This window comes from Nocardia stercoris (genome assembly GCF_003696265.1).
Classification (GTDB): domain Bacteria; phylum Actinomycetota; class Actinomycetes; order Mycobacteriales; family Mycobacteriaceae; genus Nocardia; species Nocardia stercoris.
The window spans coordinates 743570-855729 of record NZ_RFFH01000001.1 but is presented as its reverse complement, the minus strand read 5'-3'; the positions used below and the strand labels follow the sequence as shown (position 1 = coordinate 855729).

At 68.0% G+C, this 112160-nt stretch carries 114 protein-coding genes and 2 pseudogenes (1 of these 116 cut by a window edge); 57 read left to right on the top strand and 59 right to left on the bottom strand.

Features of this window, described 5'->3' with window-relative positions; translation table 11 throughout:
- The 4 genes from EBN03_RS03820 to ctaD form a co-directional block, all read right to left on the bottom strand.
- Positions 1-369: the beginning of an ABC transporter ATP-binding protein gene (locus EBN03_RS03820; RefSeq protein ID WP_122186381.1), read on the bottom strand. It extends 465 nt beyond the left edge of the window; 369 of the gene's 834 nt are visible here — the first part of the coding sequence; its start codon is at positions 367-369; its stop codon lies beyond the left edge, outside the window.
- A 272-nt stretch (positions 370-641) separates the two neighbouring features.
- Positions 642-1448 carry a peptidyl-tRNA hydrolase gene (locus EBN03_RS03815; protein ID WP_122186380.1) on the bottom strand — a complete coding sequence of 269 codons (807 nt, stop codon included), beginning with the start codon at positions 1446-1448 and terminating at the stop codon, positions 642-644.
- A complete protein-coding gene (gene serB, locus EBN03_RS03810; protein ID WP_122186379.1) occupies positions 1445-2671 on the bottom strand; it encodes a phosphoserine phosphatase SerB in 1227 nt (408 codons plus the stop codon). The genes EBN03_RS03815 and serB overlap by 4 nt, the downstream gene beginning before the upstream one ends.
- A gap of 500 nt (positions 2672-3171) precedes the next feature.
- Positions 3172-4911, bottom strand: coding sequence for an aa3-type cytochrome oxidase subunit I (ctaD, locus tag EBN03_RS03805; protein WP_122186378.1), 1740 nt, complete (start codon positions 4909-4911; stop codon positions 3172-3174).
- 201 nt (positions 4912-5112) lie between these two features.
- On the opposite strand from ctaD, the gene EBN03_RS03800 reads away from it, so the two are divergent.
- From EBN03_RS03800 to EBN03_RS03780, 5 genes are all read left to right on the top strand, one after another.
- Positions 5113-6198 carry an ABC transporter substrate-binding protein gene (locus EBN03_RS03800; RefSeq protein WP_122186377.1) on the top strand — a complete coding sequence of 362 codons (1086 nt, stop codon included), beginning with the start codon at positions 5113-5115 and terminating at the stop codon, positions 6196-6198.
- 111 nt (positions 6199-6309) lie between these two features.
- Positions 6310-6885, top strand: coding sequence for a TetR/AcrR family transcriptional regulator (locus EBN03_RS03795; RefSeq protein WP_122186376.1), 576 nt, complete (start codon positions 6310-6312; stop codon positions 6883-6885).
- A complete protein-coding gene (locus EBN03_RS03790; protein WP_122186375.1) occupies positions 6882-8060 on the top strand; it encodes an NADH:flavin oxidoreductase in 1179 nt (392 codons plus the stop codon). The genes EBN03_RS03795 and EBN03_RS03790 overlap by 4 nt, the downstream gene beginning before the upstream one ends.
- On the top strand, positions 8057-8803 hold the full coding sequence (locus tag EBN03_RS03785) for an SDR family oxidoreductase (RefSeq protein ID WP_122186374.1): 747 nt from the start codon (positions 8057-8059) through the stop codon (positions 8801-8803). Before EBN03_RS03790 ends, EBN03_RS03785 begins: the two co-directional genes overlap by 4 nt.
- Positions 8804-9046: 243 nt before the next feature.
- Positions 9047-11143, top strand: coding sequence for an MMPL family transporter (locus EBN03_RS03780; RefSeq protein WP_122186373.1), 2097 nt, complete (start codon positions 9047-9049; stop codon positions 11141-11143).
- A 46-nt stretch (positions 11144-11189) separates the two neighbouring features.
- Here EBN03_RS03780 and EBN03_RS03775 read toward each other — a convergent pair whose 3' ends face one another.
- From EBN03_RS03775 to EBN03_RS03765, 3 genes are all read right to left on the bottom strand, one after another.
- Positions 11190-11699 carry a hypothetical protein gene (locus EBN03_RS03775; RefSeq protein WP_233608095.1) on the bottom strand — a complete coding sequence of 170 codons (510 nt, stop codon included), beginning with the start codon at positions 11697-11699 and terminating at the stop codon, positions 11190-11192.
- A gap of 101 nt (positions 11700-11800) precedes the next feature.
- A complete protein-coding gene (locus EBN03_RS03770; RefSeq protein WP_122186372.1) occupies positions 11801-12655 on the bottom strand; it encodes a hypothetical protein in 855 nt (284 codons plus the stop codon).
- Complete coding sequence (locus EBN03_RS03765; RefSeq protein ID WP_233608179.1) at positions 12655-16653, bottom strand: AAA domain-containing protein; 3999 nt, start codon at positions 16651-16653, stop codon at positions 12655-12657. Before EBN03_RS03765 ends, EBN03_RS03770 begins: the two co-directional genes overlap by 1 nt.
- Before the next feature lie 492 nt (positions 16654-17145).
- Here EBN03_RS03765 and EBN03_RS03760 point away from each other — a divergent pair, with 492 nt between their 5' ends.
- Positions 17146-17811: a hypothetical protein gene (locus EBN03_RS03760; RefSeq protein WP_147471451.1), complete on the top strand. Its 666-nt coding sequence runs from the start codon at positions 17146-17148 to the stop codon at positions 17809-17811.
- A 173-nt stretch (positions 17812-17984) separates the two neighbouring features.
- Here EBN03_RS03760 and EBN03_RS03755 read toward each other — a convergent pair whose 3' ends face one another.
- From EBN03_RS03755 to EBN03_RS03725, 7 genes are all read right to left on the bottom strand, one after another.
- Positions 17985-18578: a LemA family protein gene (locus tag EBN03_RS03755; RefSeq protein ID WP_122186369.1), complete on the bottom strand. Its 594-nt coding sequence runs from the start codon at positions 18576-18578 to the stop codon at positions 17985-17987.
- A complete protein-coding gene (locus EBN03_RS03750; RefSeq protein WP_233608093.1) occupies positions 18575-19558 on the bottom strand; it encodes a DUF3137 domain-containing protein in 984 nt (327 codons plus the stop codon). The genes EBN03_RS03755 and EBN03_RS03750 overlap by 4 nt, the downstream gene beginning before the upstream one ends.
- A complete protein-coding gene (locus tag EBN03_RS03745; protein ID WP_122186368.1) occupies positions 19492-20412 on the bottom strand; it encodes a YncE family protein in 921 nt (306 codons plus the stop codon). The genes EBN03_RS03750 and EBN03_RS03745 overlap by 67 nt, the downstream gene beginning before the upstream one ends.
- A 78-nt stretch (positions 20413-20490) precedes the next feature.
- Entirely contained in the window at positions 20491-21792 is a 1302-nt protein-coding gene (locus EBN03_RS03740) for an AAA family ATPase (RefSeq protein WP_233608092.1), read from the bottom strand.
- Entirely contained in the window at positions 21789-23414 is a 1626-nt protein-coding gene (locus tag EBN03_RS03735) for a hypothetical protein (RefSeq protein WP_199742578.1), read from the bottom strand. The genes EBN03_RS03740 and EBN03_RS03735 overlap by 4 nt, the downstream gene beginning before the upstream one ends.
- Positions 23411-24496: a hypothetical protein gene (locus EBN03_RS03730; RefSeq protein ID WP_199742577.1), complete on the bottom strand. Its 1086-nt coding sequence runs from the start codon at positions 24494-24496 to the stop codon at positions 23411-23413. Before EBN03_RS03730 ends, EBN03_RS03735 begins: the two co-directional genes overlap by 4 nt.
- Entirely contained in the window at positions 24493-25281 is a 789-nt protein-coding gene (locus EBN03_RS03725; RefSeq protein ID WP_122186367.1) for a hypothetical protein, read from the bottom strand. The genes EBN03_RS03730 and EBN03_RS03725 overlap by 4 nt, the downstream gene beginning before the upstream one ends.
- A gap of 184 nt (positions 25282-25465) precedes the next feature.
- Between EBN03_RS03725 and EBN03_RS03720 the strand changes: the two genes are divergently transcribed.
- A complete protein-coding gene (locus tag EBN03_RS03720; protein WP_122186366.1) occupies positions 25466-26884 on the top strand; it encodes a WGR domain-containing protein in 1419 nt (472 codons plus the stop codon).
- A gap of 88 nt (positions 26885-26972) precedes the next feature.
- Positions 26973-27572: an AAA family ATPase gene (locus EBN03_RS03715; RefSeq protein ID WP_122186365.1), complete on the top strand. Its 600-nt coding sequence runs from the start codon at positions 26973-26975 to the stop codon at positions 27570-27572.
- A 50-nt stretch (positions 27573-27622) separates the two neighbouring features.
- Here the strand turns inward: EBN03_RS03715 and EBN03_RS03710 are convergent, their stop codons facing one another.
- The gene (locus EBN03_RS03710) at positions 27623-28657 is read right to left on the bottom strand and encodes an aldo/keto reductase (RefSeq protein WP_122186364.1); all 1035 of its coding nucleotides are present in this window, start codon (positions 28655-28657) and stop codon (positions 27623-27625) included.
- A gap of 84 nt (positions 28658-28741) precedes the next feature.
- Here EBN03_RS03710 and EBN03_RS03705 point away from each other — a divergent pair, with 84 nt between their 5' ends.
- Positions 28742-29368 (top strand): TetR/AcrR family transcriptional regulator, encoded by a 627-nt coding sequence (locus EBN03_RS03705; RefSeq protein ID WP_122186363.1) that lies wholly within the window; start codon positions 28742-28744, stop codon positions 29366-29368.
- Between the two features lie 78 nt (positions 29369-29446).
- Here the strand turns inward: EBN03_RS03705 and nrdF are convergent, their stop codons facing one another.
- On the bottom strand, positions 29447-30409 hold the full coding sequence (gene nrdF, locus EBN03_RS03700; protein ID WP_122186362.1) for a class 1b ribonucleoside-diphosphate reductase subunit beta: 963 nt from the start codon (positions 30407-30409) through the stop codon (positions 29447-29449).
- Positions 30410-30765: 356 nt separating this feature from the next.
- Here nrdF and EBN03_RS03695 point away from each other — a divergent pair, with 356 nt between their 5' ends.
- Positions 30766-31731 carry a ketopantoate reductase family protein gene (locus EBN03_RS03695; RefSeq protein WP_158675527.1) on the top strand — a complete coding sequence of 322 codons (966 nt, stop codon included), beginning with the start codon at positions 30766-30768 and terminating at the stop codon, positions 31729-31731.
- 2 nt (positions 31732-31733) lie between these two features.
- Positions 31734-32060: an ArsR/SmtB family transcription factor gene (locus EBN03_RS03690; RefSeq protein ID WP_122186360.1), complete on the top strand. Its 327-nt coding sequence runs from the start codon at positions 31734-31736 to the stop codon at positions 32058-32060.
- Between the two features lie 9 nt (positions 32061-32069).
- Here EBN03_RS03690 and EBN03_RS03685 read toward each other — a convergent pair whose 3' ends face one another.
- Positions 32070-33041: a quinone oxidoreductase family protein gene (locus tag EBN03_RS03685; RefSeq protein WP_122186359.1), complete on the bottom strand. Its 972-nt coding sequence runs from the start codon at positions 33039-33041 to the stop codon at positions 32070-32072.
- Positions 33042-33262: 221 nt separating this feature from the next.
- Here EBN03_RS03685 and EBN03_RS03680 point away from each other — a divergent pair, with 221 nt between their 5' ends.
- From EBN03_RS03680 to EBN03_RS03665, 5 genes and pseudogenes are all read left to right on the top strand, one after another.
- On the top strand, positions 33263-34828 hold the full coding sequence (locus EBN03_RS03680; protein ID WP_122186358.1) for an endoglycoceramidase I: 1566 nt from the start codon (positions 33263-33265) through the stop codon (positions 34826-34828).
- Between the two features lie 100 nt (positions 34829-34928).
- Positions 34929-35171 (top strand): annotated as a pseudogene (locus tag EBN03_RS34860) (DUF4172 domain-containing protein); the annotation flags it as partial.
- A 63-nt stretch (positions 35172-35234) separates the two neighbouring features.
- Complete coding sequence (locus EBN03_RS03675; RefSeq protein ID WP_233608178.1) at positions 35235-36044, top strand: Fic family protein; 810 nt, start codon at positions 35235-35237, stop codon at positions 36042-36044.
- 124 nt (positions 36045-36168) lie between these two features.
- Positions 36169-36801, top strand: coding sequence for a DUF4097 family beta strand repeat-containing protein (locus tag EBN03_RS03670; protein WP_122186356.1), 633 nt, complete (start codon positions 36169-36171; stop codon positions 36799-36801).
- Between the two features lie 142 nt (positions 36802-36943).
- On the top strand, positions 36944-37429 hold the full coding sequence (locus EBN03_RS03665; protein WP_122186355.1) for a hypothetical protein: 486 nt from the start codon (positions 36944-36946) through the stop codon (positions 37427-37429).
- Between the two features lie 49 nt (positions 37430-37478).
- Here EBN03_RS03665 and EBN03_RS03660 read toward each other — a convergent pair whose 3' ends face one another.
- From EBN03_RS03660 to EBN03_RS03640, 5 genes are all read right to left on the bottom strand, one after another.
- Positions 37479-38381, bottom strand: a complete 903-nt coding sequence (locus EBN03_RS03660; RefSeq protein WP_122186354.1) for a TauD/TfdA dioxygenase family protein — start codon at positions 38379-38381, stop codon at positions 37479-37481.
- Positions 38382-38554: 173 nt separating this feature from the next.
- Entirely contained in the window at positions 38555-40636 is a 2082-nt protein-coding gene (gene nrdE, locus EBN03_RS03655; RefSeq protein WP_233608176.1) for a class 1b ribonucleoside-diphosphate reductase subunit alpha, read from the bottom strand.
- Between the two features lie 41 nt (positions 40637-40677).
- Complete coding sequence (nrdI, locus tag EBN03_RS03650) at positions 40678-41172, bottom strand: class Ib ribonucleoside-diphosphate reductase assembly flavoprotein NrdI (RefSeq protein WP_122186353.1); 495 nt, start codon at positions 41170-41172, stop codon at positions 40678-40680.
- 44 nt (positions 41173-41216) lie between these two features.
- Positions 41217-41450 (bottom strand): redoxin NrdH, encoded by a 234-nt coding sequence (locus EBN03_RS03645; RefSeq protein WP_122186352.1) that lies wholly within the window; start codon positions 41448-41450, stop codon positions 41217-41219.
- A gap of 551 nt (positions 41451-42001) precedes the next feature.
- Positions 42002-42574 (bottom strand): NAD(P)H-dependent oxidoreductase, encoded by a 573-nt coding sequence (locus EBN03_RS03640; RefSeq protein ID WP_122186792.1) that lies wholly within the window; start codon positions 42572-42574, stop codon positions 42002-42004.
- Positions 42575-42670: 96 nt separating this feature from the next.
- Here EBN03_RS03640 and EBN03_RS03635 point away from each other — a divergent pair, with 96 nt between their 5' ends.
- Positions 42671-43390 carry a TetR/AcrR family transcriptional regulator gene (locus tag EBN03_RS03635; protein WP_122186351.1) on the top strand — a complete coding sequence of 240 codons (720 nt, stop codon included), beginning with the start codon at positions 42671-42673 and terminating at the stop codon, positions 43388-43390.
- A 10-nt stretch (positions 43391-43400) separates the two neighbouring features.
- Here EBN03_RS03635 and EBN03_RS03630 read toward each other — a convergent pair whose 3' ends face one another.
- From EBN03_RS03630 to EBN03_RS03620, 3 genes are all read right to left on the bottom strand, one after another.
- Positions 43401-43853, bottom strand: coding sequence for a molybdenum cofactor biosynthesis protein MoaE (locus tag EBN03_RS03630; RefSeq protein ID WP_199742616.1), 453 nt, complete (start codon positions 43851-43853; stop codon positions 43401-43403).
- Positions 43854-43869: 16 nt separating this feature from the next.
- On the bottom strand, positions 43870-44952 hold the full coding sequence (gene moaCB, locus EBN03_RS03625) for a bifunctional molybdenum cofactor biosynthesis protein MoaC/MoaB (protein ID WP_122186790.1): 1083 nt from the start codon (positions 44950-44952) through the stop codon (positions 43870-43872).
- 74 nt (positions 44953-45026) lie between these two features.
- Positions 45027-46283, bottom strand: coding sequence for a molybdopterin molybdotransferase MoeA (locus EBN03_RS03620; RefSeq protein ID WP_122186789.1), 1257 nt, complete (start codon positions 46281-46283; stop codon positions 45027-45029).
- A gap of 86 nt (positions 46284-46369) precedes the next feature.
- On the opposite strand from EBN03_RS03620, the gene moaA reads away from it, so the two are divergent.
- Both moaA and EBN03_RS03610 read left to right on the top strand, forming a co-directional pair.
- Complete coding sequence (gene moaA / locus EBN03_RS03615; RefSeq protein ID WP_407671084.1) at positions 46370-47452, top strand: GTP 3',8-cyclase MoaA; 1083 nt, start codon at positions 46370-46372, stop codon at positions 47450-47452.
- Positions 47445-47687 (top strand): MoaD/ThiS family protein, encoded by a 243-nt coding sequence (locus EBN03_RS03610; protein WP_122186350.1) that lies wholly within the window; start codon positions 47445-47447, stop codon positions 47685-47687. The genes moaA and EBN03_RS03610 overlap by 8 nt, the downstream gene beginning before the upstream one ends.
- A 17-nt stretch (positions 47688-47704) precedes the next feature.
- On the opposite strand, the gene EBN03_RS03605 is transcribed toward EBN03_RS03610, so the two are convergent.
- On the bottom strand, positions 47705-48571 hold the full coding sequence (locus EBN03_RS03605) for an SDR family NAD(P)-dependent oxidoreductase (RefSeq protein ID WP_122186349.1): 867 nt from the start codon (positions 48569-48571) through the stop codon (positions 47705-47707).
- A 58-nt stretch (positions 48572-48629) separates the two neighbouring features.
- Here EBN03_RS03605 and EBN03_RS35460 point away from each other — a divergent pair, with 58 nt between their 5' ends.
- A complete protein-coding gene (locus tag EBN03_RS35460; protein WP_158675526.1) occupies positions 48630-49061 on the top strand; it encodes a MarR family transcriptional regulator in 432 nt (143 codons plus the stop codon).
- 3 nt (positions 49062-49064) lie between these two features.
- Here EBN03_RS35460 and EBN03_RS03595 read toward each other — a convergent pair whose 3' ends face one another.
- From EBN03_RS03595 to EBN03_RS03585, 3 genes are all read right to left on the bottom strand, one after another.
- On the bottom strand, positions 49065-50108 hold the full coding sequence (locus EBN03_RS03595; RefSeq protein WP_122186347.1) for a CobW family GTP-binding protein: 1044 nt from the start codon (positions 50106-50108) through the stop codon (positions 49065-49067).
- A 102-nt stretch (positions 50109-50210) separates the two neighbouring features.
- Positions 50211-51830 (bottom strand): N-acetylmuramoyl-L-alanine amidase, encoded by a 1620-nt coding sequence (locus EBN03_RS35740; protein ID WP_407671075.1) that lies wholly within the window; start codon positions 51828-51830, stop codon positions 50211-50213.
- 138 nt (positions 51831-51968) lie between these two features.
- The gene (locus EBN03_RS03585) at positions 51969-52403 is read right to left on the bottom strand and encodes a QcrA and Rieske domain-containing protein (RefSeq protein WP_122186786.1); all 435 of its coding nucleotides are present in this window, start codon (positions 52401-52403) and stop codon (positions 51969-51971) included.
- A 219-nt stretch (positions 52404-52622) separates the two neighbouring features.
- Here EBN03_RS03585 and EBN03_RS03580 point away from each other — a divergent pair, with 219 nt between their 5' ends.
- Both EBN03_RS03580 and EBN03_RS03575 read left to right on the top strand, forming a co-directional pair.
- On the top strand, positions 52623-53045 hold the full coding sequence (locus EBN03_RS03580) for a hypothetical protein (RefSeq protein ID WP_233608090.1): 423 nt from the start codon (positions 52623-52625) through the stop codon (positions 53043-53045).
- 115 nt (positions 53046-53160) lie between these two features.
- Positions 53161-54237, top strand: a complete 1077-nt coding sequence (locus EBN03_RS03575; protein ID WP_122186346.1) for an MBL fold metallo-hydrolase — start codon at positions 53161-53163, stop codon at positions 54235-54237.
- A 121-nt stretch (positions 54238-54358) separates the two neighbouring features.
- Here EBN03_RS03575 and EBN03_RS03570 read toward each other — a convergent pair whose 3' ends face one another.
- The gene (locus tag EBN03_RS03570) at positions 54359-55222 is read right to left on the bottom strand and encodes an LLM class F420-dependent oxidoreductase (RefSeq protein WP_122186345.1); all 864 of its coding nucleotides are present in this window, start codon (positions 55220-55222) and stop codon (positions 54359-54361) included.
- Positions 55223-55342: 120 nt separating this feature from the next.
- On the opposite strand from EBN03_RS03570, the gene EBN03_RS03565 reads away from it, so the two are divergent.
- Positions 55343-56092 (top strand): class I SAM-dependent methyltransferase, encoded by a 750-nt coding sequence (locus EBN03_RS03565; RefSeq protein WP_233608088.1) that lies wholly within the window; start codon positions 55343-55345, stop codon positions 56090-56092.
- A gap of 10 nt (positions 56093-56102) precedes the next feature.
- On the opposite strand, the gene EBN03_RS03560 is transcribed toward EBN03_RS03565, so the two are convergent.
- Positions 56103-56426 (bottom strand): hypothetical protein, encoded by a 324-nt coding sequence (locus EBN03_RS03560; protein ID WP_122186343.1) that lies wholly within the window; start codon positions 56424-56426, stop codon positions 56103-56105.
- A 165-nt stretch (positions 56427-56591) separates the two neighbouring features.
- Here EBN03_RS03560 and EBN03_RS03555 point away from each other — a divergent pair, with 165 nt between their 5' ends.
- The 4 genes from EBN03_RS03555 to EBN03_RS03540 all read left to right on the top strand — a co-directional run bounded on the left by EBN03_RS03555 (position 56592) and on the right by EBN03_RS03540 (position 59850).
- Positions 56592-57632, top strand: coding sequence for an AraC family transcriptional regulator (locus tag EBN03_RS03555; protein ID WP_122186342.1), 1041 nt, complete (start codon positions 56592-56594; stop codon positions 57630-57632).
- 112 nt (positions 57633-57744) lie between these two features.
- Entirely contained in the window at positions 57745-58776 is a 1032-nt protein-coding gene (locus tag EBN03_RS03550) for an AraC family transcriptional regulator (protein ID WP_158675525.1), read from the top strand.
- Positions 58777-58994: 218 nt separating this feature from the next.
- A complete protein-coding gene (locus EBN03_RS03545; protein ID WP_122186340.1) occupies positions 58995-59570 on the top strand; it encodes an HdeD family acid-resistance protein in 576 nt (191 codons plus the stop codon).
- A gap of 16 nt (positions 59571-59586) precedes the next feature.
- Complete coding sequence (locus EBN03_RS03540; RefSeq protein ID WP_122186339.1) at positions 59587-59850, top strand: GlsB/YeaQ/YmgE family stress response membrane protein; 264 nt, start codon at positions 59587-59589, stop codon at positions 59848-59850.
- A gap of 58 nt (positions 59851-59908) precedes the next feature.
- On the opposite strand, the gene EBN03_RS03535 is transcribed toward EBN03_RS03540, so the two are convergent.
- Together EBN03_RS03535 and EBN03_RS03530 are read right to left on the bottom strand one after the other, a co-directional pair.
- Positions 59909-61051 carry an acyl-CoA dehydrogenase family protein gene (locus EBN03_RS03535; RefSeq protein WP_122186338.1) on the bottom strand — a complete coding sequence of 381 codons (1143 nt, stop codon included), beginning with the start codon at positions 61049-61051 and terminating at the stop codon, positions 59909-59911.
- Positions 61052-61161: 110 nt separating this feature from the next.
- Positions 61162-66672, bottom strand: coding sequence for an ATP-binding protein (locus EBN03_RS03530; protein WP_122186337.1), 5511 nt, complete (start codon positions 66670-66672; stop codon positions 61162-61164).
- A 278-nt stretch (positions 66673-66950) separates the two neighbouring features.
- Here EBN03_RS03530 and EBN03_RS03525 point away from each other — a divergent pair, with 278 nt between their 5' ends.
- Positions 66951-67931, top strand: coding sequence for a CHAD domain-containing protein (locus tag EBN03_RS03525; protein WP_122186336.1), 981 nt, complete (start codon positions 66951-66953; stop codon positions 67929-67931).
- On the opposite strand, the gene EBN03_RS03520 is transcribed toward EBN03_RS03525, so the two are convergent.
- Positions 67921-68208 (bottom strand): hypothetical protein, encoded by a 288-nt coding sequence (locus EBN03_RS03520; RefSeq protein ID WP_122186335.1) that lies wholly within the window; start codon positions 68206-68208, stop codon positions 67921-67923. The two genes, EBN03_RS03525 and EBN03_RS03520, sit on opposite strands and share 11 nt — an antisense overlap.
- A gap of 206 nt (positions 68209-68414) precedes the next feature.
- The gene (locus EBN03_RS03515) at positions 68415-69179 is read right to left on the bottom strand and encodes a uracil-DNA glycosylase (protein WP_122186334.1); all 765 of its coding nucleotides are present in this window, start codon (positions 69177-69179) and stop codon (positions 68415-68417) included.
- Between the two features lie 134 nt (positions 69180-69313).
- On the opposite strand from EBN03_RS03515, the gene EBN03_RS03510 reads away from it, so the two are divergent.
- On the top strand, positions 69314-70189 hold the full coding sequence (locus EBN03_RS03510; protein WP_122186333.1) for a cyclopropane mycolic acid synthase family methyltransferase: 876 nt from the start codon (positions 69314-69316) through the stop codon (positions 70187-70189).
- Between the two features lie 69 nt (positions 70190-70258).
- Here EBN03_RS03510 and EBN03_RS03505 read toward each other — a convergent pair whose 3' ends face one another.
- Positions 70259-71167: an SGNH/GDSL hydrolase family protein gene (locus EBN03_RS03505; RefSeq protein WP_122186332.1), complete on the bottom strand. Its 909-nt coding sequence runs from the start codon at positions 71165-71167 to the stop codon at positions 70259-70261.
- Positions 71168-71297: 130 nt separating this feature from the next.
- Positions 71298-72257, bottom strand: a complete 960-nt coding sequence (locus EBN03_RS03500; protein WP_122186331.1) for a helix-turn-helix transcriptional regulator — start codon at positions 72255-72257, stop codon at positions 71298-71300.
- Between the two features lie 97 nt (positions 72258-72354).
- On the opposite strand from EBN03_RS03500, the gene EBN03_RS03495 reads away from it, so the two are divergent.
- Complete coding sequence (locus EBN03_RS03495) at positions 72355-72750, top strand: VOC family protein (RefSeq protein ID WP_122186330.1); 396 nt, start codon at positions 72355-72357, stop codon at positions 72748-72750.
- Here EBN03_RS03495 and EBN03_RS03490 read toward each other — a convergent pair.
- Together EBN03_RS03490 and EBN03_RS03485 are read right to left on the bottom strand one after the other, a co-directional pair.
- On the bottom strand, positions 72747-73682 hold the full coding sequence (locus tag EBN03_RS03490; protein ID WP_122186329.1) for a D-alanyl-D-alanine carboxypeptidase family protein: 936 nt from the start codon (positions 73680-73682) through the stop codon (positions 72747-72749). The two genes, EBN03_RS03495 and EBN03_RS03490, sit on opposite strands and share 4 nt — an antisense overlap.
- Positions 73683-73737: 55 nt before the next feature.
- Positions 73738-74313 (bottom strand): dihydrofolate reductase family protein, encoded by a 576-nt coding sequence (locus EBN03_RS03485; RefSeq protein WP_122186328.1) that lies wholly within the window; start codon positions 74311-74313, stop codon positions 73738-73740.
- A 71-nt stretch (positions 74314-74384) separates the two neighbouring features.
- On the opposite strand from EBN03_RS03485, the gene EBN03_RS03480 reads away from it, so the two are divergent.
- Positions 74385-74954, top strand: a complete 570-nt coding sequence (locus EBN03_RS03480) for a TetR/AcrR family transcriptional regulator (protein WP_122186327.1) — start codon at positions 74385-74387, stop codon at positions 74952-74954.
- Positions 74955-74958: 4 nt separating this feature from the next.
- Here EBN03_RS03480 and EBN03_RS03475 read toward each other — a convergent pair whose 3' ends face one another.
- The gene (locus EBN03_RS03475) at positions 74959-75816 is read right to left on the bottom strand and encodes a cyclopropane mycolic acid synthase family methyltransferase (RefSeq protein ID WP_122186326.1); all 858 of its coding nucleotides are present in this window, start codon (positions 75814-75816) and stop codon (positions 74959-74961) included.
- 236 nt (positions 75817-76052) lie between these two features.
- On the opposite strand from EBN03_RS03475, the gene EBN03_RS03470 reads away from it, so the two are divergent.
- The 3 genes from EBN03_RS03470 to EBN03_RS03460 all read left to right on the top strand — a co-directional run bounded on the left by EBN03_RS03470 (position 76053) and on the right by EBN03_RS03460 (position 78278).
- Positions 76053-77120, top strand: coding sequence for a GGDEF domain-containing protein (locus EBN03_RS03470; RefSeq protein ID WP_233608087.1), 1068 nt, complete (start codon positions 76053-76055; stop codon positions 77118-77120).
- Between the two features lie 154 nt (positions 77121-77274).
- Entirely contained in the window at positions 77275-77949 is a 675-nt protein-coding gene (locus EBN03_RS03465; protein ID WP_147471447.1) for a hypothetical protein, read from the top strand.
- An 80-nt stretch (positions 77950-78029) separates the two neighbouring features.
- Positions 78030-78278 carry a hypothetical protein gene (locus tag EBN03_RS03460; protein WP_122186324.1) on the top strand — a complete coding sequence of 83 codons (249 nt, stop codon included), beginning with the start codon at positions 78030-78032 and terminating at the stop codon, positions 78276-78278.
- Here EBN03_RS03460 and EBN03_RS03455 read toward each other — a convergent pair.
- Entirely contained in the window at positions 78275-78769 is a 495-nt protein-coding gene (locus EBN03_RS03455) for a VOC family protein (protein ID WP_122186783.1), read from the bottom strand. The genes EBN03_RS03460 and EBN03_RS03455 overlap by 4 nt on opposite strands.
- A 108-nt stretch (positions 78770-78877) precedes the next feature.
- Here EBN03_RS03455 and EBN03_RS03450 point away from each other — a divergent pair, with 108 nt between their 5' ends.
- From EBN03_RS03450 to EBN03_RS03425, 6 genes are read left to right on the top strand one after another with little or no spacing between them, the layout of a single operon-like run.
- A complete protein-coding gene (locus EBN03_RS03450; protein ID WP_325052047.1) occupies positions 78878-79930 on the top strand; it encodes a 3-oxoacyl-ACP synthase III family protein in 1053 nt (350 codons plus the stop codon).
- Positions 79852-80799, top strand: a complete 948-nt coding sequence (locus tag EBN03_RS03445; protein ID WP_147471446.1) for a beta-ketoacyl-[acyl-carrier-protein] synthase family protein — start codon at positions 79852-79854, stop codon at positions 80797-80799. Before EBN03_RS03450 ends, EBN03_RS03445 begins: the two co-directional genes overlap by 79 nt.
- Positions 80796-81050: a hypothetical protein gene (locus tag EBN03_RS03440; RefSeq protein WP_122186322.1), complete on the top strand. Its 255-nt coding sequence runs from the start codon at positions 80796-80798 to the stop codon at positions 81048-81050. Before EBN03_RS03445 ends, EBN03_RS03440 begins: the two co-directional genes overlap by 4 nt.
- A complete protein-coding gene (locus EBN03_RS03435) occupies positions 81047-82075 on the top strand; it encodes an NAD-dependent epimerase/dehydratase family protein (RefSeq protein ID WP_122186321.1) in 1029 nt (342 codons plus the stop codon). Before EBN03_RS03440 ends, EBN03_RS03435 begins: the two co-directional genes overlap by 4 nt.
- The gene (locus EBN03_RS03430) at positions 82072-82836 is read left to right on the top strand and encodes a glycosyltransferase family A protein (RefSeq protein ID WP_122186320.1); all 765 of its coding nucleotides are present in this window, start codon (positions 82072-82074) and stop codon (positions 82834-82836) included. The genes EBN03_RS03435 and EBN03_RS03430 overlap by 4 nt, the downstream gene beginning before the upstream one ends.
- A complete protein-coding gene (locus EBN03_RS03425; RefSeq protein WP_122186319.1) occupies positions 82833-84389 on the top strand; it encodes a class I adenylate-forming enzyme family protein in 1557 nt (518 codons plus the stop codon). The genes EBN03_RS03430 and EBN03_RS03425 overlap by 4 nt, the downstream gene beginning before the upstream one ends.
- A 16-nt stretch (positions 84390-84405) precedes the next feature.
- Here EBN03_RS03425 and EBN03_RS03420 read toward each other — a convergent pair whose 3' ends face one another.
- Together EBN03_RS03420 and EBN03_RS34845 are read right to left on the bottom strand one after the other, a co-directional pair.
- Positions 84406-85755, bottom strand: a complete 1350-nt coding sequence (locus EBN03_RS03420; RefSeq protein ID WP_147471445.1) for a phthiocerol/phthiodiolone dimycocerosyl transferase family protein — start codon at positions 85753-85755, stop codon at positions 84406-84408.
- Entirely contained in the window at positions 85739-86776 is a 1038-nt protein-coding gene (locus tag EBN03_RS34845; protein ID WP_233608086.1) for a C40 family peptidase, read from the bottom strand. Before EBN03_RS34845 ends, EBN03_RS03420 begins: the two co-directional genes overlap by 17 nt.
- Positions 86777-86957: 181 nt before the next feature.
- Between EBN03_RS34845 and EBN03_RS03410 the strand changes: the two genes are divergently transcribed.
- The 3 genes from EBN03_RS03410 (at position 86958) to EBN03_RS03400 (ending at position 88941) form a co-directional block, all read left to right on the top strand.
- The gene (locus tag EBN03_RS03410; protein ID WP_122186317.1) at positions 86958-87401 is read left to right on the top strand and encodes a helix-turn-helix transcriptional regulator; all 444 of its coding nucleotides are present in this window, start codon (positions 86958-86960) and stop codon (positions 87399-87401) included.
- On the top strand, positions 87398-87841 hold the full coding sequence (locus EBN03_RS03405; RefSeq protein WP_122186316.1) for a VOC family protein: 444 nt from the start codon (positions 87398-87400) through the stop codon (positions 87839-87841). Before EBN03_RS03410 ends, EBN03_RS03405 begins: the two co-directional genes overlap by 4 nt.
- Positions 87842-88155: 314 nt before the next feature.
- Positions 88156-88941, top strand: a complete 786-nt coding sequence (locus EBN03_RS03400; protein ID WP_122186315.1) for an SGNH/GDSL hydrolase family protein — start codon at positions 88156-88158, stop codon at positions 88939-88941.
- A gap of 60 nt (positions 88942-89001) precedes the next feature.
- Here EBN03_RS03400 and EBN03_RS03395 read toward each other — a convergent pair whose 3' ends face one another.
- The gene (locus EBN03_RS03395) at positions 89002-89850 is read right to left on the bottom strand and encodes a helix-turn-helix domain-containing protein (RefSeq protein ID WP_122186314.1); all 849 of its coding nucleotides are present in this window, start codon (positions 89848-89850) and stop codon (positions 89002-89004) included.
- A gap of 89 nt (positions 89851-89939) precedes the next feature.
- On the opposite strand from EBN03_RS03395, the gene EBN03_RS03390 reads away from it, so the two are divergent.
- The 4 genes from EBN03_RS03390 to EBN03_RS03375 all read left to right on the top strand — a co-directional run bounded on the left by EBN03_RS03390 (position 89940) and on the right by EBN03_RS03375 (position 92512).
- Positions 89940-90332, top strand: coding sequence for a carboxymuconolactone decarboxylase family protein (locus tag EBN03_RS03390; RefSeq protein ID WP_122186313.1), 393 nt, complete (start codon positions 89940-89942; stop codon positions 90330-90332).
- Positions 90333-90368: 36 nt separating this feature from the next.
- Positions 90369-90842, top strand: a complete 474-nt coding sequence (locus EBN03_RS03385) for a nuclear transport factor 2 family protein (protein ID WP_122186312.1) — start codon at positions 90369-90371, stop codon at positions 90840-90842.
- A 75-nt stretch (positions 90843-90917) separates the two neighbouring features.
- Positions 90918-91688: a crotonase/enoyl-CoA hydratase family protein gene (locus EBN03_RS03380; protein ID WP_122186311.1), complete on the top strand. Its 771-nt coding sequence runs from the start codon at positions 90918-90920 to the stop codon at positions 91686-91688.
- Entirely contained in the window at positions 91685-92512 is an 828-nt protein-coding gene (locus EBN03_RS03375; protein ID WP_122186310.1) for an SDR family NAD(P)-dependent oxidoreductase, read from the top strand. The genes EBN03_RS03380 and EBN03_RS03375 overlap by 4 nt, the downstream gene beginning before the upstream one ends.
- 33 nt (positions 92513-92545) lie before the next feature.
- Here the strand turns inward: EBN03_RS03375 and EBN03_RS03370 are convergent, their stop codons facing one another.
- Entirely contained in the window at positions 92546-93142 is a 597-nt protein-coding gene (locus tag EBN03_RS03370) for a TetR/AcrR family transcriptional regulator (protein ID WP_122186309.1), read from the bottom strand.
- 216 nt (positions 93143-93358) lie between these two features.
- On the opposite strand from EBN03_RS03370, the gene EBN03_RS03365 reads away from it, so the two are divergent.
- Positions 93359-94153: a thioesterase family protein gene (locus tag EBN03_RS03365; RefSeq protein WP_199742575.1), complete on the top strand. Its 795-nt coding sequence runs from the start codon at positions 93359-93361 to the stop codon at positions 94151-94153.
- 20 nt (positions 94154-94173) lie between these two features.
- On the opposite strand, the gene EBN03_RS03360 is transcribed toward EBN03_RS03365, so the two are convergent.
- From EBN03_RS03360 to EBN03_RS35735, 4 genes and pseudogenes are all read right to left on the bottom strand, one after another.
- The gene (locus EBN03_RS03360) at positions 94174-94671 is read right to left on the bottom strand and encodes a nitroreductase/quinone reductase family protein (protein ID WP_122186307.1); all 498 of its coding nucleotides are present in this window, start codon (positions 94669-94671) and stop codon (positions 94174-94176) included.
- Positions 94671-95312, bottom strand: a complete 642-nt coding sequence (locus EBN03_RS03355; RefSeq protein WP_122186306.1) for a TetR/AcrR family transcriptional regulator — start codon at positions 95310-95312, stop codon at positions 94671-94673. The genes EBN03_RS03360 and EBN03_RS03355 overlap by 1 nt, the downstream gene beginning before the upstream one ends.
- Positions 95313-95423: 111 nt before the next feature.
- Positions 95424-96083: a hypothetical protein gene (locus EBN03_RS33990; RefSeq protein ID WP_233608085.1), complete on the bottom strand. Its 660-nt coding sequence runs from the start codon at positions 96081-96083 to the stop codon at positions 95424-95426.
- Positions 96084-96406: 323 nt separating this feature from the next.
- Positions 96407-97084 (bottom strand): annotated as a pseudogene (locus EBN03_RS35735) (fatty acid desaturase); the annotation flags it as partial.
- 118 nt (positions 97085-97202) lie between these two features.
- On the opposite strand from EBN03_RS35735, the gene EBN03_RS03340 reads away from it, so the two are divergent.
- Together EBN03_RS03340 and EBN03_RS03335 are read left to right on the top strand one after the other, a co-directional pair.
- Complete coding sequence (locus EBN03_RS03340; protein ID WP_122186303.1) at positions 97203-98270, top strand: DNA polymerase IV; 1068 nt, start codon at positions 97203-97205, stop codon at positions 98268-98270.
- 417 nt (positions 98271-98687) lie between these two features.
- The gene (locus EBN03_RS03335) at positions 98688-99479 is read left to right on the top strand and encodes a helix-turn-helix domain-containing protein (protein WP_122186302.1); all 792 of its coding nucleotides are present in this window, start codon (positions 98688-98690) and stop codon (positions 99477-99479) included.
- On the opposite strand, the gene EBN03_RS03330 is transcribed toward EBN03_RS03335, so the two are convergent.
- Together EBN03_RS03330 and bla are read right to left on the bottom strand one after the other, a co-directional pair.
- Complete coding sequence (locus EBN03_RS03330) at positions 99360-100244, bottom strand: alpha/beta fold hydrolase (RefSeq protein ID WP_158675522.1); 885 nt, start codon at positions 100242-100244, stop codon at positions 99360-99362. The two genes, EBN03_RS03335 and EBN03_RS03330, sit on opposite strands and share 120 nt — an antisense overlap.
- A gap of 221 nt (positions 100245-100465) precedes the next feature.
- Complete coding sequence (gene bla, locus EBN03_RS03325; protein ID WP_122186300.1) at positions 100466-101395, bottom strand: class A beta-lactamase; 930 nt, start codon at positions 101393-101395, stop codon at positions 100466-100468.
- Positions 101396-101526: 131 nt separating this feature from the next.
- On the opposite strand from bla, the gene EBN03_RS03320 reads away from it, so the two are divergent.
- Complete coding sequence (locus tag EBN03_RS03320) at positions 101527-102411, top strand: serine hydrolase (protein ID WP_122186299.1); 885 nt, start codon at positions 101527-101529, stop codon at positions 102409-102411.
- Here the strand turns inward: EBN03_RS03320 and EBN03_RS03315 are convergent.
- Both EBN03_RS03315 and EBN03_RS03310 read right to left on the bottom strand, forming a co-directional pair.
- On the bottom strand, positions 102381-103331 hold the full coding sequence (locus EBN03_RS03315; RefSeq protein ID WP_122186298.1) for a LysR family transcriptional regulator: 951 nt from the start codon (positions 103329-103331) through the stop codon (positions 102381-102383). The genes EBN03_RS03320 and EBN03_RS03315 overlap by 31 nt on opposite strands.
- A 115-nt stretch (positions 103332-103446) precedes the next feature.
- Positions 103447-104010: a hypothetical protein gene (locus tag EBN03_RS03310; protein WP_147471444.1), complete on the bottom strand. Its 564-nt coding sequence runs from the start codon at positions 104008-104010 to the stop codon at positions 103447-103449.
- Positions 104011-104301: 291 nt separating this feature from the next.
- On the opposite strand from EBN03_RS03310, the gene EBN03_RS03305 reads away from it, so the two are divergent.
- Positions 104302-104889: a VanZ family protein gene (locus EBN03_RS03305; protein ID WP_122186296.1), complete on the top strand. Its 588-nt coding sequence runs from the start codon at positions 104302-104304 to the stop codon at positions 104887-104889.
- Between the two features lie 62 nt (positions 104890-104951).
- Here the strand turns inward: EBN03_RS03305 and EBN03_RS03300 are convergent, their stop codons facing one another.
- The 4 genes from EBN03_RS03300 to mrf are packed head-to-tail and all read right to left on the bottom strand — an operon-like array spanning position 104952 to position 107763.
- Positions 104952-106088, bottom strand: a complete 1137-nt coding sequence (locus EBN03_RS03300) for a GTP-binding protein (protein ID WP_233608084.1) — start codon at positions 106086-106088, stop codon at positions 104952-104954.
- Entirely contained in the window at positions 106085-106258 is a 174-nt protein-coding gene (rpmF, locus tag EBN03_RS03295; RefSeq protein ID WP_122186295.1) for a 50S ribosomal protein L32, read from the bottom strand. Before rpmF ends, EBN03_RS03300 begins: the two co-directional genes overlap by 4 nt.
- Before the next feature lie 3 nt (positions 106259-106261).
- Entirely contained in the window at positions 106262-106528 is a 267-nt protein-coding gene (locus EBN03_RS03290) for a type B 50S ribosomal protein L31 (RefSeq protein WP_122186294.1), read from the bottom strand.
- On the bottom strand, positions 106525-107763 hold the full coding sequence (mrf, locus tag EBN03_RS03285) for a ribosome hibernation factor-recruiting GTPase MRF (RefSeq protein ID WP_122186293.1): 1239 nt from the start codon (positions 107761-107763) through the stop codon (positions 106525-106527). The genes EBN03_RS03290 and mrf overlap by 4 nt, the downstream gene beginning before the upstream one ends.
- 99 nt (positions 107764-107862) lie before the next feature.
- Here mrf and rpmB point away from each other — a divergent pair, with 99 nt between their 5' ends.
- The 4 genes from rpmB to rpsR are packed head-to-tail and all read left to right on the top strand — an operon-like array spanning position 107863 to position 108842.
- Positions 107863-108099, top strand: coding sequence for a 50S ribosomal protein L28 (rpmB, locus tag EBN03_RS03280; protein WP_122186779.1), 237 nt, complete (start codon positions 107863-107865; stop codon positions 108097-108099).
- A complete protein-coding gene (rpmG, locus tag EBN03_RS03275) occupies positions 108099-108269 on the top strand; it encodes a 50S ribosomal protein L33 (RefSeq protein WP_122186292.1) in 171 nt (56 codons plus the stop codon). The genes rpmB and rpmG overlap by 1 nt, the downstream gene beginning before the upstream one ends.
- Position 108270: 1 nt before the next feature.
- Positions 108271-108576, top strand: coding sequence for a 30S ribosomal protein S14 (gene rpsN, locus EBN03_RS03270; RefSeq protein ID WP_122186291.1), 306 nt, complete (start codon positions 108271-108273; stop codon positions 108574-108576).
- A gap of 11 nt (positions 108577-108587) precedes the next feature.
- A complete protein-coding gene (gene rpsR / locus EBN03_RS03265; RefSeq protein ID WP_122186290.1) occupies positions 108588-108842 on the top strand; it encodes a 30S ribosomal protein S18 in 255 nt (84 codons plus the stop codon).
- Positions 108843-108924: 82 nt separating this feature from the next.
- On the opposite strand, the gene EBN03_RS03260 is transcribed toward rpsR, so the two are convergent.
- Together EBN03_RS03260 and EBN03_RS33590 are read right to left on the bottom strand one after the other, a co-directional pair.
- Positions 108925-109914 (bottom strand): protein kinase family protein, encoded by a 990-nt coding sequence (locus EBN03_RS03260; protein ID WP_122186289.1) that lies wholly within the window; start codon positions 109912-109914, stop codon positions 108925-108927.
- Entirely contained in the window at positions 109911-110279 is a 369-nt protein-coding gene (locus EBN03_RS33590) for a hypothetical protein (protein WP_147471443.1), read from the bottom strand. The genes EBN03_RS03260 and EBN03_RS33590 overlap by 4 nt, the downstream gene beginning before the upstream one ends.
- A 421-nt stretch (positions 110280-110700) precedes the next feature.
- Between EBN03_RS33590 and EBN03_RS03255 the strand changes: the two genes are divergently transcribed.
- Positions 110701-111432, top strand: coding sequence for a DUF7873 family protein (locus EBN03_RS03255; RefSeq protein ID WP_122186288.1), 732 nt, complete (start codon positions 110701-110703; stop codon positions 111430-111432).
- Positions 111433-112160 lie beyond the last annotated feature (728 nt).

Here is a 112160-nt window from a genome sequence, read left to right as displayed (position 1 = left end):
GCGTTCCCGCCAGCGGCCCATCACCGCGTATCCGGCGGACACCACGAGGTCGGACACCTTCTCGTCCACCGGGACCCGGCTCGCGATCGCGGCCGAGGACAGGCCGATCCGCGGCCGTAGCTCGTTGATGTCGACGCGCCCCAACGTCTCACCGAGCAGATTGGCGATGCCGGAGGTCGGGTGCATCTCGGCGGCGGCCATCCGCAGCAGCGTGGTCTTGCCGGCACCGTTGGGGCCCAGGACGACCCACCGCTCGTCGAGTTCCACCTGCCAGGTGACCGGGCCCACGAGAGTATGGCCGGAGCGGCGAACGGTGACGTCGGTGAAATCGATGAGGAGATCGGGATCCGGTTGTGGCACGGGCTCAATCTACCTGTGGGGCGTGTTATCGGCCGCCACGCCGCATCATCGGTGTGAACCGGTCTCCGGCTCGACGGCCGACATCGTCACGGTGGTCGGGTCGGGACCGGAACAGGCGTCCCAACAGCAGTGCCACCGGAACCGAAATGAGCACCCAAACAGCGAGTATCACCAACAGCGTCGTCATCTCAGAAGCACCTCGGCACCTCTCCGCGCGGCAGTTGCAGGGCCCCGATCTTGCCGCACGCGGGTCCGGAATTCGAGCACCAGTTGTCGGTGCGTCACTCCAGGCCAACGGCGCAATCGGGCACATCGCCCGACTCGCCGTCCGGCACGCGCGGCGCGTTCGCCGCGGATACGGCGATCACCGTCGTCGAGCCGGGCGCGACTTCCGTGAAGCCGGCATCGCGGACCGCGGTGGCCGCGCCCGCCTCGACCAGGGCACGCAGCGCCGCCCACTGTCGCGGGTCCGCGTCGCGCACCGCACACCGGAACCCGGCCCGCGCCCACGCGTAGGCCTGTTCCACCGGCAGCGCGCCGGCCAGCAGCATGCTGGCATGTCCGACCTGCGCGGCAGCCTTACCCACGGTCATACCCAAAGCGGAGTCGACCCAAAGCACCGGCAGCGAAGGATCGACCGGGCCGGGAGTGTCGGATTCCAGTTCGGTGCCGCCGATCTGGAGTTTCTTGATTCGCGGATCGAGTGCGCCGACCGGTCCGGGTACCAGGGCGTGCGCCGCGGCATTGCCGAATTCGACTGTCACACCGTCCAATTCGGTGGCGGCGAGCCATTGGGCGCCGCGGGCCCGCCGGGTCACCTTGCGGATCCGGGATCGATGCCAGCCCAGATACGCCTGTTCCCAGGGCCCGCCGGCGCCGACCCGTTCGTCCAGGCACAGCGCGACCGCCGCCGCGGCGGCGGCGGCCAGCAACTCGCTGCGCGCGGGCGGTTCCGTCTTCGGGATGTGCAGGACCACCTGCATGGCCTGCACCAGCGCGGGATCGTCGGGGTCGCCGGAACCGCCGTAGCCGCGCGCCAATTCCGCGTGCCGCGCGACGAATCCGGCGTCCACGGCGTCCGGGGTCATCGGTCGAGCGGGACCCGGCGCAGGAGGCCGTCGCGAGCGTCGGCGGCCTCGACCTCGTCCCGGGTCACGCCCAGGATGAACAGCACCGCGTCCAGGTACGGGTGGTTGAGCGCGGTATCGGCGACCTCGCGCAGCGCCGGCTTGGCGTTGAACGCGATACCGAGCCCGGCGGCGTTGAGCATGTCGATGTCGTTGGCGCCGTCGCCCACCGCCACCGTCTGTTCCATCGGCACCCCGGTCTCGCCGGCGAACCGGCGCAGCGCCACCGCCTTGGCCTCGCGGTCGACGATCTCGCCGATGACCTTGCCGGTCAGCTTGCCGTCGATCACCTCGAGCGTATTCGCCTGCACGAAGTCCAGTTCCAGCTCGTGTGCGAGCGGCTCGATCACCTGCCGGAAACCGCCGGAGACCACACCGCAGCGGAAGCCGAGCCGGCGCAGGGTGCGGATGGTGGTGCGGGCGCCCGGGGTCAGTGCGATCCGCTCGGCGACCTCGTCGATCACCGACTGGTCCAGGCCGGCCAGCGTCGCGACCCGCTGCCGCAGCGATTCGGCGAAGTCGAGTTCACCGCGCATCGCCGCCTCGGTGACCGCGCGGACCTCGTCCTCGACACCGGCGTGGGCGGCCAGCATCTCGATGACCTCGCCCTGGATCAGCGTGGAGTCGACGTCGAACACGATCAGCCGCTTGGCCCGCCGCGCGAGGCCCGCGCGCTCGACCGCGATGTCGACGTTCTCGCGGGCCGCCACCTCGGCCAGCCCGGTGCGCAGCAGGCTCTCGGCGTCGGCCGATCCGGGCACGGTGACGGTCAGTTCCAAGCCGGTGACCGGATAGTCGGCGACGCCGCGGATCGCGTCGATATTGACGCCCTGCGCGGCCAGGGTGCGCGCGACGACCCCGAAGGCGCGCGCGGTCACCGGATTGCCGAGCACGACCACGGCGTGGGTCGAGTGCCGGGCACCGGCGGCCGGGTCCGCGCCGATCTCCACGTCGACATTCATGCCGAGGGTGGCCATCGCGTCCTCGAGCTGGTCCTGCAAGCGCTCCGGATCGACCGGGCAGGACACCAGGACACCCAGGGTGAGCCGGCCGCGGATGACGACCTGTTCCACGTCCAGCAGGCTCACACCGTTGCGGGCCAGCGCCGTCAGCAGCACCGAGGTGACACCCGGCTTGTCGGGTCCGGTGACCGTGATCAGCACTGTGGTGTCGGACGAGCCCACTCGCAACTCCGTTTCTCGGTGATTTCCCCGGTCCGGGGCCGCTGAAATTGTCTCAGGCCGCGCCCGGCGGCCCGGCACCGCCCATCGGCCCGCCGCGAGCGGCCGCCGACCGGCCCGGAAACGCCGAACGGCGGCCGCCTCGAAGACGACCGCCGCATAGGAGGCTGCAGACCTAGTGGGCCCAAACCCCGGCCTTCTCCTTGACGTGGTGAGCCTTGCCACCCCAGCCCACGTGGGCCTCGGCGCGGATGCGCTCCAAGCCATACAGCGGGGTAGTGCCCGAAATGCCGAACGGCGGCCGTCTCGAAAGACGACCGCCGCACGGGGGTAGAGACCCTAGTGGGCCGAAACCCCGGCCTTCTCCTTGACCTGGTGAGCCTTGCCACCCCAGCCCACGTGGGCCTCCGCGCGGATGCGCTCCAAGCCATACAGCGGGGTAGTGCCCGAAATGCCGAACGGCGGCCGTCTCGAAAGACGACCGCCGCACGGGGGTAGAGACCCTAGTGGGCCGAAACCCCGGCCTTTTCCTTGACCTGGTGAGCCTTGCCACCCCAGCCCACGTGGGCCTCCGCGCGGATGCGCTCCACCATGTGGGGGTAGTGCAGCTCGAACGCGGGACGCTCGGAGCGGATGCGCGGCAGCTCGTAGAAGTTGTGCCGCGGCGGCGGGCAGGAGGTCGCCCACTCCAGCGAGTTGCCGTAGCCCCACGGGTCGTCCACGGTCACGACCTCGCCGTAGCGCGAGCTCTTGAAGACGTTCCAGATGAACGGCAGGGTCGAGGCGCCCAGGATGAACGCGCCGATGGTGGAGATGGTGTTCAGCAGGGTGAACCCGTCGGAGGGCAGGTAGTCGGCGTACCGACGCGGCATACCCTCGGCACCCAGCCAGTGCTGCACCAGGAAGGTGGTGTGGAAGCCGACCAGGGTGGCCCAGAAGTGCCACTTGCCCAGGCGCTCGTCCAGCATCCGGCCGGTCATCTTCGGGAACCAGAAGTAGATGCCCGCGAAGGTCGCGAACACGATGGTGCCGAAGAGCACGTAGTGGAAGTGCGCGACGACGAAGTAGGTGTCGGACACGTGGAAGTCCAGCGGCGGCGAGGCCAGGATGACACCCGACAGACCACCGAAGAGGAACGTGACCAGGAAGCCGACCGACCACAGCATCGGTGTCTCGAAGGTCAGCTGCCCCTTCCACATGGTGCCGATCCAGTTGAAGAACTTCACACCGGTCGGAACCGCGATCAGGAAGGTCATGAACGAGAAGTACGGCAGCAGCACGGCGCCGGTCGCGTACATGTGGTGCGCCCACACCGCGATGGACAGGGCGGCGATACCCAGGGTCGCGTAGACCAGGGTGGTGTAACCGAAGATCGGCTTGCGGCTGAAGACCGGGAAGATCTCCGACACGATGCCGAAGAACGGCAGCGCGATGATGTACACCTCGGGGTGGCCGAAGTACCAGAACAGGTGCTGGTAGAGCAGCGTGCCACCGGTGGCCGGGTCGTAGATGTGGCCGCCCAGGTGGCGGTCGTAGGCCAACGCCATCAGCGCGGCGGTCAGCAGCGGGAAGGCCAGCAGGACCAGGACCGAGGTCACCGCGATGTTCCAGGTGAAGATCGGCATGCGGAACAGGGTCATACCCGGGGCACGCAGGCAGACGACAGTGGTCAGCATGTTGACACCACCGAGGATGGTGCCCAGACCGGAGACGGCCAGACCCAGGATCCACAGGTCACCACCGACACCGGGCGAGTGCACGATGTCCGACAGCGGGGTGTAGGCGGTCCAGCCGAAGTCGGCCGCACCACCGGGGGTGATGAAGCCGGCGGTCGCCATCGAGGCGCCGAACAGGTACAGCCAGTAGCTGAACGCGTTCAGTCGCGGGAAGGCGACGTCGGGGGCGCCGATCTGCAGCGGCAGCACGATGTTGGCGAAGCCGAACACGATCGCGGTCGCGTAGAAGAGCAGCATGATCGTGCCGTGCATGGTGAACAGCTGGTTGAACTGTTCCGGCGACAGGAACTGCAGGCCCGGGCGCGCCAGCTCGGCACGCATCAGCAGGGCCATCAGACCACCGATGAGGAAGAAGGTCATCGCGGTCACCAGGTACATCACACCCAGGACCTTCGGGTCGGTGGTGGTGACGGCCTTGTAGATGAACGACCCCTTGGGGCCCGTACGTGCCGGGTAGGGCCGTGTCGCTTCCAGCTTGGGGACTGGCTGGGGCTCTACAGCAGTCACTGTTCCTCCTGAAGGTGTGCCTTCTGGTCGTTGTCGTACGCACTGCTTACCGGCGCACGACGAGCGACGGGTGGCTTGCGCTAGGACGAATCGTAAACCGTGCTGTGGCAACCATCGCGTCCGGTCCTACGTTGTGTCGTATTGACGTCGGCCGCGGCACCGCGAGCTGGGCCGACCGGCGCCGCGTGTACCCTGCCCGGCATGCCGGTGACCGCGGACTCCTGCCCCCGAAAGAGCGCTCGCGCCAAGAGGTCTGTCGACGGACGTACGCCGCTGCGGCGGGTGCTGGCGGCGGTGTCGGTGCTGGCGGTGACCGCGGGCGTGGCGAGTGGTTGCGCGCAGACCGACGAGGACGCGGCGTCCATTGTGCGGACGACGACGGCGGTGGCGGGTGCGGATATGGCCGGTGTCGGCCGGGACACCCGAACCGCTTGTGCGACTCCGATCGCCGCGGAACGGTCCGGTACCTGGCAGGTCGCGGGCGCGACGGTTCCGGCGGACCCGCAGCAGATCGTCGTCCTGGACACCGCGGCGTTGGACGCGGTCTGCGCACTGGGTCTGTGGAAGCAGGTGGTGGGTGCGGCGACGGTGAGCGGTCCGGCCGCGCAGCCCGATTATCTCGGTACCGGTATCGCGATCATTCCGAGTGTGGGCGGGGTCGGCAGTCCGGATCCGGCCCGGATCGCGGCGCTGCATCCCGATCTGATCCTGGGCACCGCGGGCGCCGCGGGCGCCGACGCCTTGCGTTCGATCGCGCCGACGGTGCTGGTCGGCGGCGCGGATTGGCAGAGCCGGTTCACCGGTTACGCGGATGCGCTGGGCCGCCCGAATGCCGCGGCGAAACTGCTCGACGACTACCGGACGGCCGCGCACGACGCGGGTGCCGCGGTCGCCGCGAATTTCTCGCAGGCGTCGGTGGTGCGGTTCGAGGCGCAGGGCATGCAGGTGCAGGGTGACGACAGTTTCGCGGGACGGGTGCTCGCGGATGCCGGGGTGCAGCGCCCGGGTGCGCAGCGCGGCAAGTCGTTTCCGGTCGGGTCGCTGGGTTCGGCGGCGGATCGGGCGAAGGTCGAGGGCGACATCGTCTATGTCATGTTCGACGGGCCGGACGGGTTGTCGAATGGTCAGTCGGTGATGCGGTCGGCGGACTGGAAGAAGCTCAGCGCGGTGTCGGATCGTCGCGAGTTCGCGGTCGACGACGCGATCTGGCACGGCGAGGGTCTGACCGCGGCGCGCGCGATCCTCGACGATCTGAAGACCACACTGAACGGCTACGACGGCAGCTGACCTGGCGATTTCCCCCGCCCGTCCGGGCGCGGTCGGCCACGACGGCGAGTACTTCAATCACTGATTGAATCAATGATTGAAATTTCTCCCCCGGCGTGGTCGAATCGACGCATGAACCAGACGGCGCCCGCCCCGGGAGGTACCCGCGAACGGCTGCTGGCCGCGGCCGAGCAGCTGCTGCTCGTCAGCCCCTACGACGAGGTGTCGGTGCGGGCGATCTGCGCCGCCGCCGGCGCGAATGCCGCTGCGGCGCATTACCATTTCGGCTCCAAGGAAGCCTTGGTCAGCGCGCTGCTCGAGGATCGTCTCGGCCCGGTCTGGGCCGACCGGCTGGCCGCGGTCACCGAAGGTGAATCGTCGGTCGCCGACGTGGTGGACGCGGTGATCGAACCGTTCGTCACCCTGGTCGCCGATCCGATCGGCCAGTTGCACGTGCGGCTGCTGGCCCAGTTCGTCGCGGGCCGGCACAGCGGAACCGGCTGGCAGGGACCGTGGTTCACCATCGGCACCTGGGCCGGACTGTTGCCCGGCGTCGATCCCGCCGAAGCGGGCCGTCGCTGGATGCTCGCCTTCGATCTGATCATCCTGCGCTTCGGCGTCGGACAGGAGCTCTCCCCCCGTTCGGTGGCGAGCCTGCGCGACTTCGTCCTCGCCGGATTGACTGCGCCACAAGGAGATACCCGATGAACGACGTCTTCGAGCCGGTCCGGCTCGGGCCGCTGACGCTGCGCAACCGCGTCATCAAGGCCGCCACCTTCGAAGGCCGGACACCCGGTTCCATGCCGTCCGACGCGCTGGTGGAGTTCCATCGGGAAGTCGCGGCCGGCGGGGTCGGCATGACCACCGTCGCCTACTGCGCGGTCGCGCCCGGCGGCCGCACCGACAACGGCGCGCTGTGGATGCGGCCCGAGGTGGTGCCCGGGCTGCGCAAGCTCACCGACGCGGTACACCGGGAGGGCGCGGCGGCCTCCGCGCAGATCGGTCATGCCGGGCCGGTAGCGAATTCGCGGTCCAACGGGGAACCCGCGCTGGCGCCGAGCCGGTTCTTCAATCCGCTCGGCATGCGGCCCTGCAAGGTCCCCGACGCCGCGGAACTGCGCGAAGTTGTTGCGGCACATGCGAATGCGGCCCGGCTGGCCGAGCAGTCCGGCTTCGACGCCGTCGAGGTCCATCTCGGCCACAACTATCTGGCCAGCTCGTTCCTGAGCCCGATGCTGAACCGCCGCCGCGACTCCTACGGTGGCTCGCTGGAGAACCGCGCCCGCTTCGCGCGCGAGATCGTCGCGGCGGTCAGCGACGCGGTCGGTGGCCGGCTGGCTGTCACCGCCAAGCTCAACATGACCGACGGCGCCCGCGGCGGCCTGCAGATCCCCGAGTCGATCGAGGTAGCCAAGCTGCTGGAGGCCGACGGCGGGCTCGACGCCATCGAGCTGACCGCCGGCAGTTCGCTGCTCAACCCGATGCTGCTGTTCCACGGCGACGCGCCGCGCCGCAGTTTCGGCAAGACGCTGCCGATCCCGCTGCGCTGGGGCTTCCGCCTGGGCGGCAGTGCCTTCCTGAAGGAATACCCGTACCGCGAGGCCTACCTGCTCGACCGCGCACGCCAGTTCCGGCAGGAGCTGCGCCTGCCGCTGATCCTGTTGGGCGGCATCACCAATTACGACACGATGCGGCAGGCCAGGGACGCGGGATTCGAATTCGTCGCGATGGGCCGGGCACTGCTGCGCGAGCCGGACCTGTTGCGGCGCATCCAGTCCGACTCCGGAACCCGATCCGCGTGCATCCACTGCAACGAGTGCATGCCGACCATCTACACCGGCACGCGCTGTCCGCTGCGGCCGGAGAAGCAGGAGATCCGATGAGTGACCGTCTCGCAGGCCGGGTCGCGCTGATCAGCGGCGCGGCGTCGGGCATGGGTGCCTCGCACGCTCGGGCGTTCGTGGCGCAGGGCGCCAGTGTGGTGCTCGGCGACATCGCCGACGAAGCCGGCGCGAAGCTGGCCCAGGAACTCGGCGACCGTTGCGTCTACACCCATCTCGATGTGACGAACGCGGCGGACTGGGACGCGGCGGTGGCCGTCGCGCTGGACCGGTTCGGCAAACTGGACGTGCTGATCAACAACGCCGGCATCCTCGACGGCGGCCCGATCGGCGAGTACACCGAGGCGCAGTGGCAGCGGGCACTGTCGATCAATCTGACCGGACCGTTCCTGGGCCTCAGCGCCGCCCGGGACGCCCTGGTCGCGGCCCGCCCAGCGAGTGTGGTGAATATCTCGTCCGCCGCAGGCCTGCAAGGTGTTTCGGGAATGCACGGCTACACCGCGTCCAAGTTCGGGCTGCGCGGGTTCACGAAATCCGCTGCGCTGGAACTGGCGCCGCACGGGGTTCGGGTCAATTCGGTACACCCCGGCGGGATCCTGACCCCGATGATCGGTGCGCCGGAAGGCCTCTCGGCCGACCGCGACGAGAACCCGCGCGCCCGGCTCGGCACCGCCGAGGAAGTCTCGGACCTGGTGGTTTTCCTCGCCAGCCGGGAATCCAGCTACTGCACGGGAGCGGAATTCGTCATCGACGGTGGAATGACGGCGGGCGCTCCCGCCAACTGACGCACCCACCGCACACCGGCGGCGAACGCCGTCGATATCGTTCTCGAAGCCCGGAGCCGCACCCCGCGGCCCGGGATTTCGACTGTCCCACAGAAAGCTCCCAGGAGTTCGTGGGATGATTCAGGGTTTCCCCCCACCTGGGAATTCAGGGTGTCTCGGTGCCAGTGCCTTTCGTACGATCAGCTCACCAACCCACCGATATTTCCCCTGGGGGACAACGTGTCTGCACCGAATGATCCCGACATGAGCGGCTGGTCCGGCCGGCTCGCTCGGCTGCCCGCTGGGCGCCGCAGCAAATGGGTCGTGCTGGTCGTATGGATCCTGGCAGTCGTCGCACTCGGCGGCCTGGCCGGCAAACTCACCGACGCGCAGAAGAACGACGCCGTCACCTGGCTTCCGGATTCCGCGGAATCGACTCAGGCGTACAAGGAAGGCCTGCCGTTCGGCAACGCCGACCAGGCGCCGGTCGTGCTGATCTACTCCCGCACCGACGGCCCGATCACACCGGCCGACATCCAGGCCGCGGCCGCCGACGCCGCCGCCGCGCGGCAGGTGCAGGGTGTGGCCCTGGCCTCCGAACCGATCGTGGCCCAGGACAAGCAGGCCATCGAGACCCTGGTCCAGATCAACATGGGCAGCGGCGGCTGGAATTCGCTTGCGTCGACCGTGAAGTCGATCAAGGACAAGGAGTCCCCGCGCCCCGCCGGCCTGTCGGTCGCGGCGACCGGTCCGGCCGGTTTCGCCGCGGAGATGGGTGAAGCCTTCAAGGGCATCGACGGTCTGCTGCTGTACGCGGCCGCTGGTGTCGTGATCGTCATCCTGCTCGCCACCTACGGTCCGATGCTGTGGGTGCTGCCGCTGCTCGCGGCCGGTATCGCCCTGGTCGTCGCGCAGGCGGCGGTGTACGGATTCACCCACGCCGGTCTGACGGTCAACGCGCAGAGCGCGGCGGTCCTGACCATCCTCGTGTTCGGCGCCGGAACCGACTACGCCTTGCTGCTGGTGGCCCGCTATCGCGAGGAACTGCGCCGGCACGAGGACAAACACGAGGCGATGGCGGTGGCCCTGCACCGGGCCGGTCCCGCGGTGCTGGCCAGTGGTCTCACCGTCATGATCGCCATGCTGGTGCTGCTGGTCGCCCGGATGAACTCCACCGCCGGGATGGGCCCGGTCTGCGCGATCGGCATCGCTGTCGCGCTGGCCGCCATGCTGACCCTGCTGCCGGCCCTGCTCACCATCACCGGCCGCTGGGTGTTCTGGCCGCGCCACCCCGACTTCGGTACCACCGACCCGAGTTCCACCACGGGTATCTGGGCGCGGATCGGCCGCACCATCGCGATCCGGCCGCGGGTGGTGTGGATCGTGACCGCGGCCGCCCTGGTGGTCGCCGCGCTCGGGGTGTCCGGATTCCAGGCTCACGGCGTCGCCGCCAAGGACTCCTTCGTGAAGCAGTCCGCCGCTGTCGACGGAATGAAGCTGCTGGAGCAGCATTTCGACGCCGGCACCGGTGCGCCCGTCCAGATCGTCGCCAACGCAGCGCAAGCCGACGCGGTTGTCGCGAAACTGCGTGCGACCCAGGGCATCACCGCGGTCGCTCCGCCGCAGGTGAAGGACGGCATCGTCGCAATCGAAGGCACGCTGACGGATTCGCCGGACTCCAAGGCCGCGCAGGACACGATCGACCGGGTGCGCGACGCGGTGCACGCCATCCCCGGTGCCGACGCGAAGGTCGGCGGCCAGACCGCCACCCTGCTCGACACCGAACGGGCGTCGTCCCACGACAACTACGTCATCGTCCCGCTGGTCCTGCTGGTGGTCATGGGCATCCTGATGCTCCTGCTCCGCTCGATCCTGGCGCCCGTCCTGCTGACCGCCACCGTGGTGCTGTCCTTCTTCGCCGCCCTGGGCATCAGCCGCTGGCTGTTCGACCTGGCCGGCTTCCACGGCGCCGACGCGGGACTTCCGTTGCTGGCCTTCGTCTTCCTCGTCGCTCTCGGCATCGACTACAACATCTTCCTGATGTCGCGAGTCCACGAGGAATCGAAGACCCACGGCACCCGCACCGGCGCCCTGAAGGGCCTGGCCGCCACCGGTGGTGTCATCACCTCCGCGGGCCTGGTGCTGGCCGGCACGTTCGCGGTGTTCACCACGATGCCGATCGTCGGCTTCGCCGAGATGGGCATCCTGATCGCGGTCGGCGTCCTCCTCGACACCCTGATCGTGCGCTCGATCCTGGTGACCTCGCTGACGCTGGACATCGGTGACCGCATCTGGTGGCCGAGCCCGCTGGCCCGCCAGGGCCGGGAGCCGGAACCGGTGCTCGACACAGTCGACGCCTGACCCTGATGCACGAAGGCCGCGTCCCGGATTTCCGGGAGCGCGGCCTTCAGTCGTTTACCGATTCGGTGATCGCGACTTCCACCGCGGGCCAATCCACTGTCTGCCGAACCCAATCCGGTACCGGCTCGGACTGCACACCGAACAGGTACAGGTTGGGCACCGTCCCGTGTAGCGCTCGATGCACGTCGAGGCGGTCGTCGATCATGTGCGTGATCCCCAATTCGACACAGTGCGGCAGCTTGTCGGCTCGTTTCCGGCAGAACCGCACGTTGTCCCGAGGAATACCCGTGATGTCGTAGAAGCGGTGGTGCTCCAGCCACTGCCTGGTCCGTTCCTCCACGCGCGGACCACATTTCGAGATCACCCAGGCCCGGCCGCCGAACAGCTCGACGAGGCGCGGGAGGACGTCGAAGGCGTCCGGACTGGGTGGGGAGGCCATGGCCGCCTCGGTGTCGCCGGAAAGGAAAACGGTGTCGGCCGCACCGGATTCGAAGGTCGCCCCCTGGATCACCCGGCCGAAGTCGATACCCAGACGCGGGGTCGGTTCATGGTTCATCCGGTCGATGATGCGTGTGGAACAGGCTTGTGGGCCAGCGAATTTCGCTCGCCCTACATCCGCCGCATGTCCGTCTGAACCGTGACTCAACGCTACGGTGACTAGCCCGAAACGCCAGTCGAGATGCGGTACTCCAGATCGTTCAGCATCGCCTGGACGGGCGCCCAACACAGCCCTACGCTGTCGCTGTCGAACCGAGGATTATCTGCTAGCTCGAGTCGAGGGTGAATATAGTTCCGAAAGTTACGCACAGTATGCATGAACGTCTTCGCATCCAACTGGATCCACTCCAGGGCGTGGGCGGTGTCGATGAGTGCAGCAAGGTTCGGCTGCCGCATCGAGGTCATTTCTCCGTTGGACCCGATAAAACGACCGTTGCGGCAGTCGTCGCATCGCTCGCTCAACATCGTGTAAAGAAGCCCTTCGACAAAGCTGCCGATCGCGATAACCGCCATCGTATGCGCCCCGCTACGCTGACAGATCCGTGCCTCGGCAGCACGGTGCAAAAGCAGGTCCGCAGTCGTACGATCCTTGATCAGGCGATAAATTCTTTCGTCGAGATCATGCGGTTCTGCATTCACCGCGCCCATCCCATCCGAGCCGATCTCAGCCAGGATCGGGCGGCCTCCGCTGTCCAAGACAGCCATACCTTCAGCCTTCAGCACACTGTTGAGGGCCGCCCGGAAGACCGACGCGACCTCTTCGCCGTCGTGGTATTCGACCGGATCGCAGACTCGGCACACCAGCCGCTCGATGTCTTGCCCGCCATCGTTTCGATCGATCATATGCTCGATCAGCCAGGGCACCTTCGGCGTCGCATCGTACTCGGGTGGATTTTCCCAGCCAGCTCGCGCAAGCAACTTTTCGAGGTCCCGCCCGGTGCGCATGTACGGGCCGTCATTGTCGACGATGATTCGAGCGAGCCGCTCGATCGTCATTTCGTCCGCTGTGAACATCAGGATTCCTCCAATGACTGCATATGCTGTGCTCTTTCGAATGCGTCCCGCAAGCTCGCATCGATTCGTTTACCGCGACGCTGAAATCCGAGATCCGCGCGCACCTGAGCCATCCGATCTTCGGGATCACGAAGCAAACCGTCCGACATTCGCCAACGGAACATCGAAACAAGCTGTGCCACACTATAATTCGTTATCGGCAGGCCTGGGTGTACGTCTGGACGCGGCAGCGAGGGCCCGATCTCACTGTTCTGGACGGAGATCTGCCTCTGCAGTTCCGGCGCTAGTGGCACATCGCACTCGGCAGCGACTGCATCCTTCCAGGCATCGATAATCCGTTCCAGTTCCAGTTCCGGGTTTGCGAACCAGGCCGACGACCACACACGGTGGAATTTCCACCCGAGTCGCTCAAGATGGTCCTGTCGCAATCGATCTCGGTCGCGGGCACTGGCGGCCCGGTGGTAGCTGTCACCATCGGCTTCGACCGCGAGCACCATCCGGCCCGGTTCGTCCGGATGCGCCAGCGCGAAATCGATTCGGTAGCCGGACACACCCCACTGCGGTATCACAGTCACTCCACGGTCGACCAACGCATCAAGGATCATCCGCTCGAATCCATTGAGCTCTACGGCAAGCCGGCGACCGACTGCCGCCGTAGCTCCTCCTCGTTGGGCAGCCTCGAGATACCGCCGTAGCATCTCCGTTCCGGTCTTACGTTCACTCGGCTCCAATGATCCAGGCGGGAAGGACGATACCACCGTCATTCGACGCCTCGCCCTGGTGACAGCTACGTTGATCCGCCGATCGGTGCCCTCATGATTGAGCACGGCGAACCCGTTTCGTTGAACCCTTCCCTGTGCGTTCCGTGCGACACCGACAGTCAGGATGATCGCGTCGCGTTCGTCTCCCTGGACCGTTTCTATGCTCTTGATGAAAAACCGTTTCGTCGGACCACGATCGTCAGCGAAGAACTGATCCAGCTCCGGGCGATCTTCACGCGCGCGCCGCAATGCCATATCAATCTTTCGCTGATGTGCCAGCCCTAGAGTGATGACACCGAGACTTTCGTGAGAGCGGTTCGTAGCATGCTCGAGAATCAGCTCGACCACGCGCAATGCTTCGGTGTCCGACGACCCTTGTTCGCCGGGCTCAACTCGACCGTCGACGACGACGAGCTGGACCGGCGTCTTTACTCGAGCACCGGGAAAGGTCACGAGCTGCCCACCGTAGATCTCGTCGTTCGAGAACTTGATCAGTCGCTCGTCCTGGCTTCGATAGTGCCAATGCAGTCGATTGCGATTCGGGATCATCGGCTGTAGTGCGGTGAGGATCGACTCGTAGTCACCGAGTTGCACGTCGCCGTGCTCATCGTCACCGTCATCTGCACCCAAGCGGTCGAAGAAACTGGTCGGCGGCAGCTGTCGCTCATCGCCGGCGACAACAAGATGGCGCCCGCGCATGATCGACGTGATCGCGTCGTGCGGCTGAACCTGGCTTGCCTCGTCGAAGATCACCAAATCGAACAATTGCTCTGCCGGCAGTGAGCGACTGACGACAAGGGGCGACATCGCCCAACACGGCCGAACAGCCAACAGCACGTCTGACGCGTCGGCCACCAGCCGACGCAATGACCGGTGTCCTCGCTTCTTCTTCGCCTCACTTCGGACCAACGTCGACTGGTCCGGATGCGCGGTGCTTGCCTGTTGAACATTGTGCGCGACTCGCCGCATGACCCGCTGTACCGCTAGGTAGCGATGACTGTCGTCGGCCACGCGAAAGTCCGCCAGGACCCTGGTATGCGAACCGACCTGGAAGTCCCGAAGAGGCTGCGAGGTCAGCTTGAACTCCTCCTCCAGCGAATTCATCAACGCGCTGTCGAACAAGGCAACTGCCTCGTCGGGGTCGGCATTCGCCGTCGCGATGCGATCGAGCAAATGATCCAGTCCCCGCCCACGAAGTCGACGCAATCGTTGATTCAGATCCGGCAGAAACGGCACCATATCGCGGTCTGCGCTGAGGGCCTCGAGCTGCTGTCCGACATGATCCAGCGGCTGTTGCACCAGTTCGACGCCGACGCCCATCGCCAGTGCGGCAAGCTGCGTCTTCAGATCATGAAACTGGCCGCCGATACCGACCAGATCGCCGATCGTCCCCGGACCCTGCTGCGACCCACCGATTCGCTGCCACTCCCTCAGCTGATCGGAAACCTTCGATACTTCGAAATGCAGCTGCTGCTTCGCGCCGACTCCGTTCGACTGCTGCTTCAGCTCACGCAATAGGTGCCGACGACGCTTCCAGCTGATCTTCGGTTGCAGCCGGCGGCGCTGACTCCAGGATGCTGTGGCGACATGCAGTTCGTCCAGGGGCGCTCGGAAGATATTGCCGCCGAGGGTGGTGGCGCTCGTCGACATCGCCGTCAACAAGGCCAGTGTTCTGTCCCACCCGTCAAGGTCCCGAGGCAATGGCAGTCCGACCTGGTTCACCAGAGCGCGCATACTTGCTTGGCTGTTCCGTAGCGTCCGCGCCTCTACCTGATCGAGCAAGGGCAGTACCTCACGGGCCCTTTCCACCGTATCGATCTGAGCCCTCCACCACGGAGACTCACGCCGTACCAGACGCAACCCGCCGTTGCCCACGACCGCGCGCAGATCATCCTGGACCTCACGCCGGACATCAGGCGAGAATTGTTCTAACCTCGAAAGTCGTAGCCCGGGCTCGAGACGCTGGATGAGATGCTCACGGACCTGGAATGCACTCAAGTCCCATGGCTGCCGCCGGACATGAAGCTCATGAACATACGCGTTCAGCCTGTTCCGATCTTCGGCCACTCGGCGATCCAGATCGTCATCCTTGACTGCAGGCACAAGCTGAAGTTGCTCGAAACTGTCGGCGAGCTGAGCAGCGACCGCCTTGCTACTCACCGAGGCCTGATGCAGGTCCAAAACCAGCTTGTCCAGACCGATTTCGACGAGTCGGTCTGTGACAGCCTCGATTGCTGCCCGTTTTTCCGCCACGAACAGAATCTTCAGCCCTCGAGCTGCACCCACAGCAATGATATTGGCGATAGTCTGACTCTTCCCGGTACCGGGCGGACCATCGATCACGACATGCTTTCTCGCAACGGCAGTTTCAATTGCACGCTGCTGCGACGAATCCGCATCGAGGACCAGATGATCGTCTCGTGGTGGCACCTCGTCCGGAGTGATCGGCTCGAACTTCGCGTCAGCGTGCGGGTACTGGCCGTCCGCGGAGCAACCGGCCAGTAGGGCTATCAAATCGTGCTGTGCAAGTAGCTCAGCCGACCCCATGAGGTCTTGCACCATCGGCAACTTCGTGTAGTTGCAGATACCCACCGCTACCATCCGGCTCAGCCCCAGATCAACGCCGTGCCGACTCGCGCTGTCAGCCAACAGGCGAAACACCTTCTCCACCAGCTGTTCTGGCGACGCAAAGTCATCGGACCGGTTCAGCAGAGCTTGGATCTCGGCCTCGTCCACCGGGACCCCGTATTCGTGCTCGAGACAGTACAGCAGCACAGGATTCAACTCGGGATCAGGAACGATCTGCAGTGCGAAGTCGGTTTCAGCTGCCGTCCGAGCCTTCACGTCGATCCGGTACAGGAGAAGTGGCGCACGCAGCGCTACCGGTGGGCGGGCCCCACCCCGCCGCTCGGGCTTGGTTGTCACTCGTCCATACACCAATCGGCCGACGTCGACACCTTGTTCCTCGCCGTACACCCGTATCCGGCGTACTACGTTTCGCGCCCGCGTGCATGCGTTTTGGTAGTCAGCGCCCGGGAACAGCTCGCCCAGGCGAACCGAGGTGCCGACAAGGAGCCTGCTGACCGCGCTGTCCGGGCTTTCACCGAGATCAAGTGACGCAGTCTTGGTGATCGTGAAGTTCAATAGACCGTTTCGGCCATCGAGCTGGATGAGCGCCTTAGCCCATTCCGCCGCCTTCGACTGAATCAGCTCGAACTCACGTTCGTGCAATTGCATCACGGGGCAGTACCTCCCAGCAGGAATCTTGCATGTACACAAAGACCGCGCATCGCAGCCCGCCCATTTCAACCGAGCCGATCAGTATGCACCAAACTCGACGGCACCGCCAGGGGTCACTTCCTCAGCGGAAACTTGCACACGGAGACAGTTACCACCAGATGCGTTGAACCGCAACATGATTGACCACCATCTGGCAACTCCGCCCCCAATCGCGGCCTCCAACTCGATTGGTTCGAATTCGAGTCATACATCTCGATTACTCAACAGGCGACAATCGGCACTTTATGTACCAACCGGTCCCAATAATTGCGCCGAGGCGAGCCCGCCGAAGACGTAGGCAGGCAGCGTCGACAACGGATGACCTACATCGGGCACAGCGGACATCTGCGTCAGACTTTCGGAATGACCGGCCGATCCCGCGCTCTAGTGGAATGATTCTCGCCGCACAGTACTCGAGGCAGCTCGAATACCAATCGCAGGAGAAAGCACATGGCTGCCAATACGTTGCGCCGCCTTGCGGGTCAGGATGGGGTGCCGAATCCGCAAGGCGCACAGCCGCTTATGTCCGAGCAAAAAGTTGCCAGCCGTCGCTTGCGATCACGGCAGGTAACCGGAATTCTCACCGCAGCGGTAGCCGCCTCCCTGGCTACCACGGCGTGTGATCCGGACTCGACCGGTGCAGCATCCAGGACACCAACTGGTCGGGAGTACCCGGTGAGCTGGACGACCAGCACCACGACATCGCCACACCCGACCATCACGACGCAGCCGGACGTCGGCGCAGCGCCGACCACGCCGGCACTCCCACCCGAGACATTCGGTTCCACGACGACGGCCACGTCCGACACCCAGGAACCGACCGACGTCGCGATATGCATAGATTCAGGCGACTATCGGGTCATCGACGACCTGTGCCCGGACACCGAAGACGAGGCCGATTCCGAGCTCGCCGATCAGCCCTATCGGCACTTCTGGTACCACCACACCAGCTATCTCGCTTACCCTGCGGTCGGAATGCTCATAGACCGCACTGCGGGTAGTTTTGCGCGGCCGGTCGGTGATCGGGTGTACGACCGCGGGGTACCGGTGACCGGAGGCAGGGTCCTTCGCGGTGTGCTGGGCAGTCCATCGCACCGCCACAGCCACGGCGGCTGAGATCAACCGGATTCCGCAAGCTCTGCACCTGCGAGGCTTCGCAACCCAGACGCGGAGTCGGTTCATGGTTCATCCGTTCGATGATGCGGGTGGAACAGGCTTGTGGGCCGAATTTCGCGTGACCACGGCCCGATTCACCCGGGTTTGCGCCCCGGCGGTAAACCGGGACGGCCCTACACCGCACGACGCCGCCACAACCGGTCGACGTCGACCACGTCCCGCACGGCCGCCGCGTCGACCTCGTAGTACCGCCCCGGCTCCACCCGATGCAGCGTGGCGACCACCGCCGCGGGTAGCGAACCGATCTTCGTGTTCAGCGCACGGACATTCGCGTTGTACAGCCGCCGCGACGCGGCGATCCGGTCCTCGGTGTCGGACAGTTCCGTCTGCAGCGCAGCGTAATTCCGCACCGCACTCAGCGCGGGATAGTGTTCCGCCAACGCCTGCAGCCTGCCGAGCGCGGCACTGAGCGCGTTCTCGGCCTCGACGATCTCATCGGTGTTCGCGGTGCCGCGCACCGATTCCGCCCGGCCGCGCGCCGCGATCACCGCTTCCAGGGTCTCGCGCTCGAAGCTCGCGGCCCGCTCGACCGTGGCGACCAGGTTCGGCACCAGGTCGTGCCGCCGTCGCAGCTCGATATCGACCTGCTGCCACGACTCGTCTACCAGATTCCGCAGCCGCACAAAGGAATTGAAGACCGAGAAGTACCAGAGCACCGCGACCAGCGCGACGATGGCCATAGTGACAACGACGGCGGTGGTGCTCATGCGCCGATCCTTTCCTGCATGCCGCGATTACCTTGCGGCACAGTCGTTCCGTAGTCGTTCCAGACGAAGCGCGGCACACCGTCGGCGATGATCCGCATGATCTCGAAGATGTCGCCGATCTGATTCGGCAGATTGCCCGCGGTCGAGATCGCGACCAGCAGATCCCCGACGATCTCGAATTTGGTTGTCGCCCCGCCACTCCACTTCAGCTCCACGAGACGCTCCACGGTGCGCGGCGTGAACACCGCATGTGCGAAAACCGGATCCGCGCAGTACACGAAGAACCGATCGTTGAAATGGGCCGACTCGAACTGCACCGAATCCCCCTTCCCACTGTCGAACGACACCCCCACACTCAGCCGCGGCAGCGCCCGAGGCAGCCGCAGCACGAACACATTCCGGCTCCGCGGCCCCACACTGACCTTGTAGTTGGCCAGCCACGTGACATGAAAGAAGCTCGCGGCGAACCCCCCGACACTCCCCCGCATCCCGTCCCGCACCCGAAACCGGCAGGCACTGCGATTACTGAACGGCGGAAAGTTCCAATCCGGCACCGGCCAACCGGTTTTCCGCTGATAAGCGAACCCGTGCACCGCGGCCCACCGCGCGGTCCACCGCTTGCGAAACGCCAACATGACGATCCCGGTCGGTACGAAGGCCTGCATCGGCGTGGTCAGCAACAGCACCCACGACAGGGGACGACCGTGCACCTGCCACCAGCGATACTGCAGGTAGGCAAGGACGGCAAAAGTCACCCCAGCCAGGCCGCGCTGAACCGACCGCCGCCCCCAGAACCGCACACCGTATTCCTCGGAAGACCGGCCACTCAGGCTCTCGCCCATGGGTTCTCCTCGCTCACCAGGACCGGGTTCTCCGGACCCAATGAGCTTCTCTGCGCCGGCTTGCGAGTTCCTTACAGTCGGCTGGTACGACCAGCATTCAGGCGCACGACGAGGGTGAGCCGGCCAGCCGGCGTCCACGCGCCGACCGCGACGGTCCCCGAACCCAAATGCGTGAGGCTCTCGACCTCCCCCTCGTCGCCGAAGTCGATCGGCATTGCGATGCGTTCGCACGACTCGAAGTTCGCGCCGGTGACCATCAATGCGTCCTCGGTCGCGTACACAGCCACCCGGTCGTCGTCGATCCAGCATCCGGCGAGCCCGAAACCATACGCGGCGTCGACGTCGTCCGCGTCGAGCCGTGCGATCTCCTCGAGCTCCGGCCACGACAGCATCCGCACGGTCTGCGGATCGCTGTACGGGGTGACGAGCAGTCGCGCGCCGGACGGACTGAAGCCCGCGATCACCGGGTCATCTCCGGCGAGGATCTCGGTGACATGCAGGCGCGAGCCCTCGACATCGACACGGAAGGCGAGAACGCCGTCCTGGCCCATGGCGAGCTCGAGAATCGCCGTGTCCTCGGCAGGATGAGGATGCAGGACGGCGCGCGCAGCGTCGGCGTCGATGGCCTGGGTGTCGAGGATCGTCCCGGTCGCGGAATCGAGCACGAGCAGCCGGTGCCGCTCGCCGTCCGCAACAGCGACAACAAGACGACCGCCGACGAGCGCAGCCGCGTCGGCGGGTGTTCCGGCCGGCGTGACCACGTCCGTTCCGGCGACGACGAGTCCGCCCGCAGCAGCGAGTACGAGCAGATCGAGACCGGCCGCCGCGAGGACACGGACGTCGCCTTCCAGCGGGAGCACCCGCTGCGTCTTCTCGGCGAGTCGGTCGTCGAGAAGACGCACCGCGCCCTCACGCCACAGTGCGAAGGTCGGACGCCCGCCCGACTCGCCGGCAGGGACGAGGCCCGGCATCGGGTCCAGGATGTCGATCACGTCAACGGAAACGGGCACTCGAGCACTGTATCGAGCACGGGCGGTCTACGGCCGAGCCTCCGCCGGCCACACCCTGACTCACGCCCGCACCGAGCACTCCGCCAGCTCCCCCAGCACCCGCTGGTTCGCCTCCCACCCGTCCGGGAACTTCAACGCCACCCCCAGATGCACCGGCTCTGCGGACGGGTGTGCGTCGAGTAGTTCGCTGATTCCCGCGCGGCCCACCATGATGCAGGCGTGGCGGTGGCGGGAGGCGAGGACGCACAGGCGCCCGGCTTCCAGGTGGAAGGCGGAGGCGTCGCGGCGGCCGGAGAGGGGGTGCAGGACGACGGTGACGTCGTATTCGCGGCCCTGGAGGCGGTTCGCGGTGTCTACGGTGACGGCGGCGGCGATGGTGCCGGCCAAAGCCGCTCGGACGGCGTCGGTTTGGTCGCGGTGGGCTACGCCGATGGCGATGCGGTCGGGGGTGAGAGTGGAAGTGCCACGCTCGGAATGGGTTTCGGTGCCGCGTTCCAACAGGCGGCAAGCGATCGCGGCGATCGCGGCCATGGCTTCGCGGTCGGTGCGCAGGGTGTGGCGGGCGGGCAGTTCGTACCAGCCCCAACCGGTTTCGGCGGCGATATCGAGGAGTTTGTCGATCGGTTTGCCCAGGCCACGAGTGGAATACGTCATGCGGCGCTGGCCGGCGGTGGTGCCGGCGTCGAAGGGGTTGAACGGGTAGAAGGCCGCGGAGACCAGCGGTGCGGCGGTGGCGGGCAGGCGCCAGGAGACCGGGAGGCGGTGGACGGGGATGCCGGAGTTGTTGGCCAGCATGACTTCGACCGCGCTCATGCTGGGGTCCCAGGCGAGGCCCTTCCACGAGTCGGTGTCGACGGTGGCGAAGGGGTCGAGCTGCCCGGGGTCGCCGACGAACATGATGTGGTCGAAGCGGTTCGCGACGCGCAGCAGCATGTCCGAGCGCATCTGGTAGGCCTCGTCGATGATGGCGCCGGACCAGGTGCCCTCGCCGATGGTCGCCCATTTGGCGGCGGTCCCGATCACCACCGCGCAGTCTTCGAGGTCGCCGATCTTCAAGCGGCTCACCACGTTCGGGCAGTCGGCGAGCCGGTCGGAGAGCTGGCTGTGCTGCTGCGAGGAGAGTCGGCCGATCTTCATTCCGGGGTCTTCGGCGGCGAGGCGCTCGATCAGGTCGTCGACCTGACTGTTGGTCTGCGCCACCACGACTCGCTGATCCCCGTCGGCGACCGTCTCGCGCACGGCCCGGACGACCAGCGTGGATTTGCCTGCGCCGGGCGGAGAGTCGACGACCATGCCGCGGTGGCTGCGCCGGCGCAGGTCGGCGAGAATGTCGCCGGTGACCCGGTCCACGATCGCGTTCACGCCGCACCTCCCGCGGCCTCGGGCGAAGCACCGACCCCGGTCAGTGGTGGCACGCCGACGGGGGTGCGCAGCAGCCGACCAGCTGCGGATTCCGAAGCCACGCCGGCTACCGAATCCTGCGGCGAGCTGCCGATAGTTCCGGGCGGGCGGCTGTCGGCGGGTTCCGATGACGCACCGGCAATCTCCGGCGGGGGCCCACCATGGGTCCACGGAGTCTCTTCCCGCGGCGGCAGTTTCACCGGCGGCCCGGACGGCTTCGGCGAGAACTGCGTGAAGGTCACCACATCGCCTTCCTCGGGTACCGTCCCCGCCTCGGGCTCCTTCCGATTCCCTTTGCCCAGACCACCTTCCAGCCACAGCACGACCAGATCCTCATCGAGTTCGCGGACGTGGGCCTTCTGATTGGCCTGCCCGACCCGGTAGAGCGTCGCGCCGACGGCCGGACGCAGCGGCAGGTTCGGCCGGATCACCACGCGGGGACGGAGTTTGCCGCGGCCACCGTCGGACATGTCGCGATGCACCGGGTCGATCTCCTCGACGGTGCCGCGATAGGCGGTCCCGGCCAGCAGATGCTCCGACATCACCAACGGATCATCGAAAGCTCTTTGCGCACTGAATGATTCGTCGGCCTGCTCCTCGTCGGCGAGGCGGCGAGCGGCACGCACCGCGGACTCGCGGTACGAGCGGTAGCTACCGTCGGCGATCCGGTCGGCCTGGCGGGTGAACGATTTGCGATCCGAGTCCCAGCGCTGCGCAACCGATTGCGCCTCGGGCAGTTCCGCCAGCAGCTCCAGCGCGCGCCACATCGAGGTCCAGGTTGGCATCAGCTGGGCGCGCAGTGACGCGTCGATCCGTTGCGCGGCACGCACTTTCGTCTCCGCCCGGTCGTAGGCGGTGATCAGCGGGCCGAGTTCCTCGTTATCGTACCCGGGATCGGTGGCCGGGCCGGCCGGCGGAGTCCGCAACGGATCCTCGGCGAGCGCCGCCGCGGCTGGGCCGTCCAGCCCGGGCGGCGGGTCGATCCAGCCGAGCAGGGCGGCCAGATTGCCGTCCTCCAGGCCGGACTGCCCGGACGCCCAGTGCGAACTCAGCACCGAGGTCGCGACCGGCATCACCGCCGAGCCGGGATGCTGCGCCCGCGCGGTCAGCCAGTTCAGCCAGGCACCCAGCCGCGGCGTGGTCTCGGGCACCGCGTTGTCGCCGTCGAGCATCTGCCGGCTCATCCACATGCCCAGGTGACCGAGGAATTCCACGCCGGCCGGGTTCGGCACCCACACCTGCGGCGCGTCGGTCGCGCAGCGCACGATGTCGCCGTTGCGGTTGGTCGTCTCCTCGACGTCGGCGGCGAAACCGTCCAGATACGCGAGCACGAGCCGCGCGAAGTCGTCGACCATCCGCAGCCGCAGCACCCGGTCGCGGGGCTGGGGCACGGTGAACAGGGTCGGATCGTCCGGGTTCGGGCCGACCAGGACGGCCAGCGGCGCTGCGGCCTCACCGGCCAGCTTCAGCGGGATCAGCACCAGCGGGCGGGGCGACAGGTGGTAGTGCCGGCGGGTCGCGATGGGTTGTGCCCGACCGGCTTTCACCGCCAGCGCGCGCGTGTAGGAGGTGAGCACACTCATGCCATCGCCTCCACCCGCAGGGTGTGCGCCATGCGCAGCAGTTCGGCGATGTCCTCGTGTTCGGGCCCGGGCGGCAGGGTGCCGTCGCCGAGCGCCAGCGCGGTGTCGATATTGTCGACACCGCCCAGCTCGTCGCACACCCCGCGGCCGAGCGTGTCGGTCGCGCCGGCGGCCCGGGCCTCCGCCCGGCACAGCACCGCGAGATCGCAGTGTGACATGCAGTCCGGGGAGTACCGGGAGTCGATGCCGGCGATCGTCGCGGCCAGGTCCGGACCCGGTTCGAAGGTGCTGCCCGCGGGCAGATTCGCGATCAGTTTGTCGATCGACTTCAGCCGGGACAACTGCCGGGAGATCACCAGCAGCTGCTTGCGTAGATCCACCCGTGCCACCGTGGGCGTCAATGTGAAGTCCTTGGCGCACACCAGGATCGACTCGTGCGAAACGAGATCCGGTGACTGGCCCAGGCTTTCCATCAGGGCGCGCATCGCCAGCACGTAGACCGCGGACTGCCGGGCCGCGCCCGCGACCAGCGTCGGATCGGCCTGCTTGTCGATGATCGGGAAGGACTTGATCTCCACGACGTGGAACTGCCCGTCGAACTGCAGCGCGACCACGTCGGGCTCCAGATACGCGGTGGCACCGGCGATGTCGAGGCGCAGCAGCGGATGGTCGAACAGGGTGCCCGAACCGGTACGCAGCGCCTCCTCGAACACCTGACGAGTCTTGGTGTACCGCATGGCGTTTCCGTCGCGGTCACCGACGGCGTTGAGGTCGTAGTACCCGACCTCCGGCAGGGACAACCCCAGTTCGGTGCGCAGCAGTGCCAGCAGTTCCGCGCAGCCGTTGGCCTTCACCAGCGCCTCGAACGTATTGCCGCGGGTGATCGCGAACTGCGACTGACCGAACTGCGGCGGGAACCCGAGTTCCCGTGCCACCTCGGCCTTGTCGACCGCCGCGGCGTCGAGCAGCGCACGCCGGCCGCAGCCGGGATTGGCGGTCAACGCGGCGATCGTGCGGGCATTGTGGCGGGCCGCCGGGGCCGAGCCACGCAACTGATCCAATTGCGCCGACAGATCGTTCATTTCGCCTCGAGTCGTCGTAAGGTGCCGAGCCGGACGCCGAACAGTTGGTCGGCGGGATCCTTCAACTGCGCAATCACCCTGCGGGCGGCCCGCTCTCGCTGCTCCGCGTCCTCGTCGCGGTGCACCGCCAGCTCCCGACGCGCGGCGGCCGCCACCTGCGCTGGATCCAGGTCGGGACCCGAATCGAGTGCTCCGGGAACGGATCTGGCCAGCCGGCGCAGCACCGCCTCGGCTCCTGGCCGGCCCGCATGGTTCGGTAGCTGGTCGGCCAGCCGCGCCACCGCGCCGAGCAGGTCGACGCGCGGGCTGAGCGGGCCGATCATGCGCAACGCCACCGGCCAGGAACTGACCGCGAGCACCCCGCGGGCCGGGGCCAGCAGGTCCACGGTCAGCGCCGGACACAGATAGTACGGCCGCGCGTACGGTGCCGACCGGAACGACCGTTCCTCGTCGCGCCGCATGCTCGTCAGCCGCCCGGACCCGATCGCGACCCCGAGGAAGCCCTCGCTGACCGCGCCGATCAGCTTGGGGGCCGCCGGAACCGACAGCAGCGTCAACGCCCGGTGCACCTGGTCGCGCACCGTCACCAGCGGCGAATCATCCACCGTCGCAGCCTGATCCGCCCCACCGTCGCCGAGAACGGCTTCGTCCCACAATGCTTCGACCCGCCGCAACTCACCTCGGCCCTGCCGCGCGGCCGTTCGGTCGCCGTTGGCCACCGCCGCCCGCACCTGCGAGCGGAGCTCGGCGATGCGAGCCTCCAGCTGCTCCGCAGTTGCGCTCACGAGGGCATCGTAATCACAACTTCCAGTAATTTCCATGATTCTCCAGTAACCGTGCGGGTCACGGTCCGAATCACGGTGGCGCGAACGACCCGGCGCGCGGGCGTCGGGTTCGGTCCACACTCGAATGTCGTATCCCCTTGCTACGTTTCAAGGTTCGCCAGAATCACGAGCTCAGCGAGGATGTATGACCACCGAAACCACCTACCTGGAACAGTCCGACGACGCGGGTTCCACGCACAAGTTCTACGAGGTGATCGTGTCCGGGAACGATGTGAACATCCGGTACGGGCGGATCGGTGAGCAGGGGCAGTCGCAGGCCAGTTCGTTCGATACCGCCGCGAAGGCGAAAGCGGCGGCGCAGAAGAAGATCCAGGCGAAGGTGCGGAGAGGGTATGCGCCCGCGGTCATGGGAGCTCGGCAGCGGCGCGCGGTCACCCGCCGCGCGATCAGCAGCCAGCGGTCCACCGCGAAGTCCGCGCCGGTGTTGTGGCGGTTCGATTCCGGCGCAGCGGCATTCGGCATCTTCGTCGACGAGCGCAGCTGCTGGGTGGGCAACGAGCGTGGCGAGGTCTTCACGCTGACTCCGGACGGAACTGTGACCAATCGCTACCGGCTGCCGGATGCGGTGAAATGCCTTGTCGCCGACGACTTCTGGATCTACGCCGGGTGCGACGACGGGCGCGTCTACGACCTGTCGGGCAAAGTGCCACGCGCTGCCTACGACGTGGCGGCCAGTGACGTGTACTGGCTCGACATCCACGACGGCATCCTCGCGGCCTCCGATGCGGCGGGCGGGCTGACCGTGATCGACCACGAGGAGGAATCGCTCTGGTCCGCGCGCAGCACCGGGAATGCCGGCTGGATGGTCCGGGTCGATGCCACCGGCGTCTACCACGGGCACAGTGCGGGCGTCACGAACTATCACCTCGAGACCGGCCGCACCCGATGGCACACTCCCACCAGGGGTTCCGTTCTGTTCGGCTGGCAGGAATCGAGGGCCGTCTACGCCGGGACGTCCGCCAACCGGGTCGAGGAGATCGCCAAGGACGGTGCGACGACCCGCGTCTACCAGTGCGATGCCGCCGTGTACTCGTGTGCCGCCTCCCCCGACGGGCGCTACGTCTTCGCCGGTGACTCGCACTCCTCGGTCTACTGCTTCGACGCCACCGGGACCCGCCGGTGGAAGCTCGCCACCGGCTGCGGATCCGCCTACTCGATGCAGTACCACGACGAAAAGCTGTATCTGGTCACCACTTCCGGGGCTCTGGCCTGCCTGGACGTCGCCGAATCCGCGATCCTCGCGGCGGACCAGGGCGTGCTCCCCAGCACCGTCTCGATCAAGGCGCCCGAGATGTCGGCGATCGCCCCGAGCAGCACGGTCGAGATCACCGCCGACGCCGGCACCGGCATCGTCGTCGAATGCGTCGAGCGTGGCGGAACCCTGCGTGTGCACGTCGTCTCCCCTGGCTACGACCCGCACTGGAACGTCCAGTTCCCCCGCGACATTCGCCAGGCCGGCGCCCGCTACGTCGTCGACGCGGTCGCGGAGTCGGCCCGCGGCGGGTTCTATCGCGTCCGCGGCGACATCCGCCGGCTGGGCTGAGGCCGAGTGCCCGGCGCCCGGAAGGATGCCGGGCACTACGACTTCCCGTACCCGCAGGTAGAACTCCGGCCTGAGTTAGCCTGACCCCGTGCTCCTGTGGATCAACGGGCCGTTCGGCGGCGGCAAAACCCAGACGGCATTCGAGCTGCAACACCGCGTGCCCGACGCCCTGGTGTGCGATCCGGAGGAGGTGGGATTCGGGCTGCAACGGGTGCTGCCGAAGGAAATGCGCACCGACTTCCAGGAATTCAAGGCCTGGCGGCAGGGCGTGGTGGAGACCCTCGACGCGGTCCTGAGCAAACACGACGGAACCGTCATCGCGCCCATGACCGTGGTCGTGCCGGCCTACTTCGACGAAACTGTCGGCAGACTGCGCGAACTCGGACACGACGTCCACCACTTCACGCTCCTCGCCCGACCCGAGACCGTGCGAAAACGCTTGAAGGAACGCGGTTTGTACGGACTCTGGTACGAGAGCTGGGCCCTGGGCCAGGTCGACCGCTGCCTCGACGCCCTACAAGCCGAAGAATTCGCCGAACACATCCACACCGATCACCTGCCCATCCGCGAGGTAGCCGACCGAATCGCCGCCTCCGCCGGCCTGCCCATCACCCCGAACACCGACACCGCCCTCCGCCGTCAATGGCGCCGACTACGCGTCGGCATCGAACACATGCGCCTGCCCTGACCCGACCCAGTCGGTAAGCCCCGGCGCTTCGCAGCCGTGGTCGCGGGACGTCAGACAGCCGGTGGGTTGAGGCGCGCGAAATCGGGCAGGCGGTAGTACGGGTAGTACGGATACGGCGGGGTGACCGAACTGGCCCGGTCGAGCCGAGCGATCTGGTCGGCGGTCAGCTCCCACCCGACCGCGCCCAGATTCTGGCGCAACTGTTCCTCGGTGCGGGCGCCGATGATCACGGTGGCCACCGTGGGCCGGCGCAGCAACCAGTTCAGCGCGATCTGCGGGACGGATCTTCCGGTTTCCGTGGCGATCTCGTCGAGGACGTCGATCACGCTGTACAGCACGGCGTCGTCCACCGGAGGCCCAGCGGCGGCGGTCTTGTGCAGCCGACTGCGCTCCGGGAGCGGCTGCCCGCGGCGGATCTTCCCGGTCAACCGTCCCCAGCCCAGCGGGCTCCAGACCACCGCGCCCACACCCTGGTCCGAAGCCAACGGCATCAGCTCCCACTCGTAGTCCCGCCCGACCAGCGAGTAGTACACCTGATGCGCGACATACCGCGACCGTCCGCGTGCATCAGCTGCGGCAAGGGATTTCATCAGTTGCCAGCCTGCGAAGTTGGAGGCGCCGAGGTAGCGGATCTTCCCCGCACGCACCAGGTCGTCGAGTGCGGCGACAACCTCGTCCACGGGCGTCCCGGCGTCGAAGGCATGTAGCTGGAACAGATCGATGTAGTCGGTGCCGAGCCGACGCAGCGACGATTCCACGGCTCGGTTCAGCCGAGCTCGTCCGGATCCGGCGTCGCCGGGCCCTGGCCCGGTCGGCAGCGTGGCCTTGGTAGACAGCAGCACTCGGTCCCGTCGCCCACGGATCGCCGCGCCCAGCGCCTCCTCGGACGCACCATCGGAGTACACATCCGCAGTGTCGAACATCGTCACTCCGGCATCCAGGCAGATGTCGACGAGGCGTCCGGCCTGGCGGGCATCGGTGTCGCCCCATGCTCCGAACAGTTCGCCACGCCCTCCGAATGTCGCGGCGCCGAAGCTCAACACCGGGACCGACATCCCCGATGCACCCAACCGGCGATATTCCATTACCAACTCCTAACGGGACAGCAGTTCCATTAACTCGCCCGACTGTACTATGTCGGAACACCAAATGGAACTGGAGAACCGTTTATGGACCAGGAAGCTGTGGCACCCGGAACCGTGCGGCCGGGCGGCCGGACCGCCCGAGTACGGGAATCGGTGCTGCGTGCGGCCGGCGACCTGCTGGCCGAACGGGGCTTCGCCCAACTCGATCTCACCGAGGTCGCGGCCCGCGCCGGAGCGGGCAAGACGACCGTCTACCGCCGCTGGCAGACCCCCGCGGGCCTGGTCGCCGACCTGGTGGCCGAAATGGCCGAAACCTCACTGCCACATGCGGATACCGGCTCGCTGCGCGAGGATCTGCGAGCCAACGCCAGGCTCGTGGTGCACACGCTCACCGACCTGCGACAAGGCCGCCTCTTCGCCGCGCTGATCGCCGCGGCCACCAGCGACCCCGACGCGGCCGCGGCCCTACGCCACTTCTACGACGTCCGCCTGGCCGAGTGGACTCCCTGCATCCACGCCGCCGTCAGCCGCGGCGAACTCCCGCCCGGCACCGACCCCCGCGCGGTACTGTCCGCCGTCTCCGCCCCGCTCTACTACCGGCTGCTCGCCAGCCGGGACCCCCTGGACGACACCGTCGCCACCACCGCCGCCGACGCCGCCTACGTCGCCGCCCGAGCCGGACTGTTCACCGCCGGGGATCCGCCCACCTGACCCGGCCGGCCGTCACCGATCCCGAAAACGACTGCGCCCGGCGTCCTTTCGGACGCCGGGCACAGTGGGAGCACAGAATCAGAAGTCCCAGTCTTCGTCTTCGGTGTTGACGGCCTTGCCGATCACGTAGCTCGAGCCCGAGCCCGAGAAGAAGTCGTGGTTCTCGTCGGCGTTCGGGGAGAGGGCCGACAGGATGGCGGGGTTGACCTCGCACTCGTCCTTCGGGAACAGGCCCTCGTAGCCGAGGTTCATCAGTGCCTTGTTGGCGTTGTAGCGGAGGAACTTCTTGACGTCTTCGGTGAGGCCGACCTCGTCGTAGAGGTCCTGGGTGTACTCGACCTCGTTCTCGTACAGCTCGAACAGCAGCTCGAAGGTGTAGGACTTGAGCTCTTCGCGTTCGGCTTCGGTGACCTGCTCGAGTCCGCGCTGGTACTTGTAGCCGATGTAGTAACCGTGCACGGCCTCGTCGCGGATGATCAGGCGGATGAGGTCGGCGGTGTTGGTGAGCTTGGCCCGCGAGGACCAGTACATCGGCAGATAGAAGCCGGAGTAGAACAGGAAGCTCTCCAGCAGCGTGGACGCGACCTTCCGCTTGAGCGGGTCCTCACCGTTGTAGTAGCCGAGCACGATCTCGGCCTTGCGCTGCAGGTTTCGGTTCTCCTCCGACCAGCGGAAGGCGTCGTCGATGTCGCGGGTGGAGCACAGCGTCGAGAAGATCGAGCTGTAGCTCTTGGCGTGCACCGACTCCATGAACGCGATGTTGGTGAGCACCGCCTCTTCGTGCGGGGTAAGCGCGTCGGGGATGAGGCTCACCGCGCCGACGGTGCCCTGGATGGTGTCCAGCAGCGTGAGGCCGGTGAACACCCGCATGGTCAGCTGCTGCTCCTGCGCGGTCAGCGTGTTCCACGACGGGATGTCGTTGGACACCGGCACCTTCTCGGGCAGCCAGAAGTTGCCGACGAGCCGGTCCCACACCTCGGCGTCCTTCTCGTCGGGCACCCGGTTCCAGTTGATCGCGGTAACCCGATCGATGAGCTTCATCCTGTCTCCACACCTTTCCGAGCACCCGAGTCGTTACGGAGTACCTCTATACCGAACACTACTCCTTGTGGCAGACATCGAACCGCAGCACAAGAAGTTGTGTCGTGCGGATGATCTCGGCCACAACGGCCTGTTCGCCGTCGTCCTAGGATCGCACCCATTCTGCTGCATCCGAGCAGCCGCGCGACACCCGGCGTGCGCATCGATCGCCCCGAGTTTGCCCCGGATCGACAGACGCACCGGCAAAGTTCCACCGATACCACCCGCCGACGTTGGGCCGCAGCACCTTACGACATCCGCGCCTCACATCGGATATCATCCATATATCCGAATTTATCGATATATGGATGGTTGCGATGGACGTACTGATAGTGGGCGCGGGCGCGCTCGGGCAGGTCTACGGCGCCGAATTGGCACGTGGCACAGCGACAATCAGCTATCTGGTGAAACCCCGGCAGGCCGCGCAGCTGCGCGACGGGGTAACCGTGACGCGGCTGCACCGGACGCGCGGCCCGGCCACCACGACCCTGAAGCCGGCCCGCGTGTACACCGACCCCGCCGCCGTGGCCGACACCGGATGGCACAGCGTCTGGCTGATGGTCGACTCGACGGCCCTGCACGGCACATGGTTGCGGTCGTTGCGCGAGGCCGTGGGCGACAGCACCGTCGTGGCATTCGATCAGAGCCTCGGCGACCGGCCCGCGCTCGCGGCCGAATGGCCCGAGGATCAACTGGTTGCCTTGACCGTCGGCGTGCTGGCCTGGGCCGGGCCGCTCGGAGCCGAACGCCATGATCACACCGCCTACTACCGCCCGCCGGGTGGCGCCACGATCCTGGCCGGCAAGCCGGACCGGGTCACGCCGCTGCGGGACGCCCTGGAGGCAGCCCGAACGCCGGCCCGAACCGGCCGCGTCGGCGCAGGTCCCGCCCTCGCGGCGCAGAACGTGCCCTACCTGGCCGCGCTCGAGATCGCGGGCTGGTCGATGAACGCACTGCGCGCCGACACCGCCACGGCCGCCGAGGCCGCGTTCGAAGCCGCGACGATCGTGGCGGCCGAGCGCGGGCTGCCGGCACCTCCGCATCGGTGGGCGCTCGATCGGCGGATGCGGGCGACACTGCGGATTCTGCCCGTGCTGGCACCTTTCGATGTGGAGACCTTCTGGCGGGTGCACTGCACCAAGATCGGCCCGCAGACGCGCACGATGCTCCGGGACTGGGCGGAGGCCGGCGAACGACGCGGACTGCCGACGACGGGTCTGCGCGCTCTCGCCGCGGCAATGCCACCGCTTGCCACGCAGCGGTCGCAGCCCGAAACAATGTGAGGATGCCGAAACACGATATCCCCGCATTGTTCCGGGCGGCCCGCCCGTTGCTGACCGCACTCGGCGACGAACGCCGTCAGGAGATCGTCCAGCGGCTGATCGAGGCCGGCGGGGTGCTCAGCGTGGGCGAGATCGCCGACGCGATCGAACTGTCCCAGCCCGCGGTGTCACACCATCTGAAGATCCTGCGTGACGCCGGCGTGCTGGAGGTACAGCGGGTCGGCACAACGCGGCGCTACATCCTGGCGGTCGGCTCCGGCACCCTCGAGCCCTTGGTCGACATGGTGCGCGGCATCACCGAATGCCTGGCCGAGCAGCTCGAGCAGTGACCGGACCCGCTAGATCGTCAGCAGGATCTTCCCGGTCGTGCCGCGGTTGCCCATCACCGTATGTGCGGCGGCGGCCTCGGCGAGCGGGAATTCCGCGGTGATCGGGAGTTCGATCGCGCCGGAGGTGACCAGCTCGAACGACTCGGCGGCCAACTCGTGCAGGACTTCCGGGTCGCTGGCGGCCAGGCCGAGGATCGAGAATCCGCTCACGGACAGACCGCGCGGGGCCAGTTCGGGCATCCCGACCTGCCAGGGCGCCTCACCGCCGGCGTTGCCGAACGCCACCAGCCGGCCGAAGCGAGCCAGCGCGTCCAGGCCGTTGCGCAGGGTGCTGCCGCCGACCGAGTCGAGAATCAGGTCGACGCCGCGGCCCCCGGTGGCCTCCCGCACCGAGGCGCCGAAGCTCTCGGCCAGGAACACCTCGTCGTATCCGAGTTTGCGGGCGTATTCGGCCTTGGCCGGAGTGGAGACCACGCCGTATACAGCACCGGCGCCCGCGATCTTCGCCACCTGGCCCGCGACCGACCCGACACCACCGGCGGCCGCTTGCACCAGCACGGTTTCCCCGGGCTGTAGCCGCCCGGTCCAGTTGATCAAGGCGTATGCGGTCGGCGCCACCGTCGGGAGGGTGGCGCCGACCCGCAGGTCCACCGAGTCGGGCAACGTGAATACCGTTGCGGCGGAGACGACCGCCACCTCGGCGTAGGCGCCGCCGTCGGCGAAGGACGCGACGCGCTGTCCGACCGTCAGGTGCGAGACGCCGGCGCCGACCGCGCGGACCGTGCCGGACAGTTCCAGGCCCGGTACGAAAGGCAGTGCGGGCACACGGTATCCGTTGGCGCGCGCCTGTAGGTCGGCGAAATTCAGTCCGATGTAGGCGACGTCGATCGAGACCTCGCCGGGGCCCGGTTCCGGGACCAGTAGGTCGACCACCCGCAATACCTCGGGTCCGCCGTATTCACTGAATTGCACTGCACGCATATCGTTTTCACTCCTCGGTCGGCTGCCGATGGCAACCTACACACCGGCGCCGGCATTCCCGTGCGGCCCAGTGAAGTTCGCAGTCGGAGGCACGCGTGCCGAACCCCCAGGACTCGCCGTGTGGCGTTGACCACAATGGGCCACGGCGGCTATCTTCTCACGAACCAATCTGGACAACCGTTCAGTTCAGGTCGATCCCCGATGCAAGGTATTCGAAACTGATGCGAACCCTCGCGCGGAAGCGCCGCCACACCTGGCCCTTCCAGCTGGCCACCGCCCTGTTTCTGACCGCCGGAACGACGGCCACGGCGACCGCCGCACCGGTCCCCGGCGTCGCCCCGCTCACCGCCCTGCACACCGAGGGCACGGCACTGGTCGACGGCTACGGCCGCACCGTCCTGCTGCACGGGGTGAACAATGTCGACAAGACCCCGCCCTACCTCATGCCCGGCGACCACTTCACCGTCACCGACGCCGATGCCGCACTCCTCGCCCGGCACGGATTCGATACCGTACGCCTGGGCGTCTCCTTCGAAGCCCTCATGCCCACCGAGGGCGTCCTCGACACCGCGTACCTCGACCGCGTCGCCGGCGTCGTCGACACCCTGGCCGCACACGGCATCTACACCCTGCTCGACAACCACCAGGACGGCCTGTCCTCCATCTGGGGTGGTGAGGGTTTCCCCGCCTGGTCCATCCACGCCCGCCCGGCCGCCGGGGAATCGAACCCCGGATTCCCGCTCTACTACCTCATGCCGAGCATGAACGCGGGCTGGGACGAGATCTGGAACAACACCTACGGTGTCGTCGACCAGCTGGGCACCGCGCTCGGCGCGCTCGCCGCGCGGATCGCGGGCAAGCCCGGCGTGCTCGGCATCGAACTGCTCAACGAGCCCTGGCCCGGAACGGCATTCGCGTCCTGCTACCCGATCGGCTGCCCCGGCTTCGACGTGAAATACCAACGCACACTGCAACACCTGACCGATTCGATCCGCGGCAGCAACGCCGACGTCCCGGTGTTCTGGGAACCCAACGTCACCTGGAACGAGACGATGCCCAGCAGCCTGGGCGCGAACCCGCCGATCACGAGCCCGAACATCGGTTTCGCGCCGCACGACTACTGCGTGCCCAGCCAGCTGGCGATCTACCTGCACCTGCCGCTGGCGCTGGAGGCGTTCTGCGGGGTACAGCAGGACAAGACCTGGTCCAACGTCGACTCCTTCACCAAGCGCACCGGAATCCCCACCCTGGTCACCGAATTCGGTGACGGTGACTCGACAGTGTTGTCCAACACCACCTCTCGCGCCGACGAACGCTTCATCGGCTGGCAGTACTGGGCTTTCGCCTCCGGCAGCGACCCGTTCAAGGGCACGATCGGCCAGCAGCTGGTCCGCACCTACCCGCGCGCCACGGCCGGCACCCCGGACAGCATGATCTACAACGCCGCCAACGGCGACTTCGCCTACCGCTACCTCCCGCGGCCGTCCGCGGCCCCCACCGAGATCGCCGTCTCCGACCTGGCCTACCCGTCGGGGTACACCGTGCAGGTCACCGGTGGACAGGTCACCTCCCCGGCCGGCGCACCGGTCGTGACGGTCACGGCCGACGGCACGGGCCCGGTGACGGTGCACATCCAGCGCCCGGGCTCGGCGGGCGCCCAGCTGCCGGCTTCGGGTTCGGCCGGTTCGGGTTCGGCGGATTCCGGTTCGGCGGACTCGGGTTCATCAGGTTCCGGAGCGAGCGGGTCCGGCCTGTTCTCGAGCCTCTCGGGCGGTTCGAGCTCCTAGGCCCGCAGACCCGCCGCACCGTCGTGCGATCCGGTCGGTGCGGTGAATCGGCGCCTTATTCGCCGCATAATGTGCGGTGAATAGGGCGTACAATCACCGCATGACCCCGTTCATCTGGGCAGATCCGGGCTGGCCGTCACTCGAGTACGACACTGCGGCGGTTGTACGGGCCGCCCTGGAGGTGACGCGACGCCAAGGCCACCTCCTCGGCCGCCTGCACGACACCGACGACGATGTACGAGAGCGAACCGAACTGAGCGCACTGACGGTCGACGCAGTCCAGACCAGTGCGATCGAAGGCGAGTTACTGGCCGCGGAATCTGTCCGGTCCTCACTTGCCCGCCGACTCGGTATCCAGATCGGAGCCGCCGCACCCAGCGATCGCAACGCCGACGGAGTCGTCGACATGATCCTCGATGCCGCGACCAACAGCGATCAACCTATGTCCACGGAACGCCTGTTCGGCTGGCACACTGCCCTGTTCCCCACGGGCCGGTCCGGTTTACATCGGTTGCGAGTCGGTGCTTGGCGCACTGACGAATCCGGTCCGATGCAAGTCGTGTCCGGCAGGGTCGGCCGGGAGAAGGTGCATTTCGAAGCACCCCCGGCCGACCGAGTGGACGCGGAGATCGCCCGATTTCTCGACTGGTTCAACCAGGACAGCGACACGCCGGCAGTTGTGAAGGCCGGTCTCGCGCACCTATGGTTCGTGACCATCCATCCCTTCGACGACGGAAGCGGTCGCATTGCCCGCGCACTCGGCGACCTGTGGCTCGCCCGCTCCGACGAGAGTCCGCGCCGTTTCTACAGCCTCTCGGCACAGATCCAGCGCGACCGGCACGAGTACTACACGATTCTGGAGGCGACCCAGCGGGGATCACTGGACGTCACCGAGTGGCTCGTCTGGTTCCTCGAAACCCTGTGCCGTGCAATCGACGCCGCCGATCGCACTGTGGATGATGTTCTGGCCAAGGCACGCTTCTGGCATCGCTGGTCCGAAGCAGCTCTGAACCCGAGGCAGATCATGCTCCTGAATCGACTGCTCGACGGCGACGACCGCAAGAAGCTCACATCGAGCAGGTGGGCCCATCTCACCCGCTGCTCGCAGGACACCGCCCTACGCGATATCAACGAGTTGGTCCACCTCGGTATTCTGACCCGGTCCTCGGCCGGCGGCCGTAGCACCTCCTACGAACTACTCGATTCAAGTCCCTGACCAGCGCGAACACCGCGTCAGCGGACGTGTCAGGCCGGCGTCAGGGCGATATCAGGGTCCCCGGCGAAAGTTGTTCTCACACGGACCGGAACACAGCAACCGGCCGACACACCAGGAGACAACAATGAACGCCTTCCAGACCCCCGCCCCGATCGCCGCCACCGTCGACATCCTCGCCGGTGACATCACCGTCGTCGCGACGGACCGCACCGACACCGTGGTCACCGTCCGGCCCGCCGACCCGGGCAAGAAGGCCGATGTGCGGGCGGCCGCGGAGATCGAGGTCAGCTTCACCGGTGGTGCGCTGGTGGTGCGGTCGCCGAAGAACTGGCGGACCTACACCCCGTTCGGCGGCAACCCGGCCCTCGACGTCACGATCGAGCTGCCCACCGGGTCCGGCGTCACCGCCACCAGCGGCGTCGGCCGGCTGCAGGCCCGGGGCGAGCTCGCCGACTGCGCGTTCGACGTGGCGATGGGCACCGTCACCCTCGGCCGCACCACCGGCACGGTGACCGCGAAGGTCGCCAAGGGCGACATCCGGATCGGCGAGGCCGTGCGCGGCGAGGTCCGGGTCGAGACTTCGATGGGCAACCTGGAGATCGGCATCGCCGCCGGTAGCGCGGCACGACTGGAGACCGACGCCCACGGTTCGGTCCGGAACACGATGGCGCCCGCCCCGGCCGCCACCGATGTGGTGCACGTGTACGCCCACACCACTCTGGGCAATGTCACCGTCGGGCACACCGTCGCCGCGTGACCCGGCCGACCGACGGCGGCACCCGATCCGAGGGTGCCGCCGCAGGCCGAGCAGAACGGGACGCGCCCCGATTGTCGCGAACGAGCCTGAGCACCGGCGAAATTCGGTGGCTCACCCACCACAGCCGTGCCAGTCTCGAACCATGCGAACCGCGGAACCGTTGCGCCACAAGGATACTGGGCTGATCCTCGCCCACTTCGCGGCGCGGATCCTGGTCGTCTGCCCCGAATGCGGTGGGCGAGCGGTCGATAGGCACCGCCCCGGCGTCGAGGAGCCGCGGTTTCCGGGCCAGTACTACAGCTCCCCGCGCCGAGTGATCTGTTCGTGCGGCTACGCCCGCGACGTGGATCGGCTGCCGTGCCCGTGCTGTGCGCCGCAACCAAGGCTGTGGCTCCGAACCCGCTGCGCGGGCCGGATCCTGTGGGCCTACAACGAAGAGCACATCGACGAACTCACCCGCTTCGTCGCCGCCACCCTCCGCGAAGACCACCGCCGATACCACCGTTCGATGCCGTCGTGCCTGCCCACCTGGATGAAACGCGCAGCGAATCGGACCGAGGTGCTCAACGGACTTGCGAGGCTACGGTTGCTGGCGGCGGACCACTCCCCCAGCAACCGCGCGGACTGAGCACACCCGGCATCCACCCACCCGCTTCGAAAGAACTCCGCAGACCGGACTACGGGCGCACGATCGGCGAGAAGTGGGATGCGTCGCCCCGCAGAACCGTGCTCTCCCGGCCGTCCACGCCGACCGGGATGTCACCGGCGATCGTGGCGCGGTGCAGCAACCGCTTGTGGGTGCCGAAATCGTTGACACCGTAGTGCTGGGTCGAGCGGTTGTCCCAGATCGCGACGTCACCGGGCGCCCACACCCAGCGCACGGTCTGGTCGGGGTTCTCGACGTAGCGCTGCAGCACCTCGAACAGCGCGGCCGAATCCCGGTCGGTCAGTCCCGCGAACTTTTTCACGAAATGCCCCAGCAGCAGCGACTTCCGGCCGGTCTCCGGGTGGACCCGCACCACCGGGTGCTCGGTCTCGAAGACCTCCCGGACGAATTCGGCCCGGAACTCCGCCAGCCGCTCCTGGTCGGCCCCACTGCGCCGGGCCAACACCGCGGCGTAGTCGTAGTCGTTGGTGTGCACCGCGCGAAGACTCTCCGCGAGCACCCGCAGCGACTCCGGCAGCCGGTCGTAAGCGGTTGTGGTCGAGGCGAACTGGGTCGCACCACCGTACGGCGGCAGCTCGACCGCGCGCAGGATCGATGCCTTCGGGATCCGGTCGATGAAGGTGACATCGGTGTGCCAGCTGTTGGCCGCGCCCTCGATCGGCAACAGATTCTTCCCCCGCTGGATCGTCGGGTGGATTCCGGTCGGCACCCCGAACCGGCCGGCGAACGCGAACTGCTCCTCGTCGGTCAGGTGGTCCTGCCCGCGGAAGAAGATCACCTCGTGCTCGTTGAGCAGCTCGTTGATCCGCGCGACCGTCGCGTCGTCGATATCTCCGCCGAGCCGGATCCCCTCGACGACCGCGCCCAGGTGCTCGCCGACCTTGTGCACCGCAACTTCGATTGCCGTTGTCATTTCCAACCTCCTGGCAGCTGATCCGATACACCACACTGAACCGGAAACGCCCTGGTAGAACGAGGGTTTGAATCACCCGGGTTCCTACTGCCAGGCGGAGGCGCGCAGTCCGCGCCGAATACACGAAGGCCGCGCTCGGAAGTCCCGAACGCGGCCTTCGCATTACGGCCGTCTCACAGCATGCAGCTCACGCAGCCCTCGACTTCGGTCCCCTCCAGCGCCATCTGGCGGATCCGAATGTAGTACAGCGTCTTGATTCCCTTGCGCCAGGCGTAGATCTGGGCGCGGTTGACCTCGCGGGTGGTGGCGGTGTCCTTGAAGAACAGGGTCAGCGACAGGCCCTGGTCCACGTGCTGGGTGGCCGCGGCGTAGGTGTCGATGATCTTCTCGTAGCCGATCTCGTACGCGTCCTCGAAGTAGTCGAGGTTGTCGTTGGTGAGATAGGGGGCCGGGTAGTAGACGCGGCCGATCTTGCCTTCCTTGCGGATCTCGATCTTCGACGCCACCGGGTGGATCGAGCTGGTGGAGTGGTTGATGTAGGAGATCGAGCCGGTCGGCGGGACCGCCTGCAGGTTCTGGTTGTAGATGCCGTGCGCCATGACCGACGCCTTGAGCTCCAGCCAGTCGTCCTGGGTGGGGATGTGCACCCCGGCCTCGGCGAAGATCTCGCGCACCCGCTCGGTCTTCGGCTCCCACGCCTGCTCGGTGTACTTGTCGAAGAACTCGCCCGAGGCGTACTTGGACTCGGGAAAGCCTCCGAAGTAGGCGCCGCGCTCGATCGCGAGCTTGTTCGACGCCCGAATCGCGTGGTAGGCGACGGTATAGAAGTAGATGTTGGTGAAGTCCACGCCCTCTTCGGAGCCGTAATGGACCCGCTCGCGCGCCAGGTAACCGTGCAGGTTCATCTGGCCGAGACCGATGGCGTGCGAGGAGTTGTTGCCCTGCTCGATCGAGGGCACCGAGTAGATGTGGGTCTGGTCGCTCACCGCGGTCAGCGCGCGGATGGCCACCTCGACGGTCTGCCCGAAGTCGGTGGAGTCCATGGCCTTCGCGATGTTCAGCGAGCCCAGGTTGCACGAGATGTCCTTGCCCACAACGGAATAGGACAGGTCGTCGTTGTACAGCGACGGTGTGGAGACCTGCAGGATCTCCGAGCACAGGTTCGAGTGGGTGATCTTGCCGGCGATCGGGTTGGCCCGGTTCACCGTGTCCTCGAACATGATGTACGGGTAGCCGGACTCGAACTGCAGCTCGGCGATGGTCTGGAAGAACTCACGCGCGTTGATCTTGGTCTTGCGAATGCGCTTGTCGTCCACCATGTCGTAGTACTTCTCGGTGACGTTCACATCCGCGAACGGCACCCCGTAGATGCGCTCGACGTCGTAGGGCGAGAACAGGTACATGTCCTCGTTCCGCTTCGCCAGCTCGAAGGTGATGTCCGGGATCACCACACCCAGCGACAGCGTCTTGATCCGGATCTTCTCGTCCGCGTTCTCCCGCTTGGTGTCGAGGAAGCGGTAGATGTCGGGGTGATGCGCGTGCAGGTACACCGCGCCGGCACCCTGGCGGGCACCGAGCTGGTTGGCGTAGGAGAACGAGTCCTCCAGCAACTTCATGATCGGGATGACGCCCGAGGACTGGTTCTCGATCTTCTTGATCGGCGCGCCGTGCTCACGAATGTTGCTCAGCAGCAACGCCACACCGCCGCCGCGCTTGGACAGCTGCAGCGCGGAGTTGATCGAGCGCCCGATGGATTCCATGTTGTCCTCGATGCGCAGCAGGAAGCAGGACACCGGCTCACCGCGCTGCTTCTTGCCCGAGTTCAGGAAGGTCGGGGTGGCGGGCTGGAACCGGCCCGTGATGATCTCGTCCACCAGCTGCCGGGCCAGGGTCTCGTCGCCGGCGGCCAGGGTCAGCGCGACCAGGCACACCCGGTCCTCGAAGCGCTCCAGATAGCGCTTGCCGTCGAAGGTCTTGAGCGTGTACGAGGTGTAGTACTTGAACGCGCCCAGGAAGGTCGGGAAGCGGAACTTGTGCGCGTAGGCCTGCTCGAACAGGCTCTTCACGAACGCGCGGTCGTACTGGTCGAGAACCTCGGCCTCGTAGTAGTTCTCGCGGACCAGGTAGTTGAGCTTCTCGTCCAGGCTGTGGAAGAAGACGGTGTTCTGGTTGACGTGCTGCAGGAAATACTGACGCGCGGCGGCGACATCCTTGTCGAACTGGATCTCACCGTTGGGGCCGTACAGGTTCAGCATCGCGTTGAGGGCGTGGTAGTCCAGGCCCTCGGTGTTCGCGTCTACGCTGACCGAGCGCTCGAGGCGGGCAGTCTTTCCGGCCGGTGCTGTTGTCGTTGCCAAAACAATCCCAATCCCTCTCGGACGCGCTCGACGTCCTCGGCGGTCCCCATGATTTCGAAGCGGTACAGGTACGGCACCCCGCACTTGCGGGAGATCACGTCCCCCGCGTGGCAGTAGGTGTCGCCGAAGTTGGTGTTGCCGGCCGCGATGACGCCGCGCAGCAGGGCGCGGTTGTGCGGATCGTTGAGGAATTTGGCCACCTGACGGGGGACGAACTCCTTGTCGGAACGTTGACCACCCAGCACATGCTTGCCCCCACCGTAGGTGGGGCAGATCAGCACGTAGGGCTCGTCGACAGTCAGCGAGTCGGCAGTGTGCAGCGGGATGCGCAGGGCGGGCAGGCCCAGCTTCTCCACGAAGCGGTGCGTGTTCCCCGATGCGCTGGAGAAGTACACCAGCCGTGCGGCGGGACGTTCGTCCGTCGAGGTTTCCATCGGGTCACCTCCTCGCGCATCGGGGACAGCGGGAATTGCGTGGATCAGGCCGCGACGACGGCCAGCGCCTTGATGCGGTCCGGGCGGAAGCCGGACCAGTGGTCGTCACCGGCTACGACGACGGGAGCCTGCAGGTAGCCCAGGGCCATGACGTAGTCGCGGGCGTCGGCGTCCTCGGAGATGTCGACGACCTCGTACTCCACCCCGGCGTTGTCGAGCGCGCGGTAGGTGGCATTGCACTGGACACAAGCGGGCTTGGTGTAGACGGTGATGGCCATGAAAGGTCCCTCTCTCTCCGTAGCCTTGTAGTCAGCCTGGAATCCGGATGCAGTGCGGAACTGAGCTAGATCCACGTACGTTCGCAAACAACTGGATGCAAACCTCACTTCGCTGTCCGCGCCCGTGTGAGCGACTGTGCGGAGTAGTGCCTCCCAGTGCCGTAGACACTACACCTAGTGGCCGACAGATTCCTACAACACGACATGTTGCGAGTCACAAAGGTGGAATTCGAACGGCGTAAGTACCTGGACAGTCGATTCGCAACCCGATGCAGGCGTGTCCCAGATCACAATTCAGACACCAGTTGCCACTCAGCAAACACATCTCCACCATCTGCCACAGTCACACCACGGACCCCGGCAGCCTCGAGCGTCACCCGCGATACCGACCGTCCAGGACCGAGCCGAGACACGCGACAGCGCGTGCCGGAGCGCAGCCGCCCTACATACCGATCGGGGCCGTACCCGATTGGGTACGGCCCCGACCCGCGGCGACGCTGCCGCGTTGTCACCGTTCACGGCAGGCGTCGCGCCGGCCGTGATCCGTCACCTCAGGCGGTGACGGTCGCCTTGTCCGCGACCGCCCGCACCAGCTCGCCGACACTGGACGCGAGCTGGGTGAGCGCCTCGGCATCCTCGGCCGGCGTCGCCTCGGCGAACCGCTGGCCGATCGTGGCGAAGTGCAGGTGCGCGGGCTCGACCACCTCGCCGCCGGCCACACCGACCACCTTGACGGTGTCGCCGTGCGCCCACTTCGCGGCGTTCGAGCTGATCGACGCGCTGACGATCGCGACCGGCTTGCCCTTGATCGGGCCCTGACCGTACGGACGCGAGGCCCAGTCCAGGGCGTTCTTCAGCACCGCGGGCAGCGAGCCGTTGTACTCGGGAACGAACAGCAGCAGCCCGTCCGCGGCGGCGACGGCGTCGCGCAGCGCGGTGGCGGCGGCCGGGACGGAACCGGGCACGTCGATGTCCTCGTCGTAGAACGGGATGTCGCGCAGGCCTTCGTAGATCTCGACCGACACGCCCTCGGGCGCGGTAGCGACGGCCGCCTCGGCCAACTTGCGGTTGTGCGAGGCCGCCCGCAGGCTCCCGACCAGAGCAAGAATGCGAGTCTGAGACATTGGATACTCCTTGATGCGGATCGGCGCGGTTTTCGCTTTCATGGAAGCATAACCGGACCGCGGTCCGCTTCATTCCGAGCCACTGGGGACACGCATATGACGCCCGACACACCACCGGACGACCGTCTCGCGGCCGCCCGTCCGTCGGCCGAGCACCCGGCCGACGGCCTTCCGCTGCTCACCCCGCCGAACTCGCTGCCCCTGGAGACCATCGGGCCCGACGGACCCCTACCGACCCTCGGCCACGCCGCCGACCCCTGCGAACGCGGCGACGCCGCCCGCAACCGGCGGCTGCTGTTGGACGCCGCGCAGGCCCTGGTCCGCGAACTCGGCGCCGACGCCGTCACCATGGACGCCGTCGCCAAACGCGCGGGCGTCGGCAAGGGCACGGTCTTCCGCCGCTTCGGTAGCCGCGCCGGCCTCATGCTGTCGCTGCTCGACCATTCGGATCGGCAGCTGCAGGCCGCCTACATGTTCGGCCCGCCACCGCTGGGCCCGGACGCGCCGCCGGTGGACCGGCTGATCGCCTACGGTCGCGCGCGACTGGCCGACGTCGAGGTCGAAGGCGAACTGCGCCGCGCCGCCGACCTACCCGGCCGCTATACCGTGCCGCCGTATCACGTGGCGAAAACCCATGTGTCGCTGCTACTTCGGCAGGCCGGCGCGACGGGCGACATCGGTCTGCTGGCCGACACCCTGCTCGGCACCCTGGACGCCGCGCTCGTCCTGCACCAGATCCAGGTGCTCGGCTACTCCCCCGCGCAGATCGGCAACCATTGGGAACACCTGGTGCGCACTGTCACCCGGCCGAGCTGACAGCCCAGCCTCACCCGCAGGCGTTGACCCACTCGGACATACCGCTGACGAACAACTGCCGCTTCCAGATCGGGACCTCGTGCTTGATGCGGTCCACCAGCTCCGAACAGCAGGCGAAGGCCTCGGCCCGGTGCGCGGACGCCACCGCGACCACGATCGCCAGATCACCGATGTCGAGCGCGCCGACCCGGTGCACCGCCGCGACTGGCAGCCCCCGTTCGGCGGCGACGTCGGTACAGACCTGGCGCAGAAACTTGGCTGCCTGCGGATGCGCCGAGTACTCCAGCTTCGAGACCGCCTGCCCGCCGTCGTGGTCGCGTACCTTCCCGGTGAACACGACCACCGCGCCGTAGGCGGGCCCGCCGACCGCGAGCTCCACGGCTTCGGGCAGCAACGGCTGTTCGCTGATCTCCGCCAGCCGGACCAGCTCGCTCACCTGCTGTACACCGCCGGCGTCGGCCATCGAATCGTCCTCTCGCTCACTCATGGTCACCACCACCCTCGACCTGAGCCAGCAGGTGGCTCAGCAACGGCTGTAGTACCGCGATCCCGTCCCGGACCCCGCCCGGGGATCCCGGCAGATTCACCACCACGGTCCGGCCCGCCAGCCCCGCGACGCCCCGGCTCAGGGCGGCCAGCGGGAACCCCGCGGCGCCGCGGCGACGGATTTCCTCCGCCACACCCGGCAGCTCCCGATCCAGCACGGCCAGCGTGGCCTCCGGCGTCGCATCGCTCGGTGACGCACCCGTGCCACCGGTGGTGATCACCAGCGCCGGGGCACCACCGAGCGCATCACCCAACCCGGCCGCGATCTCCGCGTCGGCGTACACCAGCGGTCCGCGCACCGAGAACCCCTGCGCCGCAAGCCAATCGACCAACACCGGACCGGTTTTGTCGACCCGGGTACCGGCGGCCGCACCGGTAGACGCGACCACCACAGCAGCCGCCCGCCCCGCGCCGGCCTGCGCCACAGCGGGATCATGGCCGTGCTGTTCGGCACCACCCGCGTGGCCGTCCTGCGCCACGCTGTCCCCGCGCCGCTCGGCATCGTGGGCAGGATGTCCGGCACGGTGCGAATGCGGCTCAGCGCCAAGCGATTCGGTGCCGAGTTCGGCATCAGGGACAGGCGATTCGGCCGGGCGCTCCCAGTGCCCGCGCTTGCCGCCGTCCTTGGTGAGCAGCCGCACGCCGTTCAGGGTGGCGGCGGGATCGATCGCCTTCACCATGTCGTGCAGAGTGAGGCCGGCGACGGCGACCGCGGTCAGCGCCTCCATCTCGACTCCGGTGGGCCCCTTCGTCTTCGCGGTGGCCTCGATGGTGATGGTGTCCGCGGTGAAGCCGAACCGGACGTCGACCTTGGACAACGCCAGCTGATGGCAGAGCGGGATCAGTTCCGAGGTCTTCTTCGCGCCGCCGATACCGGCCAGGCGGGCAGTGGCCAGCACGTCGGCCTTCGGCATGTCGTCGCTGCGGACCAGCCGGACCACCTCGGTGGTGGTGCGCAGTTCGCCGGCCGCCACGGCGATCCGCGCGGTGTCGGCCTTGGCGCTCACGTCGACCATCCGGGCGCGGCCCTCGGTGTCGAGGTGCGACAGGCCGGACGCGTGGCCCGCGTCGGCAGCGGAGATCGATTCGCTCACAGTTCCCAGACTTTCACAGTGGTTCCGGCGGCGACCTCGGTGACCTCGGCCGGGATGTCGACGAGCACGTCGGCCTGGGCCATGGCCGCGATCAGGTGCGATCCCGGACCCGAGACCAGGTCGACACCGTCGGCGACCCGCAGCCCGCGCAGGAACTGCCGGCGCCCGGCCGGCGAGCGCACCCCGGCCAGCAACGGCAGCTCGTGACCGGCCGCCGGTGGCAGTCCGGCCAGTTCGCGCAGCACAGGCCGGGCGAGAACCTCGAAGGAGACCATCGTCCCCACCGGATTGCCCGGGAAGCTCAGTACCGGAATCCCGGATACCACCGTGATCCCTTGCGGCCCACCGGGTTGCATGGCCACCGGGCCGAAATCGCCGCCGCGCGCGGCCAGCACGTCCTTCACCACCTCGAAGTCACCCTTGGACACCGCGCCCGACGTGATCACGAAATCGGCTGCCGCGACGGCGGATTCGAGCACCCGGGTGAATTCCGCGGCGTCGTCGCGGCTGTACTCGACCCCGACCACCTCGACACCGACCGAGGTGAGCGCGGCGGCCAGGGCGATCCCGTTCGAGTTGTAGATCTGCCCGGGCTCGAGCACCGCACCGGCCGGGCGCAGTTCGTCGCCGGTGGAGACGACCACCGCGCGGATGCGGCGCCGCACCGGCACCGCGGGCAGGCCGACCGCGGCCAGCGCGGCGACGTGCCGGGCGGCGATCCGGGTCCCGGCGCCGACCAGCAGCCGGCCCGCGACCACATCGGTGCCCGGTTCCCGCACGAATTCGCCTGCGGCACGGCCGCGTTCGACGGTCACCACGCCGTCGCCGGCCACCGTGTCCTCGACCGGGACCACACAGTCGGCGCCGGGGGGAATCGGCGCACCGGTCATCACCTTCACGGCGGCGCCCTCGGGTAAGGGCACCGTGCCGGCCTGACCGGCGGCCACCACTCCGGCGAGCGGCAATGTGACCGGAACCACCGCTACCGACGCGGCCCGCACCGCGTAACCGTCCATGCCGGAGTTACGGAACATCGGCAGGTCCACGGGTGCATGGACATCGGCGGCCAGCACCCGGTCCAGCGCGGCGCCGGGCGCCACCTGCTCGCCCTCCCGATCGGCCAGCGGGCGCAGCAGATCCTCGATCAGGCGGCGGTGTTCGTCGACCGAGCGCACCGGACGACGCTGGTCACCCAGGGTTTCGGAGCGACGCGACCGGTCACCGAACGACCTGGCGGTGGAGGCTGCGGACATCATGGATCCAGCCTAATGCGACGCCGCGTGCCGTACGCCGTGCCACCCACAGCCGCACACCCGGTCATACTGGGTAGGTGACCGTCGTGCAGATCCAGGCGAACGGGCGACCCGCGGCTGTTCCGATCGGGATCCCCGTCGTACGTGGCGGGCGGCCGACGATCGACGGCCGCCCCGATACGCCGTATCTGGTCGACAGCTTCGGTCGCGTCGCGCGTGACCTGCGTGTATCGATCACCGAGAAGTGTTCGCTGCGCTGTACTTATTGCATGCCGGAGGAGGGACTGCCGCCGATTCCGGCCGGCGACCTGCTCTCCGCCGCCGAGCTCGTGCGCGTGGTGACCCTCGCGGTGCGGGAACTGGGTGTCCACGAGGTGCGCTTCACCGGGGGTGAGCCACTGATGCGCCGGGACCTGGAGCAGATCGTCGCCGGCTGCCGCGCCGCCCTGCCGGACCTGCCGATCGCGATCACCAGCAACGGTGTCGGCCTCGAACACCGCGCGGCCGCGCTGGCCGCCGCCGGCCTCACCCGCATCAACATCTCCCTCGACACCGTCGACCGGGCCGGGTTCGCCCGCCTGACCCGGCGCGACCGGCTCGACTCGGTGCTCGACGGGATCCGCGCCGCCCATCGCGCGGGGCTCGCCCCGGTCAAGGTGAACGCGGTCCTGATGCGCGAAACCCTTTCCGGCACAGTCGATCTGCTCGACTGGTGCGTTTCGGAGGGCTGCGAGCTGCGGTTCATCGAGGAGATGCCGCTCGACGCCGACCACGAATGGGCCCGCGCGAACATGGTCACGGCCGCCGAACTGCTCGAGGTGCTCGGCACCCGCTTCCGGCTCACCGCGACCGAGCGCGACGACCCGTCCGCGCCGGCCGAACGCTGGCTCGTCGACGGCGGCCCGGCCGCCGTGGGCATCATCGCCTCGGTCACCCGTTCCTTCTGCGCGGACTGCGACCGGACCCGGCTGACCGCCGACGGCATGATCCGCTCCTGCCTGTTCAGCGACCAGGAATACGATCTGCGCGGCGCTCTGCGCGCCGGGGCGACCGATGCCGAGCTGGCCGAACTCTGGCGCGGCGCGATGTGGAACAAATGGGCCGGTCACGGCATCGACGCCGCCGGATTCGTGCCCCCGGAACGGACAATGGGAGCCATCGGTGGTTGAGGTCCGGTATTTCGCCGCGATCGCGGATGCGGTCGGCAAGTCCACCGAGGTCCTGGACCTGCCGCCGGAGGCCACCGTCGGCGACCTCCGCCGTGCCCTGTCCACCACTTACGGGCCGGACCTCGACCCGATGCTGAAGGTCTGCGCCTACCTCCTCGGCGACGACCTCACCCGCGACGACCGCACCCCGCTCACCCCGAGAGTCGACGTGCTGCCCCCGTTCGCGGGCGGCTGACTCGAACCGGCCGGTCACTACATCCCGCGCCGGAAGTGCTCCGATCGCGCGATATCCAGCCGGTCCGGGATCACCCGGTCCAGAACCGCCCAGACGCGGCTGAACACCGGCGCGACAGTGCGCGGGCGGTCGATCACCGCGTCGCAGATCACGTCGCCGCCCTGTTCCGCGGTGAGCGCCACCGAGTTTCGGTGCATCGCGTTGGGCGCGATCATCTCGGTGCGCACCAACGGCAGGTAGATCGAGGTGAATCGCACGCCGTCCGGGGCGGTTTCGACCTGCAGGTTGGCGGTGAGCGAATCCAGTGCCGCCTTGGACGCGGCGTAGGCACTGTAGCCCGCCGCACCGAACAGGTTCGCCACCGACAACACGCTGATCACCTGACCGGCACCGCGCTCGCGCATGCCGGGCAGCAGGGCGAGCATCAACCGGGTGGGCGCGAAGTAGTTGAGCCGCATGGTCCGCTCGAAATCGTGGAAACGCTCGTAGGATTCGTCGAGCCGCCGGCGAATCGACCTGCCCGCGTTGTTGATCAGGATGTCCACGCCGCCGTGGTCGGCCAGCACCTGTGCGACCGTCGCGTCGAGTGCGTCGAAGTCGCTGAGGTCACACGGGTAGGCGGTCGCCTTTCCACCCTGCGCCTCGATCTCCGCCACGACCTGCCGCAGTTCCTCCGCGCGCCGGGCGACCACGAGCGCTGTGCCGCCGGCGGCGCCGATCCGGATCGCCGCGGCCCGGCCGATCCCCGACGAGGCGCCGGTGATCAGCACCCGGCGTCCGGCGACCGCGTCCGCGAGTGTCCGGTTCCGCCGCAGCCGGGTGAGGCTGATCTGGGTGTCCAGACCGTGCTTCAGCAAGTGGATCAGTTCACCAATTCCATCCATAGTGATGGATCATAGACGCATAACTAGTGATGCATCCACTGTGATGTATATTCCCCGCATGGACGCGACCAGCCTGCACCTACTTGCCCGACAGCTGCGATCCATCGCATTCACGGCCACGGGCAACACCGGTACCCAGCGGATCGCCCCCAGCGACTACGCCGTGATTGAAGACGTTGCGCTGCACCCGGAATCATCGATCCGCGAGATCACCGAGCGCACCGCGATGGCGCAGAGCCTGGTGTCGCGGATCGTCGCCCGACTCCGCGACGAGGGCCTGCTGTGGACCGCACCGGACCCGGCCGACGGCCGCCGGGTGCGGGTGGGCGTCGATCCCGTCGTCTTCGAAGAAGTGTTCCGCGCGCGCGGCCGCGCCGACATCCACGAGGCCCTGGCCACCGAGCTGCCCCAGCTCGCACCCCAGGACCGGCAACGCGTCGTAGAGCTGCTCGACGAACTCGCCGCGCTGGTGCGCGACCCGGGCTGCTGACCGTCAGTCGGGTGTCCGGGGCACGAATCGCCACACCGGAAGCAGCGCCGAGTCGTCGAGCGGTTCGCCGCCGTGCCGGGTGTCCTCCAAGCGCGTGACCAGCTCGTCGGCGTCCAGACCGGTACCGATGAAAACCAGTGCCGATTCCCGGGATTCGCCCCGCGACCAGCCCGCCGGCTCGAAGACCAGATGGCGGCCGACCAGGTGCATGACGAACTTGCGCCGTTCACCGCGAACGGCGAAGGCCGCGTGGCCTTTCGCGCGGTACACCCCCGCCGGCGGCGGCGCCAGCACCTCGACCAGCCGCCGCGGATCCAGATCCGCGCTGCTGCGGAACGACACCGACCGATACCCGTCGTGCAGGTGCGCGTGCCCCGCCCCGTCCTCGTGGGCATCGTCGTCGGTCAGCAGCAGATCGTCGAAACCCAATTGCACCGCAACGGGTTCCGCGGCCGGCGCCACCGGATCGAACAACAGCCGGGGATCTACCCGGCCGTAGGCCGTCGGATACACCGGAACCGCACCCACCACCTCGCCGATCACCGACCGCAACCGCGCAAGTTCCGGCCCGGCCACCCGGTCGGCCTTGTTCAGCACCACCAGATCCGCCAGCCCGAGATGCGCGTCCAGTTCCGGATGCCGGGCACGGGTCTCGTCGAAGTGTTCGGCGTCCACCACCTCGACCAGCCCGCCGTACCGCAGCCGCGGGTTCGCGCTGCCCAGCACCATCCGGATCAGATTCGCGGGTTCGGCCAGCCCGCTGCCCTCGACGACGATCAGGTCGATCCGGTGCCGCGGCTCGGTGAGCCGGGCGAACATCTCGTCCAGCTCGGTGAGGTCGACCGCGCAACAGACGCAACCGTTCCCGAGTGACACCATCGCGTCGACCTGCCCGGCCACCAGGAGGGCGTCGATCCCGATGGCACCGAAGTCGTTGACCACCACACCGATGCGCGCCTCGCGGTGTCGCAGGAGGTGGTTGAGCAGCGTGGTCTTCCCCGCGCCCAGGAATCCGGCCACGATCAGTACAGGTATCCGCTGTGGCATCGGCACAACCTACCGGGGCCGTCACGTGGACGCGCCCCGGACCCACCACCGCGGTGGCCGGTCCGGGGCGCGATATCGGCGGCTACCGAGCGCGCAGCCGGTCTACTTTCCGGGGCCGAGCAGGGTCGACACCAGCGTGTAGGCCAGGTTGATCAGCGCGTTGGTGACCGAGGTGTTGCCGGTGGCCGCGGGGGCCCCGGTGCCGCCACCGAGCAGGCTCTGCCCGAGCGGCGCGAGCAACCGGAGCGCCAAGGCCGTGAGGTCGGCGACCGCGCCGGTGGTACTCGGCGTGGACTGCGGGCCGTTGGCGTAGCCGTTCGGCGTGCCGGTCTGCGGGGCCGTGGTGTACGAGTTCGGCCCGGCCGCACCGGGTGTCGACGAATTCGGCGTGCCGGTCGAACCGCCGAGCAGGCTCTGCGCCAGTGTGCCGAGCACCGACGCCGTGGAGTCGCCGCTCGTGGCGCCCGCGCCGTTCGCGTTCTGGCCCAGGATGGTCTGCGCCAGCGACTGGACCAGATTGTTCGCACCCTGGCCGGTGCCGGTGCTGTACTGACCCGGTGCCGCGGTCACACCGGCCGGTTCGGGCAGGGCACCGGCCGGCTGCGCCGGTTCCACCTGTCGGCCCGGATAGCCGGCATTGCCCGCGAGACCGGCCTGCGCGGCGGCACCGGGAGCGGTGTACGGCGCGGCACCGGCGTCGGTCGACGGTGCGGCACCTGGGTCGCCGTAGGGCGCGGCCACCCCGGGTGCGCCGGGCACCGGGAGCGCGATGGCGGCCGGGCCTCCGATCGTGGGAGCGGGCTCGGGCGCGGGAGCTATCCCCGGTGCCGATTCGGGCTGGGGCGCCGGTGCCGGCACGACGGCCGGGGCCAGACCCGGTTCGGGTGCCGCGGCCGGCACCGCCGTGCCGGTCAAAAAGCCGATAAGGCCGTTGGTGATCGCGATAGCGTGCCGGAGCTGACCCTCGGGTGTCTCCAGCTGCGCCGCGTCGTCGGCGTTGGCGCCGTTGCCCATTTCGACGAAGACGTCGGGCACCTCGGTGAGTGCCGGACCGGCGATATCGTCGCGGGTCTGGATCCCGTCGACGGCACCGGCGTAGTTCGCGGGTGTGAAGCCCGCCGCCACATAGGCGTCGTGCACGGCCTGGGTCGCGGCCCGGCCCGGCCCGGATTGCACCTGAGTGGCTTTCGCGTCCGGCACGGGCAGCGCGGGCACGATGAGGTGGAATCCGTGGTCCTCGGCCGGAGCGCCGTCGGCGTGGATGCTGACCGCGACGGCGGCACCGGAACGGTTGGCCGCGGCGGCGCGTTCGTCGACGCAGCCACCCCAGCCGGTGTCGTCCTGGCGGCTCATCACCACGGTGGCGCCCATGGCTTGCAGCGACTGCTGGACCAGCTGCGCCACTTTCCAGTTGATGGTGTGCTCGGGCACGCCGTGCATGCTGGTCATGCCGGTGGTCTGGCAGTCCTTGGTGCCGCCGCGACCGTTGTCGACCTGACGGGCCAGGTTCTCGGTGTGGTCGGCGCCCTGGTGACCGGGGTCGACGAACACCGTCTTGCCGGCGAGGGCCGTGCTGATCTCGGGGGCGGCGCCGGCTGTGCCCGGCCCGGCGCCCGGAATCGTGACGGCGGTGGCCGCGATCAGCGGTACCGCCAGGGCGAGGCTCATGACGAGGTGGCGCGCGCTGCGCCCGGTGAGACCGGATTCGGAGATGTGCTTCATGTGCGGTCGGCATTCCCGGGGCAGGGAATGCCCCTCCCTTCCCATTAGTAACACCAAACCCAGAATTCACTCTGGCAACGTTGGCATCACCTTGCAAGCACATTCGCCGAAAAGTAACCGGCGTGTCAGGCGCCTCGGTCAGGCGGACACGATGTTCGTGCCGTCCACCCGCACCGCCTTGGCAGCCAGCGAACGCTGGGCCGGGCCGGAGACCACCGTGCCGTCGAGCCGGAACCGGCTGAAGTGGCACGGGCACTCGATCTGGCCGCCGGAAACCCGGTCGACCTTGCAGCCCTGATGCGGGCACACCGACGAGAAGCCGCGGAATTCACCCGCCACCGGCTGGGTAACCACGGTGTCGCCCACGACCACCCCACCGCCGACCGGCACATCCGCGACCTTGGCCAGGACCGTGCCGGGCTGCGCGCTCGCCGGGGTCGACTCGGCCGGCGTTCCACCGGAACCGCACGCGGCCACCGACGCACCCACGGCCGCCGCGCCGACCCCCACGATGGCGGTCCGCCGGGTCACGGAACCGCCGGGTGCCGCTGTCCCGCCTACGAATTCGGTCATGTTCGACTCCTCGATCTGGTACCGATATCCACGCTGTACCCGGCGGCCGCGGTTCACCGATCCCACGGCCCGCCGGGATATCGACCGTACCGACCGATCCGCGGCGAGTAGCCGACCACGTCACCCCCAGGACACCGGGCGGGTTTTCCTCGAACCTCCCAGTCGCGTCGATCGTTTCTGATAAACCGGATCCGTCGAAGGGGGACTCGGCTTGCGCTCGTGAAGGAGCAGATGCAGGTGCGCATACGGACACTTCTGGTCTCGCTGGCAACCACCGTCGCCGCGATGCTCGCGGCGACCGGCACCGCGGCCGCCGATCCGGCCGGCTACATCCCCGGCGACGGTCGCTACATCGTGGGCGTCGACATCGCCCCCGGCATCTACCAGGCGACCGGTTCACCGGACCCCACGCACGGTTGTGACTGGCGGCGGCTGCAGGCCGGGTCGCTGCCGGGTGATCCCAGTGACCCCAACGCCTACATCATCGCCAGCAACTACACCCGGGTCACGCCGGTGCGGGTGCTGATCAAGCCCACCGACGGCGCGTTCCAGACCACCAACTGTGGTTCGTGGGTGCCGTCCGCGCCGGCCCCCGACGGCCTGTGGGGCGGCCCGAGCGGATCCGCCGGACCCGAGTTCTGAGCGCGGGGACCGCGATCCGGCAACAGTTCACCGTGGCAGGCCTCGGCGACATCGAGCGGGCGCACCGCGATACCGTCGGCCGGCGCGCACGGTTGGTTCGACGGAAGGAGCCGGTATGCCGGGACTCGACAGATCCGCGTTCGCGGCGGGATTGGACGCACTCCGGGGCCGATCACCGGTACTGCCGGTACCCGAGCACGCGGCCACGGTGGCGGCCCGGCGGCGCTTCTTCGGCGCCGACGTGGTGGACCCGGACAGTGGTGCGGTCCGCGCCGACCGGGTGGTGGTGAGCTGGTTCGGCTGCGCGAGTTTCGCTGTGGCACTGGGCGGTACGGTCGTGTTGCTCGACGCGTGGGTGCCGCGCGGTGCGACCGGCGGCTACGTGCCGACCACGCCCGCCGAGGTGGCGGCGTTGCGGCCGGCCGCGATCTTCCTGGGCCACGGGCACTTCGACCACGCCGCGGACGCCGGGCCGATCGCGGCGGCCTCGGGTGCCACGGTGTTCGGCACGACCCAGCACTGCGCCGCCGCCCGAGCCGACGCTCCCGCCGCCACGTTCCATTGTGTGGAGCTGGGTGCCGCCGGCGATCCGCCCGGCACGATGGCGAACCACGAACTGGGTCCGATCAGCGTCACCGCCGTGCAGCACCTGCACTCGGCCCTCTCGCCGCGGGACGACGGACCGCAGGGCTCTCCCGGAATGCGCTGGCAGCCACCGAATCTCGGCTCGATACTGCGGCACCCGCCGCGACTGCCCGACGTGCTGAACCTGTGCACCCACCTGACCGACCCCTGCGGCGGCACGCTGCTGTACCAGTTCCGGGTCGGCAACTTCACGCTGACCTGGCACGACTCGTCGGGTCCGCTGCTGGACAACGCCCCGCAGGTGCTCGACACGCTGCGCGCCCTTCCCCGCACCGACCTGCACCTGGGCGCGATCCAGGGCTACAACCAGTACCGCAACGGACTGCGCGATCCACGCACCTATATAGAAGCCTTGCGCCCCAAGGTGTTCGCACCCTGCCATCACGACAACTGGCTGCCGCTGATCACCACCGACGCCCGCGCGTACCACGAACCGCTACTCGCCGAATTGAACCGGATTCCGCCCGCTGGTCGACCCCAACTGGCGTGGCTCGCCGACCGAGCGGACTACCTGGCACCTGCCCGGTTGACCTTCGCACTGCGTTAGCGGCGGGCCGCCCGCGGCCGCACGGGTGTGCCCAGCGGGCTCGTGCGACGCGAGCAGGTGCGGCCGCTACCGATCCGACCCGACCCGGCACCACACCGGACGCCGGATCGGTAGCGCCGACTCACATAGCGGCCAGCTTGGGCACCAGTTTCGCCACACCCTCGGTGTAGGCGAGCGGATCCCCGTCGGGCATCACGTCGAATTGCGTGATACCCAGTGCCGCATAGCGTTCCGCGTCCGCCAGGAAGGCGTCCGGGTCGGCCAGGACCGGGCCCATGTAGGTCGCCGTCTTGCGGATCGCGTCGTAGTCGCGGCCCTCGGCCTCGCAGTGCGCCCGCAGAACGTCGAGCTTGCGCGCCACATCCTCGACACTGCTGGTGAAGACGTTGCAGGCCTGGGCGTAGCGGGCGACCAGCAGCAGCGTCTTGCGCTCACCGCCACCACCGATCAGGATCGGCGGGTGCGGGCGGGTCAACGGCGCCGGGACGCACAGGGTCTCGTCGAGCTGGTAGTGCGTGCCGCGGTAGGGGCCGTTGTCGTCGCCCCACATCTGCAGACAGATCTGCAGCGTCTCCTCCAGGCGCTCGAACCGTTCCGCGACCGGAACCACCGGCACGCCGAGTGCCCGCTGCTCCCGCTCGTACCAGGAGGCACCGATCCCCAGCTGGGCCCGGCCCTGGGAGAGAACGTCGAGCGTGGTGACGATCTTGGCCAGCAGGCCCGGGTACCGGTACATCACCCCGGTGACCAACACGCCCAGCCGCATCCGCTCGGTCGCGGCGGCCACGAAGCCCAGCGTGGTGTAGGCCTCGAGCATCGGCTCGTCGGCGGTGCCGCGCAACTCCATCTGGAAGTAGTGGTCCATGACGGTGAATTCGACGAACCCCGCCTGTTCGGCGTAGCGCGCGGTCTCGGCGAGCGTCGTTGCCGTACGCCGCGGGTCCGCGGGGGTGGAGAAGTTCCAGTAGTGCAAGCTCAGATCCATTGCTGCTTCCTCCGACTCGGACGGGAGACACGGGACGCTTACCGAGTAGCAGGATAGTGCGGGCACCGGCCGCGAGCGCGTCCGAATAGTCCGCCCTATGCGAACATCCGGCGTGGCACCATGAGAGGCGTGACCCGCTACGACTCGACCGGTCGTACCTATGCCCGCACCCGCAGATCCGATCCCCGCATCGGCGCACGGATCGAGCACGCGTTGCGCGGGATGTCCTCGGTGGCCGATATCGGTGCGGGGACCGGCTCCTACGAGCCGCAGCGCACCGTCGTGGCGATCGATCCCAGCCTGGTCATGCTGGGGCAGCGGCCGCCCGGGTCCGCCCCGGCGATCCAGGGGGTGGCCGAACGCCTTCCACTGCAATCGGTTTCGGTAGACGCGGCCCTGGCCGTCCTGACCGTGCACCATTGGCACGACCTGGCCGGCGGGCTCGCCGAGATGCGCCGGGTGGCGCGGCGCCGGCTGGTGATCCTCACCTGGGACCCGGCGGTCTTCGCCGAATTCTGGCTGCTGCGCGAGTATCTGCCCGCCGCCGCCGAGACCGACGGGCTGCTCGCGGTTCCAATGGACGAATTGATCGCGCTCCTGGGCGAAGTCACCGTCACCCCGGTGCCGGTACCGCACGACTGCGCCGACGGTTTCGGCGGCGCGTTCTGGCGCCGGCCGCAGGCCTATCTCAGCCCGGTGAACCGGGCGGGTATGTCGATGCTGGCCCTGACGCCGGAAGCGGAACTGAGCGAAGGGCTTTCGCGCCTGCGAGCCGATCTGGCCAGCGGTGCGTGGGCCGAGCGGCATCGGGATCTGTTGCTGCGCACCGAACTCGATCTCGGCTACCGCTTGCTGACCGTGGACCTGTGAGCGGCCGGTCTCACCGCGGGACGATCCGGCCGGTCTCGATCAGCACCCGATAGGCCGACGCCTTGCGCGGGCACGCGGCCACCGAGCATTCGACGTGCTCCTGCATCAGCAGATGGGCGGTCGCGACATCCGGCGGGCGTAAGGGCGCGGTGTGGACCGTCGGCCCGGGCAGGGAATCCGGATCCGATGTGGGCTGCGAGAACCGGCCACCGGAGCGGGCCGCCGCCTCGGCCAGCAGGCGCTGCTGGATCTCGGTGACGCTTCGACCTGCCGCGGATCCGGCGGAGATGCGGGCGTGTATCCGGGGCTTGTCGGCAAAGTAGCTGCGCCACATGAGAAATACGGTAGAGCGACCTTTCGGCAACCACCAGCGGCCGATGGGCCAGAAAACTGCGGATATCGGCCGCGCGCCACACTACTACCGGGTAGACCATGGTGACGGCGTTGATTCCACCGACACGAACGCCCGTGGTCTGCGACGATTTTCGGTGTGGACCACATGCGGGGATCGCAGCAACATGCCCAGATCCGTTCGATTGCCAGCGCAACGCTACTCGCCGAATTCGCCCAGACTCGCGGCCTGAAATTGCCGGACATTTTGCGCAATACGGATATTCACGCGGACCAGCTAACGGACCACAGCGCCGAGATCTCGCTACGACAAGAACTGGCCGTGATGCGCAATATCGTGTCGGCCACCGGTGACGAACCCGGCCTCGGATTGATGGCCGGGCTGCTGTGCCACCCGCCCAGCCTGGGCGTGCTCGGATTCGCCATCGCCAGTAGTTCCACGCTGCGCCGGGCGCTCGAGATCTCGCTGCGCTACAGCGATCTGCTGTTCGTGGTGGGCCGGCACTGGCTCGAGGAACACGGCGACGAACTGTGGATCGTGCGCGACGATCGCGGCGTCCCGCCCGAGGTGCGCCGGTTCGCGATGGAGCGCGACCTGGCCGCCCTGGCCACCATCCAGCAGGATCTGCTGCCGACTCGGCTGCCGCTGTCGCGGGTGCAGGTGGTGTTGCCGGCGCACCCGATCTACGAGATGTTCGGCGCCCTGTTCGGGGTCGACCGGATCGATTTCGGTGCGCGCCCGACCATTCTGGCCGCACCGGCCGCCATGATGGATATGCCGCTCCCCCAATCGAATCCGACGACCGCCCGGTTCTACGAGCAGCAGTGCGCGGAGATCGTGCAGCGTCGCCGGGGGCGAGTCGGGATCAGCGGCCGAGTCCGCCAACTCCTCATCCGCCACGGCGGCGTCACCGACCAAACCCACATCGCCGCCGACCTCGACCTCTCCGTCCGCACCCTCCGCCGCCGCCTCGCCGACGAAGGAACCACCTTCCGCGAACTCTCCACCGAAACCATCGGACTCCTCGCCGAAGAACTCCTCACCGCCGGACTCACCGTCGAACAAGTCGCCGACCGCCTCGGCTACTCCAGCGTCTCCGCCTTCGCCACCGCCTTCCGCTCCTGGAAAGGCCAACCCCCCGGCCACTTCGCCCGCACACACAGGGGGAGATCGACGGCAAAGGTCTGACCGGAAGACCGGTACCGGCCCGCACCCCCGGGCCGGTACCGGACCACAACTGTCTGATCACTCGGCAACCCTGGTACTTCCGGCCGGCGCTCGATGGTGCGACTATGCATTGGTGAACGAACCAGTGCATTTGCGATCGGTCGCGGGAGCGGCACTGCTCGTGGAATTCGCACTGAGCCGGGGAATACCCCTATCGGCAATTCTTCGGCACACGGGTATCCCGGAGCACGTGCTGCAGGACCCCAACGCCGACATCACCCGGCAACAGGAGCTGGCGCTCACCTCCAACGTGGTCGCCGCCCTCGACGACGAACCCGGCCTGGGTCTGATGGCCGGCCTGCTGTGCCACCCGCCCAGCCTCGGGCTGCTCGGCTTCGCCATGCTCAGCTGCCCCACCCTGCGGCACGCCGCCGAGATCGCGTTACGGCACGCCGACCTGCTGTTCACCGCCTCCCGCTACACGCTGCAGGACCACGGCAGCGAGCTGTGGATGGTCTGCGACGACCACGACATCCCCCCGCATCTGCGCCGGTTCACCCTGGAACGCGACCTGGCCGCCATCGCGACCCTGCAGCAGGACCTGATCCCGATCCAGGTGCGCACGCTGCGGGCGGAGATGCCGATGGCGGCCCATCCGATCTACGAGATGTTCGGCGCGCTGTTCGGCGCGGAGAAGATCATGTTCGGCGCTCCGCGCGCGATCCTGGTGTGGGATGCGCGCGAACTGGACGTCCGGCTGCCGCAAGGCAACCTGTGGACCGCGCGCTACTACGAGCAGGAGTGCACCGACCTGATCCAGCGGCGCAGCAACCGAGTCGGGATCAGCGGCCGAGTCCGCCAACTCCTCATCCGCCACGGCGGCGTCACCGACCAAACCCACATCGCCGCCGACCTCGACCTCTCCGTCCGCACCCTCCGCCGCCGCCTCGCCGACGAAGGAACCACCTTCCGCGAACTCTCCACCGAAACCATCGGACTCCTCGCCGAAGAACTCCTCACCGCCGGACTCACCGTCGAACAAGTCGCCGACCGCCTCGGCTACTCCAGCGTCTCCGCCTTCGCCACCGCCTTCCGCTCCTGGAAAGGCCAACCCCCCGGCCACTTCGCCCGCACACACCGGGGGAGAACTACCGCGGACGTCTGAGCTTTGCGCCGCTGACTGTCTCGACCACCCGACTACGCGCCAGTCGGCAGTTGCCCACGCCTCGGCCAACCCCCGCTGCGGGACCAGCTATGTCAGCTCCCCACCGGGGGAGAACGACCGCGGGCGTCTAATTACGATGTAGCTACAAGTTCGCGACACGTTGGCTGCCAGCTGATTCTCGGGCTCGGAAATCGCCCGAACGGAACTATTCTCCGGGAATGAGTAATGCAACCTACGTACCGGAAAGCCCACTGCACGCGCTGGCGCGAGGCGCCTGGCAGTCGGAGCTCACGCTCGGGCTGCTGTCGGTCGTTCTCGGCATCATCATCCTGGCCTGGCCCGGGCCGTCGTTGCTCGTCGCGGGCGTCCTGTTCGGGATCTACCTGATCGTGTCCGGTGTGTTGCAGCTCGTGAGCGCATTCGGACCCCACGTCGGTACCGGTTTCCGGGTCATGGCCCTGATCTCGGGTGCACTGTCGCTCATCCTGGCGTTCTTCGCCTTCCGCCACGTCGGCAACGCCATCTTCCTGCTGGCCATCTGGATCGGCATCAGCTGGCTGTTCCGTGGGATCTCGGCGCTGATCGCGGCCGCCGACGCCCCCTCCGGCACACCCGGACGCGGGTGGGCGATCTTCTTCGGAATCCTGGTGCTGATCGGCGGATTCATGCTGATGGCCTGGCCGATCAGCTCGATCGCGACCCTGACCCTGGCGGTCGGGATCACAATGATCGTGCTGGGTGTCATGGAATTCATCTCCGGGTTCCAGCTGCGCTCGGCGGCCAACCACCTGTAGCGGTCAGGAGAATCTCATGAGTGTGCTCTGGATGATCATCGTCGGCCTGATAGCGGGTGCGATCGCCCGGTTGATCGTGCCCGGCAAGCAGTCCATGGGCTGGATCGCCACGGCCGTCATCGGCATCATCGGCAGCTTCGTCGGCGGCACCATCGGCAGCCTGGTGTTCGCCCCGCACAAGTTCAGCGTGCACACACCGGTCAGCCACACCTGGCTGGGCTCGATCTTCGGGGCCGTGATCGTCCTGCTGATCTATCAGGCGATACGCGCCCGCGTCTGACCCGGACACGACTCGGGGCCCGTCATCCGACGGGCCCCGAGCTGTGTTTGCCGAGAGTTCACTTGCCTGCGAGATCGCGAGCGATGACCAGCCGCTGGATCTGGTTGGTGCCCTCGAAGATCTGCGTGATCTTGGCTTCCCGCATGTACCGCTCCACCGGGAAGTCCTGGGTGTAGCCGGCACCGCCGAACACCTGGACCGCGTCGGTGGTGACCTTCATGGCGGCATCGGTGGCGACCAGCTTCGCCACGCTCGCCTGCCGGGAATACGGCAGCCCGGCGTCGCGCCGGCGAGCGGCGTCGAGGTAGGTGGCGCGGGCCGCGTCGACGGCCGCGGCCATATCGGCGAGCACGAATCCCAGGCCCTGATGGTCGATGATGGCCCGCCCGAACGCTTCCCGCTCCTTGGCGTAGGCCACCGCGTCGTCCAGCGCCCGCTGCGCGAGCCCGGTGGCGACGGCGGCGATCCCCAGGCGCCCGGAATCCAAGGCGCTGAACGCGATCGACAGGCCCTGGCCCGGAGTGCCGATCAACCGGTCGGCGGGGACGAACGCGTCGTCGTAGGCCGCGGTGGTGGTCGGCACCGCACGCAGGCCCATCTTCTCCTCTGGCTTGCCGAACGACAGTCCGGCGGTGTCGGCGGGGACCAGGAAGCAGGAGATGCCGCGGGAGCCCTCGCCGGTACGCGCGAACAGCGTGTAGTAGTCGGCCCGGCCACCGCTGGTGATCCACGCCTTGGTCCCGGTGATCCGGTAGCCGCCGTCGACCTCGGTGGCCCGGCAGCGCAGTGCCGCGGCATCCGATCCGGCGTGCGCCTCGGACAGGCTGTAGGCGCCGATCAGGTTGCCCGACATCATCTCCGGCAGCCAGCGCCGCCGCTGCTCGTCGGTGCCGTAGACGAACAGCGGGTGCGCGGACAGACTGTGCACGCTGACCGCGACGGCCACGGCCGCCCACCGGGCCGCGATCTCCTCCAGCACCTGCAGGTAGACCTCGTAGGGCTGGCCACCGCCGCCGAACTCCTCCGGATACGGCAGGCTGAGCAGCCCGGCGGCACCGAGCGCCCGGAACGCCTGCTCGGGATAGCGTTCCTGCCTCTCGTAGTCGGCCGCGATCGGTTCGAGGACTTTGTCCGCGATATCGCGGGTGAGCGCGATCAGTTCGCGTGCCTCGTCGGTGGGCAGCAGGCGGTCCACGGTCATGGGCACTCCGATGGTCGAGGGTCTACACGATCCCTCGAACCGTAACGGCCCTCGAACACAGTGTTACCGCCGGTCCCGCTGGAACCGGCGGTAACAACTGTCGCTGTTGATCAGCCCTGACGGCCGCCCAGCGCCTTCGCGATGGCCGGGCGCAGCTCGGTGGCCGCGATGACCGCGTCCACGGAACCGACCTCGACCGCCCGCTCGATGCTGTGGATGCCGTCGAACTCGGACGCGAGCGCGGAGACCTGCTCGGCCCGCACGGCCTGCCGCACGTCGGCGAGCTCACCGCGCAGCTTGAGCCGCTCGGAGTCGTCGGCCTGCGCGAGCCGCTGTTCCAGGTCGCGCACCCGGGCGTCGGCCGCCACCCGCACGTCGACCTCCCGGGTGAACACGACCGCAGCGGCGGGCGCGCCACCGATGACCGAGGCGAACGAGCCCTCCACCGCCAGCACCGTCATGTTCTCGTTGAGCGCCTTCGAGAACACCACGAACGCACCACCGTGGTACCGCGAGATCACGCAGAACACGATCGGGCCGTCGAAATTGACGATGGCCCGGCCGATCTCGGCGCCGTACTCCAGCTGCAGGGTGCGCATGGAGTCGGGGGAACCGTCGAAACCGGAGAGGTTCGCGAGCACCACGGCCGGACGGTTACCGCTGGCCGCGTTGAGCGCGCGGGCCACCTTCTTCGCCGACCGCGGGAAAAGCGTTCCGGCCGTGTAGATGTCGGGACCGTCGGCCGGCGGGAAGCCGTGCCGGGGCACCGGGCGGGACTCGATACCGATCAGACTGACCGGCGCGCCACCGATCCGCGCGTCCACCGTGACCGCGGTGCCGGCGTCGGCCATATCGGCCCAGCGCTCCAGCATCGGCTGGTCGAGGTCGGCCACCGCCCGCATCACCGTGCGAATGTCGAAGGCCTTCTTGCGATCCGGGTTCGCGGTCGCCGAGAAGATGTCGCCGACCGTGGTGAAGTCGCTGTCCGGGTGGACGTGCGGGTACACGGTGACGTCGCGGTCGACCGGGTCGGAGCTGACCGCGCGCCGCGGACCCTGCTCCCCCGCCGCCACATACGTGAAGTCGTAGTGCTTCAACAGGATGTCGCGGGCACCGGCCAGGTTCGGCGCCCAGTACTGGGCCTGGCCGTTGGGGCCCATGACCCGGGCGTAACCACCGATACCGAAGTTGTCCTCGGCCGACACACCACCGGAGAAGTCCAGCGCCTGCTTACCGGTCAGCACCATCGCGCTGGCCGGGGTCATCACCAGGATGCCCTTGGTGTGCATGAGCATGGTGGCCTCGGCGTTCCAGTACGGCTGGGCGCCGACGTTGATGCCCGTGACGACGATGTCGATCTCGCCGCCGTCCTGGGTGAATTCGACGATCCGCTTCAGCGCCCGCGCGACCCAGTCCATGTTCTCGGTACCGGAGTCCATCGCGATCCGCGCGCCGGAGGACAGGGCGAACCATTCGACCGGAAGTCCTTCGCGCGCAGCGAGATCGATGGCCGCGGTGACCCGGGCGCACTCCTGCTCGGACAGCGCGCCCAGCGACTTGGTCGGGTCACCGGCCAGCAGTACGCGCCGGATCCCCTCCGGGTGCAGTTCGGTCGGGGTGGCCACGATGCCGACCACCATCGCCGAGGTGTTGCGGCCCCACGTGCGCTGCACGGGGACCAGCGCCGGAATCGGGCCGGTGGCACTGAGTTCGGCCGCGGGCAGGTCGAATTCGGTGAAGCTGCCGTTGGGTCCGGTCAGCAGGCGCACGATCTCGAAGGGGTGCACGGTGTTCCGGCGCCGGGCACGCAGCACCGCGCGGCCGTAGTCGTCGAGCGGGGCGAGCGGCTCGGCGGCCGGCTTCTCCACGCTCACCGCGACACCGCCGCCGGGCTCGTAGGACAGCCGGGCCACCAGGTTGTGCTCGCGGCGGTCGTCGCCGAGGACGCGCCCCTGCAGCAGGATCTCCTCCACGCCGGCGTGCGCGACACGCGGCGCGGTGGTGCGCTGCCATTCGGCGATCTGCTCCGCCTTCACCTGGGTGGTGGGACGGATGTCGAGCCAGACGTGATTGCTGTCGAGCGTGCGCCCGGTGGGGTCGAGTTCGTAGCGGGCCCGGCCGATCGCCTCCAGGCAGGCGTTCAGCACGGTGTCGACGCCCGCGACCTCGATGATCCGGCCTTCGGCGTCGTGGGTGATGTCGAAGCGCGACACCTGGGCCAGGGCCACCAGGCGCTGGTCACCGCTGTCGGCCTTGGCCACGCAGTGGTACAGCAGCAACGATTCCGGGGTCTCGATGCGGGTGATGTGGAAGGCCGACAGCCGCCACAGCGACAGGTGGCGACCGGCCAGCGGGTGCACCGAGCGGATCAGGCGGTCTTCGGTGAGTCCGCCGCTACCGTCGTGGCGGAAGGTGTAGTAGTCGAGATCGCCTGCGCCGGTGGTCATTCCGACCACGATCCGGCGTGCGTGGCGCTGCAGGCCCGCCTCGGTCAGCAGCCGCGCGAGCCGGTCGGCCCGCTCCTGGGCCGCGCCGGGGGCGTCCGGCCAGGACAGGTACAGGTCGACGACCTTCACCTGGGTGGCCGGGGCGGCGGACAGTTCGGCGATCAGCGTCTCGACCAGTGGCGAACCGGCGGTGACCTCCTCGGCCTTGCCGACGGTGATCACCGCGGTGGTCGGAACCGGGTGGCCCGGACGGAGTTCCAGCTGGTAGTCGCAGACCACCACGGGCCGGCCCGCCGCGTCGGTGGCCCGCATCGAGCCGAGCCGCTGCCGGCCGTAGTGCCAGCGGGCCGCGACCTCGAGCATCGGCTCGCGCGGCCCGGCGCCGGCGATGCGGTCGGCGAGGAAGTCCTCGACCGCCTCCGGGATGTCGGCCAGGCGCCGGATACGTTCGGAGCGAACCGATTCCGAGGTCTCGTCGTCGAGCGAGCGCAGCTGCTCGGCGACCAGCTCGTGCACCACCTCGCGGGCGGCGGAGGTCTCCGGGCGCACGAACCAGCGGTAGAGCACGCTGCGGGCCAGGTCGGCCAGCGCCGGAGAGCTGTTCTCCGACACCAGGATCAGCCGGTCCAGCATGTCGCGGGTGACGTCGGCGGGCAGTTCCGGCCCGGCCTCGGTCTGCCACAGCCGCAGCAGCACCGAACCCAGGTCCACCGCACGCTTGTGCCGGCCCAGCGACAGGAAGATCCGGAAGACCGCTTCCTCCAGAGCCGGTGTGCGCTCGGTGGATTCGACCCCGTAGTAGGCCAGCACGCGGCCCAGTGTGCGCCGGAAACCGTCGGTCAGGCCGTCCCGCTCGGGGTCGAGCGCCTGCAGGTAGATGTGGAACTGCTCACGCAGACTGCGGATTCCGGGCTCGTCGCTGCGGCCCTGCGCGGCCGGGACCGCCAGTTCGAGCACGTCGGCGATGAGCTCGCCCAGCTCCAGTTCCGCGGCGCGGGCGCCGGGGGTGAACGCCAGGGCCTTCTCGCGGCCGCCGAGGTAGCGGGCCAGCACGGTGTCGGCGGTGCCGTCGAAGGAGTCGTAGCCCAGCAGCTGCGCCCGCAGCGCCTCGATGCCCGGCGCGCGGTCGGAGGCCGCGCCGGCCGGCAGGACGAGTTCGCTCGGGGCGGCCTCGTCGCCGGCGGCCTCGGCCTCGCCCAGCGGTTCCAGCCGGGCCAGGGCGGCGCCGGCGTCGACCTGGCTGCCGACCGCGACCGAGAGCTCGCGCAGCCGGGCCGGGAACGGCGCCCGCAGCACGGTCTCCATCTTCATGGACTCCAGGACCAGCACGGGCGCGCCGGCCTCGACCTCGTCGCCTTCGGCGAGCGGGGTGGCCACCACCAGACCGGGGGCGAGCGCGCGGATCACACCGCCCTCGTCCCGGCTGACCCGGTGCGCGACCCCGCCGACCTCGACCAGGTGGACCGGGCCGTGGGTCGCGCTGACCACGCGGAAGGTGTTGTCGCCGACCGTGATCCGGCTGTGGAACGCGTCGATGCGGGCGACCTCGGCGGTGAACTCCAGCACGTCGTCCTGGTCGTGGATGCGGACCCGGTAGCCGGCCGCGCCGGTGCGCGCGACCACGACCCGGTAGCCACGGTCGCCGAGCTTCAGGTCGATGCCGCGGCCCACCTCGTGGCGGACGTGCGGGCGGCCGCCGCGACCGGATTCCCAGAGCCGGTTGCGTTCGGCGGTCTCGGATTCGGCGTAACTGTCGATGGCGGCGGTGGCGAGGGCGATCGCGGCGTGCCGGACCCCGGTCAGGCCGCCGTTGTCGCGCATGCGGTCGACCCACTGGGTGTCGGCGCTGCCGTCGATCACGGCCGGCTCGTCGAGCAGGGTGAGCACGAAACTCTTGTTGGTGGCGCCGCCTTCGACCAGCACGGTGGTCTCGGCGACCGCGCGGCGCAGGCGGGCCAGCGCCTCGTCGCGGTTCGCGCCCACGGCGATGATCTTGGCGATCATCGAGTCGAAGTCGGGCGGGATGACGTCGCCCTCGGTGACACCGGTGTCGACCCGGATGCCCGGGCCGGCCGGGAAACGCAGTAGCGCGATGCGGCCCGGTGCCGGCGCGAAGTCGCGGTCGGGGTCCTCGGCGTTGAGCCGGGCCTCGACGGCGTGCCCGCGCTCGACCGGGCGCTCGCCGGTCAGCTTCTCGCCGGAGGCGACGCTGATCTGCAGCTTCACCAGGTCGGTACCGGTGACGGCCTCGGTGATCGGGTGCTCGACCTGCAGGCGGGTATTGACCTCGAGGAAGGCGAAGTACTTTTCGCCCGGGTGGTAGAGGAACTCGACCGTGCAGGCGCCGCGGTAGCCGACCGCGTTGGCGAGCCGCTCGGCGGATTCCTTGAGCTCGCGAACCTGGTCGGGTTCCAGAACCGGCGAGGCCGATTCCTCGATGATCTTCTGGTTGCGGCGCTGGATCGAGCAGTCGCGCACACCCAGGGCCCACGCGGTGCCCTGGCCGTCGGCGATCACCTGCACCTCGACGTGGCGGGCGCCGGTGACCACCTTCTCCAGGAAGACGATGCCGGAACCGAAGGCGCGCAACGCTTCCTGACTGGTCCGCTCGTAGGCGTCGGTCAGGTCCGCGGCCGAGGCGACCAGCCGGATGCCGCGACCGCCACCACCAGCGGTCGCCTTCAGCATCAACGGGTAGCCGATGGTGTCGGCGGCGGCGATGGCCGCTTCCAGCGTCTCCACCGGGCCGCGGCTCCAGGGCGCGACCGGGACGCCGACCTCTTCGGCGAGCAGCTTGGCGCCGATCTTGTCACCGAGCCGGCGCATCGCCTCGGCGGCCGGGCCGATGAAGGTGACACCGATCTTGTCGCACAGTTCGGCGAAGGCCGGGTCCTCGGCGACGAAGCCCCAGCCGACCCAGGCGGCCTCGGCGCCGGTGGCGCGCAGGGCCTGCTCCAGGACGCCGAGGTTCAGGTAGGGCCGCTCGGCGGCCGGGCCGATGTCGTAGGCCTCGTCCGCCTCACGGACGAAGGTGGCCTGACGTTCGCCGGTGGTGTGCAGAGCGATGGTGCGGATCGGCGCCGACCCTACGCGCGCGGCATTGATCTCCCGCACCGCATGGATCAGGCGACGGGCTGCCTCACCACGATTGACGATGGCGATCCGAGTGAACATGTTTGGCTCAATCCCTCTCAGGGCATCGGACAATTCCTTCAGTGATGGGCAACACCATACCTACGGTGGCGTACCTTGCCACCCCTCCGAAGATTACTACCAGCGGGTATTCCCCAGATTGGCGTAAATCGGCCGGTCAGAGCAGCCTCGAGACACTCGCGAATGTCCCTCGTCAGGTGTATCGAAAATGGCGCGAACGGTGAAACAGGCCGATACTCGCGAGTAGCCATATACTGCTGACACATAACTTTCCGTCCCGGTTCGCCGAAAGGTACGAGGTGCCGCGCGATACCGAACGGGCCGCCCCGGCCGACCCCGCCGTACCCAGCCGTGGCGCACCCGCTACCGACCGGCCGCCGGCCGAGATCCCGGCCTCCGCCGCGGTCGCCGCCGCCCTCTGCGACCAGGCCGAAGTCATCCTGACCACGATGCCCGGCGTCGCCGACGGCACCGATACCGAGGCACTGCACGACCTGCGCGTGGCGGTGCGGCGTGCCCGGGCCCTGCTGAAGCTGGCCGGTGACGTGCTGCCCGAACCACTGGTGCTTCCCGCGGCCGCCGAGTTGCGTCGGCTCGGTGCGGCGACCACACCGGTGCGGGATCTCGATGTCCTGCTCGTGCGGCTCGGCGAGCTCGCGCCGCGGCTGCGGGCCGCGACTCCGGCCGACCTGACGGAATTCACCACACATGTGCGCCGGCAACGAAACAGCGCCCACCGCGCCATGATGCGCGAATTGCGCGGAAATCACTTCACCGAATTCGTCGAGAGCTGGCGTACCGAGCTCGCGGCGGTCGCGGCGGGCGACCGGGCCGGCACGTCGGACATCACATTGAAGACATTGGCCGACACGCGAATACCACGCATCGGCAAGAAGGTGCGCCGCCGGGCGCGGGCGATCACCGGCAGCGCCGCCGACACCGAAATACATCGGCTCCGCAAGCGCGGCAAGGAACTCCGGTATCTGCTCGAGTTCTGCGCTCCGGTGACCCGGCCCCGCAAGGCGCTGCGCGAGCTGCGCAAGCTGCAGAACGTCCTGGGCGACTATCAGGACGCGGTAGTGCAGCGCCGGGCGCTCCCGGAGCTCACCGAACAACTGCTGAGCACCGCAACCGCCTCGGCGGCAACGGTGCTCGCCGTCGGCGAATCAGCGGGCCTGCTGGCCGCCGATCAGCGGCACACCCGCGGCAAGCTCGCCCACGCGGTGCACCGGTTCCTTCGCCCCCGCTCGATCCGACGCTTCGCGTCCGTCACGACATAGCGGACCCGAGCCACCAGGGGACATAGTTGCGCCAGTGGTGGTCGTCCCAGTCGCCGTGGCAACCGGGACGCCACCATTCGTGCTCGATCCGGCAGTGCCAGTGATACCAGTCGTCGTCATCGGCCACCCGGATACCGATCGGCCCGGCCGTGGTCGACGCCTGCCCGGAAACCGGTGCCGCCGAGGCAGTTCCGGTAACCAGTAGCGGCGCGCCCGCGGTCGTGACGATCGCGGCCGCGATCACCGCCGTCCGGAGCCGGGATGTGATGGAAGCCATGGGAATTCCTCGCTGTCTCGTGAATCGTCCTGGCGGCCACCGGTTCGCACCGAATCGCGGCGGCCACTGCTACCAGTCGACCACCACGGGCCGGTTCACGGAACAGCTGGAAATATCCATTCAGCCAATACTCGGTGGCGGATTCCGTTATGCCACAGCCATACCGCGATACCGGCGCGACCGGACCGTGACGCGGCCCGCCGGGATCATTCGGAAACGACGCCGCCGGCCACCAGTACCCGGCGCAGGACTTCGCGCAGCATCGCGGGAGTCACGATTCGGGTGGAGATATTGCGCCGACTGGGATGATAGCTTCCGAAAACCCGCAGCTGCCGCCCCGAAAGAGGCTGGGTGAGAATTACTTCCATGCCGTGACCGAAGGTCGGCCGGGGTGCCGGGAGCCGCCAGCCGGTCGCGGCCAGCACCGGCAACAATGCCTGCCACGCGAATCCACCCAGCACCCCGACCGCGACCGGACCGGGATCCAGCAACTCCAGTTCGCGGGCCAGCCAGGTGCGGCACCGGTCGCGTTCCGCGGTCGTGGGCCGGTTGTCCGGTGGCGCGCAATGCACCGCCGCGGTGATCCGTACGCCGCACAGCTCCAGGCCGTCACCGCGGTCGATCGAGGTCGGCTGGGAGGCCACGCCGAGTTCGTGCAGCGTCGCGAACAGCAGATCACCGGAAGGATCACCGGTGAACATGCGCCCGGTCCGGTTGCCGCCGTTGGCCGCCGGGGCGAGACCCACCAGCAGTACCGGCGCATCCGCCGGACCGAATCCGGGCACCGGCCGGGCCCAATACTCCCAGTCCCGGAAGCCGGGCCGCTTCACGGTCGCGACCTCTTCGCGCCAGGCGACCAGGCGCGGGCAGGCGCGGCAGTCGATCAAGTGGGCGTCCAATTCGGTGACCGTACGGGAAAGACCGGCACACGCGGCCGGATATTCGGGAGAGCCCGGATCGAGTCCCGTCACGGATACCGAGTCTAACCGCCACGTCACGCCCGTCCGGAAGGCTAGGTTGTGCCTATACTCCACGCTCGAGGCTCGACCGCCGGTTCGCCGGCGTCCCGGTGTGTACCCGCAGTTTCCGACGACGGAGGTACCCAGTGACTCAGTTGACGCCTTTCTACGAGGACGTCCAACATCATTACGACTTGTCCAACGACTTCTTCGCGTTGTTCCTCGACCCCACGATGACCTACAGCTGCGCGTACTTCGAGCGCGACGACTACACCCTGGAACAGGCGCAAATTGCCAAGATCGATTTGTCGCTGGACAAGATCGATGTGCAGCCAGGTATGACGATGCTCGAAATCGGCTGCGGCTGGGGTTCGACCGCGATGCGGGCGCTCGAGCGCTTCGACGTTCGATACGTCGGCCTGACCCTCAGCAAGAACCAGCACTATCACGTGAACAAGCTGATCGAGAAGTCCGGCTACGACGACCGGGCCGAGGTCCGGCTGCAGGGCTGGGAGGAATTCGACGGCCGGGCCGACCGGATCGTCAGCATCGCCGCGTTCGAGGCGTTCCGCCGGGAACGCTACGACGATTTCTTCGCCATGACCTACGACGCGATGCCCGCCGACGGCCGCATGCTGCTGCACACCATCGTGTGTCAGACACCGGGTTACTTGAGCGACAACAAGATTCGGTTCGACCGGGACGACGTCGCGTTCATGCGCTTCATGACCAAGGAGATCTTCCCGGGCGGCCACCTGCCCTTCGCGTCCAGCACCGCCTTCAAGGGGGTCAAGGAGTTCGCGGAGGCCGGCGGATACACGGTGGAGCGGATGCAGCCGCTGCGCATGCACTACGCGAAGACCCTCGACATGTGGACGGCTGCTCTCGCGAGCAATCGGGAGCGCGCGGTCGAGCTCAAGGGCCAGGAGAACTACGACCGGTACATGCGCTATCTGCCGGGCTGTGCCGACTGGTTCCGGCGCGACGTCCTCGACGTCGTGCAGTTCACCCTGACCAAGTAGCCGTCCCGGACAGCACGCTGCCCCGGCTTTCCGGCCGGGGCAGCCTGCGTTCGGCGGGTCGGCGCCGGCTCAGTTCGCGAGCTTGTCCGCCAGCGCGGCCGCGACGACGGCATCGCCCTCACGCGACGGGTGCAGCGGCAGTGCGCCGAGCGCGTCCGGGTCGGCGATGCCGTCGATCCACGGCTGCGGCGAGCACAGGTCGTGGCCGGCGGTCAGGGCCCGCGAGTCGAGGAAGTCGATCCCGAGCAGCCGCGCCGCCTCGCGCTGCGCGGCGTCCATCGCGTCCAGGCGCGAAACCAGCACTTGCGCATGCGGATTCACGATCGGGCCGACCCCAAGCACGTTCACGCAGGTGTCGGATCCGCCGGCCGGCCAGACGATCGGGTAGCCGACGAGCACGATCTTGGCATTCGGCGCGTAGTAGCGCAGATAGGTGATGACCTTCTGCGCCCGCGCCGCGAAGGCCGCACCGGTGATCGCCTGTTCACCGGCGGTCGGCACCGCCTCGTCGGGGCAACCACCGGGCAGGTTCAGCACGCAGGGGAACAGTTCGCCGTGCCATGGGTTGACATCGTCGGGTGTCCAGTAGTCGTTGAGCCCGAACTGCAGCGCGATCAGCTTGGTGCTCGGGCCGAAGTCGCCGGCCTTGGCGGCGGCCAGGGTCTGCACGGTCATCGTGTAGGTGCCCTTGCTGTCGATCGACGCGCCCACACAGGACTGGTCGTCGAACTGCTGGGTTCCGGCGATCCCGGCCAGCCGGCTGAGCTGGTTGGGCCAGGAGTCGTCGCCGCGCTTGCACGGTTCGGTGTCGTCGTCACCCTTGAACTGCAAATAGTTCGAGGTGAAGGAGTCGCCGAGCACGACGACTTCCTTGCCGGCCGGCTCGTCGTCGGCCTGGGCGACCGCCTGAACTCCCAGCGGGGCGAGAGCTGCGATCAGCACCGCACCCAGCCGCCGGCCACCACTACTACCGAACATCCCACACCTTCAGACCTGTGAATCGAGACGATCATGCACGCTGTCGAGCGCAGTGTAGCGGGATCGCCCTTTACGCAAAGTATGTCCGGATGATTCGAAATCGATGACTCGCACGCTCCGAGTTGTAGGGTCAACTAGATGTTAGGCGCGATTCTCCGGCGTAGGCGGCGGTGAGTTCGGCACCGATCCGGGCCAGCTCGTCGCGCACCTCCGCCGGCTCGAGCACCTCGACCAGACCGCCCCAGCCGGCCAGGTTGCGGGCCAGATCCAGTGCGGTGGGAGCGGCCACGCGCAGCACGACCTCGGCGCCGGCCCGCGATACGACCTCGCAGTGAATTCCGAAGTGGTGCCGCAGGATCGGTAAGTGACGATTCTCGGCACGCGCCGTCGCCCAGGTGCGGGACCGGTTGCGCTCCAAGTCCGCGACCACTTCGCGCCAGGCCGCCTCGAGTACGAAATCGTCCGGGCGCGTGGCCGGTTCGTCGAGGAGTTCCGTCTCGGCGATGCGGTCGACCCGAAAGGTGCGGCGGCCGCGGTCGGTTCCGGCCAGCAGGTACCAGGTGTCGTCCTTGTCGATCAGCCCCCACGGCTCGACGATCCGCGCCGCGGGCCGAGCGTCCTTGCCCCGGTAGGTGATCCGCACTTTGCGCCGACGGACCACGGCCCGCTGCAGCAACTCGACGGTGGCCGGGCGGACGCGTTGCGGTTCGCCCCATCCGGCCGAGTCGATCATGGTCGCCTCGGCCGCCGCCCGCGCCTCGTCGCGGAACGTGCGCGGCAAGGCCTGGACGAGTTTGCGTAGCGCGGCCCGCGCCCGATCGGTTTCGGCGGCCGGTCCGAGTAGTAGGAACAGCGACTCCGCTTCGGGCGCGGTGAGTCCGGTGAGGTCGGTCCGGGCGCCGCCGACCAACGCCCAGCCGCCGCCGCGGCCCGCCTGCGGATACACCGGAATACCCGCTGCCGACAGGGCTTCGAGGTCGCGGCGAGCGGTCGCGACCGACACTTCCAGCCGTTGCGCCAGGTCAGCGGCGGTGAGCCGGCCGTGCGCCTGCAGCAGGAGCAGAGCCGAGACGAGGCGATCCGCACGCACTTCGAACTCCCCGGGAAAAGTGATCAATTGGTGAGCACTTTACCTCGCAAGCTGGTTCGTATCGGGTCGAACGAGACCCCAGAGGAAAGGAACCGACATGCTCCGAGGACTGTCCACCACCACCGTGTTCGCCACCGACGTCGACGCCGCGACCGCCTGGTACAGCGAATTCCTGGGCGCGGCACCGTATTTCACCCGCGCCATCGACGGCGCCACCGCCTACGCCGAGTTCCGGATCGGCGACCACCAGCACGAACTGGGCATCATCGACGCCCGCTTCGCGCCGCACCCCACCGGCGCGAGCGGTGCCCTCGTGTACTGGCACGTCGACGATGTGCCCGCCACGCTGGAGCGGCTGCGCGCGCTGGGCGCCACCGACCACGAGCAGCTGGTCGAACGTGGACCGGGCTTCGTCACCGCCTCGATGGTCGATCCGTTCGGCAACGTCCTGGCCGTCATGTACAACCGGCACTACCTGGACATGCTGGCCTAACCGATCGGCAGGGCGCTGAGGACCGGGCCGAAGCCCCAGTTCAGCATGTGCTCGGCGTCGTCCTCGGCGACGGCGCCACTGTCGTCCGAGCTGTGCAGGACGACGCCGATCAGCGGCTGGCCGAACCGGGTCGCCTCGAACAGCAGGCACATGCCGGCGGCGTCCGTCGAACCGGTCTTGATGCCGACGGTGCCCGGGTAGTCGTGCAGCAGCCGATTCGTCGTCTGCCAGACGTGATCCCGGTTGTCCGGGCCGGCGGGCATGTGGAAACTCTGCTGCCGCACGATGTCCCGGAACACCGGCTGGCTCATGGCACGCATCCCGAGGGCGACCAGGTCGGCCGGGGTGGAGTACGTGGAGTCGTCGGTGGGATTGGGCAGGCCGCTGGGGTCGGTGAAGTGGCTGTCGGCCATGCCCAGTCGTTGCGCGGTGTCGTTCATCTTGGCGACGAACGCGTCCTGGCCCGGACCGTAGGACTCGGCGAGGGTGTACGCGGCGTCGCAGCCGGACGGCAGCAGCATGGCCGCCAGCAACTGACGGGCGGTGAGTACCTCCCCCGGCACCAGACCCGCGGTGCTGGCACCGTATTTCCCGTCGTAGCCGATGATCTCCTGCGGGACGGTGATCGCCCGGTCGAGGTCGCTGGACTCGAGCACCACCAGCGCGGTCATCACCTTCGTGATGCTGGCCATCGGCACCCGGGTGTTCGCCTGCCGCGACCAGCGCACCGCACCGGTGTTCCCATCGGCGAGTTCGGCGGCGACGGCCTGTACGTCGGCCGGCTCGGTGCCCGGCAGCGAGGAGATCCCCGGCAGGAACGGCAGCTGTTCGTGCGAAATACGTTCGGGTGCGGCCACTGCGACCGCATGGCCCGCCACGACGACGAGCAGTCCCACGACGACAGCACGCAACACCACGGCTAATACTCGCATCCGACCATTGTGCCCGCCGGAGGGCCGAATCCTCGCGAACGCGACGGGCGTGGTGTCAGCGTCGGTCGAAGTGGGTGACCTGTACGCCGTCACCGAATTCGGTGCGCTCGGTGACGGCGAACCGGGTCGGGTCGAAGGTGCCGGTGAAGGCACGGACCCCGTCGCCGGCAACCACCGGGTTGCTTTTGATGATCAGCCGGTCGATCTCGCCGAGGAGCTGCCCGGCGAGATCGCCACCGCCGCACAGCCAGATGTCGCGGCCGGGTTGCCGCTTGAGTTCCCGGACCACGTCGGCCGGGTCGGCGTCGAGGATCCGCACGGGCGAATCGTCTTGTGGCGCAAGGGTTCGAGAGAAGACGAGTTGTTCCAGATGCGGATACGGGCTGTGGATTCCGGCGTCCAGTGCGGGCGCGTAGCTGCCGCGGCCCATCAGCACGGTGTCGAACACCTTGTTCGGGGTGTCGAGCGGTATGCCGACGAACTCCCGCGCGTGCGCGGGCACGGTCTCGGGGTAGTGCTCGCCGATCCAGGCCGTCACGTCGGGGGTCGGCGGGAGGAAGTCGTATTCCCCGCCGGGGCCCGCGATGTATCCGTCGAGGGACACGGCGACGTAGTACACGAGCTTTCGCATGGTTACCACCTTGTACGTAGTACTATGACTGAAGTGGTTTGAAGATTAGTACTACAGATGGAGTGGTGTCAATGGCACGCGTGAATCCGGAACGACGGCAAGCCCTGCTGGACGCATCGATCGAGGTCCTGGCCCGCGAAGGCGCCCGCGGCCTCACCTTCCGCGCGGTGGACGCCGAAGCGGGGGTCCCCACCGGAACCGCGTCCAACTACTTCACCAACCGCGACGACCTGCTCGTGCAAGCCGGAAACCGGTACTACGAACGGCTGCTGCCCGGCCCGGAAGCCATGGCCGCACTCCAGGGACCCCGGACCCGCGAGACACTCACCGAGCTGATGACCGCGGCCGTCGCCCGGGTCGCCGAATTCCGCACCGGCTATCTCGCCGTCCTCGAACTCCGGCTCGAGGCCACCCGCCGGCCCGAACTGCAGGCCCTGCTCACCGAGCGGGTGCGCGGCGACCTGAACTTCAATATCGGTCTGCACCTCGACTCGGGTATGCCGGGCGACGCCGACACCGTCGTGCTGCTGTACCTCGCGCTGAACTGGCTCATCCTCGAACGGCTCACGCTCCCCGGCATTTTCGACGAAGAGCGGGCCGCCGAACTGGTGCGGACAGCCGTGGACCGGATCGTCGTCTGACCGCTCAGGCGTGCAGGACGTGCTGGCGCACGTCCACATAACCCGTGCGGAACAGCTCGGCGCAGCCGGTGAGATAGCGGCGGTAACGGTCGTATTCGGCGGTCGAGGTGAGCGCGATCGCCTCGACCCGGTGTTCCCGCAACGCCTCGGCCCACAGATCCAGGGTGCGGGCGTAATGCAATTGGAGGGATTGCACATTCAACAGCCGGAAACCCGCGCGCTCGGCATGTTCGCGAATCCATTGCGGTTGCGGCAGTTGGCCACCCGGGAAGATCTCCTCGGCCATGAACTTGCCGAAGGCGAGGTAATCGTGGGTGACCGGCAGACCCAGTTCCCGGAGCTGATGGCGATGAAATCCGATGATGGTGTGCAACAGCATTCGGCCGCCGCGCGGCAGCAGATCCCGACAGCGCTCGAAGAACGCGTCGTAGCGCTCGCGGCGGAAATGTTCGAACGCGCCGATCGACACGATCCGGTCCACCGGCTGCTCGAACTCCTCCCAGCCGCACAGCAGCACCTCACCGTTGCGCCCCGGCCGCTCGGCCAGCCTGTTGCGCACATACTCGAACTGGTTTCGGCTCAGGGTCAGCCCGATCACGCGCACGTCGTACAGGTCGGCGGCCCGCAGCATGGTCGATCCCCAGCCGCAGCCGATATCCAGCAGCGTCATCCCCGGCCGCAGATCGCATTTCCGGAGCGACAGGTCGATCTTGGCTCGTTGCGCCTGTTCCAGCGTGAGATGCGGTGCTCGGAAGTAGGCGCAGCTGTAGGTGCGGGTCGGGTCCAGGAACAGGGCGAAGAATTCGTCGGACAGGTCGTAGTGGGCCTGTACCTCGGCGAAGAACGGCGACAGATCGGCCATGGCGATCTCTGCTCTGCGGATTCGTCGTGCGGTGCAAACGAGAACGACGCGGCCGGACCTCGGCCACCTGTGCGCGTATCGAACACCGATTCTATCGAATCGGATTTCGCGCCGGTAGCGGCCGTAATTCGTTCCGGACAGCGGCGTTCACCGGAGAATCCGCGAAGTCCTCGATCCGAGACATTAAAATCTGCGGGTAGTCACAATGGCGGACCTGATCGGCGGTGTCGAAGGTAGTGGTCGGAACGAACCTGGTCGGTTGGGGAATCGTGCGCGCCTGGTGGCGCGATCCGCTCGACTACCGGTGGTTGATCCGGACCTTCGAGGCGCACGGCGCGCTGCGCACGATGAAGGCCGTCGTCGCACTGGTCGGGGCCGCACTGGCCGTGATCACAGGACTGAATCTGTATTCCAGCTCCGGGCCCGAGGGCTGGGCGCGCGGGGTCACTCTGTTCAACACCGGGATGGCCCTGGTCTGGGCGGTGGGCTGGATGCTGGGGCCGTGGCCCGGCGAACGGCGTTCGCTGGTTCTGATGGGCGGCGCGGATGTGCTCATCACCTGCGGTTGTCTGGCCGAATCCAATCGGCTGTTCGGGGTGCTGAGCCTGATGCAACTGGTCGCGCCGGGCGGGTATCTCGCGATGTTCCACGGGCCGCGAGTGTTGGCGCTGCATGCCGGCTGGTCGCTGCTGTCGGTGCTGACCTTGACCTGCCTGCTGCTGCGCTATCACGGCGGCGACGCCGCCGAGGCCGCCTCGATGGTGCTGACCACGGCCGCCGTGACCGTCATGCTGATTCCGGCGCTGCAGTTCTGCCACTGGGTGCTGCGCATGGACGCGCTGACCGATCCGCTGACCGGGTTGCTCAATCGCCGCGGTCTGGACTACTACGCGTCGTCCTGGTTCGGGCCCGGCGCGCGCGGGCCGATCTGCATGATGACGCTCGACCTGGACCGGTTCAAGGATGTGAACGACACCTTCGGCCACGCCGCCGGCGATCTGGCCCTGGTCCGGGTCGCGAGCAGCCTGCGGGCGACCGCACCGCACGGCGCGGTGGTCGCCCGCAGCGGCGGTGAGGAATTCGTCGTCCTCGCCTACCTCACCCAGGACGCCGCCGAGGTGGAGGCCGCGCGACTGTGCCAGGCCATCGAGGCGGACAGCGGCCCGGTGACCGCGAGCATCGGCGTCGCCGTCACCGGCAGCCCGGCGGTCGGCCGGCGGCTGCAGGATCTGATCCGCACCTCCGACACCGCGATGTACCGCGCGAAACAGCTGGGCGGGAACACGGTCGTGACCGCGACCTGAAACGCGCGCAGCAACGTGTTAAACGGAGCCGTTCATGATCATGACTTGGCACTTCCGGCGCAGATCAGAGGCGGTTCGACGGAACGCGGCACCCGGTCGATATCGATTCGGGAGAGATCGTGCAAATCACCCAGGAACGCGTTACAGTCCGCCCGTGAGATATCTCGTGGGATGCGCGATGGCCCTGTCGTTCACGGCGGCGGGTTCGCCGGCAGCGCAGGCAGCGCCGACCGCACCTACCTGCACCAACACGCCGAACTCGTACACCGCCGGATGGCAATCCGGTTGGGCCACTTATCAAGCCGCGCAATCCGGGGGTTCGGGATCGTCGTCGGGCTCGTCCACGGGGTCCGCCTCCGGTTCGGCCACGCTGTCGCAGACAGCCGATCTGCCGATCACGATCAACGCGCCGATCGCCCACGTGTTCGCGGTCTACTCGAACCTGCAGAACGACATCGGCCGGCACCCGTTCCTGCAGGCCATCTACACCCACAGCGTGTGTAGCGACGGCGTCACCACGACCACCGACTTCACCGCCCTGGAGAACATTCCCATGGGCTCGGCCACCTACCCGGCACAGACCGAGGCCCAGCAGAACGTGGTCGCGGCCGGCTATTACTACACCACCGACAGCTACGACGAGCCCGGTGTGATCACGCACCAGAAGGTCACCTTCGTCGACAACGGCAACGGCACCACCTCGGTGAACGAGCACCTCACCTTCGTGACGAACGCACTGCTGGAGTCGTTCACCGTCGAGAACGGTGTGGCCTCGCATCAGCAATGCCAGGCGGCGATCAAGCGCGATATCGAGAACGGCACGCTGTAGCGGCGGCAGTACTGCTCGCCGTCACCTCGTTCGATCCGCAATGCGCGAACAATGAACGGCCGTCGCGAGAGCATGGACGGATGGACGAGGATGAGCTGGTCGAGCGGACCCTCGAATGGCTGAACGAGCACGGCTACGACATTTTCGTGTCGGACCTGCTGGAGCTGTTGGAGATGTTCCGACTCGGCCGTTACAGCGATGCGGAGTTGCATGCTCGGGCCGCCGCCCTGGCCGTCAAGTGCGAATTACAAAGCGCCATCTACGCATTGGAGGAAGAGGCGGACGAGCTGATCGAAAGCGCCTTCGACGACCCGGAGTGCGAGTCCTAGGCGCTCGACCGGGCGGCGATCTGGTCGAACATGGCGCGCATCCGATCCGACAGGCCCATGATTTCGATCCAGGTGCCGAGCGGGCCGGCCGCGAAGTAGGCGAATTCCATTCCGACGCCGGGGAAACTGCCTTCCTGGGCGATCTCGTGACCCTGCGCGCGGGCCGCGGCGACGGTGGCGGCGAAGTCGTCGGCCACGAATGCGGTGTGATGGATACCGGGACCGTGCGCGTCGAGGAATTCGCGGTACAGGCTTTCACCGCGCACCGGCTCGATGAGCTCCAGCTGCTGCTCGCCCGCGTAGGCCATCGACACATTGATCGTGAAATCGGCCGGCTCGCCCCGATACCGGCAATGGTCCGGGCCGAAATGGACGTCCGGGATGCGGAGCCACTCGGTGATGCCCAGTTGCGCCCCGAACCACTCCTCCGCCGCGGCGACATCCTCGACGACCCAGCAGACCTGAAAAATCGGTCCCGCGATGACACTCATCGTGCCCACGTTAAGCCAGTCCCGCCGGCGGCGAGGCGCGTTCGCCACACCCGGGATTGCCTACCGTGCGAGAGTGGCTCGAGCCGGATCGTCCTGGAAAGAGGAGTGATGAGATCGAGGATCGAGGCGATCGGGGCCTATCTCCCCGATCGCGAGGTGACGACCGCGGAGTTGATGGGCCGCTTGGCCATCGATTCACCCCCGGATCTGGAACGTATCACCGGTGTCCGGACCCGGCGCGTCCGCGGCACCGACGCCGACGGGCGCCCCGAGGATTCGTACTCCATCACGCTGGCCGCCGCGCGCAGCGCCCTGGCCGCCTCCGCCTACTCGGCCACCGACCTCGACGTCGTGATCACCTGCTCGATCACCCGCACCCGCGGCACCAAGTTCCAGCTGGAGCCGTCGTTCGCGCTGACCGTGCGCAACGCGCTCGGCGCGCACCGCGCCCTGCACTTCGACGTCGCCAATGCCTGTGCCGGCATGATGACCGGAATCCTGGTGCTGGACCGGATGATTCGCTCCGGCGCGGTACGGCGCGGTCTGGTGGTGTCCGGGGAGTGCATCACCCCGATCGCCGACACCGCGGTCGCCGAGATCAGCGAGAAGTACGACCTGCAGTTCGCTTCGCTGTCGGTCGGTGACGCGGGTGCCGCTGTGGTGCTGGACGATTCCGGCGTGGACGGCGACTGTGTCGACTACATCGAACTCAACACCAGCGCGGCCTTCGCCGAGGCCTGCATCGGCATGCCCAGCGATCAGCGACCCGACCTGGCGCTGTACACCGACAATCGGGCGCTGCACACCGAGGGCCGGTACCTGCTGGGTGTCTACCAATTCCAGGACTTCCTGGCCGCGCGCGGTTCCTCGTTCCCGGCGGAGAACTACGACTACGTGGTGCATCACCAATTCAGTGCCCCCGCGGTCGAATTGATCGACAAGATCGCCGAGCGGGAGCTCGGGGCGCCGATGCCGCCGGGCCTGGCGGTGCTCGAGAAGTACGGAAACACCGCCTCGACAGCGCATTTCGTGGTGCTGCACGACGCGCTGCGCGCGGGCACGATCGCGCCGGGGTCGAAGGTGTGGATGGTGCCGGCGGCATCCGGTGTGGTCACCGGATTCCTGTCGGTGACCGTCGGTGCGACGCGGGTAGGTGCGTGATGGGTGTGGTGATCTCGGCGGCCACGACGCGCTCCGGCGGCACCAGCAGCATCGGCCAGGCAGCGGACGCGGCGGTGGACGCGCTCGCGGGGACGGGCCCGGATTCGAACCGCGTCGACGCGCTGATCAACGTCGGTGTCTATCGCGATTCGAATATGGTCGAGCCGGCCGTATCCGCACTGATCCAGCAGCGCGCGGGAATCGGGCTCGAATATCGGCCCGGTGGCACGCCGTGCCTGTCGTTCGACCTGACCAACGGCGCATGCGGGTTCGTGAACGCGATCGGGGTCGCCCAGGCGCTGTTCGCCACCGAGGTCCCCCGCCACGCGAATCCTTATCGCGTACTGATCGTTTCGGGTGACACGCACCCGAGTTGCCTTTCCACGCCGGAGTTTCCGATCACGCCGGTCGGTGCCGCGGTCGTGCTGGAGGAAGCCGATTCCGTCCGCGGCTTCGGTCCCGTGCGGTTCAGCGCGGGCGAGCGGGTACCGGAGCCGGCCGGGTATCTGGATCTCGCCCGGACCGGGAGCGCGGGGCGGAAAACGATTACGGCCGACCGTTTCACGACGCCCCCGGCTGCGATTCTGGAGCACGCCGTCGCAGCGGCCCGGGAAGCCGTGACCGAGGCGGGCCTGGATCCCGCCGCGACGGTGCTGGTCTGTAATCAGCCGTATCCGGAGTTCCCGCGGGCGCTGGCCGACGCACTGCGGATCACCGAGGTGGTACGGCCGGAAACCGATACGCACACTTCGGCATTGACGGTCGGCTACCTCGAAGCTGCGCGGAACGGGCTGCGCGGCCGGGCCGTTCTGTTCGTCGCCGCCGATGCGGGCCCGACCGCCGCGGCCGTCGGGTACCACGCGCCATGACGCGCGCGCTGCGCCTGATTCCGTTGGCGGGCTGGGCATTCCTGCTGGCCGGGCTGGTCCGGCCGTACCGGTCGCGGGTGCTGCAGCTGATCTTCTGGGTCGACGTGGTGCTCAGTGTCGGTGCACATGCCGCGCAGATACCGGCGGCGCTGCGAGTGGCCGAGCCGCTGGGGCACAGCCGGCGCCGCGTGGTCGTGTCGACGATGATCTACGGTGCCACCTGGTGGCGTCCCCTGCGGGGGCAGCTGTGACCGTATTGGTGACGGGGGCAAGCGGATTCGCGGGCGGCGCGATCGTCTCGGCGCTCACCGCCGCAGGCGTACCGGTGCGGGCGATGGTTCGCGATCCGGCTCGCTACACCGCGCCCGCCGGTGCCGAGGTCGTCGTCGCCGAGCTGCGGGACCGGGCGGCGGTGGACCGGGCGGTGGCCGGTGTCGACACTGTGGTGCACGCCGCCGCTCATCTCGCCGAATTCGGTAGTGCGGCAACCTTTCACGAGGTCAATGTGGCCGGCACCGAGCGACTGCTCGCCGCCGCGGCGGCGGCCGGGGCGCGCCGCCTGGTGTTCGTGAGCAGTCCGAGCGCGCTCATGGCGCCCAGCGGCGGCGATCAACTGACGATCGACGAATCGGTGCCGTACCCCGACCGGTTCCTGAACCGGTACTGCGAAACGAAGGCCCGCGCGGAGCAACTCGTGCTCGCCGCGAACACCGCCGAGTTCACCACCTGCGCGCTGCGGCCCCGCGCGATCTGGGGACCGGGTGATCGACGCGGACCGCTCATCCGGATCATGGCCAAGTTGCGGCAGGGCAGCCTGCCGGACCTGTCCGGCGGGCGGACCGTGCTGGCGTCACTGTGCTACATCGACCATCTGACCCGGGCCGTCGAGCTGGCGCTGCACGCCGAATCCGTCGGCGGGCGAGCCTATTTCGTCGCAGACGCCGAACCGGTGGCGTTGTGGGAGACGTTGGCGGAGGTGTCCGGGCGGTTCGGCCTGACGCCGCCGACCCGCACCGTGCCCGCTCCCGTGCTGCGCGCCGCCGTGGCCGCGATCGACACCGTCTGGCGGATACCGGCGGTCGGAAACCGATGGGAGCCACCGTTGTCCCGGTACGGCGTGGCCCTGGTGACTCGCTCGGCCACCTACGACACGACCGCGGCCCGGCGCGATCTCGGCTGGGCGCCGACCGTGTCCTTCGACGAGGGCCTCGCGCGCTTCAGCCGGTGGATCGACGACCTGGGCGGGCTCGACACCTTGCTGGAGGGACTGCGATGACCTACCCGGAGAATCCGATGTGGGTGGTCGTTCCCGCCTACAACGAAGAACACGGGATCACCGCCACGCTGGCGGCTTTGGCCGCCCAGCAGGACCGCCGGTTCCGAGTCGTCGTGGTGGACAACAACTCCACCGACGGCACCGCGGCGGTGGTGCGAGCCTTCGCGGACGCGCACCGGCAGCCGCGCATCGATGTGATCACCGAGTCGCAGAAGGGCACCGGCGCGGCCGCCGACACCGGCATGCGGTACGCCGTCGCGCACGGGGCGACGCGACTGGCCCGCACCGACGCCGACTGCCTGCCCGCACCGGATTGGACAGCCCGGATCCATGCGGCGTTCGACTCCGGATTGCGTTTGGTGAGTGGGCAATTGGTGCCACGCACCGACGAAGGGGTGTCGTGGGCGGATCGGATGATCATTCGGGCCGCGCTGGAGGTGGCGTCGCTGTTCGGAAAGGTCCGTTCCGGTAACCGGGACGAGCGATATCTGGGCCCCTACGTCATGACGCCGGGCTGCAATATGGCCATCACGGCCGAATTGTACGAGGCGGCAGGCGGTTTCCCGCGGACCGCGATCGAGGAGCTGCACGAGGACCGGGCACTGGTCAACGCGGTGCGGCTGGTCACCACCGACTACGGCCTGCGCCGGGACGTGCGGGTGTACGGGTCCAACCGGCGGGTGCGGGCCTGGGGTCTGCGGCGCACCCTGGCGTGGTACGCCGATCACCGGTATCGGCCGGAGGTGGTGGACATCCGATGACGCCGGATCTGCTGACACTGCTGGGCGAGCAGGCCGAGGCCCGCCCGGACGCACTGGCGCTGGGTGCGCTGGGTGCGGCGCCCCTGAGCTTCGCCGACCTGATGTCGGCCGTGCGGACTGTGCGGGACAACCTGCGCGCCAACGGTTTCCGGTCCGGTGATCGGATGCTGTTCTCGATCCGGCCGTGCCCGGAGGCGGTGGTTCTCGTCCTCGGGGTGGTCGCGGCGGGCGGCACGATCGTATTCGTCGATCCGGGGGTGGGTCCCGAACTGTTCGCGCGGCGCCTCGAACTGGTCGAACCCGCGTGGGCCGCTACGGAATCGCTGTTGTATCTGCTCAGCGGCCCGCTGCGCGCAGTGGGCCGAGCCCGCGGACTCGAACTGCCGCGGTTCGGGCGGTTGCCGGTGCGGCACATCCACAGTGGGCCGCGGCTGCCCGGGACACCGGCCGATTCGATTCCGCTGCAACGGTTGTCACGCCCGGCGGGCGTCCGCGCCTTCTGCGGCAGCGCGGGGGAACTACCGGCCGCCGACATCGGAACGCCGGACGACGAGGCGCTGATCGTGTTCACCTCGGGCACCACCGCCGAGCCGAAAGCCGTGGTCCACAGCCGGGGTTCGCTGTCGGCCGGGCTGGCGGCCGCGGCCGGGCGCACCACCCTCGGCCCGGACGCACACCTGGGCACCGAACAGCTCATGATGGGGCTGCCGGCCCTGGTCGCGGGCGCACGCTGGTCGATGCCGCGCTATCCGCGCTTGCGCACCCACATCGATCCGTTGCGTTTCGCCGCCGAGCTCGACGGCCTGACCCACGCCTTCTTCACGCCGTCCGACCTGGCCGCGGTCCTGGACGCGGTCGAGGCCGGGACACTCGCGGCGCCGCGCGGGGTGCGGGAGATCTCGCTCGGCGGCGCCCCGGTCACCGTCGGCCTGTTGGAGCGATGCCGGAAGCTGTTGCCGCACACCGACTGTCTCGCGATATACGGGATGACCGAGGTACTGCCGGTCGCCGTGATCAGCGGCAGCGCGAAACTCGCGTTCCGGGGCGACGGGGACCCGCTCGGGCCGCCGGCGGACGGCGTGGTCGCCCGCATCGCGGCGGACGGTGAGCTGCTGCTGTCCGGGCCCGCCCTGTGCCGCGGCTATCTCGGCGAGCCGCCGCTCACGGAGGTCGGCACCGGCGATCTCGCGCGCTTCGACGGCGACCTGCTGGTCCTGACCGGCCGCAAGAAGGACATGATGATCCGGGGCAAGACCAATATCTATCCCGGACTGTACGAACCGGCCATCACCGCGCTCGACGGTGTCCGGGACGCCGTGCTGGTCGGGATTCCGGACGGTATGGGTGACGAGCTGATCGTGCTCGCGGTCGTCGCCGAACCGGGCGCGGTGGATCTGGTCGCTCGCGTGCGTCGGGAACTGCCTGCCCGGATGGACCATTCGGCACTGCCGGACAAAATCGTCGTGGTGGAGCGGATTCCGGTCACGGGGCGCACCCGGAAGCCGGACCGGGCCGCACTGCGCCGGGAGCTCGCCGCGGTGATCGGCGGTTGAACCCGTACCGCGGCAGCTACTCCACGAGATCGCCGGCCATGCGCGCCAGCGTGTCCATCACCTGATCCGCCAACTGCTCGATCGCCGCGTCTGCCAGCATCCCGTCGACCACACAGAAGGTCACAGCCATCCGCTCGTGCGCCGAGACGGCGGCGACGGTGAGCGCACTGACACACGAATTGCCGGTCGCCAGAATGAGTTCCGACAGCTCCCAGCCGGCCACGCGCGCTGGGAAGTCCACCCGGCCGACGTTCGACACCGATACATTCCACGGTGCCCCGCGGTCCACCACGGCCGCGACCCGGCGCCCGGACTCGCGTGATTTCGGCAGGCCGAAGCGGGTTCCCGCCGACATCGCGAGATGTCGTTGCCGGCGCACACCCTGCCGCACCTGCCTGTTCACCGCGGCGGCGGCCGTCCACAGTGACATGCCGGGACCGAAGGGGGCGAAGGTCGAGAGCACCGGCGCGTAGACACCGACCTCGTCCTGCTCGGGCGCCGGGTCGAGCGCACGCCGAAAGTCCACCGGCGAACCGATTCCGGCGTACCCGTGTCCGCCCGGCCGTACGAGCTTGCCGACCGCCTGGCCGACTGCCGCCGTCAACGCGCCGTGCACGGTCACCCCTGCCGACCGGCAGGCCGTCGCGAGGTCCTCGAGCATCCGGCCGTCCAGCGTCCGGTAGATGGCCCGGGTGCGGCGTTCGGCGAGCGGGATCTCACTGCCGACGAGGCGCTGCGGCCGGCATCGCCAGGCCGACAATTGTTCGGCCACAGTCGCATCGAGGTAGCCGCGCAGAGTGCGCGCCCGGCCGCTGACCAACTGGTCGGCCGCCGGGACGGGCGGTCGCATCGGACCGGGCTCGGCGCCGGCCGCGTAGTCGATCAGCTTCCGCAGCAGGGCCAGCAGGGAGCGGAAGTCGGCGAGCACATGTGACACCGTCAGTATGAGGTCGTGCCGATCACCTGCCGCGATATGGACGATGCGGGCCGGCAGCGGTCCCAGTGACTCGCGCAATTCCCGGTCGACCGCCGTGCGCCACGCTTGCTCGTCCTCGCAGACGTAGTGCCGCAGCGGGATTCGGGGCTCCGCCACCGGTTCGAAGACCGGCCCGTCTTGGCCGGTTACGATCCGGGTCCGCAGGATCGGATACTCCGACAGCAGGCACGCGGCGCCCCGCTCCAGGTCCGCCACCGGCAATGAACCGCGGATTTGCAGGCGGGCAACACAATTCGCGGGCGAGATATCGTCGATGATCCAGAACCAGCGCTCCCCCGGACTCAGCGGACGCGCCACCTGCCGCCCGGCGATCGTCGACGTGCCCACTGCCCGTACGGATTCGGTGCCGCGGTCAGAACCGGGTGGCATGGAAGCCGCCCACCTGGGCGAGCTGGATCACCTTGACGTGGTCGCCGGTGTGCGGCGCTTCGACGACTCGGCCGTCACCCACATAGATCATGACGTGACCGGGATCGCCGCCGTTGAACTCGGCGTCGGGGAAGATCAGGTCGCCCGGCTGCAGGTCGTTCGGGGCCACCGGGTGCGACATCGTCGCGTGGTATTGCTCGCTCGCCGTGCGCGGCATGTCGGTGATTCCGGCCTGCCGTGCGGAATACTGCACCAGACCGGAACAGTCGAAGGCGTTCGGGCCCTCGGCACCGTAGATGTACGGGTCACCCACCTGGTGCAGCGCCGTGTCGAGGAACTTCCTCTTCTTGGCGTCGGTCACGTTCGCGACCATGGCCTGCAGTTCACTGTTCGACAGCGGGGTGCCGTAGCTCACCGGCCCGTAACTCGGGCTGCCGCCGCCCGAGGTGGGGCTGGAGGGCGGCAGGTCGCCGTAGTCGCCGGTGATGTTCAGTGCCGTGGTCGCCGCCTGATCCGAGACACCGTGGACCTCGTCGTAGGTCGCGTTCAACGTGTCCCACACGCCATTGAACAGGCCCTCGACAATGTCGGTGGGCAGGTATGGGGACTTATCGGGGTCGTCGGTCCGGACGGCTTTGTAGGAGGCGTCGATCTTCGTATTGAGTTCTCCCACCGAGGTATCCACGGCGCTGTACGCCGAGGTCACGGCCGTTCCGATCCCGGCGGTCTGCATCGCGACGCCGTGGTCCGTGCTCTCGATGCCCTTCGTCGCCTGCTGCAATTCGGCCTTGTAGGCCTTGTACTTGTCGACCCCCGGCGACTCGCTCTCGGGATCAGGGACCCCATGCCCCCGCAACAGCTCACTCAGATTCGGCGCCATGGACGGCGTACCCGCACCGAGCAACCGAACCTGCTTCTGAATGACGCCCTCGGCCGCTTTGAACAGCACCTTCAACCCGGCCGGCGCACAGCCCGGAAGGTCGTGCAGATCGCCCAGCCGCTTGGTGCCATCGGGACTCATCGGCGCCTCGCTCTCATCCGGACAGCCCACACCGCCACACGTCGATCATCGGATGTTCCCGGGACTGGGAAGCCGGTGGTAGCCGGCCGGGTCGGCACTCGTCCACCGGAGAATCGACCACCGTTATGGTGGCGGGACCTACCGACCCGACGCAGCGGAGAGAGACGTGACCCGACCACGTGTGCCCGGTGATCTGCTGATCCATCTCCGCCGGGCACGCGACCACCTCGACCGGCACTTCGCCGAGGCCACCGACCTGGACGAGCTGGCCGAACTGGCCGGTATCAGCAAGTACCACTTTCTGCGCAGCTTCGCCAAGGTCTACGGCCGCACCCCCACCGCCTACCTGTCCGAGCGACGGATCGAGCGAGCCCAGGACCTGCTGCGTGCCTCGAACCTCACCGTTACCGAGGTCTGTCACGCGGTCGGCTATTCGTCACTGGGCTCGTTCAGCGCCAGGTTCACCGCGATCACCGGCGAGACACCGAGCGCCTTCCAGCGCCGCTACGCCGAACTCGGGGCGCCCCGAATTCCGGGCTGCATCGTCTTCATGACCGGACTCGTGGAACGCCGCAATCCAGAAGAAGCATCCGGCGCCGATCGGCCCATAGATTCGGGGACATGATCACCAACGTCAGCCTCGTATCGGTCTTCGTCAAGGACATCGACGAGTCCCTCGCCTTCTACACCGACGTCCTCGGGTTCGACGCCAAGGACGACATCCAGCTGGGCCCGGATTATCGCTGGGTCACCGTCTCCCATCCGAGCCAACCCGAACTGATCCTCCACCTCGCCATCCCCGGCCCGCCGATGTCGGACGACCTGATCGAGGCCATGCGGCGCGCCCAGGCCGAGGGTGGGCTTCCCGGCGTCGGACTCAACGTCGACGACTGCCGCAAGACCTACGCGGAATTGCGCGCCAAGGGCGTCGAATTCCTCCAGGAGCCGGCCGACCGCCCCTACGGCGTAGAAGCCTTGATGCGCGACAATTCCGGCAACTGGATGGTGCTGGTCGAGCCGAAACCGTACCAGCCGGGCGATTTCGCCGCCGAACCGTCGGCCTGACCCGGAGCCGAATATCGCCACCTAAGTGCAGCCACCGGGCGTTCATCCCGGTCGACATACGCCGGTAATCGGCGGACTCGCCTCCGATGCGGGCGATTCCGCCGATCCGCGCGCGGCTCGCTACCGCTCGGCACGATCCGGCGCGGCAAGGCCGTGCTCAGCACGGCCCTGCGCAAACCAAAGCACGGCAATAACATTCAGTTCTGCATGCTTCGTTGCACCGCACTGCGCGGCAACCCGCCGAGCGCGATCCCAGCCCTGGACCTACACTGACATTCGCTCATGCATGGTTTGATTGGGGTGGCGTGGACAGGATGTTCGATCGATTCGTGGCGTTGGGTGATTCGCTGACCGAAGGCGTCGGCGATCCGGACGAGGCGCGGCCGAACGGGGTACGCGGCTGGGCCGACCGGGTGGCGGCCGAACTGGCCCAGGGCAACCCGCAGTTGCAGTACGCGAATCTCGCGATCCGCGGCCGCAAGATGAAACAGGTACTCGCCGAACAGGTTCCAGCCGCAGTGGAATTGCGACCCGACCTGGTCGTCCTGAGCGCCGGCGGCAACGACATCCTGCGGCCCCGGGTCGATCTCGACGAACTGGTCCGCGACTGCGCCGAGGTGGTCGCGCAACTGGCCGCAACGGGCGCGTTCGTGGTGATCTTCACGGCCTTCGACGGATCGTTCGACCCGATCTACAAGACGCTGCGCGGCCGCGCCGCGACCTACAACGAGTACCTGCGCGAAATCGCGGACCGCCACCACGGTGCGGTCCTGGACTTCTGGCGACTGAAACAATTCGACGACCGCAGATTGTGGTCGTGGGATCGTCTGCACCCCAGCCCACTAGGCCACGAACTGCTCGCGGCCGAGGTACTGCGCGTCCTCGGGGCACCTGCCACGATCGAGGTACCCGGGCTCGGGCCGGCACCGATCAAGCCCGCGACAGAGCAACGCCGCGAGAATATCGAGTGGGTCACCGGTTTCCTGCTGCCGTGGATCGGCCGCCGGATCAGCGGCACCTCCTCGGGCGACGGCATCGACCCGAAGTACCCCGAATACGTTCTGGCACACAAACTTCCGGACCTCGTCGCAGCTTCGTAGCCGACCGGCGAAGGCTGGTTGCCCCCGACAGCGGACGAACGCGGTCAGCCGAGCCGGGTGTCAGCCGATCAGCCGCAGCCCTCGGACCTCCGGCTCGGCCGTCGACGGACCGTGCGCGGCGAGCTGCTGAAGGCGGTCCAGGACCGTCGGGTAGGCGGTGGTGGGCAGGAAGGTCACCAGGCGGTGTCGCGGGTCGCCGGGCAGTTCCAGGTTTTCGTAGTCGACCGCAAACTCGCCCACGGCGGGGTGGTCGAAGCGCTTACTGCCGTGCGTGCGCTGCGTGACGCCGCCGGACCGCCAGAGCGCCGCGAATTCCGTTGAACTGCTGCTCAATTCGTCTACCAGAGCGAGGGCGTCGCGATCGCCGGGATACCGGCCGAGCACCAGGTGCAGCTGAGCCACGGTGGCGGTGGCCACCTCCGACCGGTCCAGGTAGAAGGCTCGCGCCGCCGGATCGGTGAACAGGCTGCGGGCCAGGTTCTCCAGTGGCACCAGCGGCTCGAACATCACCTGCGCCAAGGGATTCGCCGCCAGCACCGTGAACGTGTCGGTGATGATCAGCGCGGGCGCGGCGGTCATCAGGTTCAGCATCCGCCGCAGTTCGGGGCGCACCCGCTTCGGGGCCGACGGCCCGGCCCGCCGTGCCGGCCGGGCCAGTGCCCGCAGGTGCCCGCGCTCCACCCGGTCCAGTCGCAGCACGTCGGCGATGGCGTCGAGCACCTCGTCGGACGGGTGCGCCGCCCGCCCCTGCTCCAACCGCTGGTAGTACTCGGCACTGATCCCGGCGAGCAGCGCCAATTCCTCACGCCGCAACCCCGGCACCCGCCGCCGCCCGCCGCCGGGCAATCCGATATCGGCGGGTTCCACGCGAGCGCGGCACGTCGCCAAAAAGCTGCCCAACTCGGTCATTCCGCGATTCTACGACCTATCGTCGCCCTGGGAGTACGGGGAAAACCGGGGCCTGGTTCGGGTACGTGCACCCCGGCAGGCTCAGTCTCATGAACGAACGCTACCTCCGCGGCGCGGCCCGCCAGCAGGAGATGGGCGGCGCCACCGCCGCCCGCCACCGGGTCTACGACGCACTCGCCGATATCGCGCCGGACCTGCACCGGTTCGCGGTCGAATTCGCCTACGGCGACATCCACGCCCGGCCCGGTCTCGACATCGGCGCCCGCGAACTTGTCATCATCGGCGTGCTGATCGGTCTGGGTGACGCCCGGCCCCAGCTCGAAGCCCACCTGACCACCGCACTCAACGTCGGTGTCGCTGCGGAAGCCGTGGTGGAAGCCGTCATTCAGGCACTCCCCTACGCCGGGTTTCCGCGCGTGCTCAACGCCATGACCGTCGCCCGCACGGTCTTCGCCGAGCGCGACCTGCTTCCCCTGTCCTGATCCGTTCCCCCGCACCACTTTTCGCAAGGAGTCACCATGACCACCACCGCACAGGACCGCAACGACATCATCGAGGCCGCCACCCGGCTGTTCTGGTCCATCGATACTCGCGACTGGGACGCTCTCGCAGGCGTTTTCGCCGAACAGGTCACCCTCGACTACACCAGCATCTGGGGCGGGCAGCCCGCGGTCGCCACCCCCGCCCAGATCCGGGGCGAATGGTCCACCCTGCTGGGCGCTTTCGACGCCACCCAGCATCTGCTGGGCAACCATCTGGTCACCACCGACGGCGACCGGGCCGAACTCACCGCTGTCTTCCAGGCCGTCCACCTGCTGGCCAACCCGTTCGGTTCCCCGCGCTGGACCCTCGGCGGGACCTACCGCATCACCCTGACCCGCGGCGCGACCGGATGGCTCATCGACACGGTCACCATGACCGCCACCTGGGCCGACGGCAACAAGGACATCCTCACTCTCGCCTCCGGTGGCCGACGCCCCACCGCCGCGTGATCATCGCCGCGACGAAAGCTTGACAGTCAGTCCGGACTGACTGTTAGGGTCGAGTGACCGAAACCAGGAGGACCCATGACGACCGACACCGTTCTGGTCGAACGACACGGCCCGGTCACCACGATCGGCATCAACCGGCCGGACGCCCGCAACGCCGTCGACCGAGACACCGCGGAAGCACTCGCCGCCGCATTCCGGTCCTTCGACGCCGACCCGGACGCGGCCGTGGCGGTGCTGCACGGGTGCGGCGGAACATTCTGCGCCGGAGCCGATCTGAAGGCGGTCGCGGCCGGCCGGCCGAACCGGTTCGAACCCACCGGTGACGCGCCGATGGGCGTTTCCCGGCTGCGGCTGAGCAAACCGGTGCTCGCGGCGGTGTCCGGCTACGCCGTCGCGGGCGGGCTGGAGCTCGCGATCTGGGCCGACCTGCGGATCGTCGAGCAGGACGCGGTCTTCGGTGTGTTCTGTCGCCGCTGGGGCGTGCCGCTGATCGACGGCGGCACCGTCCGGCTCCCCCGCCTGATCGGCACCGGGCGCGCGATGGATCTGATCCTCACCGGGCGTCTCGTCCCCGCGGCGGAGGCGATGGCGATCGGCCTGGCCGACCGGATCGTCCCCGCGGGTCAGGCATTGCCGGCGGCGATCGAGCTGGGCCGGCAGCTGGCCGCCTTCCCGCAGACCTGCCTGCGGCACGATCGCCTGTCGCTGCTCGAACAGCAGGGCCTGGACGAAACCCGTGCCCTGGCAGTCGAATACGACCACGGGGTGCATTCACTCACCGCCGACACCCTCGCGGGCGCGGGACGGTTCAGCGCCGGCGCCGGACGCCACGGCAGCTTCGCATGAGCAGCCTTTCCGGCAAGTCCGCGATCGTCAGCGGATCCGGCCGCGGCATCGGTGCGGCCATCGCCCGCAAACTGGCCGCCGCCGGCGCGCAGGTCGTCGTCAACGATCTCGATCCCGCCACGGCGGACGCGGTCGTCGCCGAGATCACCGCCGCCGGCGGAACCGCTGTCCCCTGCGCCGGCGATGTCACCGCCGACGGATTCGCCGACCGGTTCGTCGGCGCCGCGGTCGACAACTTCGGTGGCCTCGACATCATCGTCAACAACGCCGGCTACACCTGGGACGGCGTGGTGCAGAAGATGTCCGACGAGCAATGGGACGCGATCCTCGGCGTCCACCTCACGGCCCCGTTCCGCATCATGCGGGCCGCCCAGCCGGTGATCAGCGCCGCCGCCAAGCGGGAACATGAAGCGGGACAAGCGATCACCCGCAAGGTCGTGAACATCTCCTCCCTGGCCGGCCTGTACGGCAATGCCGGGCAGATCAACTACTCGGCGGGCATGGCGGGAATCATCGGCCTGACCAAGGCCATGGCCAAGGAATGGGGACGCTACCGCGTCACCGTCAACGCGGTCGCCTTCGGGTTGATCAAGACCCGGCTCACCGAGGCCGAGGCCGGATCCGACGCCACCATCGACATCAACGGCCGCACCATGAAGGTCGGCGTGAACCCGATGGTCCTGCAGGCCGCCCAGCACCTGGCGCCGCTGGGACGACTGGGCACACCGGAGGAAGCGGCCGGCGCCGTCTACCTGCTGTGCCTGCCGGAATCGGACTATGTCACCGGCGAGGTGCTCGCGTGCAGCGGCGGGCTGGTCGGCTGATCCGGCTGTTCGGGTGACCGGCTCGGCGGCCGATCAGGACTGTGCCGCTCGGCTCGGCGCCACCTGGTCGGCCGCCGCGCACACCGCGCGGAAGGACCGGCTCCAGGTGTCCAGCAGCGTCTGCTCCACCTCGCGATTCGAGCGCAGGATGCTGGTCGTCGCGAGTCCGCGCAGCAGTTGCAGCAGCGATTCGAACGCCAGGTGGTAGCCGGGCAGCGCGGTGTACTCGGGCCCGAACGCGGCGGCGCCGATCTCGCGCAACTGCCGGCCGACCTCCCGTTCGTACGGCTCCAGGACCGCTCGCAACGCCGCATCGGTACGGGCCGCCATCCACAGCTCCAGCCCCGCCAGAAACAACGGCCCCGACATCACCTCGTGCAAGACCGACACCGCGAACCGCACCCGGTCACCCGCCGGCGCCGGCCGCTCCTGGACCGACCGCAGGTACTCCCCCTGCTGCTCCGCGACGCTGGCGACCGCGGCCACGAACAGATCCGGCTTGCTGGGAAAGTGATGCAGCAGCGCACCCCGCGACGCACCTGCCAGCTCCTGCACCCGCAGCGTCGTCGTGCCCGCGTACCCGTAGTCGACGAGCGAGGTAACCGTCGCCGCCACTAGCCGACGTCGCATGTCCGCAGGATCGATCCGCCGACGTGCGCGGCCGGCCGGGACGGATGCTGCGGATGCGGGCAAGTCGACGTCTTTCCGTGGAGTTACCGAAGGGCGGAGTCGAGTGTATGCGCTGCGCACTCCCGCTCGGCGTCCCGGCGAACCGCCGGTCGCCCGCGTATGGCCGTAGCGACTGGCCCGACAGCAGGCGGTGGACCGCTTGGTACCGTCGGTGCCGTGGCCGACGCCTTCTACGAACCCGACCCGGCAACGCCGAACCGGTTCTTCTCCACCGAACTGACTCGCGGCCCGTGGTCGCCCGATGCCCAGCATGCCGGTCCGCCCTCGGCGCTGCTCGGGCACGCGATCGAGCGGTGCGCGCCGCGGCCGGGGTTCCAGGTCGGCCGGGTCGCGGTCGAGATTCTGGGCCCGGTTCCGCTGGAGCCGTTGACGGTGCGGACGCGCGTGGTGCGGTCGGGGCGCAGCGTCGAGTTGATCGAGGCAACACTGTCCACCGATCGCGGACCGGTGATGCAGGCCAACGCCTGGCGACTCAAATTGGCCGATCCCCCGTTGGATCTGCCCCTGGAGTTCACACCGAGCGGCACCCGGCCGTTTCCCGAATCGGCAGGGCCGCAACAGTTTCCGTCCAACCAGTCGATCGGCTTCCACACCGGCATCGAATACCGTTTCGCCACCAGCTCTTTCACCGAGCCGGGTCCGGCGGTGTGCTGGATCCGCTTGAAGTATCCGATCGTCGCGGGAACGACGCCGAGCCCGCTGGAACGAACGCTGGCCGCCGCCGACTCCGGCAACGGGGTCAGCGCCGTCCTGGACTGGTCGAAATTCCTGTTCATCAATACCGATCTCACGGTCACCCTGCACCGGCAGCCGGTCGGCGAATGGATCTGCCTGGACGCGGTCACCCATCCGCAGCCGCACGGCATCGGGCTCGCCGAATCCGCGCTATTCGACCGGACCGGCCCGCTGGGACGCAGCACCCAAACCCTGCTGGTCGCACCCCGCCCCTGACGGCAGTCAGCGTGGGCGCATCAGCCGGGGCGGGAAGTGCTGAGCTGAAAGGGATGCCACATTCGACCGAGTGAGCGGATAGTGTTGTCGTCCAGATGGTCCGGGCTTTCGCCCAGCTCGGATCGGAGGACCGAACGGGCGCGCCGGGCGAAAACCGGGTCCCGGAACAGCGCTTCCAGGAACTGATATTTCTCCTCATCGACCAGTTCTCTGGCCAGTACGTCTTCGGCCCGCCCGCGGTACAGCAGTCGCGCCTTGCCACCGGCACGGAGATTCCGCGCCCACGCGGTGTCACCTTGCATGGTCATCACATATCGGTTTCCGTCGATCAGGGCGACCCGAACCGGAACCTCGTAGGTTCGACCGGAGACGCGGCCGGTCACCTGCAGGGTTCTGAGCAGGTCGGCGTCGCTGCCGCCGACGCCGACCCCGAGCCGAACCAGAAAACGGATGACGGGGTTCACGTACCGATAGAAGGACTGCCGGCCGGACGTGGGAGACGGTGGGGTGGTGGACATCAACGTATCTCCTGTGTTCCGAGGGTGGTGAAGTTACCGCCCGCGATGTCGAGTGCTTGTGTGATCGCCGCGCGCAATGTCGACGAGGTGTGAGCGTCGTTCCAGTGGTCGAACGCGATTCGCGCGGCGGTGATGGCCGTGCCGGCGACCAGGCGCGGCGTAATGTCGCTCGCCGGCACGTCACCGCGCGCTGCGATCGCCGCCGCGAGCAGTTCTTCGATTGCGGCACATGCCTTCAGCTGTTCACCGCGCAGGGCGGGGTTGTTCATGGCCGCACGCGTCGCCGCATTCGACCCGAGATCGACGTCGGCCTCGTCGGAGAACTGCGCGACGATCGCCGAAGTAACCGCCTGCCACAGCGGTTCATCCGCCGGCCGTCGTTCGAAGGCCTCGACGATCCGGGTGGCTCGATCGAAGATCGGAGCGACGACGGCCTCCTCCTTGCTGGAGAAGTAGTTGTTGAACGTTCGGGCCGACACCCCGGCCGCCGCCGCGATGGCCGGCACGGTCACGTTCTCGAGACCGTGTTCCACGGCCAACTCGAGGGCCACCGCGGCCAACGCTCGACGCGTCACCGCGCGTTTGCGTTCTGCGAGGGTCTCAGTCGCGTCCGAAGCTCGTCGGACCGTCGAGGAAGTCATATCTCGACTGTACCCAACAAATTGCGTACTACGCAATAGATTGCGGACTGCGCAAAAGCTCGCGAACGCGGAAGCTTCAGGCCCTCCGACCGACTCCGAAGTTGTTGCAGCTCAACGGCAGTCGGCCCCGTCGCCGGTGACCTGCGCGTCGCCGCAGCCGTCGACCTGCGCCGGCACAGTGGCCTCGGGGGCGGGTTCGGGACTCGAACTCGCGACCTCCGCGCTCGTCCCCGGATCGCCGAGCGGGCACGCCAGCAGCCAATTCCCGTCGACCTCGGTCCAGGACTGCGGGTCCGTGGAACCATCGGCCGCCGTCACCACCACAGTGCCGCCGCGACCGTGCACGGTGACCGATGCGATTGCGGGCGGTGGCGTTTCGCCGGTGACCACGCCGTCGGCTGTCATCGTCGACACCGGCCGGTCCGGGCAGCCCGGCGCAAGGTACGGCAGCAGTGCCGCCGGATCACCGGTGCGGGCCGCATCGAGAGCCCGCTGCGCCGCGGCCCGCAGTTCGGCAGCCGGGTCCGGCGTGGATGTCACGGCCGCAGCGGTCGACGACACCCGGGCCGGCGCAGCCGCGACGGGCCGCGTTTCGTGCAATTGATGCCGCGTCGCACCGATCACGGCGGCCACCACCGCGGTGGCGGTCATCGCGACGACACCGATTCCCGCCGCCTGCCGACCACGCGACGCCGAACCCACCGAACCCGCCGCCACCGGACCCGAGCCAGCCTCCGCTCCCGATGATTCCTCGACCACGCCGTCAGCCATCTCGAATTTTCCACTCTGCCAGCCGAATCAGTTTCGACCAGAATCGTAGCCACACCCCGCGTACTGCCACTCGACAGCGACGCCGCAGGCCACTCGACCTGCGGCTTCGCCACCCCCGGTGGACCGAGATCTCCGGGCCGCTTCACCGTTGGCCGGCCCGGCTCTCCCGCCACACCCGCCGGACGGAGTAGAGGAGACCGGGGGCGGCGGTGCTCGCATAGGGCGACTCGGGACCGAACTCCCGCATGAGCCGCTCGTGCGCCGGTCCATAGGCGTGATAAGGCAGTCCCGGCATGAGGTGGTGCAAATGCGTGCAGGCGCAAACCGACCGGGCCCCACAATTCGGTCAGCCAGCGACGCCTCGGCATATTGACCGAATCGAGCATCTGTCCCTCGATCGACATGCCGTCCGCGGCAGCAGCGTGATATCGATGTTCACCGATCAAACGAAGGCTGCTCAGCGTGTTGACGCCGGCCATCATGACATACCACTCCACGAGTCTTGCCGGGGCGACGAAGCCGGTCACGGTGAGTGCGACCACTGCCACGAAAACAGCGAAACACCCGGCCTCCTGCGCTGTCCAGGAGCGCTGTTCGGTGCGGTCGGCGGGCATCCGGCGGACATAGTCCGGGTCGATCGTCAGGGCCGACGCCTGCTGATACACATAGCGCCGCACCGGTGGGAACAGCCAGCCGGCCGGGGCCAGGATGCCGAACCGGATCGGGCCCAGGAGCGGCACCAGCGGTGAACTGATGAGCAGCCCGACGATCCGGCCGGGCGGCAGGGTCGCGAACGGGACGTAATCCGGGTCCTGGGACGTCCCGTAGCGCTGAGTGTTGTGGTGCTGCGCGTGGCCGGTGTACATGAACACCGGGATCATCATCGGAATACCGCACAACAGGTTCCAGCCGATCGAGAAGGATTTGAACGGACGCCGGTGCCGAAAGTGGACCACCTCGTGAATGAATGTGGCGGCCCGGAGGAACGCGAGCACCGACACGACATAGCAGACAAGGCTGATTCGAATCCTATGGTCAGACCGGGTTTCTGGTTTTCCGGCCCGGAACTTTTCCGCGATGCGCCACCGGATTGTCGGTGCTCTGCGGTAAGACAGAACCGTGCCCCGACGGCTGCTCCACGTCGATCTCGATCAGTTCCAGGCGGCGGTCGAATTCCGGCGTCGCCCGGAGCTACGTGGTGCGCCGGTCATCGTCGGTGGCAACGGTGACCCGACCGAGCCACGCAAAGTCGTGACCTGTGCTTCATATCCCGCTCGATCCTTCGGGGTGCGGGCGGGAATGGCGTTGCGTGCCGCGGCTCGCAAATGCCCCGATGGCATTTTTCTGCCGCTCGATATGCCGGCGTACGCGGAAGCGTCCGATGAGGTCATGGCTACTCTCGGCCGGGTCGCCGGGCCGGTCGAGGTATGGGGGATGGACGAGGCGTTCGTCGCGACCGACGGCGACCCGTGGCAACTCGCAACCGAAATCCGCAGCGCCGTCGTCGAACTCGGGCTCACCTGCGCGGTCGGCATCGGTGACAACAAACTCACCGCCAAGTTGGCCACCGGCTTCGCCAAGTCGGCCGGCAAGACCTCCGCCGAACCCGACCGCGCCGCCGGCGCGGCCACCGGAATTTTCGAACTCACCGCCGCCAACTGGACCGAACTCATGGGTCACCGCCCCACCGACGCGCTCTGGGGTGTCGGCGCCCGCATCGCGGCCCGCTTAGCCGAGCTCGGGATCGTCACCGTCGCCGACCTGATGGCGGCCGACCCGGCACGCCTCGCCGGCGAATTCGGCCCGAGCACAGGCCCGTACCTGCGCGTCCTCGGCCACGGCAAAGGCGACACCGAACTGACCACGGTCCCGCGAATCCCGGTGGGCCACAGTAAGTCCGAAACGTTCCCGCACGATCTCACCGACCCGGACGAGATCCGCCGCGAGGTAGCCCGGCTGGCCACCGAGGTCGCCGAGGAGATGGCCGAAGCGGGCCGGATCACAACCCGGGTCGCGGTGACCGTGCGCACCGAAACCTTCTACACCCGCAGCAAGCAGCAGAAACTCTCCGTGCCGACATCCGACGTCGCAACGATCGTCGACACCGCCTCGACGATCATCGACCGCTTCGACCTCGACCGCCCGGTGCGACTGCTCGGGGTACGACTCGAACTGGCACCACAGTGAATCACCGCTCGCACACGGCCACTCGACAGCATTCGTAATGCCACACAAGCCGGCGCACCGAAGCTTCTGCCGATCTGCCCCCTCCCGAAGCTCAGATCGGCAGAACCTTCAGTTGCGCCGCCCTGATCGGCCGAGGCCTTGCTTCCGCCCGCGTCCCGATCCGGAGCAGCGGAAGAATTTCGAGGACGGCGTATCTCGATCGAACCAATTCCGGCCGCCGATTCGCAAGAGACCGGACCAGCCCGCTTCGGAATCAGCCACCGAGGGACTAGCACCGCGAAGTGTCAGTTCGACACCGTGGCAAAGCTTTTCGAGCCCGGGGACTCGACCGGTCTCGCCACCGACAGTGGCGGATCCGGTCGGGCAGGCGCGGTGTGGGAAGCCGACAGATGAAGCGGGGCAGTAGGATAGAACGCCATGGCCGTGTCGAATGTGTGGGGGGAAACCCGGCAACAGCCGGTCTGCCCCACCGCTGGGGATCTCATTGCGTATCGGCGCGCGGAACTCGGGAAGACCCAGGCCGAACTCGGGATGCTGTTGAGCCTCAGCCCCAATTACATCTCGCGCATCGAGCGCGATCAGGCCCAGATAGCCGAGGACATGCTGCCGCTGGTATGCCGAGTCCTGACCTTGGACGTGCCGACGTCGCGGCACCTGTATCGACTCAACGGGTGCCGCTATCCCCGCACCGGGACAGTGGAGCCGGAGGAATTCGTCGGGGCCGGGTGGCTGGCCGACACCGTGGCAAACCTGACGACGAGCGGAGCCGCCATCGCGGTATTCGACCGCGACGGTTGGGGCACTGTGCAAGCATCGAACCAGCAGTTCGACGCCGCCTTTCCCGGTTTGGCGGAGTCACCCGGCCCGCTGTGGTGGATGTTCGCCTCACCGGTGGCCGGGCGCGTACTCGAGGACTGGGAGCAGGTCGCCGCGGGAACAGTCGCCCGCCTACGACACTGGGCCGCCCACCCCGACCGCCGCGCCGAGGCGCAGAAGATCCTCGACGAGCTCGCGGAGCTGCACTACTTTCGGGCCTACTGGTTCCGTCGCGATCTGAGCGGGATCTCGCGGTCCGGGCGCGGCGCGCCGCTACGAGTTCGTGACGGCGCCGGCCAGGTTCGACTGTGGCGCACAATCCGATTGCGACCTACTCCGGCCGACAGCGACGCCTATGTCGTGGTCGCTGTCCCCGAGGTCGAGGCGTTCTAGGAAGTCGGCGATCAGGTCACTCACGATCTCGGGGTGGCTGATGTTCGGCAAGTGATTCGCGCCCTCGACCGTGTGCAGCGGCGACGTGGGACCGCCGAGATTATCGCGCAGGGTGATCATGTTCTCATCGGAGAATGCCTGGTCACCGGCGCCGCGGATCAGTAGCGCCCCGCAGGTGATCCGAGCGAGTTCCGGGAGCAACGAGGGCCGGTTGATCAGGCACGCGAATGAATTGCGCATCCGCTGCCGATCTTCCGCCAGCCACTTTGTGACCCAACGCATCTGCACATCCCGCCTGCCGCCGATGGTGGCGGCCGCCAATGCCCGAGCGAACCCCTTCACCAGGTCGTCGTCATCACCGAGCCACACGCCGAGAACATCACGCCAACGCGACTTCTCTTCGTCGCTGTATGCGGTCGCCGAGGTTCCGATGAGTACCAGACCGCCGATCCGGGCCGGCTCCAACAGGGCCATGTGCATGCCGGTCATTGCGCCCGACGACACGCCACCTGCGACGAATCTGTTCAGACCGAGATGATCGGCTACCGCCAGATGATCGCGCGCCAAGCGCCAATAGTCGTACGGCGCGTCGGTCTCTCGGGTAGGCCCGTGCCCCCGCGAATCGACACACACCACACGGAAACGGGAGGACAGGGCGGCTACCTGCCCGTCCCACGCATCGTGATCCGTCCAACAGGAATGACTCAGCATTACTGCCGGACCGGCACCGTCATCGGTGTAGAACACCTCGGTGCCGTCCGGCACGCTCACGTACGGCACAGCCGTCCCCTTCCGCGCGATCCCCCGCCTGGACAATAACAGGTTCCACCGATCGCTTCGGGCCGTGTTCAGTCCGAGACCTGTTGACCCGCAGGTAAATCCGTTGCGACAGCGCTCTGGGTGGTGGACCACAGTGCACCCGGTTGTCAGCCAGGCGGCCGTCGTCGGCCGCCCGTGCGACACGGCCGACGACATCCGACTGCCGGTCAGCCGTGAACGGTGGTGACGGCTACCTTCGCGACCGCGGCGACGAGCGGATTGTCCGCGGCGGCAGCCTGATCCGGCTTGGTGGTCAGTACGGCGACGACCAGCGGACCGGTGCCGTCGGCGGGCCAGGTGACGGCGACATCATTGGCCGATCCGTACAGTGCGGTGCCGGTCTTGTCGCCGGTTTTCCAATCCGGTGGCAGCGCAGCGCGGATGCGGGCATTGCCGGTCTTGTTGGCGACCAGCCAAGCGGTCAGCTGATCTCGTTCCGGGGTCGCCAGTACATCGCCGAAGATCAGGGCGCGGTAGTCGGCGGTCAGTGCCGCGGGGGTAGTGGTGTCGCGGTCGTCGCCGGGATCCATGGCGTCAAGTTCCGGCTCCCAGCGGTCGAGGTGCGTGACCTCGTCGCCGATCGAGCGCGCGAAAGCGGTCAGCCCCTGCGGACCGCCGATTTGTTTCAAGAGCAGGTTGCCGGCGGTGTTGTCGCTGTAGGTGATCGCCGCGTCGCACAGTTCCCGGATCGACATCCCGGAGTCGAGGTGCTTGCTCGTCACCGGCGAATCCTGCACCACGTCGTCGGAGGTGAAATGGACTGTCTGATCGAGGTAGCCGGTGCTGATCGGATGTGCGCGCAGCACCGCGGCAGCGGCGAGCGCCTTGAAGGTGGATGCCATGCCGAACCGCTCGTCCGCACGGTATCCGACCGTCTTGCCGGTTCGGATGTCCACCGCGAACAAGCCGACTCGGGCACCGTGTTCCTGTTCCATGGCCGCGAACTCGGCATCGACGGCCGGCGTATTCGCCGAGACCGCGGCGGGCGTCGCGGACGGTGTGGGCGTGGTGCTCGTCGTGCTGCCACAGGCGGCCAGCGGACCGAACAGCAGCACGGCCGCCAGCGCACGGCATTTCCTCAGGGTGGACTCTCGCATGCAGGCCACTCAACCGGAGGTCGGACACCGCTGTCCAAGACCGAATTCGGCCGAAGCCGATAACGCCGTCGATATCGTTGCAGTACAACGGGGGTGCGTGCGCCGCGCGGAGGTTGGTGAATGCTGATGGGGTGGAGACGATCTTTCGAGCGGCCGGCGCCCAGGGCTGGGTGCATGCTCGTTGCCTGGAATGCGCCGCGGAGGTCGGTTCGGGAGCCGACGAACCGGTGGTGCTGGCGTCGGTGGTGAAGGTGCTGTTGGTGCTGGAATTCGCCCGTCAGGTGGCGGCGGAACAACTGGACCCTACCGATCGGGTGCGAATCAGCGCCGCGGACCGCCTCGGCGGGGTCGGCACCGCCGGCTTCTTCGACGATGCCGAAATCAGCTTGCGCGATGCCGCGTTCATGGCGATCACGGTGAGCGACAACACCGCCGCCGACCTCCTGTTCGACCGGGTCGGCGTGGCCAACGTCCGGTCGCTGGTCACTGAACTCGGCCTGACGCGAACCCGCGTTCTCGGTGCTCCCCGGGACACGCTGCACACCTTGGCGCAGGACATCGGCGCGTCCGACCCGGTCGACTTCGCGCAACGCTTCCAGACGCTGAGCCCGCAGGAGTACTTCGGGACCCGCGCCACCGACCCGCTGCGCACCACCGCGAGCACGCCGCGCGACATGACCCGGCTGCTCGCCCTGATCGACCAGGACCGCGCCGCACCGCCGGACGCCTGCAGTTGGGTGCGCGAGCTCATGCGCCGGCAGGTCTACACGCATCGATTGGCGAGCGGTTTCCGGCCCGGAACCAGGATCTGGTCCAAGACCGGGAGCCTGCCGGGGTTCCGCAACGAAGTCGGTGTCGTCGAAGACTCGGACGGGTTTCGCTGTGCCGTGGCCGTATTCACCAAAGTGGACAGCCTCGCGGTTCGAATGCCCATGGTGGACCGGGCAATCGGTGCCGTCGCTCGGGCGGCGGTCGATCGTCTGGCTCACTCCTGTCCGAAGACGGTGCTCCACTGACGTTGCGGCAGTTGCTGAATCGGCACCGCCCGGGATGTGCCGTCGCCCTGCACCACGGTCACGATCAGCTCCGCCAGCTCGCGCACCAGCGGATGCGGCACCGTGGCGGGCCAGGCCAGCGCCAGCTTCCAGCTCAAGGTGCCCGCCGGGAGCGGGCGCCACACCACGCGCGGCTCCTTCTGCGCCACCAGGCCCTGATCGAAGGCGACGCCACGCCCGGAAAGCACCATGCCGAGCACGAATTCGGGATTGCGGGCATGATGCACCGCGCTGGGCCGGAACCCCTGCTCCCAGCAGGTGCGCAAGATGGCGTCGTAGGGACCGGGGGCCGCGGCCCGCGGGAAGATGATCAGACCGTGCCCGGCGAGATCGGCGAGGGTGACCGAGGCGCGGGCCGCGAGCGGAGAGTCACGGGGCAGCACCACCCCGAGTGGAGTCTCCACGGCCGGCCCGGTTTCCAGGCCGATCACATCGACCGGATGCTGCAACAGTCCGGCATCCAGCTGCCGGTCGGCCAGCAGCCGTACCTGCTCGGCGGTGGTCAACTCGTGGAGATCCACTCGAACGTCCCGGCTCTCGAACGCGGTGAGTATCGCGGCCAGCACCCGGCCGGCCAGCTCCGGCGGGACACCCACCCGCAAGGTATCCACCTCACCCCGATGCGCCTTGCCCACAAGGGTTTTCGTGCGCTCCCACCGCGCGATCAGATCGCGGGCCTCCGCGCACAAGATCTGCCCCGCTTCGGTCAGTTCCACCCGGCGACTGTCCCGTTCCAGCAGCCGTGCCCCCAGATCGTCCTCCAACCGCCGGATCCGCTGACTCAACGCCGGCTGAGCGATATGCAGCCGCTCCGCCGCCCGCCCGAAATGCAACTCTTCGGCTACCACCAGGAAGTACCGCAGCTGCCGTAGAGGATCCACATCGCGACGATACCCAGCCCGTCACGGGACGCTTCGGAAGCGTCGCCCGTACAGACGGTCGCCCATCCCTCGTCCGTCCAGTCCGACATGTTCCTGCCGCGATACTGGTCGGTGACTAGCCCAGCCAGGACACCGGACGGGTGCCACTGCCCGCGAACAGCGGCGGAATCGTGACCACCCCACTGACGAGAACGGCAACTACCAGCACTGCTCCGCCTCGCACCGAGGCGGCACGCGTCCGACCGGATCGGTTGCTGTACAGGTGCACGAAGGCTGCCGTGAACGCTGCGGCAACTGCGAAGCACGCCGCGGCGACGCTTGTGTCGAGGTGTCCGGCTAGCGCCGGCTTGTAGTCGGACAAGTACAGCTCGGCGCCCACCCGCTGAGCGAAAAAACTGGCAATCAATCCACCCGCGATGGTGCCGCCAGGCGCGAATCGGTATGGCAACAGCCCGAAAAAGCCACTGACAAACAGCACCGGGCTGATCACAAACAGGAACGGCCAATAGACCGTGAAGTTGGCGTCGATGCGGCTTCCCGCTGCGAGATCTGCTTCCGGCCTCGAGAACAGTCCGAGCGCGATCGCCAGCCACGCCGCAGCCAGCGCGCCGACGGCAACGACCTGCAATACGTACGCGAGAAGATTCAACCGATTCCACGATGTATCACGAGCAGACACACGGTCACTGTATCGACCAGTTGTGTCCGATCCGGTGACCAAATGTGGAGAAATCGTGTAGGTCCGAGACTCCGAAGTCGCGGAGCCCGAACCCATTCCGAGGCGTCGCGAGTGCAGCACGATCGGTCCGCCCAGCGCGGGCCGAAGGCCTCGCCCATGGTGTTCGCCTCATGTCTTGGATGGCACAGCGAATGCAGGTTGCTCGGGTTGGCTCTGCCGTCAATTGTGACGGTAGTGGGTGGGAATTTCGGCCAGGCCTGTGGCGCTGGTGATTCGGGTGATACTTGCGGTGTGAACGGGACGTGGGAGACGTGGGGTGGGGTCGTGGTTGCCGCGATCGCCGCGATACCGGTAGCCGGTCTCGTGGCGTGGTGGCTGGCTGGGCGGCGCGGGTGGCGGGCGGCGCTGTGCGATGTCGGGATGGTGACGGGTACCGCGCCGTGGTTGTGGATGATCTTCACGCCGACCGGAAGCGGTCGTTCGGTGAATCTCGTGCCGCTGCGTGATCTGGCCGAGCAGCTCGCCGACGACCGGGCAATCGAGCAGTTCGGCGGGAATCTGCTGGTCTTCGCCGCACTCGGCTTCCTGTTGCCGGTGCGCCTACCCTGGTTCGCCCGCTCGTACCGCATCCTGTTGGCCGGAGCAGCAGCTTCGATCGCGGTGGAGACCGCACAGTTCGCCCTCGATATCGGCCGTCACTCATCCGTCGACGACGTGCTGCTCAACGCGGCGGGTGCATGCCTGGCGGCCCAGTTCTCCCGACATCTGTGGGCGCCGCGCGCCGGTACCGCCCGGTCCGAGCCGGCATGGCCCGACGAGCCGACACCGGGCATCGTCTCCGCGCGAGACGCCATCGGCCAGCCGACGCTCCCCCAGTAGAAAGATCGTCGAGAAGTGCGTGGCCGCTGGGTCGATACCGGCACGGACAGTCCCGGTCCGGCTCAGGTGTGCTCGTGGATACCGTTCCAGGCCGGGAACGGATCGTCGTACCCACGCCAGACTTGCGGCCCCGCAGCGTATTCGGCCGCTGTGAGCAGTGCGGCGTCGAGCTCCCGGACCAGCCGATCGGGATCGAGCCGCACCCCGATGAACACCAGTTCCTGGCCGGGGAGTTCCGTTGCCGCACTCCAGTACTCGGCCGGCTCGAACGTCAGGTTCGGGCCGGCCTGCGACCACACCGCCGCGAACTCGGGCCGGCTGGCGATCCAGCAGAAACCCTTGCTGCGCAACATGCCCCGCATGCCTTCGAGCACTGCCGCGAGCCGCTGCGGATGGAACGGGCGGCCGGCGCGGTAGATGTAGCTGCGGATCCCGTACTCCTCGGTTTCCGGGGTGTGCCCGGCGGCCAGCTCGTCGGCCCAGCCCGGGGTTTCGGCGGCCACGGCGGGGTTGTAGCGGCCGGTGTCCAGCACTGCGGACAGGTCGATCCGACCGTGGTCGATGCGCCGCAGGTCGGCGGTCGGGTTGAGTCGGCGCAGCGTGGCCTCGACGGCACCGGCGACCTGCGAGCTCACCAGATCGGTCTTGGTGATCAGCAGGACGTCGGCGAATTCGACCTGGTCCACCAGGAGATCGGCGATCCCGCGCTCGTCGCCCTCGCCCGCGGCCAGGTCACGATCGGCCAGCGACTGTCCCTTCGCGATCTCGCTCAGGAAGGTCGACGCGTCCACGAGGGTCACCATGGTGTCGAGGCGGGCGAGTTCGCCCAGCCGAAATCCGTCCTCGAACTCCCAGTCGGAGGTCGCCGCCACCGGCATGGGTTCCGAGATCCCGGTCGATTCGACCACCAGCTGATCGAATCGGCCTGCGGTGGCGATCTTTTCGACGGCGTCGATCAGATCCTCGCGCAGCGTGCAGCAGATGCAGCCGTTGGTCAGCTCGACCAGCTTTTCGTCGGTGCGGTCGAGATGCCCCTGCCCGGCGACCAGGGCCGCGTCGATATTGATCTCGCTCATGTCGTTCACGATCACCGCCACCCGACGGCCTTCCCGGTTCGCCAGGATGTGGTTGAGCAGGGTGGTCTTCCCGGCGCCGAGAAAGCCGGACAGCACGGTCACCGGCAGTGACGGCGCGCTCACAGGCGCGCCGGATCGATCAGGCCCCGGCGAACCGCGGCGGCGATCCGCGGCGGAACCTGGTACCGCACACCATCGACGGTCACCGGAATCAGCTGGGGTGCAGTAGCTTTCCACTGCGACCGACGGTGCCGGGTGTTGGACCGCGACATGCGGCGCTTGGGGACTGCCATCGGTCAGCCCTCCTTGCCGGGACGTACGCGGCGGCCGTAGCGCTGCTCGAACTTCTCCACCCGGCCCTCCTTGTCCAGGACCCGGCCGGCGCCGGTCCAGAAGGGGTGGGAGTCGGAGGTCACGTCGACCACGATCAGCGGGTAGGTGTGGCCGTCGGTCCAAGTCACAGTGTGTGCGCTGGTCGCGGTGGACCGGGTGACGAATCGCTTTCCGGTGCTGGAGTCTTCGATGACCACCGGGTGGTAGTCGGGGTGGATGCCGGGTTTCACGACGGTTGTTCTCCTTCTCGTGTGGGTGACAGGGCGGTGGATTCGGTGGCGGCACAGGGGTCTTCGTGCCATTCACCGAAGGGGTCGGGCCACCGGTGCCAGGAATTCGGCTGCCGCAGTTCGTCGTCGGTGACCAGCGCCCACTGCAGGGCGCGGTCGATGTCGGTCGGGTCGGCGCGGTAGGACAGCACCACGAGTGAGCTGTGCCGATCGCCGAACTGCGGATGCCAGTGCAGGTCGGCCAGCGCACGGCGGGTGGGTGATTCGGCTTGTCGTTCTTCGGGTGTCATCGCCGCCAGCCAGAGCCCGGCGGGGCCGATCCGCAGGCCACCGCCCGCCGACTCCAGCCACAACACCTGGTCGCGCTGGGTGGCGAGCCATATCCGGCCGCGAGCGGTGACCACCCCGTCGAGCAGCGTGTCGATCGCGTCGTGCAGGCGTTCGGGATGGAACGGCCGGTCGGCGGTGAACTCGACCAGGCAGACGTCGGCATCGGAATCCAGCGGCGGCGAGCCGCGCAGCAGCGAAGCGTGCGGATCGAAGCCGCGCGGGCGCTCGGAGCAATCGGGTAGTTCCGCCAGGAATGCCGTGTCCGCCGCCGTGCCGGTGGCCCAGTGCCGGGGCGCCCCGGGTGCCAGCCGGGCGAGCACGGCAGTGAGCACCGCCGCGTCGAGGGGGTCCGGCTGTCCGAAAAGGACCAGGGCGTCCGCGTGTTCGGCGTGGGCGAGCGTGACCTGGGCGAGCGTACGGTCGTCGTCCTCGGGCACACCCGGGCGATCGGCGAGGACATCGTCGCCGGTGGCGTCGGCCAGCCAGGTCGGGGCACCCACCGCGGTCACGATCGCGGTGACCCGGACGTCGTGGCCGGCAGGGGCATCCACCCGGCCCGACACCCCGGCAACTGTGACGTTCTCGATGGCCGCACAGACATCGAGCGGTTCGAACATCGGATCCAGCAGCAGCACAATGCGATTCACCGTGCTGCGGTCGGACAGGATTCGCAGCAGCGGCAACAGGTCACGGCGCAGTGTGCAGGACACGCATCCGTGCGCGAGCTCCAGCAGGCTCGTCTGCTCCATCCCGACGGTGGTGACCGTGCGGGTCACCGCGCCCTCGTTCAGCAGCGTCAGGTCGTGCCGGACCAGGACCGTGCCCGGTTGGAACAGCGCGGATCCGAGCTGCCGCACGCCGTCGGCGAAGCCGGCGATCACGACGACCGGCGTTCTGGTGTCCACCCCGCCTCCTTTCGACAATCATTTTCATTAGATGCGATCCGAGGGTACAGTCCGGAACGACAGATGTCGAAAATGATTTTCAATAGCGAGGAGAGTGTCGTGTCTGCACACTGCCAAGTGACCGGCCGCGCGCCCGGGTTCGGCAAGACCGTGTCGCACTCCCATCGGCGCACCAGCCGCCGCTGGGACCCCAACATCCAGCGCAAGACGTACTTCGCGCCCAGCCTGGGTCGCCGCGTCACCCTGACCGTCTCGGCCAAGGGCATCAAGGTGATCGACCGCGACGGGATCGATGCCGTCCTCGCCCGGCTCCGCTCGCGAGGGGAGCGCATCTGATGGCGTCCAAGACCAACGACATCCGCCCGATCGTCAAACTGCGCTCGACCGCCGGCACCGGCTACACCTACGTCACCCGCAAGAACCGGCGCAACGACCCGGACCGGCTGGTGCTGCGCAAATACGACCCGATCGCGCGGCGACACGTCGACTTCCGCGAGGACCGCTGACATGGCAAAGAAGTCGAAGATCGTGCAGAACCGCCGCCGCCACGAGATCGTCGCCCGCTACGCGGAACGCCGAGCGGAGCTGCGGGCCGTCGTGCGCGACCCCGCGGCGAGCCCCGAGGCCAAGGCACGAGCGCAGACCGGCCTGCAACGGCTGCCCCGCGACGCCAGCCCGACCCGGCTACGCAACCGCGACATCGTCGACGGCCGACCGCGCGGATACCTGCGCAAGTTCGGCCTGTCGCGAGTTCGGTTGCGCGAGATGGCACATCGCGGCGAGTTGCCCGGCGTCAGCAAATCCAGTTGGTAGGAGGAACATTCATGGCCGAGCAGCGAGCACGCAAGGCAGGCAAGCGTCTCGACGCGCCCCGCAAACCACGAAAGAACCCGCTGATCGCGGCAGGAATCGACGAGGTCGACTACAAGGACGTAAGCCTGCTGCGCACATTCGTCTCCGACCGCGGCAAGATCCGCAGCCGCCGGGTCACCGGCCTCACCCCACAGCAGCAACGACAGATCGCGACTGCGATCAAGAACGCACGGGAGATGACCCTGCTGCCGTACGCCGGGAAGTAACACGACAGCGCGGTGCACCGAAGTCCGGCGCACCGCGCTATCGGCCAGGGCTCGTCGTAGTGGCCGCCGGGTGCGGAGCTTGTCAGACAGCCATGAGTTTCACGTCTTCGGGGATACAGCCGAGTTCTCGGATTTTCAGGAGTCGGGCCAGCGCTCCGTCGATGGCGTTAGGGTGCAGACCTGCGTCTCCGAGCGCTGCACGCAAGTGATCGACGTCTACCCGGTGAATGGCGTCGAGAACTTCCCGTTCGAGTGGCACTCCTTTGTGGGCCGCGACGAAGTCGGAATCGATCCAGACGTCGAAGGGATCGCGGCCCAGGGGGAATGATCGGCCGTGATCGATAGCGACGATGTCGAGATGGCCGCCGCGTTCGACGGTGCGATAGTTACCCGGGTGGCGATCCATCTGACCGGTGATGTAATCCAAGCAGGCGACTTGTTGTTGCTGGACTACGGGATAGGCATCGACCGACCGGGCCGGTGTGGACTCGACGAACTGTTGAATCATGCCGGGCCCCGAGGGCTGGCCGTCAGGGCCTATGACACCTTCGGTACGGGCCGTGGTGGGGACTCGGCCGAATTCGAGGCTTTCATCGACCCGATAGGTACCGAGTTCTCTGCTGGTCAACGCGCCTGGCGTATGGAAGAAGGGCAAGCCCGCGTCGAATCTTTCCCCGTCGATGGGCTTGTAGATGTTGAGTTCACCACCCTCCGATCGCATCTTGCGTACCTCTGTCGAGCTTTTGGCGACGGCCTCGCGCATATCACCGGTGAACTCGACATCGGTAGTCAGTCGGCGAGCTGCCATCGCCGATTCGGCGGGACTGGGGCGATAGTTCCAATCGGCCCGTGATGGCATCGGCGCATACATCGGATTCGGTCGGCGCACGGGGAGGGCTTCTTTGAACAGACCCGTACTGCTCGAGTCGGCGTCACGGAGCACACGCGCGTCGGCTCTGGCAGCGCTGCTGGAGCGCTGATAGGTGCGCGCGAACGATTGCGCGCCCGATTCCAATGTCTTGGACACGCGTTCGACGATGTTGCGGACGACCGGGGACACACCGTCCGTCATGGCTGTAGTCGCGGCGGCGAATCCCCCGGACCAGTTTCCCGCGACTTCCCCCATGGGTGCGCAACAGGAGGATCAGTGGGCGCCCGCGGACTTTCGTCGACAACGCGGTAGTAGCTCATCCCCGGCGTCTCGAGTAACGCGCGCAAGAACCGCGTACCCTCGCCCGGCCCGATCCTGCCGATCGGCTCATAGAGCTTGACACCTCGCGCATACCATTGCTCGGCGAGTAGACAACCGTCAGGATCGATGACAGTGAGTACCGCCCGCCCGTCATCAGCCAACCGGAACTCGGCCACCTTTCGCGCTTCCACGCGGCCGATGTCGTAAATCGCTACCACCGTTGTGGGCAGGTCCATCGCATTCATCCCTCACATGCTTTCCCGGTGTCGGGCCAGGACTCGGCGGCGACGAAGCTCAACAGGAATATAGCCGATGCCGCGGTCAGGGTTGCCTCAGTGTTGCCAACACCACCACCACGTGCCCCCCGGACAAGGAGCGCTGCACGGCCATCGGGCTCCGCTACCCGAGCCGACCCTGATCCTCGGAGGCGCCGCGAGCCATACCTGCCGCGGCCGTCACCACGACTGTGCGCGGTCGTCGGATTCCAGCTCGGCACGCACCGTGACCACGTCCCCGGTGGACGTGGCAGCTCTCAGGCCGCCCGCAAACCGATAACAAGGCATGAAGAATCCACTATCGCGCCGAGACAGGCTCCGGGACAGCACAACTCGCGTCCCAGGTCGAAAACCGCTGGGCGGCCGCAGGTATCGCCGCTACAGTGCCGGCATGACACGTTTGAATCAGATTGTCGCCGTCGAGAAAGGGATCAAGTCCCGCACCTTCTCCGATCTCACCGAGGCCCACCACAAGCTGGGCAAGAATCCTTTGTTGAGCGGAATTTCGCGCACCTACCGCCCCAAGGACGAGGAGGGCGAGCAGCTGCCGCCCGAGTCGACGCGCGTACAGGTGAAGTCCGAGGAGGTCCTCGCGACCACGGCCGACATCCTGACCAAACTCTTCGACGTCGTCGCCACCAAGGACTGGGCCAACTGCGCGGCCACCGCCGATGTGGTGGTCGACGGCCGCACCCTGATCGAGGGCGCGCCTGTCACCTACCTGCTGTTCCTGGAGAAGCAGCTGGTGGATCTGCACACCTTCGTGCGCAAGCTGCCGGTGCTCGACGCCTCGGAGTCCTGGGAGTACGACTCCTCGGCCGACTGCTACGCCACCGAGCCGGTGCAGACGGTGCGCACCAAGAAGATTCCCCGCAACCACGTGAAAGCCGAAGCGACGGAGAAGCATCCGGCGCAGGTCGAGGTGTACCACGAGGACGTGGTGGTCGGTTACTGGCGGACCATCAAGTTCTCCGGCGCGCTGCCGGCCAAGCGGGTCAACGAGCTCACCGACCGGGTGGAGAAGCTGCAGCAGGCGGTGAAGTTCGCGCGCGAGGAGGCCAACAACACCGAGATCACGCAGCGCAAGCTGGGCGAGAGCGTCTTCGGATATTTGTTTGGCTGAGCGCGGCCACACCGTCTAATCTCGGTGTCGCGCAAGGAGCGCAAGCTGAAACCGAAGTTCGATGTGACGGGTACAGCGGTCCAGTGAAGGTTCGAGTCCTTCCCCCACCACTCCTGGTGGGGTAGCCCAATCGGTAGAGGCGTCGCCACCCACTCAATCTCACATTATCGCTCCAGCTTCAGCATTCGCCGCCGTGTGCCGAATCGAGAGAACGGATTGTCAGCGTGGAGGTTGCGGGTTCAACTCCCGCCGGCTCAGCCACCAATGGGCCGTAGCTCAATCGTAGAGCGCCGCGTCACTTCAGACTCACTCCGTCCTTAAATGTGTCGGCACAACGCAATTCGGCGGCAGACCGAGGCCCCGGGGCAGGCTAGTCCCCGGGGCTTCCCCATATCCGCACTCAGCCGATCACCGGATACCGCTGGCGCTGGCGCTGCGACAGCGTCGAGAGCCGCCGCCGCATGTGTTCGGTCACCAGCTCGTAGGCGGCGTCCACATCGTCGGGTGCCAGACCGTGCCCCGGGATAGACCAGCACCACCACACCGGAACGCAGTGCCGCAGTCACCGACACCACGCTCCCGACGTTGCGGATGCTCAACTGGCGCGGTTTCCGAACTGGCCGCCGGTGTCGCCGGTTCTGACGGTGAACAGGTCCGTGATCGGCGCTTTGGCTGCCCATCCGTCGAAGAGCCGGGATCGTCCGATGCCCGGCCGGACATGGTCGCGA

Excerpts from the sequence above, each read along its gene's own strand:
- EBN03_RS03815 (WP_122186380.1), bottom strand. The coding sequence starts at position 1,448 with ATGACCCCGGACGCCGTGGACGCCGGATTCGTCGCGCGGCACGCGGAA.
- EBN03_RS03800 (WP_122186377.1), top strand. The coding sequence starts at position 5,113 with ATGCCGGTGACCGCGGACTCCTGCCCCCGAAAGAGCGCTCGCGCCAAG.
- EBN03_RS03795 (WP_122186376.1), top strand. The coding sequence starts at position 6,310 with ATGAACCAGACGGCGCCCGCCCCGGGAGGTACCCGCGAACGGCTGCTG.
- EBN03_RS03790 (WP_122186375.1), top strand. The coding sequence starts at position 6,882 with ATGAACGACGTCTTCGAGCCGGTCCGGCTCGGGCCGCTGACGCTGCGC.
- EBN03_RS03785 (WP_122186374.1), top strand. The coding sequence starts at position 8,057 with ATGAGTGACCGTCTCGCAGGCCGGGTCGCGCTGATCAGCGGCGCGGCG.
- EBN03_RS03780 (WP_122186373.1), top strand. The coding sequence starts at position 9,047 with ATGAGCGGCTGGTCCGGCCGGCTCGCTCGGCTGCCCGCTGGGCGCCGC.
- EBN03_RS03775 (WP_233608095.1), bottom strand. The coding sequence starts at position 11,699 with ATGAACCATGAACCGACCCCGCGTCTGGGTATCGACTTCGGCCGGGTG.
- EBN03_RS03770 (WP_122186372.1), bottom strand. The coding sequence starts at position 12,655 with ATGTTCACAGCGGACGAAATGACGATCGAGCGGCTCGCTCGAATCATC.
- EBN03_RS03765 (WP_233608179.1), bottom strand. The coding sequence starts at position 16,653 with ATGCAATTGCACGAACGTGAGTTCGAGCTGATTCAGTCGAAGGCGGCG.
- EBN03_RS03760 (WP_147471451.1), top strand. The coding sequence starts at position 17,146 with ATGGCTGCCAATACGTTGCGCCGCCTTGCGGGTCAGGATGGGGTGCCG.
- EBN03_RS03755 (WP_122186369.1), bottom strand. The coding sequence starts at position 18,578 with ATGAGCACCACCGCCGTCGTTGTCACTATGGCCATCGTCGCGCTGGTC.
- EBN03_RS03735 (WP_199742578.1), bottom strand. The coding sequence starts at position 23,414 with ATGAGTGTGCTCACCTCCTACACGCGCGCGCTGGCGGTGAAAGCCGGT.
- EBN03_RS03730 (WP_199742577.1), bottom strand. The coding sequence starts at position 24,496 with ATGAACGATCTGTCGGCGCAATTGGATCAGTTGCGTGGCTCGGCCCCG.
- EBN03_RS03720 (WP_122186366.1), top strand. The coding sequence starts at position 25,466 with ATGACCACCGAAACCACCTACCTGGAACAGTCCGACGACGCGGGTTCC.
- EBN03_RS03710 (WP_122186364.1), bottom strand. The coding sequence starts at position 28,657 with ATGGAATATCGCCGGTTGGGTGCATCGGGGATGTCGGTCCCGGTGTTG.
- EBN03_RS03705 (WP_122186363.1), top strand. The coding sequence starts at position 28,742 with ATGGACCAGGAAGCTGTGGCACCCGGAACCGTGCGGCCGGGCGGCCGG.
- nrdF (WP_122186362.1), bottom strand. The coding sequence starts at position 30,409 with ATGAAGCTCATCGATCGGGTTACCGCGATCAACTGGAACCGGGTGCCC.
- EBN03_RS03695 (WP_158675527.1), top strand. The coding sequence starts at position 30,766 with ATGGACGTACTGATAGTGGGCGCGGGCGCGCTCGGGCAGGTCTACGGC.
- EBN03_RS03690 (WP_122186360.1), top strand. The coding sequence starts at position 31,734 with ATGCCGAAACACGATATCCCCGCATTGTTCCGGGCGGCCCGCCCGTTG.
- EBN03_RS03685 (WP_122186359.1), bottom strand. The coding sequence starts at position 33,041 with ATGCGTGCAGTGCAATTCAGTGAATACGGCGGACCCGAGGTATTGCGG.
- EBN03_RS03680 (WP_122186358.1), top strand. The coding sequence starts at position 33,263 with ATGCGAACCCTCGCGCGGAAGCGCCGCCACACCTGGCCCTTCCAGCTG.
- EBN03_RS03675 (WP_233608178.1), top strand. The coding sequence starts at position 35,235 with ATGATCCTCGATGCCGCGACCAACAGCGATCAACCTATGTCCACGGAA.
- EBN03_RS03670 (WP_122186356.1), top strand. The coding sequence starts at position 36,169 with ATGAACGCCTTCCAGACCCCCGCCCCGATCGCCGCCACCGTCGACATC.
- EBN03_RS03665 (WP_122186355.1), top strand. The coding sequence starts at position 36,944 with ATGCGAACCGCGGAACCGTTGCGCCACAAGGATACTGGGCTGATCCTC.
- EBN03_RS03660 (WP_122186354.1), bottom strand. The coding sequence starts at position 38,381 with ATGACAACGGCAATCGAAGTTGCGGTGCACAAGGTCGGCGAGCACCTG.
- nrdE (WP_233608176.1), bottom strand. The coding sequence starts at position 40,636 with ATGCTGAACCTGTACGGCCCCAACGGTGAGATCCAGTTCGACAAGGAT.
- nrdI (WP_122186353.1), bottom strand. The coding sequence starts at position 41,172 with ATGGAAACCTCGACGGACGAACGTCCCGCCGCACGGCTGGTGTACTTC.
- EBN03_RS03645 (WP_122186352.1), bottom strand. The coding sequence starts at position 41,450 with ATGGCCATCACCGTCTACACCAAGCCCGCTTGTGTCCAGTGCAATGCC.
- EBN03_RS03640 (WP_122186792.1), bottom strand. The coding sequence starts at position 42,574 with ATGTCTCAGACTCGCATTCTTGCTCTGGTCGGGAGCCTGCGGGCGGCC.
- EBN03_RS03635 (WP_122186351.1), top strand. The coding sequence starts at position 42,671 with ATGACGCCCGACACACCACCGGACGACCGTCTCGCGGCCGCCCGTCCG.
- EBN03_RS03630 (WP_199742616.1), bottom strand. The coding sequence starts at position 43,853 with ATGGCCGACGCCGGCGGTGTACAGCAGGTGAGCGAGCTGGTCCGGCTG.
- moaCB (WP_122186790.1), bottom strand. The coding sequence starts at position 44,952 with ATGGTCGACGTGAGCGCCAAGGCCGACACCGCGCGGATCGCCGTGGCG.
- EBN03_RS03620 (WP_122186789.1), bottom strand. The coding sequence starts at position 46,283 with ATGTCCGCAGCCTCCACCGCCAGGTCGTTCGGTGACCGGTCGCGTCGC.
- EBN03_RS03605 (WP_122186349.1), bottom strand. The coding sequence starts at position 48,571 with ATGGATGGAATTGGTGAACTGATCCACTTGCTGAAGCACGGTCTGGAC.
- EBN03_RS35460 (WP_158675526.1), top strand. The coding sequence starts at position 48,630 with ATGGACGCGACCAGCCTGCACCTACTTGCCCGACAGCTGCGATCCATC.
- EBN03_RS03595 (WP_122186347.1), bottom strand. The coding sequence starts at position 50,108 with ATGCCACAGCGGATACCTGTACTGATCGTGGCCGGATTCCTGGGCGCG.
- EBN03_RS35740 (WP_407671075.1), bottom strand. The coding sequence starts at position 51,830 with ATGAAGCACATCTCCGAATCCGGTCTCACCGGGCGCAGCGCGCGCCAC.
- EBN03_RS03585 (WP_122186786.1), bottom strand. The coding sequence starts at position 52,403 with ATGACCGAATTCGTAGGCGGGACAGCGGCACCCGGCGGTTCCGTGACC.
- EBN03_RS03575 (WP_122186346.1), top strand. The coding sequence starts at position 53,161 with ATGCCGGGACTCGACAGATCCGCGTTCGCGGCGGGATTGGACGCACTC.
- EBN03_RS03570 (WP_122186345.1), bottom strand. The coding sequence starts at position 55,222 with ATGGATCTGAGCTTGCACTACTGGAACTTCTCCACCCCCGCGGACCCG.
- EBN03_RS03565 (WP_233608088.1), top strand. The coding sequence starts at position 55,343 with ATGAGAGGCGTGACCCGCTACGACTCGACCGGTCGTACCTATGCCCGC.
- EBN03_RS03560 (WP_122186343.1), bottom strand. The coding sequence starts at position 56,426 with ATGTGGCGCAGCTACTTTGCCGACAAGCCCCGGATACACGCCCGCATC.
- EBN03_RS03555 (WP_122186342.1), top strand. The coding sequence starts at position 56,592 with ATGCGGGGATCGCAGCAACATGCCCAGATCCGTTCGATTGCCAGCGCA.
- EBN03_RS03545 (WP_122186340.1), top strand. The coding sequence starts at position 58,995 with ATGAGTAATGCAACCTACGTACCGGAAAGCCCACTGCACGCGCTGGCG.
- EBN03_RS03540 (WP_122186339.1), top strand. The coding sequence starts at position 59,587 with ATGAGTGTGCTCTGGATGATCATCGTCGGCCTGATAGCGGGTGCGATC.
- EBN03_RS03535 (WP_122186338.1), bottom strand. The coding sequence starts at position 61,051 with ATGACCGTGGACCGCCTGCTGCCCACCGACGAGGCACGCGAACTGATC.
- EBN03_RS03530 (WP_122186337.1), bottom strand. The coding sequence starts at position 66,672 with ATGTTCACTCGGATCGCCATCGTCAATCGTGGTGAGGCAGCCCGTCGC.
- EBN03_RS03520 (WP_122186335.1), bottom strand. The coding sequence starts at position 68,208 with ATGGCTTCCATCACATCCCGGCTCCGGACGGCGGTGATCGCGGCCGCG.
- EBN03_RS03505 (WP_122186332.1), bottom strand. The coding sequence starts at position 71,167 with ATGTTCGGTAGTAGTGGTGGCCGGCGGCTGGGTGCGGTGCTGATCGCA.
- EBN03_RS03495 (WP_122186330.1), top strand. The coding sequence starts at position 72,355 with ATGCTCCGAGGACTGTCCACCACCACCGTGTTCGCCACCGACGTCGAC.
- EBN03_RS03490 (WP_122186329.1), bottom strand. The coding sequence starts at position 73,682 with ATGCGAGTATTAGCCGTGGTGTTGCGTGCTGTCGTCGTGGGACTGCTC.
- EBN03_RS03485 (WP_122186328.1), bottom strand. The coding sequence starts at position 74,313 with ATGCGAAAGCTCGTGTACTACGTCGCCGTGTCCCTCGACGGATACATC.
- EBN03_RS03480 (WP_122186327.1), top strand. The coding sequence starts at position 74,385 with ATGGCACGCGTGAATCCGGAACGACGGCAAGCCCTGCTGGACGCATCG.
- EBN03_RS03475 (WP_122186326.1), bottom strand. The coding sequence starts at position 75,816 with ATGGCCGATCTGTCGCCGTTCTTCGCCGAGGTACAGGCCCACTACGAC.
- EBN03_RS03460 (WP_122186324.1), top strand. The coding sequence starts at position 78,030 with ATGGACGAGGATGAGCTGGTCGAGCGGACCCTCGAATGGCTGAACGAG.
- EBN03_RS03455 (WP_122186783.1), bottom strand. The coding sequence starts at position 78,769 with ATGAGTGTCATCGCGGGACCGATTTTTCAGGTCTGCTGGGTCGTCGAG.
- EBN03_RS03450 (WP_325052047.1), top strand. The coding sequence starts at position 78,878 with ATGAGATCGAGGATCGAGGCGATCGGGGCCTATCTCCCCGATCGCGAG.
- EBN03_RS03440 (WP_122186322.1), top strand. The coding sequence starts at position 80,796 with ATGACGCGCGCGCTGCGCCTGATTCCGTTGGCGGGCTGGGCATTCCTG.
- EBN03_RS03430 (WP_122186320.1), top strand. The coding sequence starts at position 82,072 with ATGACCTACCCGGAGAATCCGATGTGGGTGGTCGTTCCCGCCTACAAC.
- EBN03_RS03425 (WP_122186319.1), top strand. The coding sequence starts at position 82,833 with ATGACGCCGGATCTGCTGACACTGCTGGGCGAGCAGGCCGAGGCCCGC.
- EBN03_RS03420 (WP_147471445.1), bottom strand. The coding sequence starts at position 85,755 with ATGCCACCCGGTTCTGACCGCGGCACCGAATCCGTACGGGCAGTGGGC.
- EBN03_RS34845 (WP_233608086.1), bottom strand. The coding sequence starts at position 86,776 with ATGAGTCCCGATGGCACCAAGCGGCTGGGCGATCTGCACGACCTTCCG.
- EBN03_RS03405 (WP_122186316.1), top strand. The coding sequence starts at position 87,398 with ATGATCACCAACGTCAGCCTCGTATCGGTCTTCGTCAAGGACATCGAC.
- EBN03_RS03400 (WP_122186315.1), top strand. The coding sequence starts at position 88,156 with ATGTTCGATCGATTCGTGGCGTTGGGTGATTCGCTGACCGAAGGCGTC.
- EBN03_RS03395 (WP_122186314.1), bottom strand. The coding sequence starts at position 89,850 with ATGACCGAGTTGGGCAGCTTTTTGGCGACGTGCCGCGCTCGCGTGGAA.
- EBN03_RS03390 (WP_122186313.1), top strand. The coding sequence starts at position 89,940 with ATGAACGAACGCTACCTCCGCGGCGCGGCCCGCCAGCAGGAGATGGGC.
- EBN03_RS03385 (WP_122186312.1), top strand. The coding sequence starts at position 90,369 with ATGACCACCACCGCACAGGACCGCAACGACATCATCGAGGCCGCCACC.
- EBN03_RS03380 (WP_122186311.1), top strand. The coding sequence starts at position 90,918 with ATGACGACCGACACCGTTCTGGTCGAACGACACGGCCCGGTCACCACG.
- EBN03_RS03375 (WP_122186310.1), top strand. The coding sequence starts at position 91,685 with ATGAGCAGCCTTTCCGGCAAGTCCGCGATCGTCAGCGGATCCGGCCGC.
- EBN03_RS03370 (WP_122186309.1), bottom strand. The coding sequence starts at position 93,142 with ATGCGACGTCGGCTAGTGGCGGCGACGGTTACCTCGCTCGTCGACTAC.
- EBN03_RS03360 (WP_122186307.1), bottom strand. The coding sequence starts at position 94,671 with ATGTCCACCACCCCACCGTCTCCCACGTCCGGCCGGCAGTCCTTCTAT.
- EBN03_RS03355 (WP_122186306.1), bottom strand. The coding sequence starts at position 95,312 with ATGACTTCCTCGACGGTCCGACGAGCTTCGGACGCGACTGAGACCCTC.
- EBN03_RS33990 (WP_233608085.1), bottom strand. The coding sequence starts at position 96,083 with ATGGCTGACGGCGTGGTCGAGGAATCATCGGGAGCGGAGGCTGGCTCG.
- EBN03_RS03335 (WP_122186302.1), top strand. The coding sequence starts at position 98,688 with ATGGCCGTGTCGAATGTGTGGGGGGAAACCCGGCAACAGCCGGTCTGC.
- bla (WP_122186300.1), bottom strand. The coding sequence starts at position 101,395 with ATGCGAGAGTCCACCCTGAGGAAATGCCGTGCGCTGGCGGCCGTGCTG.
- rpmF (WP_122186295.1), bottom strand. The coding sequence starts at position 106,258 with ATGGCAGTCCCCAAGCGCCGCATGTCGCGGTCCAACACCCGGCACCGT.
- rpmG (WP_122186292.1), top strand. The coding sequence starts at position 108,099 with ATGGCGTCCAAGACCAACGACATCCGCCCGATCGTCAAACTGCGCTCG.
- rpsN (WP_122186291.1), top strand. The coding sequence starts at position 108,271 with ATGGCAAAGAAGTCGAAGATCGTGCAGAACCGCCGCCGCCACGAGATC.
- rpsR (WP_122186290.1), top strand. The coding sequence starts at position 108,588 with ATGGCCGAGCAGCGAGCACGCAAGGCAGGCAAGCGTCTCGACGCGCCC.
- EBN03_RS03260 (WP_122186289.1), bottom strand. The coding sequence starts at position 109,914 with ATGACGGACGGTGTGTCCCCGGTCGTCCGCAACATCGTCGAACGCGTG.
- EBN03_RS33590 (WP_147471443.1), bottom strand. The coding sequence starts at position 110,279 with ATGAATGCGATGGACCTGCCCACAACGGTGGTAGCGATTTACGACATC.
- EBN03_RS03255 (WP_122186288.1), top strand. The coding sequence starts at position 110,701 with ATGACACGTTTGAATCAGATTGTCGCCGTCGAGAAAGGGATCAAGTCC.